Source organism: Rhizobium sp. NZLR11 (assembly GCF_019685115.1).
Classification (GTDB): Bacteria; Pseudomonadota; Alphaproteobacteria; order Rhizobiales; family Rhizobiaceae; genus Rhizobium.
Genome location: NZ_JABDWD010000004.1, coordinates 56156 through 171498 on the forward strand (window position 1 = coordinate 56156; position 115343 = coordinate 171498).

At 61.4% G+C, this 115343-nt stretch carries 98 protein-coding genes and 2 pseudogenes (2 of these 100 running past the window's edge); 52 read left to right on the forward strand and 48 right to left on the reverse strand.

Translation table 11 applies throughout. The features are described from left to right. The 5 genes from HJB83_RS08935 to HJB83_RS08955 form a co-directional block, all read left to right on the forward strand. A protein-coding gene (locus tag HJB83_RS08935; RefSeq protein ID WP_221131808.1) for a hypothetical protein crosses the window boundary here: on the forward strand, positions 1–458 show its 3' portion. The gene continues 34 nt to the left of window position 1, outside the view; the window shows 458 of its 492 coding nt (coding positions 35–492); its start codon lies beyond the left edge, outside the window; its stop codon occupies positions 456–458. Positions 459–601: 143 nt separating this feature from the next. Next, entirely contained in the window at positions 602–880 is a 279-nt protein-coding gene (locus HJB83_RS08940; RefSeq protein ID WP_207584379.1) for a hypothetical protein, read from the forward strand. A 260-nt stretch (positions 881–1140) separates the two neighbouring features. Beyond that, on the forward strand, positions 1141–1881 hold the full coding sequence (locus HJB83_RS08945; RefSeq protein WP_221116593.1) for a response regulator: 741 nt from the start codon (positions 1141–1143) through the stop codon (positions 1879–1881). Beyond that, positions 1878–3251: a HAMP domain-containing sensor histidine kinase gene (locus tag HJB83_RS08950; protein ID WP_221131724.1), complete on the forward strand. Its 1374-nt coding sequence runs from the start codon at positions 1878–1880 to the stop codon at positions 3249–3251. The genes HJB83_RS08945 and HJB83_RS08950 overlap by 4 nt, the downstream gene beginning before the upstream one ends. Before the next feature lie 127 nt (positions 3252–3378). Further along, positions 3379–4080 carry a DUF3313 domain-containing protein gene (locus HJB83_RS08955; RefSeq protein ID WP_405049168.1) on the forward strand — a complete coding sequence of 234 codons (702 nt, stop codon included), beginning with the start codon at positions 3379–3381 and terminating at the stop codon, positions 4078–4080. A 17-nt stretch (positions 4081–4097) separates the two neighbouring features. Here the strand turns inward: HJB83_RS08955 and HJB83_RS08960 are convergent, their stop codons facing one another. The 7 genes from HJB83_RS08960 to HJB83_RS08990 form a co-directional block, all read right to left on the reverse strand. Next, positions 4098–4271, reverse strand: a complete 174-nt coding sequence (locus HJB83_RS08960; protein ID WP_007631868.1) for a DUF1328 domain-containing protein — start codon at positions 4269–4271, stop codon at positions 4098–4100. Between the two features lie 209 nt (positions 4272–4480). Then, entirely contained in the window at positions 4481–5908 is a 1428-nt protein-coding gene (locus HJB83_RS08965) for a gamma-aminobutyraldehyde dehydrogenase (RefSeq protein WP_221131725.1), read from the reverse strand. Positions 5909–5921: 13 nt separating this feature from the next. Beyond that, complete coding sequence (locus HJB83_RS08970; protein ID WP_221131726.1) at positions 5922–6734, reverse strand: ABC transporter permease; 813 nt, start codon at positions 6732–6734, stop codon at positions 5922–5924. After that, entirely contained in the window at positions 6724–7686 is a 963-nt protein-coding gene (locus tag HJB83_RS08975) for an ABC transporter permease (RefSeq protein WP_221131727.1), read from the reverse strand. Before HJB83_RS08975 ends, HJB83_RS08970 begins: the two co-directional genes overlap by 11 nt. After that, a complete protein-coding gene (locus HJB83_RS08980) occupies positions 7683–8669 on the reverse strand; it encodes an ABC transporter ATP-binding protein (RefSeq protein WP_221131728.1) in 987 nt (328 codons plus the stop codon). Before HJB83_RS08980 ends, HJB83_RS08975 begins: the two co-directional genes overlap by 4 nt. A gap of 218 nt (positions 8670–8887) precedes the next feature. Continuing rightward, a complete protein-coding gene (locus HJB83_RS08985) occupies positions 8888–10048 on the reverse strand; it encodes an ABC transporter substrate-binding protein (RefSeq protein WP_221131729.1) in 1161 nt (386 codons plus the stop codon). A gap of 119 nt (positions 10049–10167) precedes the next feature. Then, positions 10168–11076 (reverse strand): LysR family transcriptional regulator, encoded by a 909-nt coding sequence (locus HJB83_RS08990; RefSeq protein WP_207581858.1) that lies wholly within the window; start codon positions 11074–11076, stop codon positions 10168–10170. 179 nt (positions 11077–11255) lie between these two features. Here HJB83_RS08990 and HJB83_RS08995 point away from each other — a divergent pair, with 179 nt between their 5' ends. After that, positions 11256–11996, forward strand: coding sequence for a hypothetical protein (locus HJB83_RS08995; RefSeq protein WP_207581857.1), 741 nt, complete (start codon positions 11256–11258; stop codon positions 11994–11996). A gap of 65 nt (positions 11997–12061) precedes the next feature. Here the strand turns inward: HJB83_RS08995 and lysS are convergent, their stop codons facing one another. The 5 genes from lysS to HJB83_RS09020 all read right to left on the reverse strand — a co-directional run bounded on the left by lysS (position 12062) and on the right by HJB83_RS09020 (position 17884). Further along, positions 12062–13558, reverse strand: coding sequence for a lysine--tRNA ligase (lysS, locus tag HJB83_RS09000; RefSeq protein ID WP_207581856.1), 1497 nt, complete (start codon positions 13556–13558; stop codon positions 12062–12064). A 21-nt stretch (positions 13559–13579) separates the two neighbouring features. Then, positions 13580–15034: a glutamate--tRNA ligase gene (gltX, locus tag HJB83_RS09005; protein WP_207581855.1), complete on the reverse strand. Its 1455-nt coding sequence runs from the start codon at positions 15032–15034 to the stop codon at positions 13580–13582. A gap of 245 nt (positions 15035–15279) precedes the next feature. Further along, complete coding sequence (locus tag HJB83_RS09010) at positions 15280–16029, reverse strand: TerC family protein (RefSeq protein WP_207581854.1); 750 nt, start codon at positions 16027–16029, stop codon at positions 15280–15282. Positions 16030–16247: 218 nt separating this feature from the next. Further along, the gene (locus HJB83_RS09015; RefSeq protein ID WP_221131730.1) at positions 16248–17087 is read right to left on the reverse strand and encodes an AraC family transcriptional regulator; all 840 of its coding nucleotides are present in this window, start codon (positions 17085–17087) and stop codon (positions 16248–16250) included. A gap of 116 nt (positions 17088–17203) precedes the next feature. After that, the gene (locus tag HJB83_RS09020; RefSeq protein WP_207581852.1) at positions 17204–17884 is read right to left on the reverse strand and encodes a TetR/AcrR family transcriptional regulator; all 681 of its coding nucleotides are present in this window, start codon (positions 17882–17884) and stop codon (positions 17204–17206) included. Between the two features lie 152 nt (positions 17885–18036). On the opposite strand from HJB83_RS09020, the gene HJB83_RS09025 reads away from it, so the two are divergent. From HJB83_RS09025 to xylA, 5 genes are all read left to right on the forward strand, one after another. After that, entirely contained in the window at positions 18037–19245 is a 1209-nt protein-coding gene (locus HJB83_RS09025) for an HlyD family secretion protein (protein WP_207581851.1), read from the forward strand. A 27-nt stretch (positions 19246–19272) separates the two neighbouring features. Then, a complete protein-coding gene (locus HJB83_RS09030; RefSeq protein WP_207581850.1) occupies positions 19273–20871 on the forward strand; it encodes a DHA2 family efflux MFS transporter permease subunit in 1599 nt (532 codons plus the stop codon). 208 nt (positions 20872–21079) lie between these two features. Beyond that, positions 21080–22102 (forward strand): LacI family DNA-binding transcriptional regulator, encoded by a 1023-nt coding sequence (locus tag HJB83_RS09035; RefSeq protein WP_221131731.1) that lies wholly within the window; start codon positions 21080–21082, stop codon positions 22100–22102. A gap of 19 nt (positions 22103–22121) precedes the next feature. Beyond that, positions 22122–23576, forward strand: coding sequence for a xylulokinase (xylB, locus tag HJB83_RS09040; protein ID WP_221131732.1), 1455 nt, complete (start codon positions 22122–22124; stop codon positions 23574–23576). Positions 23577–23792: 216 nt separating this feature from the next. Beyond that, positions 23793–25103 carry a xylose isomerase gene (gene xylA, locus HJB83_RS09045; RefSeq protein ID WP_221131733.1) on the forward strand — a complete coding sequence of 437 codons (1311 nt, stop codon included), beginning with the start codon at positions 23793–23795 and terminating at the stop codon, positions 25101–25103. A gap of 90 nt (positions 25104–25193) precedes the next feature. Here xylA and HJB83_RS09050 read toward each other — a convergent pair whose 3' ends face one another. Then, the gene (locus tag HJB83_RS09050; protein WP_207581846.1) at positions 25194–26225 is read right to left on the reverse strand and encodes a LacI family DNA-binding transcriptional regulator; all 1032 of its coding nucleotides are present in this window, start codon (positions 26223–26225) and stop codon (positions 25194–25196) included. 168 nt (positions 26226–26393) lie between these two features. Between HJB83_RS09050 and HJB83_RS09055 the strand changes: the two genes are divergently transcribed. The 5 genes from HJB83_RS09055 (at position 26394) to HJB83_RS09075 (ending at position 32847) form a co-directional block, all read left to right on the forward strand. After that, positions 26394–27920 carry a sugar ABC transporter ATP-binding protein gene (locus tag HJB83_RS09055; protein ID WP_207581845.1) on the forward strand — a complete coding sequence of 509 codons (1527 nt, stop codon included), beginning with the start codon at positions 26394–26396 and terminating at the stop codon, positions 27918–27920. Positions 27921–28002: 82 nt separating this feature from the next. After that, complete coding sequence (locus tag HJB83_RS09060; RefSeq protein WP_207581844.1) at positions 28003–29007, forward strand: ABC transporter permease; 1005 nt, start codon at positions 28003–28005, stop codon at positions 29005–29007. 100 nt (positions 29008–29107) lie between these two features. Next, positions 29108–30055 (forward strand): substrate-binding domain-containing protein, encoded by a 948-nt coding sequence (locus tag HJB83_RS09065; RefSeq protein ID WP_207581843.1) that lies wholly within the window; start codon positions 29108–29110, stop codon positions 30053–30055. Positions 30056–30406: 351 nt separating this feature from the next. Beyond that, complete coding sequence (locus HJB83_RS09070) at positions 30407–31459, forward strand: sugar phosphate isomerase/epimerase (protein WP_221131734.1); 1053 nt, start codon at positions 30407–30409, stop codon at positions 31457–31459. Between the two features lie 200 nt (positions 31460–31659). Next, positions 31660–32847: a Gfo/Idh/MocA family protein gene (locus tag HJB83_RS09075; protein ID WP_207581841.1), complete on the forward strand. Its 1188-nt coding sequence runs from the start codon at positions 31660–31662 to the stop codon at positions 32845–32847. Between the two features lie 76 nt (positions 32848–32923). On the opposite strand, the gene HJB83_RS09080 is transcribed toward HJB83_RS09075, so the two are convergent. Next, positions 32924–33328, reverse strand: a complete 405-nt coding sequence (locus HJB83_RS09080; RefSeq protein WP_207581840.1) for a DoxX family protein — start codon at positions 33326–33328, stop codon at positions 32924–32926. A 213-nt stretch (positions 33329–33541) separates the two neighbouring features. Here HJB83_RS09080 and HJB83_RS09085 point away from each other — a divergent pair, with 213 nt between their 5' ends. Both HJB83_RS09085 and HJB83_RS09090 read left to right on the forward strand, forming a co-directional pair. Continuing rightward, the gene (locus tag HJB83_RS09085) at positions 33542–34915 is read left to right on the forward strand and encodes a GH1 family beta-glucosidase (RefSeq protein ID WP_221131735.1); all 1374 of its coding nucleotides are present in this window, start codon (positions 33542–33544) and stop codon (positions 34913–34915) included. Between the two features lie 206 nt (positions 34916–35121). Next, positions 35122–37335 (forward strand): bifunctional diguanylate cyclase/phosphodiesterase, encoded by a 2214-nt coding sequence (locus HJB83_RS09090; RefSeq protein ID WP_221131736.1) that lies wholly within the window; start codon positions 35122–35124, stop codon positions 37333–37335. Positions 37336–37383: 48 nt separating this feature from the next. On the opposite strand, the gene HJB83_RS09095 is transcribed toward HJB83_RS09090, so the two are convergent. The 4 genes from HJB83_RS09095 to HJB83_RS09110 all read right to left on the reverse strand — a co-directional run bounded on the left by HJB83_RS09095 (position 37384) and on the right by HJB83_RS09110 (position 40351). Beyond that, a complete protein-coding gene (locus HJB83_RS09095; protein ID WP_221131737.1) occupies positions 37384–38313 on the reverse strand; it encodes a rhodanese-related sulfurtransferase in 930 nt (309 codons plus the stop codon). Positions 38314–38385: 72 nt separating this feature from the next. After that, complete coding sequence (locus tag HJB83_RS09100; protein ID WP_207581836.1) at positions 38386–38862, reverse strand: VOC family protein; 477 nt, start codon at positions 38860–38862, stop codon at positions 38386–38388. Positions 38863–38976: 114 nt separating this feature from the next. After that, positions 38977–39885: a CHAD domain-containing protein gene (locus HJB83_RS09105; protein WP_221159549.1), complete on the reverse strand. Its 909-nt coding sequence runs from the start codon at positions 39883–39885 to the stop codon at positions 38977–38979. Continuing rightward, positions 39863–40351, reverse strand: a complete 489-nt coding sequence (locus HJB83_RS09110; RefSeq protein WP_221116605.1) for a CYTH domain-containing protein — start codon at positions 40349–40351, stop codon at positions 39863–39865. Before HJB83_RS09110 ends, HJB83_RS09105 begins: the two co-directional genes overlap by 23 nt. A 153-nt stretch (positions 40352–40504) precedes the next feature. Here HJB83_RS09110 and HJB83_RS09115 point away from each other — a divergent pair, with 153 nt between their 5' ends. From HJB83_RS09115 to HJB83_RS09130, 4 genes are all read left to right on the forward strand, one after another. Continuing rightward, positions 40505–41143: a 2-dehydro-3-deoxy-phosphogluconate aldolase gene (locus HJB83_RS09115; RefSeq protein WP_207581833.1), complete on the forward strand. Its 639-nt coding sequence runs from the start codon at positions 40505–40507 to the stop codon at positions 41141–41143. A gap of 113 nt (positions 41144–41256) precedes the next feature. Then, positions 41257–41976, forward strand: a complete 720-nt coding sequence (locus HJB83_RS09120) for a tellurite resistance TerB family protein (protein WP_207581832.1) — start codon at positions 41257–41259, stop codon at positions 41974–41976. A gap of 93 nt (positions 41977–42069) precedes the next feature. After that, on the forward strand, positions 42070–42765 hold the full coding sequence (locus tag HJB83_RS09125) for a GNAT family N-acetyltransferase (protein ID WP_207581831.1): 696 nt from the start codon (positions 42070–42072) through the stop codon (positions 42763–42765). Beyond that, complete coding sequence (locus HJB83_RS09130) at positions 42762–42968, forward strand: hypothetical protein (protein WP_221131738.1); 207 nt, start codon at positions 42762–42764, stop codon at positions 42966–42968. The genes HJB83_RS09125 and HJB83_RS09130 overlap by 4 nt, the downstream gene beginning before the upstream one ends. Positions 42969–42970: 2 nt before the next feature. On the opposite strand, the gene HJB83_RS09135 is transcribed toward HJB83_RS09130, so the two are convergent. The 3 genes from HJB83_RS09135 to HJB83_RS09145 form a co-directional block, all read right to left on the reverse strand. Beyond that, entirely contained in the window at positions 42971–44047 is a 1077-nt protein-coding gene (locus tag HJB83_RS09135) for a nickel/cobalt transporter (RefSeq protein ID WP_207581829.1), read from the reverse strand. Continuing rightward, positions 44041–44682: a DUF1007 family protein gene (locus tag HJB83_RS09140; protein ID WP_221116608.1), complete on the reverse strand. Its 642-nt coding sequence runs from the start codon at positions 44680–44682 to the stop codon at positions 44041–44043. The genes HJB83_RS09135 and HJB83_RS09140 overlap by 7 nt, the downstream gene beginning before the upstream one ends. Before the next feature lie 122 nt (positions 44683–44804). Then, positions 44805–45698 (reverse strand): LysR family transcriptional regulator, encoded by an 894-nt coding sequence (locus tag HJB83_RS09145; protein WP_207581827.1) that lies wholly within the window; start codon positions 45696–45698, stop codon positions 44805–44807. 528 nt (positions 45699–46226) lie between these two features. Here HJB83_RS09145 and odc2 point away from each other — a divergent pair. The 3 genes from odc2 to HJB83_RS09160 all read left to right on the forward strand — a co-directional run bounded on the left by odc2 (position 46227) and on the right by HJB83_RS09160 (position 49468). Next, on the forward strand, positions 46227–47360 hold the full coding sequence (gene odc2 / locus HJB83_RS09150; RefSeq protein ID WP_207581826.1) for an ornithine/lysine decarboxylase: 1134 nt from the start codon (positions 46227–46229) through the stop codon (positions 47358–47360). A 94-nt stretch (positions 47361–47454) separates the two neighbouring features. Continuing rightward, entirely contained in the window at positions 47455–48045 is a 591-nt protein-coding gene (locus tag HJB83_RS09155) for a GNAT family N-acetyltransferase (RefSeq protein ID WP_221116611.1), read from the forward strand. A gap of 265 nt (positions 48046–48310) precedes the next feature. Continuing rightward, on the forward strand, positions 48311–49468 hold the full coding sequence (locus tag HJB83_RS09160; protein ID WP_207581824.1) for a GGDEF domain-containing protein: 1158 nt from the start codon (positions 48311–48313) through the stop codon (positions 49466–49468). A gap of 33 nt (positions 49469–49501) precedes the next feature. Here HJB83_RS09160 and cysE read toward each other — a convergent pair whose 3' ends face one another. From cysE to HJB83_RS09185, 5 genes and pseudogenes are all read right to left on the reverse strand, one after another. Beyond that, positions 49502–50320, reverse strand: coding sequence for a serine O-acetyltransferase (gene cysE / locus HJB83_RS09165; protein ID WP_207581823.1), 819 nt, complete (start codon positions 50318–50320; stop codon positions 49502–49504). Between the two features lie 109 nt (positions 50321–50429). Continuing rightward, positions 50430–50935: pseudogene (locus HJB83_RS09170) on the reverse strand (GNAT family N-acetyltransferase). Positions 50936–50941: 6 nt separating this feature from the next. Next, positions 50942–51931, reverse strand: coding sequence for a WD40 repeat domain-containing protein (locus HJB83_RS09175; protein ID WP_221116613.1), 990 nt, complete (start codon positions 51929–51931; stop codon positions 50942–50944). After that, the gene (locus HJB83_RS09180; RefSeq protein ID WP_207581821.1) at positions 51931–53013 is read right to left on the reverse strand and encodes a GTP-binding protein; all 1083 of its coding nucleotides are present in this window, start codon (positions 53011–53013) and stop codon (positions 51931–51933) included. The genes HJB83_RS09175 and HJB83_RS09180 overlap by 1 nt, the downstream gene beginning before the upstream one ends. 145 nt (positions 53014–53158) lie before the next feature. Beyond that, entirely contained in the window at positions 53159–53947 is a 789-nt protein-coding gene (locus tag HJB83_RS09185) for a creatininase family protein (protein ID WP_221131739.1), read from the reverse strand. An 85-nt stretch (positions 53948–54032) separates the two neighbouring features. Here HJB83_RS09185 and HJB83_RS09190 point away from each other — a divergent pair, with 85 nt between their 5' ends. The 7 genes from HJB83_RS09190 (at position 54033) to HJB83_RS09220 (ending at position 60609) form a co-directional block, all read left to right on the forward strand. Further along, positions 54033–54545: a MarR family winged helix-turn-helix transcriptional regulator gene (locus tag HJB83_RS09190; protein WP_207584377.1), complete on the forward strand. Its 513-nt coding sequence runs from the start codon at positions 54033–54035 to the stop codon at positions 54543–54545. A gap of 116 nt (positions 54546–54661) precedes the next feature. Next, a complete protein-coding gene (locus HJB83_RS09195) occupies positions 54662–55684 on the forward strand; it encodes a LacI family DNA-binding transcriptional regulator (RefSeq protein ID WP_007631775.1) in 1023 nt (340 codons plus the stop codon). Positions 55685–55713: 29 nt separating this feature from the next. Further along, on the forward strand, positions 55714–56670 hold the full coding sequence (locus HJB83_RS09200; RefSeq protein WP_221131740.1) for a 2-hydroxyacid dehydrogenase: 957 nt from the start codon (positions 55714–55716) through the stop codon (positions 56668–56670). 200 nt (positions 56671–56870) lie between these two features. Then, positions 56871–58046 (forward strand): Toxic anion resistance protein (TelA), encoded by a 1176-nt coding sequence (locus tag HJB83_RS09205; protein WP_207581818.1) that lies wholly within the window; start codon positions 56871–56873, stop codon positions 58044–58046. Positions 58047–58068: 22 nt separating this feature from the next. Next, entirely contained in the window at positions 58069–58776 is a 708-nt protein-coding gene (locus HJB83_RS09210; protein WP_207581817.1) for a TerD family protein, read from the forward strand. 16 nt (positions 58777–58792) lie between these two features. Next, complete coding sequence (locus HJB83_RS09215; protein ID WP_207581816.1) at positions 58793–59827, forward strand: hypothetical protein; 1035 nt, start codon at positions 58793–58795, stop codon at positions 59825–59827. Positions 59828–59829: 2 nt separating this feature from the next. Beyond that, the gene (locus tag HJB83_RS09220) at positions 59830–60609 is read left to right on the forward strand and encodes a VWA domain-containing protein (protein ID WP_207581815.1); all 780 of its coding nucleotides are present in this window, start codon (positions 59830–59832) and stop codon (positions 60607–60609) included. A 50-nt stretch (positions 60610–60659) separates the two neighbouring features. Here the strand turns inward: HJB83_RS09220 and HJB83_RS09225 are convergent, their stop codons facing one another. Further along, positions 60660–61442, reverse strand: coding sequence for a gamma-glutamyl-gamma-aminobutyrate hydrolase family protein (locus HJB83_RS09225; protein ID WP_221131742.1), 783 nt, complete (start codon positions 61440–61442; stop codon positions 60660–60662). Between the two features lie 290 nt (positions 61443–61732). Between HJB83_RS09225 and HJB83_RS09230 the strand changes: the two genes are divergently transcribed. Then, positions 61733–62839 carry a TRAP transporter substrate-binding protein gene (locus tag HJB83_RS09230; protein WP_207581813.1) on the forward strand — a complete coding sequence of 369 codons (1107 nt, stop codon included), beginning with the start codon at positions 61733–61735 and terminating at the stop codon, positions 62837–62839. A gap of 91 nt (positions 62840–62930) precedes the next feature. Here HJB83_RS09230 and HJB83_RS09235 read toward each other — a convergent pair whose 3' ends face one another. After that, entirely contained in the window at positions 62931–64403 is a 1473-nt protein-coding gene (locus tag HJB83_RS09235; protein ID WP_221159550.1) for a TRAP transporter large permease subunit, read from the reverse strand. 21 nt (positions 64404–64424) lie between these two features. Then, entirely contained in the window at positions 64425–64964 is a 540-nt protein-coding gene (locus HJB83_RS09240) for a TRAP transporter small permease subunit (protein ID WP_207581811.1), read from the reverse strand. Between the two features lie 327 nt (positions 64965–65291). On the opposite strand from HJB83_RS09240, the gene HJB83_RS09245 reads away from it, so the two are divergent. From HJB83_RS09245 to HJB83_RS09270, 6 genes are all read left to right on the forward strand, one after another. Next, the gene (locus tag HJB83_RS09245) at positions 65292–67595 is read left to right on the forward strand and encodes a bifunctional diguanylate cyclase/phosphodiesterase (RefSeq protein ID WP_207581810.1); all 2304 of its coding nucleotides are present in this window, start codon (positions 65292–65294) and stop codon (positions 67593–67595) included. A 143-nt stretch (positions 67596–67738) separates the two neighbouring features. Further along, a complete protein-coding gene (locus HJB83_RS09250) occupies positions 67739–68491 on the forward strand; it encodes an N-acyl amino acid synthase FeeM domain-containing protein (RefSeq protein ID WP_207581809.1) in 753 nt (250 codons plus the stop codon). Positions 68492–68832: 341 nt separating this feature from the next. After that, complete coding sequence (locus HJB83_RS09255; RefSeq protein WP_007631760.1) at positions 68833–69057, forward strand: aa3-type cytochrome c oxidase subunit IV; 225 nt, start codon at positions 68833–68835, stop codon at positions 69055–69057. Positions 69058–69265: 208 nt separating this feature from the next. Then, entirely contained in the window at positions 69266–70414 is a 1149-nt protein-coding gene (locus HJB83_RS09260) for a Re/Si-specific NAD(P)(+) transhydrogenase subunit alpha (RefSeq protein WP_221116622.1), read from the forward strand. Continuing rightward, entirely contained in the window at positions 70414–70812 is a 399-nt protein-coding gene (locus tag HJB83_RS09265) for a proton-translocating transhydrogenase family protein (protein WP_007631757.1), read from the forward strand. The genes HJB83_RS09260 and HJB83_RS09265 overlap by 1 nt, the downstream gene beginning before the upstream one ends. 7 nt (positions 70813–70819) lie before the next feature. After that, positions 70820–72217 (forward strand): NAD(P)(+) transhydrogenase (Re/Si-specific) subunit beta, encoded by a 1398-nt coding sequence (locus HJB83_RS09270; protein WP_207581807.1) that lies wholly within the window; start codon positions 70820–70822, stop codon positions 72215–72217. A 39-nt stretch (positions 72218–72256) separates the two neighbouring features. Here HJB83_RS09270 and HJB83_RS09275 read toward each other — a convergent pair whose 3' ends face one another. From HJB83_RS09275 to rpsU, 4 genes are all read right to left on the reverse strand, one after another. Further along, the gene (locus tag HJB83_RS09275) at positions 72257–72739 is read right to left on the reverse strand and encodes a DUF992 domain-containing protein (protein WP_221131743.1); all 483 of its coding nucleotides are present in this window, start codon (positions 72737–72739) and stop codon (positions 72257–72259) included. Positions 72740–72798: 59 nt separating this feature from the next. Continuing rightward, positions 72799–74451: a sensor histidine kinase gene (locus HJB83_RS09280; RefSeq protein WP_221131744.1), complete on the reverse strand. Its 1653-nt coding sequence runs from the start codon at positions 74449–74451 to the stop codon at positions 72799–72801. Positions 74452–74686: 235 nt separating this feature from the next. Then, complete coding sequence (locus HJB83_RS09285; protein WP_207581804.1) at positions 74687–75553, reverse strand: tetratricopeptide repeat protein; 867 nt, start codon at positions 75551–75553, stop codon at positions 74687–74689. A gap of 135 nt (positions 75554–75688) precedes the next feature. Next, the gene (rpsU, locus tag HJB83_RS09290; protein WP_207581803.1) at positions 75689–75901 is read right to left on the reverse strand and encodes a 30S ribosomal protein S21; all 213 of its coding nucleotides are present in this window, start codon (positions 75899–75901) and stop codon (positions 75689–75691) included. 129 nt (positions 75902–76030) lie between these two features. Here rpsU and HJB83_RS09295 point away from each other — a divergent pair, with 129 nt between their 5' ends. Further along, a complete protein-coding gene (locus tag HJB83_RS09295; protein WP_221131745.1) occupies positions 76031–76255 on the forward strand; it encodes a hypothetical protein in 225 nt (74 codons plus the stop codon). 4 nt (positions 76256–76259) lie between these two features. Continuing rightward, complete coding sequence (locus tag HJB83_RS09300; RefSeq protein ID WP_207584376.1) at positions 76260–78431, forward strand: CHASE2 domain-containing protein; 2172 nt, start codon at positions 76260–76262, stop codon at positions 78429–78431. Positions 78432–78436: 5 nt separating this feature from the next. Here the strand turns inward: HJB83_RS09300 and HJB83_RS09305 are convergent, their stop codons facing one another. Then, positions 78437–79471, reverse strand: a complete 1035-nt coding sequence (locus tag HJB83_RS09305; protein ID WP_207581802.1) for a FecR domain-containing protein — start codon at positions 79469–79471, stop codon at positions 78437–78439. A 298-nt stretch (positions 79472–79769) separates the two neighbouring features. On the opposite strand from HJB83_RS09305, the gene HJB83_RS09310 reads away from it, so the two are divergent. From HJB83_RS09310 to HJB83_RS09330, 5 genes are all read left to right on the forward strand, one after another. Beyond that, on the forward strand, positions 79770–81023 hold the full coding sequence (locus tag HJB83_RS09310; RefSeq protein WP_207581801.1) for a sarcosine oxidase subunit beta family protein: 1254 nt from the start codon (positions 79770–79772) through the stop codon (positions 81021–81023). Positions 81024–81168: 145 nt separating this feature from the next. After that, positions 81169–81510, forward strand: coding sequence for a sarcosine oxidase subunit delta (locus HJB83_RS09315; protein WP_207581800.1), 342 nt, complete (start codon positions 81169–81171; stop codon positions 81508–81510). Next, the gene (locus tag HJB83_RS09320; RefSeq protein WP_221131746.1) at positions 81507–84500 is read left to right on the forward strand and encodes a sarcosine oxidase subunit alpha; all 2994 of its coding nucleotides are present in this window, start codon (positions 81507–81509) and stop codon (positions 84498–84500) included. Before HJB83_RS09315 ends, HJB83_RS09320 begins: the two co-directional genes overlap by 4 nt. Continuing rightward, a complete protein-coding gene (locus tag HJB83_RS09325; RefSeq protein ID WP_207581798.1) occupies positions 84493–85041 on the forward strand; it encodes a sarcosine oxidase subunit gamma in 549 nt (182 codons plus the stop codon). The genes HJB83_RS09320 and HJB83_RS09325 overlap by 8 nt, the downstream gene beginning before the upstream one ends. Positions 85042–85088: 47 nt before the next feature. Next, entirely contained in the window at positions 85089–85487 is a 399-nt protein-coding gene (locus HJB83_RS09330) for a VOC family protein (protein ID WP_207581797.1), read from the forward strand. 15 nt (positions 85488–85502) lie between these two features. Here HJB83_RS09330 and HJB83_RS09335 read toward each other — a convergent pair whose 3' ends face one another. From HJB83_RS09335 to HJB83_RS09400, 14 genes are all read right to left on the reverse strand, one after another. After that, on the reverse strand, positions 85503–85991 hold the full coding sequence (locus HJB83_RS09335) for a MaoC family dehydratase (RefSeq protein ID WP_207581796.1): 489 nt from the start codon (positions 85989–85991) through the stop codon (positions 85503–85505). A gap of 89 nt (positions 85992–86080) precedes the next feature. After that, positions 86081–88060 carry a glycogen debranching protein GlgX gene (gene glgX, locus HJB83_RS09340; RefSeq protein ID WP_221116625.1) on the reverse strand — a complete coding sequence of 660 codons (1980 nt, stop codon included), beginning with the start codon at positions 88058–88060 and terminating at the stop codon, positions 86081–86083. A gap of 12 nt (positions 88061–88072) precedes the next feature. Beyond that, a complete protein-coding gene (locus tag HJB83_RS09345) occupies positions 88073–89704 on the reverse strand; it encodes an alpha-D-glucose phosphate-specific phosphoglucomutase (protein ID WP_207581794.1) in 1632 nt (543 codons plus the stop codon). Positions 89705–89710: 6 nt separating this feature from the next. Further along, positions 89711–91153, reverse strand: a complete 1443-nt coding sequence (glgA, locus tag HJB83_RS09350) for a glycogen synthase GlgA (RefSeq protein ID WP_207581793.1) — start codon at positions 91151–91153, stop codon at positions 89711–89713. A gap of 3 nt (positions 91154–91156) precedes the next feature. Then, the gene (glgC, locus tag HJB83_RS09355; protein WP_207581792.1) at positions 91157–92419 is read right to left on the reverse strand and encodes a glucose-1-phosphate adenylyltransferase; all 1263 of its coding nucleotides are present in this window, start codon (positions 92417–92419) and stop codon (positions 91157–91159) included. Positions 92420–92438: 19 nt separating this feature from the next. Beyond that, a complete protein-coding gene (gene glgB / locus HJB83_RS09360; protein ID WP_207581791.1) occupies positions 92439–94646 on the reverse strand; it encodes a 1,4-alpha-glucan branching protein GlgB in 2208 nt (735 codons plus the stop codon). After that, on the reverse strand, positions 94643–97105 hold the full coding sequence (locus HJB83_RS09365) for a glycogen/starch/alpha-glucan phosphorylase (RefSeq protein WP_207581790.1): 2463 nt from the start codon (positions 97103–97105) through the stop codon (positions 94643–94645). The genes glgB and HJB83_RS09365 overlap by 4 nt, the downstream gene beginning before the upstream one ends. 273 nt (positions 97106–97378) lie before the next feature. Then, the gene (locus tag HJB83_RS09370) at positions 97379–98614 is read right to left on the reverse strand and encodes a TadE/TadG family type IV pilus assembly protein (RefSeq protein WP_221131747.1); all 1236 of its coding nucleotides are present in this window, start codon (positions 98612–98614) and stop codon (positions 97379–97381) included. 113 nt (positions 98615–98727) lie between these two features. After that, the gene (locus HJB83_RS09375; RefSeq protein WP_221131748.1) at positions 98728–99606 is read right to left on the reverse strand and encodes a transglutaminase family protein; all 879 of its coding nucleotides are present in this window, start codon (positions 99604–99606) and stop codon (positions 98728–98730) included. Between the two features lie 5 nt (positions 99607–99611). Beyond that, entirely contained in the window at positions 99612–102029 is a 2418-nt protein-coding gene (locus HJB83_RS09380; protein ID WP_207581787.1) for a circularly permuted type 2 ATP-grasp protein, read from the reverse strand. A gap of 53 nt (positions 102030–102082) precedes the next feature. Further along, the gene (locus HJB83_RS09385; protein ID WP_221131749.1) at positions 102083–105409 is read right to left on the reverse strand and encodes a DUF2126 domain-containing protein; all 3327 of its coding nucleotides are present in this window, start codon (positions 105407–105409) and stop codon (positions 102083–102085) included. A 207-nt stretch (positions 105410–105616) separates the two neighbouring features. Then, positions 105617–106999, reverse strand: a complete 1383-nt coding sequence (locus tag HJB83_RS09390; protein ID WP_221131750.1) for a sensor histidine kinase — start codon at positions 106997–106999, stop codon at positions 105617–105619. Further along, complete coding sequence (locus tag HJB83_RS09395; protein WP_221131751.1) at positions 106996–107673, reverse strand: response regulator transcription factor; 678 nt, start codon at positions 107671–107673, stop codon at positions 106996–106998. Before HJB83_RS09395 ends, HJB83_RS09390 begins: the two co-directional genes overlap by 4 nt. A gap of 196 nt (positions 107674–107869) precedes the next feature. Then, positions 107870–109738, reverse strand: a complete 1869-nt coding sequence (locus tag HJB83_RS09400; protein WP_221116630.1) for an adenylate/guanylate cyclase domain-containing protein — start codon at positions 109736–109738, stop codon at positions 107870–107872. Positions 109739–110169: 431 nt separating this feature from the next. Here HJB83_RS09400 and HJB83_RS09405 point away from each other — a divergent pair. The 6 genes and pseudogenes from HJB83_RS09405 to HJB83_RS09430 all read left to right on the forward strand — a co-directional run. Further along, positions 110170–111029: pseudogene (locus HJB83_RS09405) on the forward strand (ornithine carbamoyltransferase). 175 nt (positions 111030–111204) lie between these two features. Continuing rightward, positions 111205–111717, forward strand: a complete 513-nt coding sequence (locus HJB83_RS09410; protein WP_221131752.1) for a GNAT family N-acetyltransferase — start codon at positions 111205–111207, stop codon at positions 111715–111717. Positions 111718–111808: 91 nt separating this feature from the next. Continuing rightward, positions 111809–112855 (forward strand): ABC transporter substrate-binding protein, encoded by a 1047-nt coding sequence (locus HJB83_RS09415; RefSeq protein WP_221131753.1) that lies wholly within the window; start codon positions 111809–111811, stop codon positions 112853–112855. Between the two features lie 286 nt (positions 112856–113141). Next, complete coding sequence (locus HJB83_RS09420) at positions 113142–114086, forward strand: tripartite tricarboxylate transporter substrate binding protein (protein WP_221131754.1); 945 nt, start codon at positions 113142–113144, stop codon at positions 114084–114086. Further along, complete coding sequence (locus tag HJB83_RS09425; RefSeq protein ID WP_221131755.1) at positions 114083–114574, forward strand: tripartite tricarboxylate transporter TctB family protein; 492 nt, start codon at positions 114083–114085, stop codon at positions 114572–114574. The genes HJB83_RS09420 and HJB83_RS09425 overlap by 4 nt, the downstream gene beginning before the upstream one ends. A gap of 89 nt (positions 114575–114663) precedes the next feature. Next, positions 114664–115343 carry the 5' portion of a tripartite tricarboxylate transporter permease gene (locus tag HJB83_RS09430; RefSeq protein ID WP_221131756.1) on the forward strand. Its footprint extends 838 nt past the window's final position, so the window shows 680 of its 1518 coding nt (coding positions 1–680); its start codon is at positions 114664–114666; its stop codon lies beyond the right edge, outside the window.

The window sequence follows — 115343 nt, forward strand, 5'->3', positions numbered from 1 at the left end:
AAAAGCCAATTCTCGTCTTTCTCGGAAAAGGCGCAGCCTGCGATATCGTCTCGAAATTGAATGAGAACGGATATGCCGCGGCGGCTGTATCCTCGGTGCCGGAGCTCTTTGACGCCTTGCGTTCGGACCAATATTTTCTGGCAGTAACAATGCGGTCGGATATCGATATGGTCCGGAACATCAAGCCGATACCAGTCATCAATCTGGAGGTGTTTTTCCATGCTGTCCAGTCGGCAGCACAGTCCGTTCAATCCGCGAAAGAATTCGACAGCGACGCATTCCTGAGAAGGATCGCCGCCCTCACGGAGTCAAGAACAAGCACGATTTCTGCAGTCCAAAAAGCCCCGGCTGCAAACGGGACGTCGATTGCAAGCACGCTCAAGGCATCTCGCTGGCGTGCCGCCACATCTCTTCTTTTAAGTCGCCGCGCCACGTCAAATGCAGAGCGGGCTGATTAGACGTGGGCAAATTCCCACCGCCGACGGACCGGACGCTGCGTCGCGCTCCGGGCGGGTCCGATAGGCATCTTTCTGCCTGGTCTCGTCGGCTTGAAGGCGTAGTTCCGAAACCGGAGCTTTTCACTTGGTGCGGGTGTCTTCTCATGTTTCAGTTGTTAGGAGCAGCTTCGGTAAGCGGATATATCATCACGGCGTTGTTCCTGCTCGTGGCGATCGGCCGTCTCGTCAGAGACGCCCTTCATAAATTCACCGCAAGGCTGCCGAAGCGCTCGGCGTTGAAACACTATACGACGGCCATCATGTCTTTGGTGTTCTTTTGCCTGCTGGTCGTTCGGATGTGTTTCATCGCAACTGTCATCATCGATTGCGCAATTCAAGGTGACAAGGTGGAAATCAGCGGCGGTTCCGGAAGCCAGTTTTGACGCCGGATCCATGTCGGAGATCCCCGCAACATATCTCAACATTATCGAACACATCAGTGCACGACAGTTGATACCCTGAGGTGGATCCCGCGTCGGCACGGCAACCGATATCGTGTGGCATCCGATTGCTCGGAGATCTCCTGTTCTAAATTAATAGTTAGAGGATGATGTCATCCGAAAACCGCTGACACTTTTCGGCACCATGCTCTAGCCACGGTGAAACGTGGTAATTTCGCGCCGTATCTCCGGCAAAAGAACGAATGACGATGGTATTTGAAATGGCAGTTTCCAATCAGGCTCATATCCTCATTGTCGAAGACGATCCCGCCATCGCGGATATGCTGGTGGACCTCGTTCGAAACAGCGGCTTTGGGGCCTCGTCGGTGGAGAGCGCGGCGGCTATGGATCGAATAATAGCGCGACAGCAATTCGATCTCATCGTCCTTGACGCGATGCTGCCGGGCGAGGACGGCTTCAGCATCTGCAGGCGGCTTCGTGCTTCGTGCCCGGTGCCGATCCTGATGCTGACGGCACTCCAGGAGGATATCGACCGCATTCTGGGCCTGGAGCTCGGAGCCGACGACTATGTTACGAAACCCTTCAACTCCCGCGAGCTGCTGGCCAGGATCAAGAGTATTCTCCGCAGAGCGTCATACGCTCATCATCAGGAGGAAGCCCTTGGCCCCATGACGTTCTCGGGATGGCGCATCGATCCCAAAAGCCGTCAGCTCCACGACGCGGACGGCGCGCAGGTTTCTATGACCACCGCGGAGTTCGATATCCTTCTGGCATTCTGCTGCAATCCGAACAAGGTTTTAACCCGCGAACAACTTCTGTCGATGACGCATGCCGGATCGGCGGGGCCGGTTGAGCGCAGCATCGACGCCCACATCAGCCGGGTCAGGCAAAAGATAGAGCCGAACCTGAAAGACCCGACGTTCATAAAGACGGTGCGGCTGGGCGGCTATCTTTTCGCATCCAAGGTAGAGCGCCTCTCTTGAGAAATTTTCGGCGAGCTTCGATCCAGAACCAGATCCTCATCCTGGCGACCCTCCTTGTCGTGCTGGTTTCCGTGGTGGCGACGGCCATGGAGCCATTCATCTATGGCCGTCATGATCGCGGCTTTCAGAACGGCCTTTTTGCTGCGAGAGCGGCAATGATCGCGGAGCAATTTGCTGACGCAAATTCAACGCAGGGCGAAGACGCCGTCCTCGACAGAGCTGCGGCCCTCAGCATTACGGTCGAAAGGACGTCCTCGGTTCAGTCAGGCGCAGTGGATCAACGGATATCTCCAAGCGAGTTGGTGGCGCGTATCGACGCGATGCTCGCCGACAATGTTCTGACGGCATTTCATCGCTTCGCCATGGGTCAATCGCGCCCTGACGTCTTGACTGTCGGAATTGACGGCAAGCGTGCCCTCGTCTTCCAACTGCCGGTTTTTCCCAGCTATTTGTGGTTCGTTCCGGCAGCTGCAAGCGGATTTCTGAAAATCGTCATTCCCTTAGTGCTGCTTGCCTATTTCAGCAGCCGGCTGATCACCGAACCTCTCAGGCGCTTTGCTGCCGCTGCGAAGCAAGCGTGCATGGAAGGCAGTCTGGAAAAACCTTTCGAATCGGACGGCGGAGCCGAGATTCGCAGTCTGGCGGAATCTCTTAACGTCATGAGCGATCGAATCCAGAGCATGGCGGAGGATCGGACAAGAATGCTGAGCGGAGTGGGTCATGATCTGAGGACACCGCTGACGAGACTGCGGATGCGGGCCGAGCGCTCCGCAGAGCCGGAACTTCGCAGCCTGATGCTGGCCGATATCGCCACATTGAGCTTCATGATCGACGAGTGCCTGGCCTATTTTAAAGACCCGTCGGTGAGAGCGGTCGATCGAAAGGTCGATATCTCGAGCCTGCTGCAGACGATCGCGACCGATTTCGCCGACACCGGCGTCGATGTGAGTTTCACCGGCCCGCGGCGGCTGGCGTTTATCTGCAAATCTCAGGCGCTCAGCCGCGCTATTACGAATCTGGTGGAGAATGCGTCCCGTTATGCGACGCAGGTCGAAATCGGCTTGGAATGCCGCGAGGATGGCGGGATCAAAATAAGGGTGAGCGACAACGGCCCCGGCTTGACGGATGAGCTCAAGGCGAAGGTTTTAGAGCCATTCTTCAAAGCGGATAAATCGCGACAGATCGACGCTAAGGGTGGTTCGGGGCTTGGGCTCGGTCTGCCGATCGCCAAAGGGATCGTCACTAAAGGGCACAATGGACAATTGACGTTGTTGGACAGGAAGCCGAGCGGCTTGGTTGTCGTGATCAATCTTCCGGCCGGTCAGTTGGCCCAGCCTGAAGGCCGGCCGTCGATCCCTTCATCACATTAGATTCCGGCCGCCCGGCGGAGTCGTCAAGCTTGGCGTCGTGTCTGCGTCGCAAAAATGCTCGCGAACATTTCCGCATATTATAGCAAACACAGCAATATTCGAATTCCATAAAACCGGTTCCAGATCCATGCCGTTCGGCATTTCCAAAGCTGGAGCCAAAACCTTGATAAAGAAATTAAAAGTCGGTGCCGCACTGATGCTCGCCAGTTCGGCCATCGCCGGATGCTCGACCCCTGACCCGACTGTTTATTCCGGACTTGCTTCGGCCCGGCAGCTTCAGCCGAACATGGCGGACAAAACCGGCCGCGTGCCATATCGTTATCAGACGAATGTTAACTGGAGCCAATATACCAGGATCATCGTCGATCCCGCTACGGTCTATAACGGTCCCGACAATCAGTTCGGCAAGGTCCCCGAAAAAGACAAAGCGTTGCTTGCCAACTATATGCAGGCTCAATTCACAGAAAAATTGAAGACGCGCTTCGCCATCATCAGCACGCCTGCTCCGGCAACGCTCAGATTGCACCTGACGCTGACGGGCGCCAAGGCGACGACTGCGGTGCTCGGAACGGCCTCACACATCGACGTCGCAGGTGGATTGTACAATACCGTCCAGGCCGTTCGTGGCCGAGAAGGCTCGATGACCGGTTCGGTGAACTATGCCGTGGAGATCTATGATGCGGCGAGCAATCGTCTGCTGTCGTCTTACGTCACCAAGCAATATCCCAATGCGATGAATATCGGTGCTAGCTTCACGCCATTGGAAGCGTCAAAGGTAGGCATCCGCAAAGGTGCGGACGCTCTGCTTGCCGAGTTCAACAGGCTGTAGGAGGGGCTGCGTTCCGCTCACAAGATCGCCTGGCCGGCCATCAGTGCCAGGACCAGGAAGATGAGGAAGATCACCAGCGCAATGCCGAAGAGAACGCGGGCGATCGTCGCGGTGGCCGCGGAGACGCCGGAAAAACCGAAGAAGCCGGCGATCAGTGAAATCACGAAAAATATCAAAGCCCATTTCAACATGACATGATCCTTTGCATCTATCTGAGAAAGACGCGTCAACCGGGAAAATGTTCCAAGTCGTTTGAATGGGATGGCGTCTCTGCGGAGAAATGACGCTGCTTGTGCGGCTCATCGTCTACGCGCGCGCCATGATCCGGAACGGTGGCGGGCGAGTGCTGGCGCTTTGCCGCCACACCGCCCGAGTCTCCGGATCCTAGCTTTCTCGCCGCTCAGCCGTGATTGATCATCACGTGGCGCACGGCGGTGTAATCCTCCAGCGCGTAGACCGACATGTCCTTGCCGTATCCCGACTGTTTGAGGCCGCCATGCGGCATCTCGTTGACCAGCATGAAATGCGTGTTGATCCAGGTGCAGCCATATTGCAGGTGGGCGGCAGTCTTCATGCCGCGGCCGATATCCTTGGTCCAGACGGAGGAGGCGAGGCCATAGTCGCTGTCGTTCGCCCAGGTGACGGCATCCTCGGCGTCGGTAAATCGGGTGACGGAAACCACCGGGCCGAAGACTTCACGGCGGACGATCTCGTCGTCTTGCGTGGCGCCTGATATGACGGTCGGGGCGAAGAAGAAACCCCTGTCGCCGGAGACCTTTCCGCCGGTGGTGATCTCCATGTGCTTGTGTTCTGAAGCGCGGGCGACGAAGCTTTCGACGCGGTCGCGTTGGCGCTTGGAGATCAGCGGACCGATCTCATTTTCGGTATCGTCGGCCTGATTGAAGCGGATGCTCGACACTGCCGAGGAGAGATCAGCGACGAAATTGTCGTAGACCCTGGCGTCGGCATAGATGCGGCAAGCGGCAGTGCAGTCCTGGCCGGCATTGTAGTAGCCGAAGGTGCGGATGCCGGCGACGACGGCGTCGATATCTGCATCGTCGAAGACGATGACCGGTGCCTTGCCGCCGAGTTCCAGGTGCGTGCGCTTGACGGTCTTCGCGGCAGCCTGCAGCACCTTCTTACCGGTGGCGATATCGCCGGTAATCGAGACCATGCCGATCTTGGCATGATTGATCAGGGCATTGCCGACACTTTCGCCGCGGCCGAGGATGAGGTTGACGACGCCTTCGGGAAGGATATCCGAGAGCAATTTGGCCATCTTCAGCGCCGTCAGCGGCGTCTGCTCCGAGGGCTTGAAGACGACCGTATTGCCACCGGCGATCGCTGGCGCCAGCTTCCAGGCCATCATCATCAGCGGATAGTTCCAGGGCGCAATCGAGCCGACGATGCCGATCGGATCGCGACGGATCATCGACGTGTGGCCGGGCAGATATTCGCCAGCGGCCGGTCCATGCAGATTGCGCACGGCGCCTGCGAAGAAGCGATAACAATCGACGATCGCCGGGATTTCGTCGTTCAGCACGGCATTGATCGGCTTGCCGCAGTTCAGCGCCTCAAGCGTCGCGAAGCCGGCGGCATCCTTCTCGATGGCGTCGGCAATCCTCAACAGGTAACCGGAACGTTCGCCCGGCGTCGTCCGCGACCAGCTTGCGAAGGCTTTTTCGGCGGCATCGACGGCGGCGTCGACCTGGGAAAGCGAGGCTTCAGGAAGGTCGATTACCGTCTCGCCGGTCTTTGGGTTCAGGATGCGCTCTTCCGTCTCCGTGCCTATTTCGAAGCGGGAACCGATCAGCATTTGGGTGTCCATGATGTTCTCCCTGTTATTTGCCGGCACCGGCGATCTGATCGCCGTCGCGGGTGAGGTAATAGGCTGCCAGGATCGGCAGGAAGGTGACGAGCACCACGACCATGGCAACCACATTGGTGACCGGGCGCTGGCGCGGGCGAATGAGTTCTTCCAGCATCCAGATCGGCAAGGTCGATTGCTGGCCGCCGGTGAAAGTGGTGACGATGACCTCATCGAAGGAAAGAGCGAAAGCGAGCATGCCGCCGGCAAGAAGGGCGGTGCCGATATTCGGCAGGATGATATGACGGAAGGTCTGGAAGCCGTCGGCGCCGAGATCCATCGAAGCCTCGATCAGCGAGCCGGAGGTACGGCGGAAGCGGGCAACCGCATTGTTGTAGACGACGACCACGCAGAAGGTCGCGTGGCCGAGCACGATGGTCCACACCGAAAACGGAATGTCGAAAAGACTGAAGGCGGAGCGTAGCGCAATGCCGGTGATGATGCCGGGTAGGGCGATCGGCAGGATGACCAGCAGCGAGATCGCCTCGCGCCCGAAAAACCTCGTCTGGCTGACGGCTGCCGCGCAGAGCGTGCCGAGGAGGAGCGCGATCGTGGTGGCGATGACGGCGACCTGCACGGAGAGGCCAAGCGCCGACCAGACGTCCGGCCGGTTCCAGGCAATGGTGAACCATTGCAGCGTCAGGCCGGGCGGCGGCCACTGATAGCTCTTTTCCTCGGTCGTGAAGGCATAGACGAAGATCAGCAGGATCGGCAGGTGCAGGAAGAGCAATCCGACGGCTGCGGCGATCTTCAGGGTCAGTGGCGATCTCTTGAGGTCAGAGCGCATCGAAGGCTCCCATTTTCCTGGCGAGCGACAGATAGAGCGCCATGATGACGATCGGCACCACGGAGAAGGCGGCGGCGAGCGGCACGTTGCCGGCCGTTCCCTGCTGGGCGTAGACGGCCTGGCCGATGAAGAGCCTGGACGAGCCGATGATCTGCGGGATGATGTAATCGCCCAGTGTCAGCGAGAAGGTGAAGATCGAACCGGCGACGATGCCGGGGAGCGCCAAGGGCAGCAGCACGGTGCGGAAGGTCTGCCGTGGTGTGGCGCCGAGATCGGCCGAGGCCTCGATCAGGTTGCCGGGCACACGCTCGAGGGCCGCCTGGGTCGGCAGGATCATATAGGGAAGCCAGATATAGACGAAGACGATGAAGGTGCCGAGGTAGCTTACCGACAGCGAATTGCCGCCGACGACGGGCAGGTCCAGGATGCCGTCGAGCAGCCAGGAGAGGTGAAGCTTCTCGAAGATCCAGGTGAGGATGCCTTCCTTGGCGAGGATCAGCTTCCAAGCGTAGATCTTGACGAGATAGCTCGACCAGAGCGGCAGCATGACGCCGAGATAGAAGAGCGCCTTCCATCTGCCTTGCGCATAACGCGCCGCGTAATAGGCGATCGGGAAGGCAATCATAGCGGCAGCGACGGTGACCAGCGCTGCCATAACGACGGTGCGAATGATGATGTCGAAATTCGTCGGGCTCAGAAGCTGGGCATAGGTCGCAAGGCTGAATTCGTAATTCACCAGCCCGGAAAAATCGTCGATCGAGAAGAAGCTCTGCAGCAGCAGGGCGATCAGTGAGCCGATATAGATGATGCCGAGCCAGAGCAGCGGCGGCGTCAGCATCAGGAAGAGCAAGAGCTTCGGGTGCCGCCAGAAGGCATCCGACAGCCGGCCGAAAAGGCCGCCGCGCCCCGGGCGGATCGATGTCTTGCCGCCTGATAGGGTGAGCGCCGTCATGCCGCATCGTCCATGTAGTGAATATCGCCAGGCTGCCAGGCGAGATGGATGCCGGCGCCGACCTCGGGCACCGGCGCGCCCGCCGGCAGCATGACATGCAGCCGGCTGCCCCCGAGATCGACGCCGAGACGGGTGGCAGCGCCGAGGAAGCTTGCATTTTCGACTTTTGCCTCGATGCCGTCGCTTGCCAGGCGGATGGCCTCGGGGCGGAGGCTTGCCCAGCGCTTCTCGCCGCCGAGGAGGGCCATCAGATCAGGCGCAATCACGTTCGATGAGCCGACGAAATCGGCGACGAAGCGGGTCTTCGGGCAGCGATAGATATCCTGCGGTGTGCCCTGTTGAACGATGTTGCCATCGTTGAAGACAGCGACGCGATCGGCCATGGACAGCGCTTCGCCCTGATCATGCGTCACGAAGACGAAGGTAATGCCGAGCGCGCGCTGCAGGCTTTTCAACTCCTCCTGCATCTGCTCGCGAAGTTTCAGATCGAGCGCGCCGAGCGGCTCGTCGAGCAGCAGCACCTTCGGCTTGTTGACCAGCGCGCGAGCGAGCGCCACGCGCTGGCGCTGGCCGCCGGACAGTTGACCGGGACGGCGGGCGCCATAGCCCGGCAGCTTGACAAGATCGAGGGCTTCGCCCGCAGCCTTCATCCGCTCGGTCTTGCCGATGCCCTTGACCATCAGCCCGTAGGCGACATTGTCGAGAATGTTGAGATGCGGGAACAGCGCGTAGTCCTGGAACACGGTGTTGACGTTGCGGCGATAGGGCGGAACGCCGTCTGCGGTCTCGCCGAAGATCTGGATATGGCCGGCGGTCGGCTGCTCGAAGCCGGCGATCAATCTCAGGCAGGTCGTCTTGCCGGAACCGGACGGTCCGAGCATGGCGAAGAATTCGCCGGGCGCGATCTCGAGATCGACGCCGTCGACGGCGCGAACTTGGCCGAAATGGCGCGATACCTGCTGGAAACGGACGGCTGATGTCATGGGGGGACTCCGGGTCTTGCATGTTCAGAGAGGGCTTTGGTCCAGGCTTAAAAAAGACCCCGCCCAAACCCCTCCCCACAAGGGGGAGGGGCTTAACCTGCCGCACTCCAGGATACACATTACTGTCGGATACGGCCGGGTTGGGTGCCACCTCTTAAGCCCCTCCCCTTTGTGGGGAGGGGTTGGGGAGGGGATTGCCCCATACGCAGCGGCTCGGCTCACCGCCCGCCGATCACGCCGATATAATCTGACACCCAACGATGATAGGGCACACATTCGCTCTGCGTGGTGCATTTGGCGACCGGGGTTTTCCAGAACTTGATCTTGTCGAAGTGATCGAAGCCGTTGGTGGCGCAGCCGGCGTCTCCCATCAGTGCGTTGCCCTTGCAGGCGGCGGGAACCGAAGGCACGGCGCCGAACCAAGCCGCGGCATCGCCCTGGACTTTGGCCTGCAGCGAATGTTCCATCCACATATAGGCGCAGTTCGGATGTTCGCTGTCGGCGTGCAGCATGGTGGTGTCGGCCCAGCCGGTGACGCCTTCATCGGGGAAAGTCGAGGCGATCTTCTGTTTGTCGGCCTGCAGCAGGTTCACCTGGAAGGGCCAGGAGCCGGAGGCGACGACGCCTTCGTTCTTGAAGTCGTCGATCTGGATCATCGCGTCGTGCCAGTAGCGGGAGACGAGCTTGCGCTGGCCGCGCAGCAGATCGAGGGCAGCCTTGTACTGGTCCTCGGTCAACTCGTAGGGATCCTTGATGCCGAGATCCGGCTTGTGCGCCATCAGATACATCGCCGCGTCGGCGATATAGATCGCGCCGTCATAGGCCTGAACGCGACCCTTGTTCGATTTGCCGTCCGGCAGCGTCTGCTCCTCGAAGACGACATTCCAACTGGTCGGCGCCTTGTCCTTGAAGGCATCGGTATTGTACATCAGCACATTCGGCCCCCAGAGGTAGGGCACGCCGTAATGGACGTCGCCGACCGTATACCACGGGCCCTTTTGCAGACGCTCGTCGACGGTCTTGAAGCTCGGAATCAGGTTGGTGTTGATCGGCTGGACCCGCTTGCCGGCGATGAGGCGGAGCGAGGCGTCGCCCGATGCCGTGACGAGATCGAAGCCGCCTTCGTTCATCAGCGATACCATTTCATCCGAGGTGGCGGCGGTCTTGACGGAAACCTTGCAGCCGGTCTCCTTTTCGAAACCCGTGACCCAGTCGTAGTTCTTGTCGGTTTCGCCGCGCTCGATATAGCCGGCCCAGGCGACGATGCTGACGGCACCTTCGCCTTTGCCGAGCGCCTTCAGCGGTTCGGCGGCGATGCCCTGCGTCGCGAAGCTCAGGCAGGCAAGCGCTGCCGTGCAGGATTTCAAGAGATGCGTCATCATCCGTCTCCCCGTCTGGTGCCACTTTTGCGGCGGTTTGTTCCCGAATGAAAAGGTGGCGCGAAAAGGCCGCTTTCGCAAATTCATTTATCAGAAAGGTGTTATCGGAAATTCCGATATCAGCGGATGCGGCCGGAGCGCAGACTTTCGGCGATGCCGACGAAATCGCGTGCCGCCTGCGGCAGGCTGGAGCCCTTGCGCCAGACCATGCCGACCTGGACGACCGGCAGCGAACCGGAGACGTCGCGGCTTTCGATGCGGTCGCCTTCGAGCGACCACGGGCGGTACACGAGATCGGGAAGCAGCGCCACGCCGGCGCCCGTGGCAACCAGACTGCGCACCGCCTCCACCGATCGGGTGCGGAAGGCGACATGCGGGCGGGCGCCGAGGGCTGACAGCAGCTTGCCGGTATTCTCCTCGATTTCGTCGACCGTCAGCATGATCAGCGGTTCGCGGGCAATGTCGGCGACCGAGATGATTTCGGCCGAGACCAGCGGATGGCCCATCGGCAGCCAGAGCCGATAGGGCGAGGTTTCGAGGATCTCGGCCTGCAGCGCCATGCGGTCGCGCAGGTTTGATATCACCATGACGGCGACATCGAGTTCGCCGCCGACCAGGAGGTGTTCGAGGTAGCCGCCATTGTCCTCGATGGCGCTGACCTCGATGCCAGGGCAGGCGCGCCGGTATCGCGCCAGGAGGTCGGAGAGCACGTAGCCGGCGACAAGCGAAGTGACGCCGATGTTCAGCGTGCCGGAAAGGGCGCTTTGCTGGCCGGAGAAGCTGGTGCGCGCATCGGAAACGGAGGCGAGGATCTTCGTCGCGTGACGCAGGAACTGATGGCCGTTATGGGTGATCGTCAGGCCGCGCGGGTGGCGCTCGAAGAGCGTAACGCCGAGGTCCGTTTCGAGCTCCTTGAGCGCTTCCGTCACCGAGGATTGCGAGATCGAAAGGTTCTGTGCGGCGCGCGTTACCGAACCCTGTTCGGCGACGGCGACGAAATATTGAACCTGGCGAAGCGTGAAGGCCATGGGCGTTTAGAGCATGGCGGAACAGGCCGTGGCAAGCGGCCGGGAAAAGCGGACCTTTTTTGGTGTTTTCTCAAAATGGCGCAGGCTTTGCACCCCCACTTAAACTTTCGGAAACGTCATTTCCTTAGCATTATCAGCACTTGTCCTGCGTTGGAGTTTCAGATGGCGGAGCAGTTGGCGTGAAGGCCTTACTGCGCATGTTCCGGCCTTCCCGGAAATTGGCAATCATCATCGGTGGAGTCGCTCTTCTGGCGGGCGTTTCCGGCGGCGCGGCTGTTTATGTCGGCAAGGACAGGCTGATGGGTGCCGCCGGTGGTGGCTACGGGCTCGAATGCAGCGACATCAACCTGGTGACGATCCGGAAGCAGGACCACATCTGGGTGCGCAAATACATCAAGACCGAACCGACCGACGGGATGACGCGCGTCAAGACAGCGCTTCGGGTCGCCCAGGCCGTTTACGAAGCGCAGAAGCCGGATCTGGTCCAGGTGGTGGTGCTCGACGAGAACGGCCCGACATTGCGCGCCGACATCCGCGGCCGAGCGATCGGCGCCGACGTCGTCTATATCCCGCATCCCGACAAGACCGTTCCCGGCCTCGACGACAAGACGTATACGGCGCGCTATTATGACGGAAAGGCCAGCAAAAACGGGCTGTTTTTCGGCGAGCGCATAGATATGCCCTCCGACGAAATCGCCATGATCAGTTCCGGTTTCAAGGATCCCGAGGATTGCGTCGATCCGGTCGCCGTTGGCTCCACGAAAAACGGGGAAAAGGGCAAGAAGGTCGCAGGCGGCGCACATGGCGCAGCACCGGCGGCCGAAAGCAAGGCCGTGCCTGCTGCGGAGAGCGGCGGGGCGGATGTGGTGGCGGAGGCACCGGCCGAAGAGCCGCCGGCGGAAGCCGCCAAGACCCACTGAACGGCGGCATAAAAACGGAGCGCCGGCCGGCACTCCGCTTATTTTGTTTCGATACTTTATTTCCGTCAGTCGGCCTTGTTGCGGCGAGCCGGGAAGAGGATGACGTCGCGGATCGACGGGGCGTTGGTCAGCAGCATGATGAGGCGGTCGACGCCGATGCCGAGGCCGCCTGCTGGCGGCATGCCCTGGTCGATCGCATCGAGGAATTCCTCGTCCAGCTGCTTTTCCTTTTCGCCGCGGGCATGCGCCTGTTCGAGTTGCTCGACCATGCGGCGGCGCTGCTCTTCGGGATCGTTCAGCTCCGAGAAAGCGTTGCCGAGTTCCCAGGCATTGCAATAGGTCTCGAAGCGCTCGACGAGCCGCGGCTCGCCCGGCACTTCCTTGGCGAAGGGCGAGATGTCCTTCGGGAAATGCGTGACGTGAGACGGCTGGATCAGCGTCGATTCAACCTTTTCCTCGAAGATGAAGGCGAGGCATTCGCCCCAGGTCCAATCCTTCTCCACCGCGAAGCCGGCTGCCTTGGCGGCGGCGCGGGCTTCCTCGTCGGTCTTGATCGCAATGAAATCGATGCCGGTGGCGTGCTTGACGGCATCGGGCATCGGCACGCGCTCGAACGGCCCCTTGAAGGACAGGCGCTTGTCGCCGAAGTCGAATTCCGTCGTGCCATGGATGGAGAGCGCCAGGGTTTCGAACAGCCGCTCGACGAGGTCCATCATGTCCTCGTAATCGGCATAGGCCCAGTAACATTCCATCATCGTGAATTCAGGATTGTGCCGGGTAGAGACGCCTTCGTTACGGAAGTTTCGGTTGATCTCGAAGACCTTGTCGGTCAGGCCCGAAACCAACGTGCGCTTCAAGAACAGTTCCGGCGCGATGCGCAGGTACATGTCGAGCTTCAGCGTGTTGTGATGCGTCTTGAACGGCTCGGCGGTGGCGCCGCCATAGATCGATTGCAGCATCGGCGTCTCGACTTCCATGAAGCCGTCATTCTCCATGAAGCGGCGGATGCCGGATACGATCCTCGAGCGCTGCTGGAAGCGAAGCTTCGAATCCTCATTGGTCATGATGTCGAGATGGCGCTTGCGATAACGCAGCTCGATGTCGGAGAGGCCGTGCCACTTCTCGGGCATCGGCAACAGCGACTTGGTCAGCATTTCGATCTTCTGAGCGTTGATCGTCAGTTCGCCGCGCTTGGTGCGGCGTACGATGCCGGTGACGCCGATGATGTCGCCGATGTCGATCATCGGCAGCAGCGCCCGGGCCTCTTCCGGCGTCGTATCCTTATGGCTGAAGATCTGGATCTTGCCGCCGGCGTCGTGGATGTCCATGAACATGCCGGAGTTGCGCGAGGAATAAACGCGGCCGGCAACGGTGACGATGTCCTGCGTCTCGACGTCGGGTTCCAGAGATTCGTATTTGGCACCGAGTTCGGCATTGGTCATCGTCCGGTGGAAATGCGCCGGATAGACCTCGCCGATCTGCTCGCGCAGCAGCTTCAGTTTCTGGGCGCGCACCTCAGTCACGTCGGAGGAAAGGGTGTTCTCGGTCTTGTTGTCAGCCACTGTGGAATCCTCTGACTGTTCTTACTTCGAGCCAACGAGGGCGGCGACCGCCTGCGAGGCGAGCTTCAGGCGCTGACGCACGACGGACCGGCCGAGGATCGCCATGGAATCGAAGAGCGGCAGGGAACGCGACGAGCCGGACACAGCGACGAAGAGGGGCGAGACCACGACCTTCAGCTTCTTGCCCATGCGGTCGGCGATCGCGCGCAGCTCCGCCTCGATCGTCTCGACATTCCATTCCAGGATCTTTTCGAGATCCGGCTGAACAGTGTTGAGGATCTCCAGGATCTCTTCCGGCGGCGACTTGATCTTGGCGAAGTCGGAAGGCTGCAGGCCGAGATCGGACTTCAGCAGAAAGCCGGCAAGGTCGGGCAGTTCGCCGAGCTTTGAAATGCGCGTCTGCGACAGGCGCAGGCCCGCCATCAGGCGATCGTTTTCCATCGCCCAGCTCAGCACGCGGCCACGGAACTCTTCTTCCGACAGCTTCTCGCGGATCCAGCGGCCGTTCAGCCAGTCGAGCTTCTGGATGTCGAAGATCGCGCCGGCCTTGGAGAGGTTTTCCGGGTCGAACTTCTCGGAGAGCTCATCCACCGTCAACAGCTCCTCGCCTTCGGCGATCTGGATGAAGAACAGGCCGAGGAAGTTCATCAGCGCTTCCGGGATATAGCCGAGCGCGGAATAATAGGAGATCGAGGTCGGGTTCTTGCGCTTCGACAATTTCGATTTGTCGGCATTGCGCATCAGTGAGAGATGCATGAAGACCGGCTGATCCCAGCCGAAATAGCGATAGAGCAGAATGTGCTTCGGCACTGACGCCAGCCATTCCTCGCCGCGTGCCACATGGGTGATCTTCATCAGATGGTCGTCGATGACGTTGGCCATGTGATAGGTCGGCATGCCATCGGCCTTGATCAGCACCTGCATGTCAACGGAATCCCAGGGGATGGAGACATCGCCGTAGACACCGTCGTTGAAGTCGCAGGAGCCTTCGGCCGGGATCTTCATCCGGACGACGGTCGTCTCGCCGGCTGCCATGCGCGAGGTCACTTCCTCTGCGGTCAGGTTGAGGCAGAGGCCGTCATACTTCGGCGGCTTGCCGGCGGCGCGCTGGGTTTCGCGCATCTGTTCGAGGCGCGCGGGGGTGCAGAAACAGCGGAAGGCATGCCCCTTTTCCAGCAATTCCTCGGCGTAAGGCTGGTACATCGGCTTGCGGTCGGACTGGCGATAGGGGCCGTAGGGACCGCCGATATCCGGGCCTTCCTTCCATTCCAGGCCGCACCATTTCAGGGCGTCCAACACCTTCGTCTCGAATTCCGGGGTCGAGCGCGTCGCGTCGGTATCCTCGATACGCAGAATGAACTCGCCGCCGTGCTTCTTGGCGAAAAGGTAGTTGAAGAGAGCGATGTAAGCGGTGCCGACATGCGGCTCGCCGGTCGGCGAGGGAGCGATGCGGACGCGGACGCCGGAAGTTGTCATTGGTATGGCCCGTCAATGAACGGCGGACGGCTTTCCAGGGAAAGCGACGTTCGGCCGAAGGATGCAGATATCTTCATCGGCAAACCGGCCGAAAAAGGGCATGCGCCCGCACTATCCGCCAATCGTCCGTTCGGCTGGCCTTAGGCCATATTCAACCGGGCGCGTCAAGAAAAACCACGCCTGCAAAGGCCCGATGGCATTGAGGAGCGGCGCGCCGGTTTTCGGCGCGCCTTCCCGCTTCAATCTCAATGCGCGCCTTCCCGCTTGCGCTTGCGGGCATTGCGCGCAAACATGTTCAGCACCTCGACCAGCGCCGAGAAGGCCATGGCGGCGTAGACGTAGCCCTTCGGCACATGGAAGCCCATGCCTTCGGCGATTAGCGTCGTGCCGATCATCAGCAGGAAGGCGAGCGCCAGCATGACGATCGTCGGGTTCCGCTCGATAAAGTTGGCAAGCGGGGTTGCGGCAACCAGCATGACGGTAACGGCGGCGACGACGGCGACCACCATGATCGGCAGATGCGGCGTCATGCCGACGGCGGTGATGATGCTGTCGACCGAAAAGACAAGGTCGAGCAGCAGGATCTGGCCGATCGCCGATGCAAAGCCTGTCGTGGTGGATTTCGCGATGAAATCCTCCTGCTGGTCTATAGGATCGACGCTGTGGTGAATTTCCTTGGTGGCTTTCCAGACTAGGAACAAGCCGCCGGCGATCAGGATCAGATCCTTCCAGGAGAAGCCGTGTCCGAAAGCCTCGAACAGCGGTTCGGTCAGCTGCACGATCCAGGCGACGGTGCCGAGGAGTGCCAGGCGCATGACGAGCGCAAGACCGATGCCGATCTTGCGAGCCTTCTCCCGGTGCTCAGGCGGCAGTTTGTTGGTGAGAATGGAAATGAAGATCAGGTTGTCGATCCCGAGAACGACTTCCATAACCACCAGCGTGATGAGCGCCACCCAGGCGGCCGGATCCTGAATGAGCGTCATGATTCCCTGCATAAGCGTATATCCCTCTTGCGTCACATGCGTGAATGACGCGCGCAATGTAGTGTCGGTAGCCTGCTACGCAAGCGCCGCAAGGGGGTATACGAAATCGTTGTGACTTTTATTCCCTAGAACAGGATGATTTAAGGCCGGGTCGGCCTTAAATTTGAATCCTGTTCTAAATTAAAGAGTTAGAGCATGATGTCATGAGAAAACCGCTCACACTTTCGGCATCATGCTCTGATCGGCAGCCAGATTTCGGTGACGCCCATGCCTGTATGGGGGTCGAAGCGCTCATCGTAGCGTTCGAACATGTCGGGCGTCTCGCCATGTTCCAGGCCCGAGGTCGGCCACCATGTGCCGAAGATCCTGTGCATGGTCGCGGGAATGCCGGAGACATGGCCGCGGTGGGCAAAGACGACGTAACGTTGGCCGGGAAGCTTGAGTGTGGCAAAATCCGCCGGCAGATCACCGGCATCGGCGACTTCGGCCGCGGCTATATAGCGGAATATCTCCGCCTCGCCGTCGATATGGGTGCAGATGCCGTAGGCGACATTGCCTTTCTGTCCCGAGATATGGCCGAAATGGGCATTGAACTTCTGCCAGAGAGACGGGATGGCGGCGTTGCCGCCATAGGGGTAGGTTTCCTGCAAGCCGGCAAACAGCATCGGCGGAAGGGTTTCGAGGCGGGGCGGTTCGAGGTCGTTGAGGTGGGTGGGGTCCATTCTGATTGGCTCCAGCAGGACAAGGTTACGGGCGTGCCCTTGCCGACGCGCAGCATCCGGCGTCACGCCGAACTGGTCGCGGAAGGCGCGGGTGAAAGCCTCGTGCGAGCCATAGCTCGCACAAAGCGCAACCTCGAGAATGGTGGATGAACCGCCGATCAATGCGGGCACGGCGCGGCTGAGGCGCCGCCCTCTTATGTAGCTGCTGATCGAGTGGCCGGTAACGAGCCCGAAGACGCGCGACAGGTGGTAACGCGACAATCCGGCTGCTTCCGATATCTCTTCCAGCGACAGATCGTTTTCGAAATGGCTCTCTATGAACCAGATCGCCCGTCCGACGGCGCTCATTCTCAATCTCCTGGTTGCGGCTTCTTCCTTAACGAAAAGCCGGTATCCGGATTTGATCGCTATTGCGGGATTCTGGCCGATGGAGCGCGGCAGTCAACGGTGGGGCCAAAGGTGGATCAGACGGTCTCGTGCTGGCGCGCGCCGTAGGCGGCCATGAAGACCCGGATTGCGCCGCAGATGACGCGCTCGATTTCGTCGCGATGCGGCGGCTCTTCCATGCTTCCGAACAGGCGGAGCTTGAAGAAACTGCCGCTGGCGAGGTCGAGAAACTGGCCGGCGGCCAGATCGATATCGTCGATTTCGAGCCTGCCTTCGGCGATGTGCCGTTCCAGGAAGTCGCGCATGATGGTGCGCAGGTTTTCCGGGCCCTTGAAGAAGCGTTGGCAGAGCACCGGCATGCGGTCGCGCACGCCAAGAACGGTGCGCATGGCACTGATGACCTTTTCATCGGTCATATGGGTGACGAAGCTCACCCCGAATTCGTACAGACCGGCTTCGGGATCGTCATGTTCGGCAAGCGCCGTGCGCACGGCCGCCACGAAGGCGGCGCGCTCGGCCTCGATCATCGCCGAAAACAATTCTTCCTTGTTGGTGAAATAGACGTAGAGCGTCCCCTTGGAGACGCCGGCCTCGCGCGTCACGTCGTTCATGCTGGCGGCGTCGAAACCCATCTTCATGAAGACGCGCTTGGCGCCGGCGAGAATCTGCTGACGCTTGGCCGGATCTTCGCCCGCAGCAAATCGGCCTCCTCCAACGGGAGGGCTGAAGACGGCGGCGTGGTCGGGTTTCAGCGTCATTTATCCTTAACCGTGTTCACGGTTTCGTTTTTTCTTTAAAAGAAATCGAACCGATTGGTTCTATACATCTTGATATGACGGTAAAACAGGTTTAAGTCAACTGAACCGAACCGTTCAGTTCGATTACTTACTCCAAGATCGGTAAAGTGGCCATGTCGAGCAACCAGAAAAGCAGCGTCGCGCGGATCGTTAGCGAAAACGCCGGAGCCGAAGAGGCCACTGCTGAAGTCGCGGCCGTTGCAGAAGCTCCGACGGCGGAAGCCCGCGAGATGCCATCTGCGCCTGCGCAGTCGGCGCCGGCTCCGGCCGCTGCAGCTGCGAAGAAGCGCCGCAGCCCGGTGCTGCCGATCTTTGTTCTCGCTCTTCTCGCGGGCGGCGGCTGGTATGGTTACGAATGGTGGACGAACGGCCGCTTCATGGTGTCGACTGACGACGCCTATATCGAGGGCGATATTGCAACGATTTCGCCGAAGGTCACGGGCTACGTCGCGAAAGTGAATGTAGTCGCCAACCAGGAAGTCAAAGCGGGCGACGTGCTTGCCACGCTTGATAACGGCGACTATCAGAACGCCCTCGATCAGGCCGAGGCCCAGATCGCCACTGAACAGCTTTCGCTGCAGCGCATTGACGCGCAGATCGAAGGCGCCAATGCCAGCCTCGTGCAGGCGCGGGCGCAAAAGGTGGCACTCGAAGCGGCCGTTCGCGGTGCCGAGATCACCCAGAAGCGCCAGAGCGATTTGCAGGCGAAGTCGGTCGGCACCGCCGCCGATCTCGATAATGCCAATATCGCTCTCGACCAGGCCAAGGCCAATCTTGCCGGCGGCGATGCCAACATCACTGCTGCGCAGGCTAACATCACCATTCTCCAGGCCCAACGCAAGGAGGCCGAAGGCTCGGTCCGTTCGCTGGAAATCTCGCGCGACAAGGCCGCCCGCGACCTGTCCTTCACCGTGCTCAAGGCACCTTATGACGGCATCGTCGGCAACCGCTCGGTTCAGGAAGGCGATCTCGTTTCTCCCGGTCAGCGTCTGATGGCGCTTGTTCCGGTGCGCCGGCTTTATATCGACGCCAACTTCAAGGAAACGCAGATCCAGCATCTGGTGCCCGGCTCGAAGGTCAACGTCCATGTCGATGCCTATAGCGATCATCCTGTGGTCGGGACCGTCGAATCGATCTCGCCGGCTTCCGGCTCGGTCTTTTCGATGCTGCCGCCGGAAAATGCCACGGGCAACTTCACCAAGGTGATCCAGCGCGTGCCGGTGCGCATCGCGCTGCCGCAGGATGCGCTCGACAGCGGGCGTCTGCGCGCCGGCCTCAGCGTCGTCGTCGACGTCGACACCCGCACGGCGCCGAGCAAGTAAGCCTTTAGAAAAGGCGGAGGTGGTCCGATGGCCGGAAGTGCGACAGCAACAGCAGGGACGATTCCGGCAGCGCCCGCCCACGCCGAGGATCACATGGATCCGAGGAAGCTCATCGCCTTCTTCGCGATGGTGCTCGGCATGTTCATGTCGATCCTCGACATCCAGATCGTCTCGGCCTCGCTTGCCGAAATCCAGGCCGGCCTCTCGGCCGGCAGCGACGAAGTCGGTTGGGTGCAGACGGCCTATCTGATCGCCGAAGTGATCATGATTCCGCTTTCGGGCACGCTGGCGCGCATCATCTCGACGCGTTATCTCTTCGCAATCTCCGCTGCCGGGTTCACCATGGCGAGCGCGCTTGCGGCGACGGCGACGAATATCGACCAGATGATCGTCTACCGGGCCATCCAGGGTTTTATCGGCGGCGGCATGATCCCGTCGGTCTTCGCGGCCGCCTTCACCATCTTTCCGGCGTCGAAGCGCAGCATCGTTTCGCCGATCATCGGCCTGATCGCGACGCTGGCGCCGACCATTGGCCCCACCGTCGGCGGCTATCTCAGCCATGCCTTTTCCTGGCACTGGCTGTTCCTCGTCAATATCGTTCCCGGCATCATCGTCACGATCGTCACCTGGAACTTCATCGATTTCGACAAGCCGGAACTGTCGCTTTTCAAGAAGTTCGACTGGTGGGGGCTTTTCTCGATGGGCATCTTCCTCGGTGCGATGGAATATGTGCTCGAAGAGGGCAATTCGAACGATTGGTTCAACGACAGCTCCATCGCCATCGCTGCCGTCGCCTCGTGCGTTGCGGCCATCATCTTCTTCTATCGCGCCTTCACGGTGGAGTTCCCCGTCGTCGACCTCAAGGCCTTTTCGAACCGGAATTTCTCCTTCGGCTCGATCTTCTCCTTCGTCATGGGCATCGGCCTCTATGGCCTCACCTACATCTACCCGGTCTATCTTGGACGCATCCGCGGCTATGATTCGCTGATGATCGGCCAGACGATGTTCGTCTCCGGGCTTGCGATGTTTTTCACCGCGCCGATCGCCGGCAAGCTGTCGACGAAGATGGACCTGCGCCTGATGATGGTGATCGGTTTCACCAGCTTCGCCGCCGGTACCTACATCATGATTCACCTGACGGCGGATTGGGATTTCTACGAACTGTTCATCCCGCAGATCCTGCGCGGTTTCGGGCTGATGATGTGCATGGTGCCGATCAACAATATCGCACTCGGCACGATGCCGCCGTCGCGCATCCGCGGCGCATCCGGCCTGTTCAACCTGACCAGAAACCTCGGCGGCGCCGTCGGTCTTGCCGTCATCAACACCGTGCTCACCAACCGACAGGACGTGCACTATGAACGGCTGCGGGAGAATATGGACTGGGGCAATCCGGCGGCGATCGACCAGATGAACAACATGACCGCCAATTTCAACACCTATGGCATGGATGGCGCCTCGGTCGCGATCAAGCAGATGGTCGGTCTGGCCACCAAGCAGGCGATCGTCCTCTCTTTCAGCGACGTGTTCCTCATCCTGACCGCGCTTTTCGTTGCGATGATCCTCGGTGTCGCCATGATCAAGAAACCTGCGCCGCAAGGCGGGGGAGGCGGTGGCGGCCACTGACCTCCGGCCTGCCGCCCCTTGAAAGGCCCTCTCCGGAGGGCCTTTTTGTTTGCCGGTTTCCGACCTCTATGCCATCGGGCGGATGATCGCTGGCGGGATCAGTCCGAAGCAGATATCAATACCGGAAAATCGATAAGGGAACCGGCCTGTTCGATTTTTTGATTTACGTACATCAAATTTGGCGCTAATGGTCTCGTCAGGAGGAATGATGAGGCCTACAGTTCACGATATCGCCGCTGCCGCCGGTGTCAGTCTTGCGACTGTCGACCGGGTTCTCAACCAGCGCCCAGGTGTGCGTCACGTCACGCGGGAGAAGGTCGAAACGGCGATCCGTGAGCTCGGTTATATCAGAGACGTCGCCGCCGCCAATCTCGCCAAGGGACGTACCTATCCACTGGTGTTCATCCTTCCGGCCAGCGACAATTCCTTCATGCACGGGCTCAATGCCGAGATCCGGCAGGCGGTGCTTCGCTCGCCGGCCGAGCGTACCGATATCCGCACCATCGAGGTGCCGGCTTTCGATCCGGCAGCCCTTGTCTCCGTGCTCGAAGAGCTTTCCCGGGAGAGGCCTTGCGGCATCGCGATGGTCGCGACCGATGCACCTGACGTGCGCGCCACCGTCGACAGGCTGGTGCGCGAGCGCTTTCCCATCGTCACCCTGGTTTCCGATCTCACCGGATCGCTGCGCCATCATTATGCCGGCGTCGACAATATCGCGGCCGGCCGTACAGCGGCCCGCTTGCTCGGGCGATTTCTCGGATCGCGAAAGGGCGAGATCGCCGTGCTCGCCGGCTCCATGATGGTGCGCGACCATCGCGAGCGGCTGGAGGGCTTTGCCGCAGTCATGGCTGCGGAGTTTCCGCATCTTGCGATCCTGCCGGTTCTCGAAGGCCGCGACGACCCCGAGGTCGCCCATAGGCTCGTTGCCGACGCGCTCGGGAATGCCGATATCATCGGCGTCTACAGCCTAGGCGCCGGCAATCGCGGCCTGATCCGGGCGTTGAAGGAGAAGGCCGTCGGCCGGACGCTGACGGTCATCGCCCACGAGCTCACCGCCCATACGCGCGCAGCACTCGTCGACAATACGATCGATGCGATCCTCAACCAGGACGCCGGCCATGAAGTGCGTAGCGCCATCCGTGTATTGAAAGCCAAGGCGGACGGGCTTGCCGTCATCGAAGCGCAAGAGCGCATCCGCCTCGACATATTTCTGAAAGACAATCTGCCGTAACGGCAAAGGAGAATACCCCATGTATCTCGGTCTCGATCTCGGAACCTCCGGCGTCAAGGCGATGCTGATCGACGGCGATCAGAAGATCGTCGGCTCGGCCAATGGTGCGCTCGACGTCTCGCGTCCGCATTCTGGCTGGTCGGAGCAGGAGCCGGCCCACTGGGTGCGTGCGACGGAGGAGGCCGTCGCCGGCCTCAAGGCGAAACATCCGAAGGAGCTGGCTGCAGTCAAGGGCATCGGCCTTTCCGGCCAGATGCACGGCGCGACGCTCATCGATGCCACCGACAAGGTGCTGCGTCCCTGCATTCTCTGGAACGACACGCGCAGCCACGTCGAGGCTGCGGCCCTCGATGCCGATCCGCGCTTCCGCGCGCTTACCGGCAATATCGTCTTTCCTGGCTTTACGGCGCCGAAGCTCGCCTGGGTCGAGAAGCATGAGCCCGATGTCTTTGCCAGGATCGCCAAGGTGCTGCTGCCGAAGGACTATCTGCGTCTTTGGCTGACCGGCGAATATATCTCCGAAATGTCGGATTCGGCCGGCACTTCCTGGCTTGATACCGGCAAGCGGGCCTGGTCGTCCGAACTGCTGGCTGCCACCAATCTTTCCAAGGAGCAGATGCCGGCACTCGTCGAAGGCACCGAGCAGGCCGGCAAGCTGCGGGCGGAACTTGCTACGCAATGGGGCATTTCCGGCGATGCCGTCGTTGCCGGCGGCGCGGGCGACAATGCAGCCTCGGCCTGCGGCATGGGCACGGTCAGCGACGGCGCCGCCTTCGTCTCGCTCGGCACGTCGGGCGTGCTTTTTGCCGCCAACGGCTCCTATCTGCCGAAGCCGGAAAGCGCCGTGCATGCCTTCTGCCACGCGCTGCCGAACACCTGGCACCAGATGGGCGTCATCCTGTCGGCCACCGATGCGCTTAACTGGCATTCCGGGGTCACCGGCAAATCGGCCGCCGACCTGACCGGAGAACTCGGCGAGACGCTGAAGGCGCCGACCGGCGTCAGCTTTCTCCCCTATCTCTCCGGTGAGCGCACGCCGCACAATGATGCCGTCATCCGCGGCGCCTTCATCGGCCTCGAACATGAAAGCAGCCGTCTCGTGCTGACCCAGGCGGTGCTCGAGGGTGTTGCCTTTGCCATCCGCGATAATCTCGAAGCGCTGCGCTCGGCCGGCACCGGCATATCCCGCGTCACGGCAATCGGCGGCGGTTCGCGCTCGCGTTACTGGCTGGCGTCGATCGCGACCGCGCTCGGCGTTCCGGTCGACCTGCCGGCCGATGGCGATTTTGGCGCGGCCTTCGGCGCCGCCCGCCTCGGTCTTATCGCGGCAACCGGGGCAGATCCGATTGCCGTCTGCACGCCGCCGGTGACATCGGGCACGATCGAGCCGGTGTCTGCACTGAGCGGCACTTATGAGGATGCCTACAAGCGCTACCGCGCACTCTATCCGGCGATAAAATCGCTGGCGCATTGAGAACTGGAGCCAGCGGCCCCCTCATCCGCCGGCCGGCACCTTTGCCTGGTCGAGCCGCGGGTCTCGCCCGTCCTTCGGACCCCGGAGGGGAGAAGAGACTCGCAGCGGTGCCTCCGTTCCTCTTCTCCCCTCGGGGAGAAGGTGGCCCGAAGGTCGGATGAAGGGGCTGGATGGCACAGACGATAAGACTGAACTACCGACCCAAGGAGACCCAAGATGAGCACCGGATTTTTCGGCGATATCCAGAAAATAAAATACGAAGGCCCCGACAGCACCAATCCGCTGGCCTTCCGCCATTACCAGCCGGACGAGATCGTCATGGGCAAGCGCATGGAAGACCACCTGCGCTTTGCCGTGGCCTATTGGCACACCTTCACCTGGCCGGGCGGCGACCCCTTCGGTGGCCAGACCTTCCTGCGCCCTTGGTTCGAGGACACGATGAAGGCCGCCAAGCTCAAGGCCGACGTCGCCTTCGAATTCTTCTCGCTGCTCGGCTCGCCCTATTACTGCTTCCATGACGCCGACGTGCGTCCGGAGGGCAAGAATTTCGCCGAGAACACCAAAAACCTCAATGAGATCGTCGACTACTTCGCCGAGAAGCAGGCCGCAACCGGCACCAAGCTGCTCTGGGGCACGGCAAACCTGTTCTCCAACCGCCGCTACATGTCCGGTGCGGCGACCAACCCGGATCCTGACGTTTTTGCTTTCGCCGCCGCGACGGTCAAGACCTGCATCGACGCGACGCAGAAGCTGGGCGGCGAGAACTACGTGCTCTGGGGCGGCCGCGAAGGCTACGAGACGCTGCTCAACACCGATCTCAAACGTGAGCTCGACCAACTCGGACGCTTCCTCAACCTCGTCGTCGAATACAAGCACAAGATCGGCTACAAGGGCACGATCCTGATCGAGCCGAAGCCCCAGGAGCCGACCAAGCACCAGTACGATTACGACGTTGCGACCGTCTATGGCTTCCTCAAGAAGCACGGACTTGAAAACGAGGTGAAACTCAATATCGAGCAGGGCCACGCGATCCTCGCCGGCCACTCCTTCGAGCACGAGCTGGCGCTTTCCAATGCGCTCGGCATCTTCGGCTCGATCGACATGAACCGCAACGACTACCAATCTGGCTGGGATACCGACCAGTTCCCGAACAATGTTCCCGAAATGGCGCTCGCTTACTATCACGTTCTGGCAGGCGGGGGCTTCAAAACCGGCGGCACCAATTTCGACTCGAAGCTGCGCCGCCAGTCTCTCGAGCCGGCGGATCTGCTGATCGGTCACATTGGCGGAATGGATTGCTGCGCCCGCGGCCTGAAGGCCGCTGCCAGGATGATCGAGGACAAGGCTCTGTCGCAGCCGCTCGCCGATCGTTATGCCGGCTGGGAATCCGCCGAGGCGCAGAAGCTCTTCCGCGGCGAGTATTCGCTGGATGAGATCACGACTTGGGTCGAGACCAAGGACGTCAATCCGCAGCCGAGATCCGGCAAGCAGGAACTGCTCGAGAACGTCGTCAATCGTTACGTCTGATCAAGCGCGCCGGCGGCGGCCAGCGGTCGTCGGCGCAACCCTTTCTGAACGGCTGCGGGCGCTATGTCCTCAGCCTCTATCTCTATCGGCTCAACGCTTCGACCAGTTGCGCGACGGCGCAGAGACGGAGTTTCGAACCACCAGATCCGGCCGGAGCAGGATTTCCGTTTCGGTCGGCCGGCCATCGGACAGGAGTTCGAGCAGCAGCGCCATCGCCTGTTTTCCGATCGCCGTTCTCGGTTGGCGGATCGTAGTCAGCGGCGGGGATATGAAGACGGCCTGCGGCACGTCGTCGAAACCGGTCACCGAGAAATCCCCCGGAATGTCGTAGCCTCGCGCGCCGAGCCCGATCATGACGCCGATCGCGGTCTGGTCGTTGACGCACATGAAGGCGGTCGGAAGCGTGTCGCGCATGAAAAGCTGTTCGACCGCATGCCGCCCGCTCTCGATCGTGCCATCGCCTTCGAGCACGATCCGCAAGTCGGGCGGGACGCCGGCGGCGTCGAGGCCGGCATCATAGCCCATGCGGCGTCTGGTATAGGCAAGCCGGGTGCGCGAATCGCCGATGAAGGCGATCTTTCGATGCCCTTCGGCCAGCAGCAGGTCCACCGCTTTCCTGGCGCCCTCGGTATCGTCGACGCCGACATAGGGAATGCCGCCGTTGAAGACAGGCTCGAAAACGCCGACGCTCGGCGGCAGCCGCGCAGTCATCGTCTGATGCCCGAAGGGCAGGATGCCGGTAAACAGGATAAGCCCGGCTGCCTGGTTGGAATTCAAGAATTTCAGATATTCGAGCCCGCGCTGGGCGTCGTTCTGCGTGTGGCCGATCAGGATGCCGTAGCCGTGCGCGCGCGCCTCGTTTTCCAACCCGACGAGAATGTTGGAGAAATTGGGGTCGCCGATATCGGGCGCCACGACGAGAATCATGTTGGAGCGGCCGAGCCTCAGGCTGCGCGCCATGGCATTGGTGGTGTAACCGGTGATCGCGATCGCCTGGTTGACCTTGAGGCGGGTGGAATTGGCGACCTTCTCCGGCATATGGATTGCCCGGGACACCGTCGCGATGGAGACCTCGGCGATCCGGGCGACGTCTTCGATTGTTGCGGGCGTGGAATTCGACACTGGGCTCTGCCTTGGGCTGTCTTCGCCGCGACACTACACAGACTTGTCGGGAGGTCAAAGGCAGGCTTCAACTGATCTGTGTAAATCAACGATGTAAACCTTTACACGATGTATGTAAAGGTTTACATAAGGTCCTTAGCGGCCGGAGAACCGCTTGGGGAGGATCTGATGACCGTGGAGACTGCCGACACTGCACCCGTGGTGCTGTCCGCTAGGCGCATATGCAAATCCTTCAGTGGGGTGCAGGTCCTCTTCAGCGTGAATTTCGATCTCCGCGCCGGCGAAATCCATGCGCTGATGGGTGAAAATGGCGCCGGCAAATCCACGCTTGTCAAGGTATTGTCCGGTTTCGAACAGCCGAGTTCCGGCGAAATCCTGCTCGACGGCAAGCCTGTCGTCCTGCCGCCCAACGGCGCTGCCGAGGCGCTTGGCATCGTCATCATTCACCAGGAATTCAACCTCGCCGAACATCTGACCGTGACGGAAAGCCTCTTTCTCGGGCGCGAAGTCACGCGCTTCGGCGTGCTCGACCGCAAATATATGAGGTCGGAGACACGCAAAGTTCTCGATGTGCTCGGTTCGCATGTCGATGAGAATGCGCAGATCAGCACGCTTTCCATCGCCGACAAGCAGATGGTCGAAATCGCCAAGGCAATCAGCCGCGACGCGCGGGTCGTGTTCATGGACGAGCCGACCGCGGTGCTGTCGCGGGAAGAGACCAATATGCTCTTCAAGCAGGTTCGCAAGCTGCGTGACCAGGGTACGAGCTTCGTCTTCGTGTCGCACAAGCTCGACGAAGTGATGGAGTTGACTGATCGTGTCACCGTGCTACGCGACGGCCAGTGGATCAAGACGTCGCCGACGTCGATTCTGGACGGGGAATCGATCGCGCAGCTGATGGTTGGCCGCGAACTTTCGAGCCTTTATCCCGCCAAAGTGGAACCTGATGTCGACGAGGAGGTCGTCCTCAGTGTCGCTTCGGTGTCGACGGGCTATGTGAGGGATGCGAGCTTCGAGGTGCGCAAGGGCGAGATCATCGGCTTTTCCGGTATGATCGGCTCCGGCCGCACCGAGCTGATGGAAGCGATCGCCGGGTTGCGGACCCGTCTCGAGGGTGAGGTGGTCATCAAGGGGGAAGCGGTTCCCTCCGGCGATGTCCATGCCGCCAATCGCTGCGGGCTCGCCTACATGACCAAGGACCGCAAGTCGAAGGGCCTGCTGCTGCGCTCCGGCATGATGACCAATTTGACCCTGCAATCGCTCGGAAGGCATTCTCGCCGAGGCTATCTCAGCCCGGGCAGCGAAGCGGGTGCTCTGGCGAAGGCCAAGCGCCGTTTCGACATCAGGGTGCGCGACGGCAATATCGTCGCCGGCCGGATGTCGGGTGGAAACCAGCAGAAACTGCTGCTGGCCAAGGTCATGGAGACCGAGCCCGACATCATCATCATCGACGAGCCGACGCGCGGCATCGATGTCGGCACCAAACAGCAGATCTATCATTTCATCTCGGCGCTGGCCCGGGACGGCCGTTCGATCATCGTCGTCTCGTCGGAGATGCCGGAGGTCATTGGCCTCTGCACGCGGGTGGTGGTGATGCGTGAAGGACATATCGTCGGCGTGCTCGAGGGCGATGAGATTTCCGAGCAGGAGATCATGCGTTACGCCGCCGGGCTTAAAAAGAAGGCGGCTGCCTAAGCCGAACACGAAGCGTCGTCGCGACGACGCCGATCACAGACAAGACGCCCAGCAGGTATGGGACGGGAGGTTGGTTTTGGAAATGAGTGTCAACGAGGAGACCAGGGAAATCCGGCGCCGATCCTGGCGGGATGTCGATCTGCGTGCGGTCGCGCCTTTCGTCGCCCTGGCACTGCTCCTGATCGTCGGGGCCCTGGTCAATCCCAATTTCATCGGCATCACCAACCTTGCCAATGTCGCAACGCGCAGCGCCTTCATTGCCATCATTGCGGTCGGCGCGACCTTCGTGATCTCAGCAGGCGATCTCGACCTGTCGGTCGGCTCGATGGTGGCCTTCGTCGCCAGCCTGATGATCCTGCTGATGAATTCGGGCGCCATCGAAAACCCGGTCCTGATGCTGACGGTCGCGGCCGTCTTCACGATCGTCGCCGGCGCGCTTTGCGGCCTGGCGAACGGCCTGATCACGACGGTGGGCAAGATTGAGCCCTTCATCGCAACGCTTGGCACGATGGGCATCTATCGCGGCCTGACGACATGGCTGTCGCAGGGCGGCGCAATCACTCTTCGCTCCGCCGATATCCAGACGCTCTATCGTCCTGCTTATTTCGGCACTATCGCCGGTGTGCCGGTACCGATCGTGGTGATCCTGGCAGTGACGGCGGTTGCCGCCTTTATCCTCTATCGCACACGTTATGGCCGCCACGTTGTTGCTGTGGGATCAAACAGCGATGTTGCCCGCTATTCCGGCATCGCGGTCAATCGCGTCAGGACGATTGCCTTCGTCATCCAGGGCCTGTGCGTCGCCATTGCCGTGTTGCTCTATGTTCCCCGTCTCGGCTCGACGTCGGCAACAACGGGCATCCTGTGGGAGCTCCAGGCGATCACGGCCGTCGTCGTCGGCGGCACGGCGCTGAAGGGCGGCGCCGGCAGGGTCTGGGGGACGATCTGCGGCGCCTTCATTCTCGAACTCGTCGGCAATATCATGCTGCTTTCGAACTTCATCAGCGAGTATCTGATCGGCGCCATCCAGGGTGCGATCATCATCATCGCCATGTTCGTCCAGCGCTCGCTGGTGCGCAAATCATGAAATAATCAGGTTTGCATTGACCGGGGCTTGCAATTGACCGGGCTTCAGGGCGTCCGGTCCCGATATGGAAAAGTCCCTGAAATTATTGGGAGGAAATAGCATGCATAGATTGATGTTGGGCCTGGCGGTTGCGGCGGTGACGTTCGCCGGCGCCGCTCACGCCGAGGACAAGAAATTCACCATCGGCGTCTCCATTCCGGCCGCCGACCATGGCTGGACGTCGGGCGTGGTGTTTCATGCCGAGCGCGCCGCCAAGTTGTTGATGGCCGAACATCCCGGTCTCAACGTCATCGTCAAGACCTCGCCGGACGCTGCCAGCCAGGCAAACGCCGTGCAGGATCTCGATACACAGGGCATCGACGCCCTCGTCATCCTGCCGTCGGATCCGGATCCGCTCGTCAATGCCATCAAGGAAGTCAAGGGCAAGGGCAAGTTCGTCGCCCTCGTCGACCGCGCGCCGTCAAGCAACGACAACTCCGTGCGCGACCTCTATGTCGCCGGCAATAATCCGGCTCTCGGCGAAGTCGCCGGCAAGTACATCAAGGACACCACGCCTGATGCGCAGGTCGTCGTCATCCGCGGTCTGCCGATCCCGATCGACCAGCAGCGCCAGGACGGCTTCGACAAGGGCATTGCCGGCTCGAACGTCAAGGTTCTCGACCGCCAGTACGGCAACTGGAACCGCGACGATGCCTTCAAGGTCATGCAGGACTACTTGACCAAGTACCAGAAGATCGACGTCGTATGGTGCCAGGACGACGACATGGCCGTCGGCGTTCTGCAGGCAATCGAGCAGGCCAAGCGTACCGACATCAAATACGTCGTCGCAGGCGCTGGCTCCAAGGACATGGTGAAGAAGGTCATGGACGGCGACAAGCTGATCCCGGTCGACGTCCTCTATCCGCCGGCAATGGTCGGCACGGCAATGGAGCTGACGGCGGCGGCACTCTACGATCAGGTCCCGGTTCACGGCAGCTACATCCTCGACGCGACGCTCGTCACCAAGGACAATGCCAAGGACTTCTACTTCCCGGATTCTCCGTTCTGATCCATCGACTGGAGACATGCGCCCATTCGAAAGGATGGGCGCATTTTTAATGCGTCGATCCAGGGTACAGCCGAAAATGCTGCACGTACCTCTTGTCCGCCAAAGCCCACCGTGATTAGCTCGCGCCATTCGCTTCCGGCCTCGCGCCAAATCCGCTGGCTACTGCATAATTCCTTAAATCGGAATCGATTTAAGGATAAAATTATGCAGCGATCCTAAGTGTTACAGCGTCCTTTGCGCGTCTTTTCAGACGCGCGGCGCTGTAAGGTAAGGAGGCGCCTTGCGCCCGCCAAATTGCGTGCTACAACACTTCAGAAACGTTTACGGTCGATATTCAGGGAGGAATCTGACATGAAGACGATCAAAGGCCCCGGCCTATTCCTTGGCCAGTTCGCGGGCGATACCGCTCCTTTCAACTCGTGGGACGCGATTACCAAATGGGCGGCCGACATCGGTTACAAGGGCGTCCAGGTGCCGACCTGGGCAAGCCAGCTGATCGATCTGAAGAAGGCCGCCACGTCCAAAGATTATTGCGACGAATTCGCCGGCAAGGCCCGCGAAAACGGCATCGAGATCACCGAACTCTCCACCCACCTGCAAGGCCAGCTCGTCGCCGTTCACCCAGCCTATGACGAAGCCTTCGACGGATTTGCCGCACCCGAGGTGCGGGGCAATCCGAAGGCGCGCCAGGAATGGGCGGTCGAGCAGGTCAAGATGGCGCTGACGGCCTCGAAAAACCTCGGCCTCAAGGCGCATGCGACCTTCTCTGGCGCGCTCGCCTGGCCGTTCATCTATCCCTGGCCGCAGCGTCCTGCCGGCCTGGTAGAGACCGCCTTCGACGAACTCGCCCGCCGCTGGACGCCGATCCTCGACCATGCGGATGAGAACGGTATCGACGTCTGCTACGAGATCCATCCGGGCGAGGATCTGCACGATGGTATCACCTTCGAGATGTTCCTGGAGCGGGTGAAGAACCATCCGCGCGCCAACATGCTCTACGATCCCTCGCACTACGTCCTGCAGTGCCTCGATTATCTCGACAATATCGACATCTACAAAGACCGCATCAAGATGTTCCACGTCAAGGATGCGGAGTTCAATCCGACCGGCCGCCAGGGCGTCTATGGCGGCTATCAGGGCTGGGTGGAACGGGCCGGCCGCTTCCGCTCGCTCGGCGACGGCCAGGTCGATTTCGGCGCGGTGTTCTCGAAGATGACGGCCAATAATTTCGACGGCTGGGCCGTGGTCGAATGGGAATGCGCGCTGAAACATCCGGAGGACGGCGCCCGCGAAGGGGCCGAATTCGTGGCCGCCCATATCATCCGCGTCACCGAAAAGGCCTTCGACGATTTTGCCGGCAGCGGCACCGACCAGGCGGCGAACCGGCGCATGCTGGGGCTCTAAGACATAGGGCGTGCTGCGAGGCTGCCCCTCACCCTAACCCTCTCCCCGTTCTGACGGGGAGAGGGGACCTGCCCACATCAAACGGTAGAGAGTGGCGAGGGACATAGCGGCATCGTCCTTCTCCCCGCCTGCGGGGAGAAGGTGGCGGCAGCCGGATGAGGGGCGCATCCGCACCAAGTTTTAAATTTCAGGAGGACAGAATGGCAATCGAAGCATCATCGGAACAGACCCGCGAGCCGCGGATCCGCCTCGGCATGGTCGGCGGCGGCGCCGGCGCGTTTATCGGTGCGGTGCACCGGATCGCGGCACGCATCGACGATCAGTACGATCTTATCGCCGGCGCGCTGTCGTCGACGCCTGAAAAGGCGGTTCAGTCAGGCCGCGATCTCGGCCTCGATCCGTCGCGGACCTATTCCAGCTACCGCGAGATGGCGATCCGCGAGGCAAAGCTGAAGAACGGCATCGAGGCGGTGGCGATCGTCACGCCGAACCATGTACATTACGACGCCGCCAAGGAATTCCTGAAGCGCGGCATCCATGTCATCTGCGACAAGCCGCTGACATCGAACCTTGCTGACGCGAAGAAGCTGAAGAAGATTGCCGACGAGAGCGGCGCGCTCTTCGTGCTCACGCATAATTACACCGGTTATCCGATGGTCCGCCAGGCGCGCGAGATGATCGCGAACGGCGAACTCGGCGATATCCGTGTCGTCCAGGCCGAATATCCGCAGGACTGGCTGACTGAGGCGGTCGAGCAGACCGGCCAGAAGCAGGCCGCCTGGCGTACCGATCCGGCACAATCCGGCGTCGGCGGCTCCACAGGCGATATCGGCACGCATGCCTATAATCTCGCCGCCTTCATGTCAGGCCTGGAGCTCGACAGTCTCGCTGCCGATCTCGACAGTTTCGTTCCCGGCCGCCGGCTTGATGACAACGCCCATGTGATGCTGCGCTTCAAGGCCAAGGGCTCGGAGAAGCCGGCCAAGGGCATGCTCTGGTGCAGCCAGGTGGCGCCCGGCCATGAAAACGGCCTGATGGTCCGCGTCTACGGTTCCAAGGGCGGGCTGGAATGGACTCAGAAGGACCCGAACTACCTCTGGTACACACCGTTCGGCGAACCGAAGCGGCTGATCACCCGGGGCGGCGCCGGTTCGGGCGCGGCTGCCGGCCGCGTCTCGCGCGTGCCGTCTGGACATCCGGAGGGTTATCTCGAAGCCTTCGCGACGATCTATACCGAAGCCGCGCATGCGATCAATGCCCGCAAGAAGGGCAAGGCCGTCGACAAGGCAGTGGTCTACCCTACTGTCGATGACGGTGTGAAGGGTGTGGCCTTTGTCGAGGCTTGCGTCGCCTCTTCCAAGAAAAACGGCGCATGGGTCAAGGTCTGAATCTGCCGATCCGCGTCGCCCAATGAAAAACGCCGAGGCGAGCTCAAAGTCGCCTCGGCGTTTTTGTTTATGGTGATTAGGCTGCGGCCGTGCGGCCACGCTTCAGCAGGTTGTCCACGCTCAACGGTCCTGCGCCTGCCGCCACCAGATATAGAAACACGAAGCAGAACAGGATTGCCGCGACGCCGCCGTTCTGCGCGGGGTAGATGCCTTTCGGCGCATGCCCGATGAAATAAGCGAAGGCCATCAGGCCGGAGAGCACGAAGGCTGCGATACGGGTCTGGAATCCCACCAGGACCAGGAAGCCGAGGGTGAGTTCGATAAGCCCGGCAATCCAGGAGAGCGAGCCCGCGGCCGGCACGCTTGCCGCAACCGGAAAATGCAAAATCTTCTGCGTTCCGTAGCTGAAAAGTACAAGTGACGAGACGATGCGCAGCAGGCTCAGCAGATGAGGCTGCAGCAGATGGACCGAAGAGAGCATGGGATTCCTTTCACATTTGTGATGCCATTTCCCGTGTAAGGATCGTGGCCTCAACAGCAAGTCACGCCTGCTGACATTGCCGTTATGAGTGCGGGCAGACGGGAAGAGGGGACTTCCTGCAACGTTGCAGTTTTTCTCGCTGCCAGCCTGTACTTTGCCTTCACGCTTGGCTAAATCCCGCGCAAACGGCCAACCTAGAGATAGGATTTTAAGATGATCGATCCGCAGAAACTCGCACAGCGCTTCCCCGGCGACTTCACCTTCGGCGTCGCCACCGCCGCCTTCCAGATCGAAGGGGCCAGCAAGGCCGACGGCCGCAAGCCATCGATCTGGGATGCCTTTTGCAATATGCCCGGCCGCGTCTATCATCGCGACAATGGCGACGTCGCCTGCGACCACTATAACCGACTGGAGCAGGACCTCGATCTCATCAAGGAGATGGGCGTCGAAGCCTATCGCTTCTCGATCGCCTGGCCGCGCATTATCCCCGACGGCACGGGTCCGGTGAATGAGGCCGGTCTCGATTTCTACGATCGGCTGGTCGACGGCTGCAAGGCGCGGGGGATCAAGACCTACGCGACGCTCTACCACTGGGATCTGCCGTTGCTGCTCGCCGGCGACGGCGGCTGGACGGCGCGCTCGACCGCCTATGCGTTTCAGCGCTATGCCAAGACGGTGATGAACCGCCTTGGCGATCGCCTCGATAAGGTCGCGACCTTCAACGAGCCCTGGTGCATCGTCTGGCTGAGCCACCTCTACGGCATCCATGCTCCGGGCGAACGCGAAATGCAGGCCGCCCTTCACGCCATGCATTATATGAACCTCGCCCACGGCCTCGGCGTCGAGGCGATCCGCTCGGAAGCCCCCGATGTGCCCGTCGGGCTTGTGCTCAACGCCGCTTCGATCATCCCCGGCTCCGACAGCCCGACCGATCTTGCAGCCGCCGAAAGGGCGCACCAGTTCCACAACGGCGCCTTCTTCGATCCGGTCTTCAAGGGCGAATATCCGAAAGAATTCGTCGAGGCGCTTGGCGACCGCATGCCCGCCATCGAGGACGGCGACATGAAGCTCATCAGCCAGAAACTCGACTGGTGGGGTCTGAATTACTACACGCCCGAGCGGGTCACCGACGATGCCGAACGCAAGGGCGATTTCCCGTGGACGGTGAAAGCGCCGCCGGCAAGCGACGTCAAGACCGATATCGGCTGGGAAATCTATGCGCCGGGATTGAAGCTCCTGATCGAGGACCTCTACCGCCGGTACGAACTGCCGGAATGCTACATCACCGAGAACGGCGCCTGCGACAACACCGATATCATCGACGGCGAGGTCGACGATAGGATGCGTCTGGATTATCTCGGTGACCATCTCGATGTGGTGGCCGGTCTGATCAAGGGTGGTTACCCCATGCGCGGCTATTTCGCCTGGAGCCTGATGGACAATTTCGAATGGGCCGAAGGCTACCGCATGCGCTTCGGCCTCGTCCATGTCGACTATCAGACCCAGGTACGCACAATAAAACAGAGCGGCAAATGGTACCGCGAACTTGCTGCCAAATTCCCGAAGGGCAATCACAGGCCGGGTTAGCGCCGTCGGCCTGATATAGGCGCCGGTTTGGAGTCTATTGCGTCTCATTTAAGCTCTCCGGCGCGGCACGGCGAGTCGATGCTGCTTGCCGTCATTTCGCGATGGCAATCCAGGCAGAAAAATAGATCGTTCGAAACCTGCAACAGCCGGTTGCTTAAACGTTTTTGAACCCTTGGCTGGCAAAGTCTGACGGTCAGGGAGCCGTAATGCAGACAGCCGGAAAGCCGCAGAGCAAGGGATTGGGAATAGGCCGTCACATTGCCGTTACGGGCGTGCTTTTTTCCTTTGCCGTCATCGTCGCAATCGTCACCGTCATGGTGCTGACGGCGCTTGAACGCGTGGCCGAAAATGCCAATCTCCTCGATGATGAGCGCTCGCGCGAAACGACGATCGGGGCGTTGAAGACTTTCGAGGACCAGCTTGGCGCGACACTCGACGATTACGCTGCCTGGGACGATGCCGCCGTCAACGTCTATTCGCCCGATGGCATGGCCTGGACGGTGAGCAATTACGGCGAGATGTCGGTCAACAGCGCGCTTTTCGACATGGCGATCATCATCGATGACGGGAAGACGCCGATCATGGCCTATCGCGACGGCAAGCCGATGGAAGAGCCGCTCGCGGATTTCTTCGCGCCGTCGCTCTGGACCCTGTTCGAGACGGCGAAGACGGCCGGCCCGGCCGGTACGCCCCAAGCGGTCGGGTTCGTCACCACCAAACGCGGTGTCGCTGCTGTCGGCGTCGCATTGGTGCGGAAAAAATCCGGCGCGCTGGATGTGCCCGCCGGCCAACACCGCTATCTCGTTTTTGCCCGCCATCTCGACAATGACCGGGTGGCGGCGCTCGGCCAGACCTATGTCATCGGCGGGCTGAAGCTGGCGTCGGCGAGCTTCGAGGCCGATTATTTCGTACCGATCGTCGATCCGGCCGGGGGAACGCTCAAAAAACTCGTCTGGACCTCGCGTTCACCGGGTGATGTCGGCTACGCACAGGTGCGGCCGATGGTCCTGCAGGCGCTCGGCCTCGTCGGTCTGTTCTTCGTGGTGTTGCTGGTCATCGGCTGGCTTGCCGGCCGCCGGCTGAAGGCCGAGGAAAACAGCGCCCGCGAGGAGGCGCTGCGTGACCGGCTGAGCGGTCTTTCCAATCGCGATGGTCTCGGGCTTGCCGTCGACCGCTTCGTCGTCGAGGCGCGCCAGTCCAAGCGCAACGTGCTGCTCCTCTATCTCGACCTCGATGGCTTCAAGGAGGTCAATGACAGTTATGGCCACGGCACTGGCGACCAGTTGATCCGCGCGGTTGCGGCCGGTCTCGACGTGCTCATTCCGCAAGGCGCAGTTCTCGCCCGGATCGGCGGCGATGAATTTGCGATCGCCTTTCTCTCCGACAGCGAGAATGCCGCCGCACTGCAGCTTGCCGAGCAGATCCTCGATTTTCTTGTCGAGCCGCTGGAGATCGGTCGCCGCGTTGTCGTCGTCGGCGCAAGCATCGGCATCGCCATGTCGCCTTGCGGCATGATCGAGCGTGAAGAACTGGTGCGCCGCTCCGACCTTGCCATGTACAAGGCGAAGGAGGCCGGCCGCGCGCGGATGATGCTCTACGATCCGTCGATGGATGCGGATCGAGAGCAGCGCAATGCGCTGGAACTCGATCTCCGGATGGCCATCGAGAGCGGCGACCTGACGCTGGCCTACCAGCCATTGATCGATGCGGTCTCCCATGCGCCGACCGGTGTCGAAGCACTGGTACGCTGGAACCGTCCGGGTCACGGGCCTGTTTCACCAGAGGTATTCATCCCGATCGCCGAGACCAGCGGTCTCATCGAATCGCTCGGCCTGTTCGTGCTGCGAAAGGCCTGCGAGACAGCCAAGCAATGGCCGGAACTCAACGTCTCGGTCAACGTCTCGCCCGGCCAGTTCCGCAATCCCGCCTTTGCCGACTATGTGCGCTACGTGCTGAAACAAACGGAAATCGAGGCCGGCCGTATTACGCTCGAGATCACCGAAGGCTACATGATTCAGAATCCGCAGCGTACCCGCCAGTCGATCGACCGGCTGAAGGCGCTGGGGGTCAAAGTGGCGCTCGACGATTTCGGCTCCGGTTTCTCCTCGATCGGTTATCTCAGGCAGTTCGGTTTCGACCGGATCAAGATCGACCGCTCGCTGGTCATGGGTGTCAACGAGGACAAACGCCAGCGCGAGATGCTGCAGGCGACGGTGGCGCTTGCCCGCTCGCTCGACATTCCGGTGACGGCCGAAGGCATCGAGACCGAGGAGCAGGCAATCGCCATGCGCCTCTTCGGCTGCGATTGCCTGCAGGGCTATCTGTTCGGAAAGCCGGTGACGGCCGAGCTTATCACCGAGATGCTGAACGAGCGACGCGCAGCGGAGCCGGCGGCCCGGCGCCGCATCGGCGCAGCCTGACCGGCAACGCCTCCCTCAGGCAGCGAGGCTGATCCCCTGAATATCGGCTCAGCTGCCGATATGCCGCTGGCCGCGCTTTCGTGCGAGGGCGATCTGGTGCTGCCGCTGACGATAACGCAGCCGGTCTTCTTCCGTCCGCGTGTTGTAGCAGTGGCTGCAGGAAACGCCTTCCTCGTAGTCCGGCGAGGTGACTTCCTCTGAAGTGATCGGGTTGCGGCAGGCGTGGCATAGCCTGTGTTCGCCTTGCTGCAGCCCATGCTCGACGGACACGCGTTCGTCGAAGACGAAGCAGGCGCCATCCCAGAGACTTTCCTCCTGCGGCACTTCCTCGAGATATTTCAGAATGCCGCCCTTCAGATGATAAACCTCGTCGAAGCCCTCAGCCTTCATGAAGGCGGTTGCCTTCTCGCAGCGTATGCCGCCGGTGCAGTACATGGCGACCTTCGGCTTGTTGTGCAGGCCGGGATTGTCGCGCACCCAATCGGGAAATTCGCGGAAAGTCTTGGTCTTCGGGTCGAGCGCGCCGCGAAAGGTGCCGATTGCCGTTTCGTAGTCGTTGCGGGTGTCGATGACGATCGTATCGGGATCGGAAATCAGCGCGTTCCAGTCCTTCGCCGCGACATAGGTGCCGACCACCTTGTTGGGGTCGATGTCCTCGACGCCCATGGTGACGATTTCCTTTTTCAGCTTCACCTTCATGCGCAGGAAAGGCATTTTCAAGGCGCGGCTTTCCTTATGCTCCAGGCTTGAAAATTCCGGCTGGGCGCGCAGGAATGAAAGCACGGCGTAAATGCCGGCATCCGGGCCGGCGATCGTCCCATTGATACCCTCATGCGCCACAAGCAGCGTCCCCTTGACGCCGTTCTCCTCGCAAAGCGTCTGCAGCGGGCCGTGCAGGCTGGCAAAGCGCGGCACGGAAACGAAATGGTAGAGTGCGGCCACGAGGAACGGGCTGATGGGTGTGAGGCTGTCGGTCATCGAGCGGAAATACAGAAAATCGGCGGCTCGCGCAATTGCCTTCGCCGGTTGGCGGCCTTGGCGGTCGAACGACTATGCTCGTGCCTGCCATTCGGAAAACGGCCGCACGCCGAAGCTTCGGTCGGGGATGTCGTCGAGAAGGCTGATGAACTCGATCGAGTGTCCGTCCGGATCCTTGAAGTAGATCGACAGCGCCGGCATCCACCCGAGAACCACCGGCTCCGTCACCGGTTCACCAGTAAAGCCGAGTGGCTCAACACCTTTTGCCTTGAGTATGGCGGGCGCCTGCAGCACGCCGTCGGCGGTCATGCGGAAGGCGATATGCAGCCGCATCTTCAGGGGGCCGGTTCCGGTTTCCCAGAGGCCAAGCATACCGGTCTTCCTGTCGTCTACCCAGAGGAAAGCCACTTTGCGCTCCTCGAATGAGGCCGCCGGTTTGAGCCCGACGACATCGCGGTAGAAATCGGTGGAGGTCTTGAGATCGGCAACGGTCAGATGGGTCTCGTAGAGTCCGAGCACCATTGGCATCGCGGCGTTTTCGGCGGTCATTTCTTCCTCACGGGTCAGGGCTCTGCTTGTTTGACCAACGGAGGCTAGGACCTCAAGATTGGTCGAGGTCAATAGATTTACCTTGGGAAATTTCAGATGCGCCGGCGTAGCCTCTCAACCGTCGGCCGTCAGCCAGAGAAGCTCGATGCGTTGCGCTTCCTCGTCGGGATCGTCGGCGAAGACGGTTTTGGCTTTGAGAAGCGCTTGTCGCCGGTCCTCCTGCTGGCGAAAGATGATGGCGTCGAGCAGATGGGCGAGGTCGTCATTGCGGGGGAAGAGCTGCGGCTCGGCCTCGACCAGTTCGGAGAGCACGGCAAGATCGTGAATGTGGCCGAGATCCTCGGCGAGCTCCTTGGCCGCATCGCGCTTGGCCTTCATCGCGCCGGGCCAGACGTCGCGCAAAAGGCCGTGATAAAGCTGATAGTCGTAGGTGCGTTTGCGCAGATCGTGGAAATCGTCGGCCGATGCCTCGCCGTGGCAAGCTGCGAGTGCTGCCTTGGCCTTCCCAGCGGTGCGGCGCCAGCACTTTGCCAGCATGCGGGCATTCTTGCGGTGGCCGCCATCAAAGGAGACTGCATCCAGGGCGGTGATCGCCTCCTTCAGGACGTCGGAGGTTTCCTTCAGCCGCCGTTCCAGGCCGCTTTCGGCTTCCACCATCCAGTCACGGCGGCCTTCGAGAATCGTGACGATACGGACGAGCGCCTCGCTCTCCTCGTTCCCGCGGGCTGCATGCTGCAGATATTGCGCCGTGCCGATGAGGGCGGCAGCGTCGCGGATTGCAGACAGCGACTGCGCGGCATCGCGCAGCCTGGCGTTTTCGAGGCTCTGAAAATCCGGCACCTTGCGAGCCACGAGGCGGTAGAGCGAACGCAATCGTTTCAGATTCTTGCGGAAGGAATGGATCGCCTTATGTGCGCCGTCCGGCCGCTCCTCCAGAATCATGACGGCGCGTTCCAATTGCTCAGTCGCGACGCTGCGGAACTCGTCGGTAAAATCGGCGTCAGGCCGAATGCGATAGCCCATGCCTGTCGTGCCCATATTCTGTGGCGAGGGCCTGGTTGGAATAGCGGGAATCGCCGGTCACTTCGCGGCCGAGCCAGGCGGGCAGAGCCGGATCGTCGGTTTCCGCCGTCATCTCCACCTCGGCGATCACCAGCCCACGATGCTCGCCGGCAAAGACATCGACCTCCCAGACGAAGCCTTCGTGCGGAACCCGGTAGCGCGTCTTCTCGATGACGATGCCGATGGCGTTCTGCAAAAGCTCTTTGGCATCGGCGATTGGGATGTCGTATTCGAATTCGTCGCGGGTGATGGCGCTGCGGCCGATCTTGATCGTCAGTTTCGCCTTCCTGTCGTCGAGGATACGCACGCGGACGGAACGATCGTCCATCGAGGCGATATAACCCTGCTTCAGGACAGACTTCGTCTCGACGGCGGAACGCCATCCATCGCTGCGTACGAGAAACTTCCGCTCGATCTCTTTCGCCATATCGGTGAACCTTTTGTGACGATTGCGGCACGGTAGACCAATTTCCACGCATTTCCTACCCATCTTGTCATGTGGTCTGGTTTTATCTCGACAAGGTTCGACGGGGGCGTTATTCGGGGACGAATTCAATCGTTTCAAGGAGGTCGCGCGACCATGGGCGAGAAAACAGAGAAGCTCCTTTCCATCCTGAAACTCCAGCCTGTCGTTCCGGTCTTGATCGTCGACGATGTGAAATCGGCGGTGTCGCTGGCCCGCGCGCTCGTTGCGGGCGGTCTGAAGGCGATCGAGATCACCATGCGCACGCCGGCGGCACTCGAGGCCGTACGCGCCGTCGCCGCTGAGGTCGAGGGCGCCGAAGTCGGCGCCGGCACGATCCTCAATGCCGCTCATTGGGAAGCCGCCGTCGAGGCCGGTTCGAAATTCATCGTCAGCCCGGGCACGACGCAGGAACTGCTTGATGCCGCTGCCGATTCCGATGTGCCGCTGCTTCCCGGCGCTGCGACCGCCAGCGAAGTCATGGCGTTACGCGAAGAAGGCTACCAGGTGCTGAAGTTCTTCCCGGCGGAGCAGGCCGGTGGCGCGGCCTTGCTGAAAGCGCTCTCTTCGCCGCTTGCCGGCACGCTGTTCTGCCCGACCGGCGGCATTTCGCTGAAGAACGCCAATGACTATCTCTCGCTGCCGAACGTCATCTGCGTCGGCGGCTCCTGGGTGGCGCCGAAGGAGCTGGTCGCAGCCGGCGACTGGGCGGGGATCACCAAGCTCGCGGCAGAAGCGGCGGCGCTGAAGGCCTGAGGTCGGTAGGCGGCGGGGAGCGTCACGCTACAACCCCGCTCAACCCCATATTTGTATTCCAGCCGTCGCAAACCTATGTACGCTTCCAGCCTCAAACAGGGAGATGACGAGGAATGTTCGACGCAAGGAAGCTTCTCGACCAGTTCTTGGGTTCGCAGGTGCCGGGTCTCGGCGGTTCGGTCCGCGACAGGGCGGGTGATGCGGTCCAGACGGCCAGGAACAACCCGCTGGCGACCGGTGCGATCGCCGCCGCGCTTCTCGGCACCAAGACCGGCCGCGGTATTGCCGGCAATGCACTGGCGATCGGCGGGCTTGCCGCCATTGCCGGCCTCGGCTATCAGGCCTACAAGAATTACCAGGCGGGGCAAGCGCCCGCAGCCCCTTCGGATGCACCCTCGGCAAACAATCCGGTTCTCCTGCCGCCGCCTGTCGAATCCGGTTTCGGGCCGACGTCACCAGCCGGCAGCAATGAATTCGTGCTGGTGCTGATCCGCGCGATGATCGCCGCGGCCAAGGCCGACGGCCATATCGACGATGCCGAACGCGCCCTGATCATGGACAAGGTCAAGGCTGCCGATGTCAGCGGCGAAGCCGCCGCCTTTATCGAGCGCGAACTTGCGTCGCCGACCGATATCGATGCGCTGGTGGCCGCCGCGACGACGGAAGAACAGCGCGTCGAACTCTACACCGCCTCGCGGCTCACCATCGAGCCGGATTCGCGCGCCGAGCGCGGTTATCTCGATCTGCTTGCCGGCAGGCTCGGCCTTGCCGACCAGTTGGTCGATCATATCGAGGCGACGGTCGCCTCCGCCAAGGTTACCTTGTCCCAGTGATGGGGTCCCAGTGATTGGGTCACAGTAACAAGTCGGCCGGTTGCCTTTGTCGGGCGGCTGGCCTATCCACTCTTCGGATAAAGGGGAGTGAACATGCGCGATCTTGCAAATTTCAAGGGCTGTCCGGCGCCGAAGCCGGTCACACTGAAGGGCCGTTTCGTCACCGTCGAACCCTATCGGCGCGCCGAACATCTCGAAGCGCTGTGGGACGGGCTTGGCGGCATGGGCATCAACCCGTTGCTTCTCTATTTTGCTCAAGACGACTTTTCCGGTATCGAGGATTTCGCTAACTGGCTGGAAACCGTCTATACCAAGTCCGGCTGGCTCACCCATATCTTCCGCGACAATGCCACCGGCAAGATTCTGGGGATGGCGAACTACATGCGCGCCGACCCGGCAAACGGCGTGGTCGAAATCGGCGGGGTAGCGCATGGGCCTGAGATGAAGCGTTCGCCGCTGTCGACCGAAGTGCATTATCTGATGGCCAAGCATGTCTTCGAGAATCTCGGCTACCGCCGCTACGAATGGAAATGCGACAATAACAACGAGGCGAGCAAGACGACGGCCGCCCGTTACGGCTTCAGCTTCGAAGGGGTCTTCCGCCAGCACATGATCTCCAAGCGTCGCAACCGTGACACTGCCTGGTTCTCGATGATCGACACGGAATGGCCGCTGATCAACGATGCCTTCGAAACCTGGCTTTCGCCGGAAAATTTCGACGCGGCCGGCAACCAGATCCGCCGCCTGCAGGATATTCGTGCCGATCTGGAAAAGGAAAGGCTCGCGTGAGCCCGGAGAGCCGCTCGCAGGCCATTGCCGCCGCCGCCATCCTGTTCGGCGCCGGCCTGGTCATCTATTTCCTGCCAAGCATCGTTCTGTGGATCGGCAATTTCTCGCCGATGCTCGGCATCGCAGTCGGCGCCTGCCTGATCCTGGCGTTTTTCGCGGTCTTCTGGCTACGAGCGCGCTATCAGCGGAGCAGGGGAAAGTAGGCCTATCCCTGCAGCGATGCCGCGAGCAGCAGGGCGCCCATCAGCATGACGAGCACGGCGCCGAGGATTTCGATGGCATTGCCGATCCAGATCGAGGCGGTCGAGCCGCGCCCGGAGAGGCGCACAGCGGCACTCTTGGCGGTTACTGCAAGCGTGGCAAGCAGCGAAACGGTAATCGCCGTGCCTAGCGACATGGCGGCGACCGACAGCACGCCGCCGAGATAGAGCCCGTTCAGCATCGAGAAGGTCATCACCAGCAATGCGCCGGAGCAGGGGCGAAGACCGACGGCGACAATCGCCGACCAGGCCTCGCGGGCGCTGAACCTGTCGCCGGCGAGCAGGGCCGGATCAGGCACATGGGCATTGCCGCAGGTTTCGCAGGCCATGCCGGGAACGAAGGTATGGCCCGCGTCGACAGGCTGCGCCTTGCCGTTGAAGGCATAGGCCTGGCGTTCGGCTGCATTGTCCTTCCAATCGAGCATTATGCTGACCGGACCGGCTGGCGTCGCCACCAGACGGCGGCGCGGCATGTTGCCCGCCATCGAGCGCAGTTTGCGAAATAGCAGCCAGCCGCCGAAGAGGATGACCATGACGAAGCTTGCGATCTCCATCGCATGGGTCGCCGCCGTCAATGTGATGCCGGTGCCGCGCAGCACCAGCCAGGCGCCGCCAACCAGCGCCACTGCCACCACGCCCTGGACGAAAGCCGAAATGAAGGAAATCACCACGCCGCGTTTCAGCTCGATCTCGTTGGCGATCATGTAGGAGGAGATGACCGCCTTGCCGTGGCCGGGGCCAGCGGCATGGAAGACGCCATAGGCGAAGGAGAGGCCGATCAGCGATGTTAGCTGCCACGGGTCTTGGCGCATGCCCTTTAATGCGCCGGTCAGCGCCCGGTAGAAGGCCTGCTGCTCATAGTTCACATAGAGCAAGAGCGGTGCGAGCGGCCCGCCGGTCGGCTGAAAGCTCGGCTCCGCCGTGCCGATGCCGAGCGGCGATTGCGCATGGACAAGGCTTGCCGCCGTCAGGAGCGTCAAGGCAGCGGCGGAAAAGATGAAGGGCAGGCGTTTTGTCAGCATGTGACCTCCAGCCGGGTGGCGAAGAGCTTGGACATGTTGGTGCCGGTGGGATCATTGAAGAAGGCGTCCGTCAGCGACTGCTTGTTCTGCGAGATCACCTGGTCGGCATCGGGTCGCACCACCTGACGCTTGCAGGCCTTGAAGCCGTCGCCGACGATTGCCAGTTCGTCGTCGGTGGGAAAGTCGATTGAGGTGTAGAGCGTCGGGTCGTAGACGCCAAAGGTGAGCCTGCCCTTAAGCGGCATCTTCTCCGCCGGCTTGACCGCGAAGAACATCAGGAGCTGGCCGTCCTTATAGTCGACATGGATGATGTCGGGCTTCTGAACGGTGATGTTCTTCCCGTTGATGGTCAGGTTCATGTAATAATCGTATTCGGAAAGCGACTGCTTCACCGTTTTCCCGACCTCCGCGAGTTCGTTCGGCTCCAGCTTCAGGTCGGTGTTCTTGTCGAAATCCATGACCACTGAGGAAGAGAAGACTTCGTCGAAGCGCCAGACGTTGCGCAGTTCCTCGATGTTGCCATCCTTGTCGGCCACGACCTCGAGGCGGGCCTCCACGAAGATGTGTGGATGGGCAAGGGCGGCGGCCGGCGCCAGTGAAGCAAGCGCGGCCATCAGTATCGTCGAATATCTCATCTATCCCGCTGCCCTGTTCGGTGACCCTGACTTCTTGCCAGAAATTGGGACGGAATTGGGACCGGATTCCCTACTGGATTCAGATAGCCGCGGGTCGCGATGTCGCATCCGCAAGGCCGGCGCTACGGATGTTTCTTGAACCAGTTGTTGAGGTAGTCGACGAAGATCCTCACCTTGGCCGGCAGGTAGCGGCGGTGCGGATATACGGCATAGATGCCGCGGTCGGTCGGGATATAGTCATTGAACAGTGTGACCAGTTCACCGCTCTCGATTGGCTTGCGAGCGATGAAATCCGGGATGAAGGCAATACCGATGCCGGTGAGCGCGGCGCGCAATGTCGCATGCGGACTGTTGACCTCTATCGGCCCGGAAACGGCGACGGCGAACGAGGTGTTGTCGGGGTTGTGGAAGCGGATGCTCGCCTGGGTGCGCGCATTGGTATCGACGATGAAGGGGACGTTGGAAATATCGGTGGGATGCTCGATGTTGGGATAGCGCTCGAGAAATTCCGGCGTGGCGCAAAGATGGATCCGGAAATCGGAGATCTTGCGGGCGATCATGCCGGAATCCTCGAGCTTGGTGATGCGGATCGCCACGTCGAAGCCTTCCTCGATCAGATCGACAAACCGGTCGTCGGCGGCGATCTCCAGCGAAAGGTCCGGATTCTCCTTGGCAAAATCGATCAGCGACTGGCCAACATCGGCATCGACGAAGGTGCGCGGCACTGAGATGCGAAGCCGTCCTTTGAGTTGCGCATTGTTTTCGCGCACGAGATCGGCGAGGTTGTCGATCTCCTTGAGGATATCGGAGGCGGTGCGGTAATAGGTATGGCCGGCCTCGGTCATGGAGAACTGCCGGGTGGTGCGGTTGAGGAGCAGCGCGCCGAGCTCATCCTCCAATTCGCGCACATATTTGGAGAGCAGCGCCTTGGAGCGGCCGGTGCGCCGCGCGGCGGCGGAAAAGCCTTCGGCTTCGACGACATCGATGAAAGCACGTATGCGGGTCAAGGTATCCATGGACGTCCCTTACGCTGTTTCGGAATGTTGAACAAATCGGCTCGTTTTGTTCAATTATTTTTTTGGCCCGCGATCAAAAAATCGCTTGATTATGAAGGCGAATATTCTTATTTCCACATCAGCCCAAAGTCGCACGTGCCCATGGGTGTCCGCCGAACCCTCGAATTGGTGAGGAAATCGGTAAGGTACCTGGAATTAACCCCTCCAGTCGCTATTCCGGCCAACCGGAAAATGCGAGGACGCCTGAAGCAACGACGGTGCGGGCCTTTTTGTTCTCTCCCTGCTTTCCATCAGCGGGGGTTACTGAAGAGGCACACCATCATTGCCGGAAGTGCGGTTGGGATTCTCCCTCCAATCCATGGCAGACAAAGCCGAACTTACACCGCATGGCGGCGTTGGTTCACTATCTGCGCATCGAGCGCTTGCTATGGTTCCGGGGTCTCCACCGGCTGGTTCCAATGCGGGTTCTCGTATGCCCTTTGTCCTCCGGTTCATGCCGGAGCTCTGGAACTGGAAGAGGGAATCGATATGACCACCCAGCGCATCCGCGACTTTCTCGCAACCCGACGTCCCGACGGTCCCTGCCTCGTGGTTGACCTCGACGTCATCAGTGACAATTTCCACGCTTTCCGTCACGCAATGCCGGACAGCGCCATCTACTACGCCGTCAAGGCCAACCCGGCCCCCGAAGTGCTGAAGCTGCTTGCAGGCCTCGGCTCCAATTTCGATTGCGCATCCGTTGCCGAAATCGAAATGGCGCTCGAAGCCGGTGCGACAGCCGCTCGCATCTCCTTTGGCAATACGATCAAGAAGGAACGCGACGTTGCCCGCGCGCATGCGCTCGGCGTCAGCCTCTTTGCTGTCGACAGCCACGAGGAAGTCGAGAAGATCTCGCGCGCCGCTCCCGGCGCCCGTGTCTTCTGCCGCGTGCTGACGGATGGCGAAGGCGCCGAATGGCCGCTGTCGCGCAAGTTCGGCTGCGTCCCGCAGATGGCTGTCGACGTTCTCGTCTACGCCCATCAGCTTGGCCTGCAGTCCTACGGCGTCTCGTTCCATGTCGGTTCGCAGATGACCAAGGTCGATGCCTGGGATTCGGCGCTTGCTGATGCCAAGCGCGTCTTCGTATCGCTTGCCAAGCAGGGCATCCACCTGCAGATGGTCAACATGGGCGGCGGCTTCCCGACCAAGTACCTGCGCGACGTTCCGTCCGCAGAAGCTTACGGCAAGTCGATCTACCAGGCACTGCGAACGCATTTCGGCAACCAGATCCCGCAGACGATCATCGAGCCGGGCCGCGGCATGGTCGGCAATGCCGGCGTCATCAAGGCGGAAGTCGTGCTGATTTCGAAGAAGTCGGACAATGACGATGCCCGCTGGGTATTCCTCGACATCGGCAAGTTCGGCGGTCTCGCCGAGACGATGGACGAAGCCATCCGCTATCCGATCCGCACGGATCACGACGGCGACGAGATGGAGCCCTGCGTCATCGCCGGCCCGACCTGCGATTCGGCCGACGTGCTCTACGAGAAGAACCTCTATCCGCTGCCGATCTCCCTTTCGATCGGCGACGAGGTCCTGATCGAAGGCACCGGCGCCTATACGACGACCTATTCGGCCGTCGCTTTCAACGGTTTCGAGCCGCTGAAGGCCTACGTCATCTAAGATCGTTTCCGCCGGCCCCGTAACCAGCCGGGGCGGCAAATTCACAATTTTCCTTCATCGCCGCTGATAACGGTATTGGGTACGGGAGGCCAAGATGGCCGCTGTTCTTGATTCTGTCCGCGCATTCTTTGCGCCTACCACTTTTGCCATCGACGCCGAAAATCCCTCGGATGTCGTAGCCCGCGAGACCTTGCTCGACCGCGTCATGGGCGCCGATCGCCGCAAGAAGTCGTCGGAAAAGATCCGCCGCAACCGCATTCCGGCCGAAGGCCTGGCGCTGGTCGCGCGCGATCGCGACGGCCATGTCATCGGCTCGGTGCGGCTCTGGAACATCGAGGCCGGCGTCAATGACGAGGGCACGCCGATTAATGCGCTGCTGCTCGGTCCGCTCGCCGTTGCGCCCCATCTCGGCGGCAAGGGCATCGGTTCGGCGCTGATGCGCGCGGCGATCCTCGAAGCCAAGAAGCGCGGACATGGCGCCGTCCTGCTCGTCGGCGATGCTGCCTATTACGAGCGTTTCGGCTTTTTTGCCGAGAAGGCTCGCCATCTTGTCATGCCGGGTCCGTTCGAACGCTCGCGCTTTCTGGCGCTCGAGTTGACGGAAGGCTGGCTCGACGGCGCGGCCGGCATGATCGTCCCCTCGGGGCGCATGCTGGCTGGCGCGCCGGTTCGCCGCGCAGCCTGAAGCAACAGCCGGTCGGGTCGGACTCGTTCCGCCTAGCCGGCAATATCCGCGCCGTTTGATCATGGAGGCAGGCGGGCCTGCCGTGATTGCGGCGCGGATTATTCTTTTGGGTACCGCGGCGCATGGTTACCGGGATGCCCTGTGAAGATGCCAACACAATCGCCTGCAGCAGGGAAAAACCCGTAATCGTTAAACTTTTAGCGAAGCCCCCAATCAAACCGCAAAACGCTTCCTGTACGTTCCCCGAGAATTTCGGGAAAGCGTCATGCTGCTGGATCTCAGGACAATCTATTTCATTGTGGCCGTGAGCTGCTTCGTGCAGGGCATGCTCCAGCTTGCAGCCTATGCGACCGGCCGCTTCGAGAGGTGGCCGCTGTGGTGGGGCCTGAGCAACATTCTTGTCGGCCTCGGTTCTTTCCTCGTCGCCTTGCGCAATCTCGTTCCCTACTCCGTCTCGATCGACGGCGGTAACGTGGTGACCATCGCCGGCTACATGCTGATGTTCTTTGCCGTGCGCGTCTTTTCGGGACGAGCGCTCGAGCAGCGCTATTTCTGGCTTGCCATCGTTCTCGTCAGCGTGCCTGTCGCACTTATTGTCAGAGATCCTTCGGCAGTGTCGGCGAGGCTTCTCTATGTCTCCGTCATTTGCTGCCTCTGCGACCTTGCCGTCGCAAGGGAGGCAATCCGTATTGCCCGGTGCGAGAGGCTGTATTCGGCAGCCCTGCTTGTCGGCCTGTATGTTTGCACTGCCTCGATCTTTGCGGTTCGCAGTCTTCTTGCGGCGACCGGCGAAATCGGCGGGCCGGATCCATTCGGCAGCAGTGTGGTCCATAGCTGGATGGCGGTATCGGCGGTTGCTTTCATCATGCTTCGCAGCATGGCCATGGTGCTGATGGCCGCCGAGCGCAGCCGAAATCAGCTGACTGAACTCGCCCACCGCGACCCGCTGACCGGCGCGCTCAATCGCGGTGGCCTTGCCCAGCATCTGCCTACTCTCGGTTCGCAGCCGGTATCGCTGCTCATCATCGATATCGACCATTTCAAGCAGTTGAACGACCGGCATGGCCACGCCGCCGGCGACGATATCCTGCGGCTTTTCGCCAGCGTTTCGAGAGGCATCATGCGCTCGGACGATCTGCTCGCCCGTCAAGGCGGCGATGAGTTTCTTGCCGTGCTGAAAAATGTCTCCCTCGAAGATGCTATGGTGATTGCCGATCGCATCCGTCTCGCCTTCGCCGCCGCCGTGATGCAGTGCCCCGATCTGGCCGTCTTTCCGACCCTGAGTATCGGCGTTGCCGCGTGTGGGCAAAACGGCGGAGATTTTGAAAGGCTGATTCAGAAGGCGGATGAGGCACTCTATCGTTCGAAACGCGAAGGCCGCAACCGGGTCGAAGCCTTCGGAGAAACGCACCAAGCCGCGTAGGAACGGCGCGAACTCGCCCATCTCAAAGTGATCCTAGATATTCTGGTCCATCGTCTCGGCCGGGATTTCGTCGGCGCGGTGGACGCGCACGAGCGTTGCCGGCACGCCGGCGACCGTGCAATGCTCCGGAACCGGCTTCAGCACGACGCTGCCGGCGGCGACCTTGCTGAAGGCGCCGATTTCGATATTGCCGAGGATCTTGGCGCCCGCGCCGATCATCACGCCGTGGCGGATTTTCGGGTGGCGATCGCCAGTCTCCTTGCCGGTGCCGCCGAGCGTGACATTCTGCAGGATCGATACCTCATCCTCGATCACCGCCGTTTCGCCGATGACGATGCCCGAGCCGTGATCAAGCATGATGGAAGCGCCGATCCGCGCGGCCGGATGGATATCCGGGCCGAAGACTAGCGAGGCGAGATTGGCGAGCCAGCTGGCGATCTCCGGTCGGCCGGCGTTCCAGAGCGCGTGGGCGATGCGGTGGGTCTGCAGCGCATGAAACCCCTTGAGGTTCAGGAGCGCGTGCAGAAATGTCGTGCAGGCCGGATCGCGCTCACGCACGGCAACAAGATCCGCCTCGATCTTCCGCATGATATCATCATCAAGCATGGACAGGATGAGATCGAACAGATCGCCAGTTGCCACCTGCGTCGCGGACAGCCGCGCGGCCAGCACATGGGCGATGATTTCTTTGTTGCCTGCAGCATTGGTTATTTGCACCGCAAGCAATTGCTGCAAAATCGGCTCGCGTCCGGCAAGCGCAACTGCCTCGGCGCGGATGACGGCCCAGACGGATGCGCCGTCCGAAGGCTGCGACTGTTGCTCGGCCAAACCGAGGTCGGTCGATTTCGACATTCCCGTTTCCTCTGTCCGAGGCGGCGCAAGACGCCGCCTGCGCGGGGCACATATTTGGCCAGCCAAGACATTTGGCATGCCCGCCACTTTGCGGCGTTAGTCCGTTATTCTAGCCGCCAGACGGTTGCAGGCCGGGCATCAGCTCCGGAAGCCTGCGCCAATAATAGAGCACATCCGGCTCTCTTTCCTCATTATCAGTACCGTCGGTCTCCTCCTCGGCGGCAAAACCGTGTCGTACCTAGAACGCCCGTGCGCCGGTATTGCGCTGAAACGGCCAGAGCCTGATCTTGTCCATTTCCTGCTTGGCACAGCCGAGGAGCAGAGAGCCGGTGCCCAAACCCTGGAAATCCGGGAGAACGTAAAGCTGCTCTATCCAGCCGTCGCCATAGGCGATGACACCGACGAGCCGGTTTTCCAAGGCGGCGCCAAGGATCGTGCAATTCGGCAGCAGATGCATGCGCCAGTACTGTTCTTCCTCTTCGGGCGTATGAAGATCCGGCAGCCAAGGCAGTCGTTGCCGCAGGGAGACACGCCTGATTCCGGCTACGGCTTGCATGTGGTCGGCGGTGAGCGTCACGACTTCAGGCCCGATAGGATATCGTCCGTTGCCGCCAATGTGCGTCAAGCCGAAATATCGATGACGCCGCAGTCGCCGGCTTCGGAAGCGAAGGCGAGCAGCTTGCCGTTCTTGCTCCAGCTCATCGCTGTGACGGCGCCTTTGCCGGGGCGGCGCAACAGCGCCTCCTTGCTGTCGGCGATGCGGACGGCCAGAATCATGCCGTCGATGAAGCCGATGGCGAGGATATCTTCGAGCGGATGGAATTTCACCGCGGTTGCCATGATATTGGCGCGAGTGCCGAGTTCGAGCGGCGCCTTGCCCATCGGCCCGTCCTTGCCCTGGAAGGGCCAGACGATGGCGGCCGGCGCGCCAGACGAGGCGAGCCATTTGCCCTTGACCGACCAGGAGAGCGATTTGACCTTGGCGGGGTAGCCGGTCATGCGCATGTGGCGGGCTTCGGAGCCCGGCTTGCTGTCGAGTTTCCAGCCGTGAAGCGCGTTTTCCTGCATCGAAGTGACGAGGAAATTACCGTCCGGCGAAAAGGTGACGCCGGTATGCGCACCCTTCCATTCGAGATCGACTGGTTTGGCGGTCGTGCCGATCCAGTGCAGCGACACGCCGTTATACCGCGCGGCCGCGATGCGCAGGCCCTTCGGCGCAAAGGCAAGGCCCTCGACCGTGCGCTCCTCTGCAAATTCCTTGGTCGTCCCGTCGGCAAGGCGCACGAGCGAACTTTTGCCGTAGGAATAGGCAATGGCCCCTTGCGGGCCGGCCGCGACCTGCGAGATCCACTTGCGCGGCGCGGTGGCGAGTTCGCTGACGCTGCCGTCGGCTGAAATGCGCAGCACCTTGCCATCCTCGCCGCCCGAAATCAGGCTCTCGCTATAGGGATCGCGGATGGCGGTGAGCATGCCCTGATGGGCTTCAGAAACCCTGTCGCCGCCGTCCAGCCGGTGAAACGTGCCGTTGGCGCTGGCGAAGAAGGGGACATCACCTAAAAATTCGACGGCCAGAACGTGGCCGTCGAGATCAAGCGGTGCAACTGTCGGCATCAGGCGGCTGCCTCGCAGGCCTTGAAGGAAGCTTCAAGCTTCTCACGGTCGAGATCGCGGCCGATGAAGACGAGACGGCTTTCGTGTTTTTCGCCTTCCTTCCACGGCCGCTGGTGATCACCTTCGATGATCATGTGCACGCCTTGGACGACGTACCGCTCGGGATCATCCTTGAAGGCGATGATGCCCTTGAGGCGGAGAATGTTCGGTCCCTGCGTCTGGGTGACCTTCTGGATCCAGGGGAAGAAGCGCTCCGCGTTCATCTCGCCGCCGCGCAGCGATACCGACTGCACCGTCACATCATGGATCGCCGACATGGCGCCATGGTGATGATGCTCGTGCCCGTGGTGATCATGATCGTGATCGTGATGATGATGGTCGTGATCGCAATCCGGGCCGCAGACATGGTCGTCATGGCCGTGCTCGAGGAAATGCGGATCGTTTTCGAGCGCGCGCTCCAGGTTGAAGGCGCCCTGATCGAGCACACGAGCGAGGTCGACGCCGGAGCGGCTGGTCTTATAGACGCGGGCGGCCGGGTTGATGGCGCGGACGATGTCCTCGATCACATCAAGTTCTTCAGGAGTCACGAGGTCGGTCTTGTTGATGACGACGACGTCGGCGAAGGCGATCTGGTCTTCGGCCTCGCGGCTGTCCTTCAGACGCAGCGGCAGGTGCTTGGCGTCAACCAGGGCGATGACGGCGTCGAGCTCGGTCTTGGCGCGCACATCATCGTCCATGAAGAAGGTCTGGGCGACCGGCACCGGATCGGCAAGACCGGTGGTTTCGACGATGATGCCGTCGAAGCGGCCGGGACGGCGCATCAGGCCTTCGACGACGCGGATCAGGTCGCCGCGCACCGTGCAACAGACGCAGCCATTGTTCATCTCGTAGATTTCTTCGTCCGACTCGACGATCAGGTCGTTGTCGATGCCGATTTCACCGAACTCATTGACGATGACCGCATATTTCTTGCCGTGATTTTCGGAAAGGATACGGTTGAGCAAGGTCGTCTTGCCGGCGCCGAGATAACCGGTAAGCACGGTAACGGGAATGGGCTTCTGGGTGGGAATCGCGTCGGTCATGAGAACCTCTAGGATTAGGCGTGCGGCCGAGTAGCTTCAGATCGGCTGCTTGAATGGTTGGTCTCATATAATGGCATGGGCGCGGCAGTTCAAAGGGTTTTATAATGTTATAAGATCACATCATCCGTCAGGCCCAGATGGCCATTCACCGGAGCTGCGTGACATCGAAGGCATCGACATCTTCCAGCAATTCCACCAGTCCCTTGACCGCATGCGCAATCAGCGCCTCGCCCTTTTCAGCCGTCGCCGCCGCGGCGTTGCCCGTCACGCCCTCTGCGTTGAGATCCGACATCTTCCAGCCGAAGGCGTGCGGCCCATAGGCGCGCAGATGCTTGAAACGCCTGGCAAATTCACTCTGTCGCGAAGGGAAATCCGCCGCTTTCGTCATATCCACCCTGCCCGGATGAAGCGCCAGCATCACCGAGGTCTCGATATCGCCGCCATGGATGCCGACCGCCTTTTCCTCCGGCGGGATGACGCCATCGGGCAGGCCGAAGCGGGTCCAGCTCGTCGCCACCGCCAGCATGGCAAAGCGAACCCGCGCCTCGGTCGCGACAATGGTCATGATGGGCGAATTGCCGCCATGAGCGTTCAACATCACCAATTTGCGGATGCCCTGCTTCGCCAAGCCTTCGGCGATTCCGAGCCAGCGGTCCACCGCTTCGCCGAAGGCAAGCGTCTTCGTTCCTTCAACATTCATATGCTCTATGGAATAGCTGACGGATTCGGCGGGCAGGAATGTGACGGGAAGGCCAGCCGGTAGGGCCATCCTCAATCGCCTGGCGATGCCTTCCGCAATCAGCGTGTCGGTTTCGAAGGGCAGATGCGGGCCGTGCTGTTCATGAGCGCCGAGCGGCAGCACGGCGATCAGGCGACGCACGTCAACGGCAGAGGCCGGGTCGCTGTCTTCGAAACGGGGCGAAGGCGTCATCATCCAGTCGTTGCCTCTTGTTTATGACGAGATCCTGGGCAATGTCATATCGCAGCGGCGCCAAGGCTTAAAGATCAAAGGGATGGCTATGGGAAAGAAGCAGAAGGACGGCAAGAAGCACAAGTCCAAGAAGAAGGACAAGACCGAGTATACGCTCGTCGACCTCTCTCCAGCGCTCACCCAGGCGGCTCGCTCCATGCGCACGGTGCTTTCGCGCAACCTTCTCGAAAGCGGGCTCTATGCCGGCCAGGACGGCGTCATCCACTCGCTTGCCGAGAGCGACGGCATGACGGCCGGCGGCCTTGCCCAGAAACTCGGCGTCAAGGCGCCGACGATGACGCGCACGATCGGCCGCATGGAGGCGCAGGGCTTCCTCGAGCGCAAGCCCGACGCCGAGGATGCGCGCCTCACCAAAGTCTATCTCACCGAGCTCGGCCGTGGCAGCGTGCAGGGGATCGAGATGGCGGCCGCGGCCTGCGACAGGCTGGCGACGCTGGAATTCTCCGAAAAGGAAATCCGCAATCTCGTCCGCCTGCTGAAGGCGATCGATGCCAATCTGCAGGCCGAAGCTCTTCATATCGAAGATCCGGATGAAGACTGAAATTTCGCAGAAAGACGAATTGCTTCCACCGATTAAATCTTTTAATTAAACATTTTAAGGGCCACGCCGGTTTTCCGGCGGCTCTTGCTGCTTGCGTGCTGCCTGGAGGAGGACACGTGGTCCAGAAGATCAAGCTTTCGACGATCGCCGAAACGCTCGGCATTTCAACGGCGACCGTATCGCTTGCCTTACGCGACAGTCCGCTCGTCGCCAGCAATACGCGGGACAAGATCAAGGAACAGGCGCGCGCGCTCGGCTATATCTACAATCGCCGCGCTGCCAGCCTTCGCACCTCGCGTTCCGGCATCATCGGCGTCGTCGTGCACGACATTATGAACCCCTTCTACGGGGAGATCCTGAAGGCGATCGAAAGCGAGCTCGATCGCAGCCGCCACACCTTCATCCTTTCCAATCATTACGACAATGTCGAGAAGCAGCGCACCTTCATCGAGACGCTCCTGCAACTCGGCGGCGACGGCGTCATCATGTCGCCGGCGATCGGCACGCCGCCTGAGGACGTGCAACTGGCGGAAGACAATGGCATGCCGGCGATCCTGGTTGCGCGCTCGATGGAGGGCCAAGACCTGCCGACCTATCGCGGCGATGACAGCTATGGCATCTCGCTTGCCACCAACCACCTGATCGGCCTCGGCCACCGCTCGATTGCGATGATCGGCGGCACGGACCAGACATCCACCGGCCGCGACCGCTACCAGGGCTACGTCAATGCGCTGCGCAAGGCCGGCATCGAAGTCGATCCGAACCTGCGCATTCCCGGCCCGCGCTCGAAGCAGGGCGGTTTCGAAGCCGCCGTGCATTTCCTCTCGTTGCCACAGAAGCCGACGGCCGCCGTCTGCTGGAACGATCTCGTGGCGATCGGCCTGATGAACGGCATTGCGCGCGCCGGCCTGGTGCCGGGACGCGACATCTCCGTCACCGGTTACGACGATCTTGAGGAGGCTTCGATCGCCACCCCGGCGCTGACGACCGTCTGGAACGGCCAGACCGAGGTCGGTCGCCTGGCGGCGCGGGCGCTGCTCGATCGCCTTGCCGGCAGCCACGAGCCCGACGGCATGCATCTGATCAAACCGGAAATGCGCATTCGTCAGTCCACCAGCCCTCATCGGCCCCGCGCCTGAACCAAGACGGTCATCCAAGAGGAAAAGCCATGTCCCGCATCGCCATTCTCGTTCCCGGGAAGATACACGAGCGTGTTATCGAAAGGCTGAAGGATCGTTTTGAGATCATCGCCGTCGCCCGGGAGGAAAGGCTTGCCCTCGACGACGGGACTGCCGCCCGCATCCGCGGTGTCGCTGTCTCCGGCCCGTTCCCCGGCGCCTGGATCGACCATCTGCCGCATGTCGAGGTGATCGCCAATTTCGGTGTCGGCTACGACGGCGTCGATGTGAAACAAGCCGCCGAGAAAGGCATCGTCGTCACCAACACGCCTGATGTGCTGAACGACGAGGTCGCCGATACGGCGATCGCCCTGCTGCTCAATACCGTTCGCGAGTTGCCGCGGGCCGAAGCCTGGCTGCGTGCGGGCAACTGGAAGCCGGGCGCGACCTATCCGCTGTCGCGCTTCTCGCTCAAGGGCCGTCATGTCGGGCTTTATGGCCTTGGCCGCATCGGGCTTGAGATCGCCAAGCGGCTGGAGCCGTTCAAGGTGAAGATCAGTTACCACACACGGTCGCGACATTCCGATGCACCCTACGATTATCACCCGACGCTGAAGGGGCTAGCGGAAGCGGTGGACACGCTCATCGCCATCGTTCCGAAGACGCCGCAGACGCATAAGACGATCGACGCCGATATTCTGGCAGCACTCGGCCCGAACGGCATTCTCGTCAATGTCGGCCGCGGCTGGACGGTGGACGAGGCGGCGTTGAGCGCGGCGCTTGCCGCCGGCGCTCTCGGGGCGGCCGGCCTCGATGTCTTTTATGAAGAGCCGACCGTGCCGGGTGACCTGCTGGAGCCGACCAATGCCGTGCTCTTGCCGCATGTCGCTTCCGCATCGGTGCCGACGCGCAATGCGATGGCCGATCTGGTCGCCGACAATCTCATTGCCTGGTTCGAGAAAGGTGCAGCGCTGACGCCGGTGTCGGAGACGCCGCAAAAGGACTAGGCGCGCCGCATAGAAGTTGATTTATGCGAGGTATACAGCGCTGCCAAATCGACTGTGGTTCGTGGATGATATGTTGCCCAGTGCGATGCCGTCGGTTACATTCTCGCCGATTTTACAACTAAGATTCTCAACTTTTCCGTGCGTTTGGGAATTGCGCCGGCGGGCTGCAGGATAAAGGCCGAACAAAGGGGATTGACGGCATGTCGGAGCCAAGTGCGTCGAACACGAAGAGCCTCGAGACCAGCCCGGGCTTGATGCCCGCGCTTTCGACCGGCGGCCTGCCGGCCGTGGTGACGGTCGTTCTTCCGCCGGAGAAAGCCGGCGAGGTCGGCGACCTCGCAGAGCGGTACAGGCTGGCAACGGTCGAGCCGCATCATTTGATTACCTTCGGCCAGGAAGCCATCGGCGGCTTCGGCGCCAAGCTCGATGCCATCCTTTCCCAGATCACCAATGCGCAGTCGCCGGTGCTGTTCGAATTGTTCCGGACGATCCGGGACGGCATCAATGACGCCGATCTCAAAGGGCTCGAAGCAAGCATCCGCGAGAAGCTGAAGGGCAATTTCCTCGAACGCCTGTTGACGGCCGTCGGTCTCGGCGACCCCGCCAAGCGCCTCAAATCGGTGACCGACGAGGTTCGCGGCATGCTGCAGAGCAAGGCCAAATCCCTCGGAGATCTGGTCAGGCCGATGGAGGCTGAGATCGAGGAGGAGAGCAGCAAGCTCATTCTCGAAGTGTCGCGCATGAGCACGCTGGCCGAGGGATATCGCGATACGATCGTGTCTCTCGGCGTTTTCGTTGAGGCCGGAAGACGCATCCTTGCCGATGCCGGCCGCGAGCTCGACCGGTTGATGGAAGAGGCGGCTTCCGGCGATCCGCTCAAGGTGCAGGAAGCCCGCGACTTCTCGCAGAAGCGCGATATCTTCCAGAACCGGGTCCTCGTTCTCGAAACCGCCTATGCCAAGGCGCCGGCCGACCTCGACTCGATCGGCATTGCCCGGGGTGCAGCGCTTGCCACCCTTGCAGATACCGTCACCTCGGCCAATGCGGAATTCAACGACATCAAATCGATGCTGATCCGCCTGCACGCGCTCTTCCAAATGCAGTCGATCCAGCAGATGAACACGATGCGACGTGAACTGCGTGCGTCGCTGCAGCAATATGGATCCGAGGTGCTGGAGGATGTTTCGGTCAATTCGGTCAGGGCGGCCGGCGAGACCCGGCTTGCCGATGCCGATCTGGTGCTCGGCACCGCGCAGCGGCTGCGCAATATCGCCGACAAGGTGGTCGCCGAAGGCGAGCGAAACAAAGAACGTTATGCCGCCGCCCGCGCCAAACTTGAACAAGCCCGGCAAATCGTGACCGATCGTCCGATCTGAGACTTCAGGAGAAAGATAGCGCATGGCAACCTTCAAGCTCAACAAGGGGCAATCATTCCAGATCCAGAAGGAGATCCAGCTCGTCCATTCGGGACTTGTTTGGGATCCGCCCGAAGGTTCGGGGCCGGCCTTTGATCTCGACGTGCATTGTTTTGCGCTGGTCCATCCCGGTGGCGATGCGAACCGCGCGCGGCTCTACAATGAAGGCTCGCATGCACTCTGCTATGCCTTCGTGCGCAGTTCCAGCAATCCGGAAGGGTCTTTGAGCAAGAATGCCGACGGTTCCTTCCAGACGGATGACGGCTCGATGTGGCACGAACGCGACGACCGGACCGGGCGTGGCGGCCTGATCAAAGGGTCGGAACCCGATGAGGACGGCGACGATGACGATCATGGCGGCGGCCACCATGACGAGGGTTTCCGCGAGGAGTTCAAGATCGTGCTGGCGAAGCTGCCGGACGAGGTTTCCGAGCTTGCCGTCTGGGCGACGATCCATGATGCGGAGCGCAAGAAACAGGATTTCGGCAAGGTCAGGAACGCCTATATCGAAGTTTGTGACGCGATGGATGACGAGCTTTGCCGCTACCAGCTCACCGCCGAATTTGCCGGCAAGACGACGATACAGGTGGCTTCCTTCCTGAAGCAGCCGGACGGATCCTGGCGATTCCATGCCGTCGGTGCAGGGTCGAATGCCGGGCTTGGCGACGTCATCCAGGCTTATTTCAACTGAACGGGGGCCTCGTTTGATGAGCGGCAAGGCAGATGGACCGCCGGGAAAGGAGCCGGGCCGGTTGCCCAAGGTGCTTTTTCCAAAAAGCGCCTCGCCTGACGTTGCCCAACCTCCCGGACAATCCACCCAGCCGAAAGTCCTATTCGGTTCGCCGCAACCGCCGATGCTCAAGGGCGACAAGCCGCGTGTTCTCGGCGCCGGGGAAATTCGCCGGCGCATTCCCTGCAGCGTGGAGGCGTTCCTGAAGATCGATCCCGGCGCTGCCGCATCGGTCGCGACGGCAGCGTTGCGCATCGTCGACGGCACCAATCTCGACGATCATTATTTCGACGACGTCGTGCGCTTCGGCGCCCGCCTTCAGACAGAGCATGGCAGGCTTGCCGAAAGCGAACTCGCGCTTGCCGACAGCGAAGCCTTGGCGATGGGAAGGCGTCTTGGCGCCGAACTGCTCCAGCGTCTCGGCGATCTGGATCCAGACCGTGTGTTTGCCGTTCGCGGCGGCGTCTTGAAGGCAATCAAGGCGCTGGCGGCTCCGCGCGATCCCGACAGCCTCTTTCTGCAGCTTTATCCCGACGTGCAGGCCCTGGCGAAGGAGCTCGATGCGCTTGCGCCCGAAATCGTTGCGGTCGCAAAACGGCTTCGCGCCATCGGCAAGGCCTATGCGGCGCTCGGCCGTGATCTCGCCGCACACATCCTGGCGGCGCGCTTCCTGGTCGATCATATCGGCGGAGTTCAGTTTTCCGATCGCGAACGGCAGGCGCATTACACCTCGCAAGCCGACGCGATCGAGACGAGGATTGCCAGCCTGTCGGCGACGAAGGCCACGATCGAGATGAGCACGCATACCGTTGCCGGGCTCGCGCGGCACGTGGACGCGCTCGGACACGCTGGCGATGGCCTGTTGCACGAGGACCTGCCTGCCTGGCATGCAGCCTATTCCGCGGCGCTGACGGCGGCCCGAAGCGCGCAACCGCCAGCGCAGGCTGGCATCAGATCACTGCTTCGCGACATTCATGCGCGCATTCTTGGAAAACTCAGATCGGAGGGATGATAATGACGACATTCAAACTGCACAAGCCCGAGGAAGAAGTTCGACGCGTCGGCTTCGTCCTTCAGAAACAAGGCATTCACGAGCGCATTCCCGCCCAGGTCGGCATCAACATCGATGTCTCGGGCTCGATGACCGACCTTTTCAAATCTGGTGTGGTCCAGGCGGCGCTCGAGCGTATTCTTCCCGTCGCTCTTTATTTCGATGACGACGGGCGTATCGATACTTGGGTGTTTTCCAATCAGGAGAGGATGGCATCGATCGCACCGGCCACCGCCAAAAATTACGAGGGTTACGTCGAGCGTGAAATCATCGGCAACGATGCGCTGAAAGCCGTACTTTGGGGTGGCACGGATTACGGACCGGTCATCCGCTCGAACCTGATGACGTACGGTTTGATGGAAGAGGAGGCGGCTGGCGGCTTGCTCGGCATGATCTTCGGCATGAGCCGCGATACATTCGGCGAGGAGACACGGTCGGGCATTCCGGCGATCAATTACTTCCTCACCGATGGCGAGAATGCCGACAGAGATGCAGCCTGGGCCCTGCTGCAGAAGGCCGAGCATGCCGAATCGCAGATCTACTATGTCATGGTCGGTGTCGGTGACGAGCGTTTCGACTTCTTGCGCAGCGCGGCCGAGCAATTTCCGAATGTCGGCTTCGTCAGCGTCAAGGATCTTGGGGAGTTCGTCGGCAGCGACGACGCCTATGAGAAACTGCTACCGGCGGAGCTCTGCACCTGGCTGAAGCACGAGCATGACGACGAGGACGACGATCACCATTGATGGTTGCTGCTCAACGCTCGGCGGGCTTAAAGCGCGCCGGCGCCGCACCGTCAGGCGGTCGCCCTCGCGGGGATGAGCGGGAGCTTGGCGGCGGCGGCGTAGGCGCGGACGGCGTCGCCGAAAGCGGCAAACAGCTTGTTCGAAGGCCTGTCGGTTTCGGCCCAGTATTCCGGATGCCATTGCACGCCAACGGCAAAGGCCTTGGCGTCGATGACGGAAACGGCCTCCACCGTGCCGTCCTCGGCGCTTGCCTCCACCTGCAGCCGCGGTGCGGTTCTGGCGATTGCCTGTCGGTGCAACGAATTCACGCGGACCTCGCCTGGGCCGAGAATGCCTGCGATGCAGGAGCCTTCCTTGACGTAGACGCTCTGGCGAATGGCGTACATGCCGTCGCGGTCGACGCCTTCCGGCCGGCGGTGGTCTGAGATGCCCGGCTGCTCCTGGATCTCGCTTGCCAGCGAGCCGCCGAGCGCGACATTCAGCTCCTGGATACCACGGCAGATGGCGAGCAGCGGAATGGCGCGGTCGATGGCGCGGCGGATGAGCGGCAGGCTGGTGGCGTCGCGGGCGAGGTCGAAGGGACCGTCCCTATCGCTGGCATCGGCACCGTAGAGCGAAGGATGCACGTTGCTGGCCGAGCCGGAAACCAAGAGGCCATCGACACGGTCGAGGATCGCGTCGGTATCGTAGCCCTCCTCGAAGGCGGGGATGATGAAGGCCATAACGCCGGCCGCAGTCAATGCGGCACTGAGGTACTGATGTTGTACGGCGTGCCAGGTCGCGCCGTCGAAGCTGCGGATATCTGCAGGAATAGCAACGATTGGTTTCGTCATATCAGCCCCGATAAAATCTTTCTGCACATCGTTTTGCCGCCAGAACGGCGGTCAAGTCAACGCTTGGCTGTGTCAGGTGACCAAAATGCGGCGGAAGCGCTGCCGCGGCTCCGGGTTCGCTGCTAAGCCGCTGATTTTGATGGATGCGTGCCCGTTGTCCTATTGCCGTCTTGATGCCAAAGGCTAACAGACTAACGCTTGAATCGCGGCTCTCGCCATGCTTAGCTTCCCCTCGCTGCGGATAGGGGTGAAGATTGCCCGCGCAGTGCCATCTATACGGGAGGTTTTTGATGGATCGTCGTTCGTTTTTCAAGAAGGCGGGAACCGCCGGTGCCGGCGCGGTGGCCGCAACGGCATTGGCCGCGCCTGCGATCGCGCAGGAGAATCCGAAGATTGCGTGGCGCATGACGTCGTCGTTTCCGAAGAGCTTGGATACGATCTATGGCGGCGCCGAGGATATCGCCAAACATGTCGCCGCGGCGACAGACGGCAATTTCACGATCCAGCCTTTTGCTGCCGGTGAAATCGTGCCCGGCCTGCAGGCCGTCGATGCGGTTGCCGCCGGTACGGTCGAGGCTGCCCATACGACCTCCTATTATTTCGTCGGCAAGGACCCGACCTATGCCATCGGAACGGCCATTCCGTTTGGCCTGAACAGCCGCCTGACCAATGCCTGGTATTACGAGGGCAACGGCAATAAGCTGATGAATGAATTTTATGCCACACAGGGTATGTATGCGCTGCCGGCCGGCAATACCGGTGCGCAAATGGGCGGCTGGTTCCGCAAGGAAATCAATACGCTAGATGATCTCAAGGGCGTCAAGATGCGCATCGCCGGCCTTGCCGGCCGCGTCATGGAGAAGGTCGGCGTCATCCCGCAGCAAATTGCCGGCGGCGACATCTATCCGGCGCTGGAAAAAGGCACGATCGATGCGGCGGAATTCGTCGGTCCCTATGACGATCTGAAGCTCGGCTTCCACAAGGTGGCGAAGTATTATTATTATCCCGGCTGGTGGGAGGGCGGCCCGACGGTGCATGGATTCTTCAATCTCGAAAAATGGAGCAATCTGCCGAAGCATTATCAGGCGGCGCTGACCGATGCCTGCGCTTTCGCCAACACCAACATGCTGGCGAAATACGACACGAAGAACCCGACCGCGCTGAAGCAGCTCGTTGCCGAAGGCGCGACGCTGCGCCCGTTCAGCCAGGAAATCATGGAAGCCTGCTTTCAGGCGGCAATTGGCATCTACAGCGAAATCTCGGGCACCAACCAGTATTTCAAGAAGATCTACGACGACCAGACCGCCTTCAAACGCGACGCCTATCTCTGGATGCAGCTTTCGGAATACACTTTCGATACGTTCATGATGATCCAGCAGCGGGCCGGAAAGCTCTGAGAGCTTCCATCGGCGCATTACACGAACGCATACCAAAACCCCGGATCACGCTTGGTCCGGGGTTTTGTTTTGGCTCTGTTACTTGGTGGGGTTATTTGGCGGGTAGAGGCGGTGCTGGCGGCAGGGTCAGGCCGGGGATCTGCGGCGAGCCATTGCCGCCGCCCAGCGGCGGCAGGCCGAGCTGGCCGCCGAAGCCCGGGACTTCGATCTTGATCGAGTTCGGGTCGACCTTCGGACCGTGATCCAGCCAATAGGTTACCGATTGCGGCCAGAAGATCACGATCGCCACCAGGATCAGCTGCATGCCGACCCAGGGAAGGGCGCCGATATAGATATCGGAGGTCTTGACGTCCTTGCCGGCGATCGAGCGCAGGTAGAAGAGCGCGAAGCCGAACGGCGGATGCATGAAGCTCGTCTGCATGTTGACGCAGATCAGCACGCCGAACCAGATCAGATCGATGCCGAGACTGGAGGCGACGGGGGCGAGCATCGGGATGACGATGAAGGCGATCTCGAAGAAATCGAGGAAGAAGGCGAGCACGAAGATGAAGATGTTGACGAAGATCAGAAAACCGACCGGGCCGCCGGGAATGCCCGACAGCATATGCTCGATCCAGCGCGAGCCGTCCATGCCCTGAAACACCAGGCTGAAACAGGTGGAGCCGATCAGGATCATCACCACCATGGATGTGATGTGCGTGGTCGACGCCATCGCCTCGCGGATCAGCGGCCAGGTGAGGCGGCGATGCAAGGCGGCGAGCGCCATGGCGCCGACGACGCCAAGCGCGCCTGCTTCCGTCGGTGTCGCAAGGCCCATGAAGATCGTGCCGAGCACCAGGAAGATCAGCACGATCGAGGGCACCATGCCCATCAGCACCTTGATGAGCAGTGCCCAGTTGAAATCGCCGCGCACCTCTTTCGGCAGCGGCGGCATCGATTTCGGCCGGATGATCGACATCACCAGGATGAAGAGCACGAAGATCGTCACCTGCAGGATCGAAGGGCCGATCGCGCCCAGATACATATCGCCGACCGACCTGCCGAGCTGATCGGCAAGAACGACGAGCACGAGCGAGGGCGGGATGACCTGGGTGATCGTGCCCGAGGCGGCGATGACGCCGGTGGCAAGGCGTGGGTTGTAGCCGTAGCGCAGCATGATCGGCAGCGAGATCACCCCCATGGTGATGACGGAGGCGGCCACCGTGCCGGTGATTGCGCCGAGCACCGCGCCAACGAGGATGACGGCATAGGCGAGGCCGCCGGGTATGCCACCGAAGAGTTTGCCAGTGCCTTCGAGCAGGTCTTCGGCCAGCCCGCAGCGCTCCAGCACCGCACCCATGAAAGTGAAGAAGGGGATGGCGAGCAGGAGGTCGTTGGAAAGGATGCCGAAGAAGCGTAGCGGCAGCGCCTGCAGAAAGACTTCGCCAAAATGGCCGGTGACGATGCCGATGATGCCGAACAACAGGCCGACGGCGGCAAGCGAAAAAGCGACCGGGAAGCCGTAGAGCATGAAGATGACCATGCCCAGGAACATCGCCGGCGGGATGATACCGAAATCAAACAAATGTGTTTCTCCCAGCCCGCGTTACTGCAGCGGCTTTTCGTAGGTCATGTCGATGCTGATATGGCCGGTAATGGCTGCGATCCGCTTGATCAGTTCGGAAACGCCCTGAAGGGAAAGCAGCGCGAAACCGGCGACGAGCACCAGCTTGACGGGCCAGCGGATCAGCCCGCCGGCATTGCCCGAGATTTCTCCCTGTTGGTAAGAAAGCGCAAAGAAGGGCCAGCAGACCCAGGTGAGGAAGACGCAGACGGGGATGAGGAAGAGGATCAGGCCGACGATGTCGATCCAGATCTTCGCCTTGTCGGAAACCGAACCATAGATCAGATCGACGCGGACATGCTCGTTGTTGCGCAGCGCATGCGAGGCGCCGAGCATGACGACGAAGGCGAAGAGATACCATTGAATCTCAAGCCAGCCGTTCGAACTGTAGTTGAAGGCATAACGGACGATGGCGTTTCCGGCGCTGATCAGACAGCAGAGCAGCACCATATATTCGGAAATTTTGCCCATGACGCGGCTGACCCGGTCGATCAGCCGACTGGCGGCCAGGAATACCGACATTCGCCTCCCCTTGTTCTTGTCCTGCCGGTTTTCCAGCAGTTTTCCCTCTTGCAATCGATGTAGACCACGGCCTTTGAAATTGGAAGGATAAATGCCTGGCGTTGGAGTATAGTCTTAGATGCGCCGGTTGGCCGATATGACCGCCGAATATTTCAACAACCCAGGCGTGGACGAATATTTCAATAATCTCGCCATAAGGCTGCAATAACGCGCGTAGGCTGTGCTGTTCATCCTGTGGTTTTAGAAAATTTGACCAAATGTTTGATTCCATTGAAATCAATTTTTAAAGGGTTGGGCTTAGAATTCCCGCGCACAGGGAAAGTGTGGATGAAGCCAGATAACCCGAACAGGGTCCCTTTAGATGTCTATCTGTCGTTTGTGAGTTCCCTGTCCGGGAACCGCATGACGCTTTTTGTTGGCGTGATCGTGCATATTGCTACGTGCCTTGCCGTGGCCGCCAAAACGCAATCCTCCGTCTATATTCCGCTGTCGGTTGCCTTTCTTCTGGTTTTCAGCGTTCGCATGGCCATCTTCCGACGGTTCGATCGTGTCGACAAGGAGAGCTTGTCGCATGCCGGAATCGAGCGCTGGGAGCGGATTCTGGTCGCCAGTGGGGCTTGCACCACCGCCCTGCTTGGCTTTGCCAGCGGCTACGCCATCTTCGTCGTGCACGATTCCTTTGCCGAACTTGCCTGCATTTCCGTCACCATGGCGACCATGGTTTCCGTCGTCGGCCGCAACTACGGCTCACGCTTCGCAGTCGATCTCCAGACGTTCTTCTGCTGCCTGCCGATGATCGTCTGCAGCCTGCTGGCTATGGATTTATATCGCGGCCTGCTGTCGATCTTCCTCATTCCCTTCTGGCTGACGACGCGAGCCATGGCGAACGGTGTGCGCGAGTTCCTTTATGAGAATGTCATCGCGCGCCGGGAAATCACCATCATCGCCGACCGCTTCGATACAGCGCTCAACAACATGCCGCATGGCCTGGTCATGGTCGATGCCGAAAACCGTATCCAGGTCGTCAATCGCAAGGCCTGCGAGCTTCTGAAGATAGGCGCGCCGGAGCGGCTGAAGGACCGCGACCTCGGCGCCGTCCTGCGTTACGGCGCGCGCTACAGTTTCATGGACGCCTCGCAGCCGGAGCTCATCCTGCGCCAGCTCACCCAGGTCGCCGAAGGCAACCTGTCGCGCACCCTCATTCATTTTCCCGAGGGCCTGTCTCTGGAATTCTCTGCCAGCCGAAGGGCTGACGGCGGCGCCGTACTGATCTTCGAGGACGTTTCGAGCCGCGTGAAGGCGGAGCAGAAGATCATGCACATGGTCCGCTTCGATGCGCTGACCGGCCTGCCGAACCGGGAATATTTCGGGCAGCTGGTGCAGGACTATCTCGCCAAACATCAAAGGAAGTCCGGGCCGCTCGGCTTCATGGTTCTCGATATCGACGAATTCAAACATGTCAACGACATGCGCGGCCATATCACCGGCGATCATCTGCTCTGCGCTATCGCCGCACGCGTCAAGCAGGCCTCCGGCAACGCCATTCTCGGCCGGCTGATGGGCGACCAGTTCATCCTGTTCTTCCCGCACGCGAAGGACCCGGCCTTGCTCGACGTCGAGATCCGCCGCGTGCACGCCGCGATCCAGGGTCATTACGAGGTCGATGAGCTGACCTTCCTCGTCTCGCTCAGCGCCGGCTACGCGATCCTCGAAAGTACCGCGTTCGCGATGGACGAATGGAGCGTCAAGGCGGATCTTGCCCTGTTCGAAAGCAAGTCGCGCTTCAAGGGCGGCATATCAGGCTTCGAGCGGGAGATGGATGGCCGCTATATCGAGCAGCAGAAGCTGAAGGCGGATCTGCGCGATGCGGTTTCGGCGCAGGCGCTGCATCTCGTCTTCCAGCCGATGTTCCGGGCCGATGGTTCGCGGATCGAATGCGCCGAGGCGTTGGCGCGCTGGGTGCATCCGGAGAAGGGCTTGATCCCGCCCGATGTCTTCATCCGGCTCGCCGAGGATATGGGCATCATCTCGGACATCACCCGCTTCGTCCTGTTCAAGGCATGCAGCGAATGCATGAACTGGCCGGACCATATTGCCGTCTCGGTCAACCTTTCGGCGCGGGATCTCAGGGATGCCGACATTCTCCAGGTCGTCGCCGATGCGCTTGCCCATTCCGGCCTCGATTCGGCGCGGCTGCATCTCGAGGTCACCGAAAGCTGCCTGATCGACGAGCCGGCGGCGGTGCGCGCCATTCTGGCGGAGCTCAGGGCCCGCGGCATCACCATCGCGATCGACGATTTCGGGACTGGCTTCTCCAGCCTCAGCTATCTCGACACGCTGCCGCTTGATATCGTCAAGATCGACCGCTCCTTCGTCCGCAACATCGTCGAGGATAACCGCCGCCACAAGCTCCTGCGCGGTACGGTCCATCTCGCCCGCGAACTGGGGCTGAAGATCGTCATCGAGGGCGTCGAGACCGAAGAGCAGCTCGCTCTGCTCAACAAGCACCGCAGCACCGATCTCGTGCAGGGCTATGTTTTCTCTCAGCCGGTGCCTTCCCAGAATATCCCGCTATTGCAGCAGGGCATCGGCCGCCGCCCCGTTCAGCGTCGGCGCAACAAGGTCGCCTGAGCGCTCTGCTACGGCCGCTTTTCCGCTGACAATCCTCCGCGCCGTTAACCTTAATACTTTATAAACGGCCCGAATTATCGGATTTTCTTGCCTAAATCTCGCCGGCATATGATTAATGATCCGTTAACGAGCGGATCGAGAAAATGTCAGAGACACTGTTCAAGCGTAGCGATTTCAGCGCGAAAATTTTGGAAGTTTTGGATCATGTCGAGTATCGCCGCGTCGAAAGCAGCGAAGACATGGAGCAGGTAGAACGCCTGCGCTACAAGGCCTACAAGGCCCACGACGCGCTGTCGCTTGCCCCGGGAGGCCTGTTGGACGATGTCGATTTCGACAGCCATGCCTATATCTTCGGCCTGTATTATTATGGGGAATTGGTCAGCACCATCCGGGTTCATTATGTGACACCCGAGCACCGTATCAGTCGGTCCGGAGAGGCCTTTCCCGAGGCGATGGATGAGCTTTTGGACGCCGGGCTGACCTTGATCGACCCCGCGCGTTTCGCGGCCGATCCCGAGCTCACCGCCGATCTGCCCTGGGTTCCCTATCTGACGCTGCGGCCGACCATCGTTGCGGCAGCGTATTTCAGGGCGGACCGCGTTCTTCAGTCCGTCCGGCCCCCACATGCCGCCTTCTATAAGCGGGTTTTCTATGCCGATACCATTGTGCCGGGCCGACTGGCGGAGAGTTACGGGGTTGACGTGACGTTGATGGCGACGAATGTGATCGAGGTCGGGCGCAAGCTGTTGACGCGCTACCCCTTCTTCATCTCCAGCGCCAGCGAGCAACGCATGATGTTTTCGCGCAATCCCAACGACACATTGCCGCCGCTCACCATCATTCCGACGGCGCGCTTCGTGCCGCAAGGCGAACTCGGCACCGACCTGCCGCTCTGATTTCTTCTTCTCTCACCGGGCTAGCATCTGAGTGAGAACAATGAGGGGCGGCAACAATTATCCGCAGTCGTCGCCCCTCATGCTTTTGCCGCCTGGAAATAGCTGGTTTTGACGCCTAAAGCGCGTCGTATCAAATTTGATTCATGCGACGCGCTTTAAGCCTTTGTTTTATGCATGTCGTTGTCCCGGAACCGCTACACACTTCCCGGCGACATGCATTAGCTGCGGCGTTCTCATGCATTGCGCTTTCGCCTGTCATTGTGTAATTCCTGCAGGCAGGGACTTCCCTCGCGGGGCGGGGGAATCAGGCAGCGCAGAGGCATTTCAGGGAGACGATATTTATGGCCGAACATCATACCGGACCGGTCGAGACCGGCGCGCCGATGGATTACAAGGAACATGAAAACACCTACGACATGTTCATTGCTGCCGCGAAATACGGCTCGATGCTTCTCATCTGCCTCCTGCTTGCGATGACCGCCGGTTTCTTCGGCGGCGCCGGCCTCCTTGGCGGCCTCTTCGTCTTCATCATTCTTCTCGCCATCGGCATCTTCCTGTTCCGCTGATCGCGGCAAGGGGAGGAGGGGCTTCTCCGAAGCTTTGTGACTAAAGCGCGTCGCGATCTTTCAGATCCGCTCCACGCGCTTCAGGTCGTTATTTTTGCGCATGTCGTTATCGCAACGCGCCGTACAGTTTTGCGCGACGACATGCTTTAGGTGCTTGGCCCGCGCAGGAAAGCCTGCGGCGGTCCGGCTGACCCGGAGGAGGGGGCAGTTGGGCAATATCGTTTTCGTTGCAAGGGAAATTGCGGGCGAGGAGACGCGTGTCGCGGCCTCCGCCGAGACCGTGAAAAAAATGAAGAGTTTCGGCTTCGACGTTGTCGTCGAAGCCGGTGCCGGTGCGGCTTCGCGCATTCCGGACGGAGAGTTCGAGGCAGCTGGCGCAAGGATCGGCAGTTTTGCCGATGCTGCCTCGGCCGACGTCGTGCTGAAGGTGCGCCGCCCGAGCGAACACGAAATCGCAGGCTATAAAAGCGGCGCCGTGGTCATCGCCATCATGGATCCCTATGGCAATGACGAAGCCATCGCAGCTCTGGCAAGTGCCGGACTTTCGGCCTTCGCGATGGAGCTGATGCCGCGCATTACCCGCGCCCAGTCCATGGACGTGCTTTCATCCCAGGCCAATCTCGCCGGCTACCAGGCGGTCATCGAGGCGGCGGCGGTCTATGACCGCGCCATGCCGATGATGATGACGGCTGCCGGCACCGTGCCGGCCGCCAAGGTCTTCGTCATGGGCGCCGGCGTTGCGGGTCTTCAGGCGATTGCGACGGCGCGGCGCCTCGGCGCGGTGGTCTCAGCCACCGACGTCCGCCCGGCCGCCAAGGAGCAGGTTGCCTCGCTCGGCGCCAAGTTCATCGCTGTCGAGGACGAGGAGTTCAAGGCGGCGGAGACGGCCGGCGGCTATGCCAAGGAAATGTCCGCCGACTATCAGGCGAAGCAGGCCGCACTCGTGGCCGAACATATCGCCAAGCAGGATATCGTCATTACTACCGCGTTGATCCCGGGTCGCGCGGCGCCGCGGCTGGTTTCGCGCGCCATGCTCGCAGCAATGAAACCGGGCGCGATCGCCGTCGACCTCGCAGTCGAGCGCGGCGGCAATATCGAGGGCGTCGTTGCCGGCGAGATTGCCGATGTCGACGGCGTCAGGGTGATCGGTTTCGCCAACATGCCGGGCCGCGTTGCGGCCAGCGCCTCGGCGCTCTACGCCAAGAACCTCGTGACCTTCCTCGAGACCATGGTCAACAAGGAAAGCAGGAGCGTCGTCGTCAACCTCGACGACGAACTCGTCAAGGCGACGATGCTGACCTATGCCGGCGACGTGGTTCATCCCGCATTCGGCGGCGCGAAGAAGGGAGATCTCTGATGGCCAGTGAAGCAATGGACAGAGCGCTGGAGCAGCTCGACCAGGCGGTGACTGCCGTCGTCACGGCAGCCGCCCACGCACCGGAAGCGGCAAGTGCTGCGACCGGCGGGGCAATCGATCCGTTCGTCTTTCAGCTGGCGATCTTCGTCTTGTCGATCTTTGTCGGTTACTACGTTGTGTGGTCGGTGACGCCGGCGCTGCATACGCCGCTGATGGCCGTCACCAATGCGATCTCCTCCGTCATCGTCGTCGGCGCGCTTCTGGCGGTCGGCATCTCCACAAGCGGACTTGCGACCGGCTTCGGCTTCGTCGCCCTCGTGCTCGTCTCGGTAAACATCTTCGGCGGCTTCCTCGTGACGCAGCGGATGCTCTCGATGTACCGCAAGAAGGACCGGTGAGGATCTGATGACCAATATCGCAGCTTTCCTCTATCTCGTCTCCGGCGTTCTCTTCATCCTGGCGTTGCGCGGCTTGTCGCATCCGGCCACCAGCCGTAAGGGCAATCTCTACGGCATGATCGGCATGGCGATCGCCATCCTAACGACGCTGGTGCTGGCCACGCCGAATTTCGGCGGCTTCGTGCTGATCGTCCTTGGACTTGCCATCGGCGGCAGCGTCGGCGCCTATATCGCCCGCACCATCGCCATGACCTCGATGCCGCAGCTCGTCGCCGGCTTCCATTCGCTGGTCGGTCTGGCCGCCGTGCTGGTCGCGGCTTCGGCGCTCTATACCCCTGCCTCCTTCGGTATCGGCGAGATCGGCTACATCCACACCGAAGCGCGGGTCGAAATGGCGCTCGGCGTGGCGATCGGGGCGCTGACCTTCACCGGTTCGATCATCGCCTTCCTGAAGCTCGACGGACGCATGTCCGGCAAGCCGATCCTGTTGCCCTACCGGCATGTGATCAATGCGAGCCTGCTCGTGCTGATCGTGCTCTTCATCATCGGGCTTGCCGCCACCGAGAGCCATTTCGACTTCTGGGCCGTGGTGGCGCTGTCGCTGGCGCTCGGCGTTCTGCTGATCGTGCCGATCGGCGGCGCCGATATGCCCGTCGTCGTTTCGATGCTCAATTCCTATTCGGGGTGGGCTGCGGCTGGCATCGGCTTCACGCTGGGCAATCTGGCGCTGATCATCACCGGCGCGCTCGTCGGTTCCTCCGGGGCGATCCTCTCCTACATCATGTGCAAGGGCATGAACCGCTCCTTCGTCTCGGTCATCCTCGGCGGTTTCGGCGGTGAGATGGCATCGGGCGGGCCCGACACATCGGACAAGACGGTCAAGCTCGGCTCGGCCGAGGATGCCGCCTATCTGATGGCGAATGCATCGAAGGTCATCATCGTGCCGGGCTATGGCATGGCGGTCGCCCAGGCCCAGCATGCACTACGAGAACTCGCCGACAATCTCAAGAAGAACGGCGTCGAGGTGAAATATGCGATCCACCCGGTCGCGGGCCGCATGCCCGGTCATATGAACGTGCTGCTTGCCGAAGCGAATGTTCCCTATGATGAAGTCTTCGAGCTCGAGGACATCAACTCGGAATTCGCCCAGGCTGACGTCGCCTACGTCATCGGCGCCAACGACGTCACCAATCCGGCGGCGCGCGACGACAAGACCTCGCCGATCTACGGCATGCCGATCCTCGACGTCGACCGGGCAAAGACCTGCCTGTTCGTCAAGCGCTCGCTCGGTTCAGGCTATGCCGGCATCGACAATACGCTGTTCTACAAGGACGGGACGATGATGCTGCTCGGTGACGCGAAGAAGATGACCGAGGATATCAACAAGGCGATCGCGCATGGATGACGCAGATACAGCCGCTCAGCTCGAACGCGGCCGCTTCGCTCAGGTTTCACCCGGCACCAACGTCATCTTCTCGACGCCGATGGCGAGGTTCAGTCCTTCCTGGGCCTGAACATTCAGTGGCTGCAGCATGAAAGCCTTGTTGGTGCCGCCGGCGATCACCTTGGCGCCGCCGCCAGCTCCGATGCTCGCATCGGCGCCGACCCCGTAATATTCGCCGGCCAGCGCGAATTGCGGCATATCCGTGCCGGTCTTTGCCAGTACCTGCCAGATCATCACGGTCCTGCCGGTCTGGCCGAGATCGATGCCGAATTTCTCGATCTTGCCTGCGTAGACCGCCTTGGCGCCGCCTGATGCCGGGGTATAGGTGCAGATGAGGTTCTTCTGCGAGGTGACGATCAGACCTTGACCGCCATCCGATCCACAGATCAAACGGCCAAGCGCGACATAATTTTCCGCGCCCGCCGGGCTTGCCCAGGCAGCGGCCGCCAGAGCCACCGCTGTGATCATCGTTTGTTTGAACATGGTCTTTCTCCTTGGGAATGACCTGTTCGAAACGGGTAGAGGTGGCGAATGTTCCTAGCTTATTCCCGCTCCAGCGTGCCACGCTGTGCCGTCAGCACCCATAACAGGCCTTCGGGCCGAAAATCGACCTGCACCGTGCCGCGGAAGGCGGAGGCGGCATGGGCCTTGATAACGGTCGTGCCGAAGCCAGAGCGCGATGGCTCTACGACCGGCGGGCCGCCGCGCTCCTCCCAACTGAAGCGGAGCAGGGCATCCGGCTTGTCTTCCTCCGCGACATCGCGCCATTCGAAGCGGACACGGCCTTGCGGGACGGATAGCGCACCGTATTTCACCGAATTGGTGGCAAGTTCATGCAGGGCAAGACCAAGGTTCTGAACGGCATCCGGCTTCAGGATGAAATCTTTTCCTGTGATTTCGATCTGTTCGCGCGATTGCGGGAAGGCCTGCAGGTGGATGTCGACCACCCGCCGCAGCGACACGCCTCCCCATTGCTCGCTGGTCAGGAGCTCGATCGAACGCACCAGCCCCTCGAGGCGGTCGGCGACGGCGGCCTGGAAGGTCTCGACGCTGTCGGCTTGTTTGGCGAGCTGGCGCATCATTGCCTGGGCTAGCGTCAAAAGGTTCTTGGTGCGGTGGACAAGCTCGTGCATAACGAAGCGCAGCCGGTCCTCGTTTTGACTGCGATCGAAGGAGGCGTTCGACAGGGCGATCGCTACCTGGTTCGCCTCGATGACGCTGGTTTCGACCGGCGAGACGATATGGCCTTCGCCCATGCGGTTCGCCATTCCGGCAATATCGCGGATGGTGGTACGCACCTGCCGTGCGACGGCATAGGCGCCGAGCACGGCGACCAGCAGAAGGGCCACGCCGCCGATGATGAGGAAACGCCAGGTGCTGAGGATCGACGCCTGAGCGATCGGTCCCCAGATCACCGTTTTCCACGACCAGCCGGGAATCCTGGCATAACCGAGCAGCATGTGTGGCAGGATCGCCTCGTCCTGGAAGACGCCGCGTGGAGCGGTGAACGCCGGCAGGATGCGCGGATCGAAGGGCGTGCCGGGTTCGAGATTGGCCGGGCCGGTGGCGGCGACCACGTGGCCGCTTTGATCGATGACAGCGGCCGACCAGCCGGGAGCAAGGCCCTCGGTTGTCACGAGCTTGCTCAGATCCTTGGCATCCTGGGTGATGATGAGGGCTGCGACGGGATCGTTCGCCCGCGGCAAGGTGACGTTATACACCCAGTCGCCGCTGATGCGGCCGCGAAAGACGTCGGAAGCCTCGATTCGGCCGGAGGTCATGACCGACTGGAGGGCGGTGATGTTCGCTACCTCGCCGAGTGGCGTGCCGAAGGCTCGGCGCGTGTTCAGGAGTTGCTGGCCGGTGCGGTCGACGGCGATGACGAACAGCGTATTGTCTCGGAGGGCGGTTTCCGTGCGCGCGTGGAAGGCGGCAAGATTACCGTTTTCGAGCTCCGGTGAGCTCGAAAGCAGCCGCAGCGTCGTCGCCATGTCCTGAAGCTGACGGTCGATGATCCGCGAAAGGGCGAGTGCATCCTGGGCCGTCTCGCGTCTCAGCGTCGAACGCTGGTTGTCTTCCAGCTGCAGCAGAAGCAGCGTCACAAAGGCGAAGATCGGCAGGGCGATCGCCACCGCCATGGCGACGAGGTAAGTGCCGATCGAGGCTTTGGGAAAGAACAGCGCGACGATCTTCATCTGTTGCGCCACGTCTCATGCGCTGGCGAAAGACAACAGAGTTCGCGAGCGGTCAGGAAAGCAAAGATCCGCATCTCTCGCAAGCCGCCCTCAATAAGTTTCGAACACCCGATAGCAGGCTATCGAAGCAGCGCCATGTTAGGGGGAGCAAGAGCAGGTTGCAACATACTATGATATGTCATCGAGGACGACGAGCCCTGCGGCGGCCGATTTGCCCGCCGCCCAGCTGATGTCCTTAGCCGGCGGAAGCACCGACGCGGGCGAGACCGTCGCGAGCTGGCTGGTACTTCGGATCGAGGCCGACGGCGTGACGATAGGACCGGGTGGCCTTCGCCTTGTCGCCGCGGCGTTCGTAGACGAGCGCCTGGTTGGCCCAGGATTCGGCAATGTTGCCGTTAAGCTCGATCGCGTGGTTGAAATCGGCAAAGGCGTTGTCGTTGTCGTTCAGTGCGATGTAGGAAATGCCGCGGCCATTATAGGGCTCGGGCGAATTCGGCGCGAGCGAGATCGCCTTCGAGAAATCGTCGATCGCCTTATCCTGCTGATTGCGCTTCTGATAGATCAGGCCACGATTGTGATAGGCACGGCCATCGGTGGTGCCAAGCTGGATCGCCTTGTCGAAATCGTTGAAGGCCTGATCATCCTGGCCGGCCGTGCGGTAGACATTGCCGCGGCCGATATAGGCGACGTCATAGCTCGGATTGATCTGCAACGCGGCATTGTAATCGCCGATCGCCTGGGCCTGCTGACCCATGTTGCGATAGACGAGGGCACGATTGGCGTAGGCCTGGAAAAACCGTGGATTGATCTGCAGCGCCGTATTGAAATCATTCAGAGCCGGACGGAACTGGCCGGCGCGGCCATAGGCGGAGCCACGGACATTGTAGCCTTCGGGATCCTTGGGATTGGCGTTGATAACCGCCGTCAGCGAGGCGATATTCTCTTCCGAGCCCTGCGCCTTGTCGATGCGGATCACCGCATCCGAGGTATTGGTCGTCTCGCAGCCGGCGAGGGCGAACATTGCCGCTAGCGCCAAAGCGGGCAGGAATGCGGTTTTCTGCAAGCGCAAAGCGCGGGACGGATTGAAGGTGTTGACAGCCATTCGGGCTCGATTTCCCCATGCGGCATATCCGGTGCGCGGATATGCGATCTTCAGCGGCAAACTAAAAAAGGCGGCGGCGAACCCATCGCCCCCGCCACAATGCATCTGAAAACGTCGAAAAAACGACGGCAACGCTCAGTGTGCGACCAGACCTTCGCGCTGGGCGCGCTTGCGGGCCAGCTTGCGAACGCGACGAACAGCCTCGGCCTTTTCGCGAGCACGCTTCTGCGACGGCTTCTCGTAGTAGTCACGCATCTTCATTTCGCGGAAAACGCCTTCGCGCTGCATCTTCTTCTTGAGAACGCGGAGAGCCTGATCAACATTGTTATCGCGGACAAGTACCTGCACGAGAATCACGTTCCTTTGGTTGGTTGATGCCGGCGGCGGCGCAGCGCCAGGGGCAAAAATATAACGTTCGCGCGGCCGCAGCCTTGCGATTGGTCATGCCAGATAGCAGATCGGGTTTAGGAAGTCCAGATGGATATGGGAAGCGGGGTGGAAAAATCCCGCTTGCCCTATCAGGTCAAGATCCGGCTCTGGCGCGACTTCGTCCAGCGCGGCGATCTCCTCCATGAGAGCGGTCCTGGCCCGGAGGCGATCGTTTACCCGGATGCATGCGCGAATGGCATTTGGACCGAAAGCGGCGTAGCCTATCGGCAGGTGCGAGCCGTTCTGCCGGCCGTCGAGGGAAACACCCGGTGAGATCATGACGCGCGTCCAGCAAATCGGTGTCGCTATCGGCCTGGCGATCGTGGCTCTGCTGACGATCCTGCGGGCAGGCGATCCCGCGATTTTCAAGCTGATCCGCGGCGTGACTTTCGACGAATATCAGCGTCTGGTTCCGAGGACCTTCGAGCCGATGCCGGTCCGCGTGATCGACATCGACGAGGCCTCGTTACGGGAATTCGGTCAATGGCCATGGCCGCGGGACCGTTTGGCCCTGCTGGTGGACCGGCTTTCGCAGATGGGCGCTTCGGCCATCGCCTTCGATATTCTTTTCGCCGAGCCGGACCGGCTGTCGCCGCGCAATGTTGTCAGCGAGGTTGCAGGCGTCGATCCTTCCCTTGCCGAGAAACTGCCTGATAATGACGAAATATTCGCCCGCTCGATTGCCGGCAAGCCCGTCGTACTCGGCTTCGGCCTTTCCAACGAGGGCCATTATCGGCCGCCTGTGAAGGCGGGTTTCGCCTTCACAGGCGAAAGCCCTGTCTCGGCTCCTCCCTATCTCGGCGCCTCGACGCCGCTCAGGCCGCAATTGGAGGCCAATGCGGCGGGGCTCGGCCATATCAGCCTCAACCCCGGCAACCCCTCGCCGGTGGTGCGGGCGGTTCCGCTGTTCCTGACCGACGGCGAGCAGCTCTATCCAAATCTCGCCATCGAGGCCCTGCGCGTCGCCCAGGGGGCGTCGACCTATGTGCTATCAGGCGCGCCCGATCGCGCCGGCATTATGACATCGGCGAAGATCGGCGATTTCGTCGTGCCGCTGACGGCGGCGGGCGAACTCTGGCTTTATGTCAGCCCCGACCGGGCTGAGCGGTACATATCCGCCCGGCAGATGCTTGCGGCCGAAGGGGCTTCTCCCGAGGTCGCGGCTGCCATTAACGGCAGCATCGTCTTCGTCGGCACATCGGCGGCCGGGCTCCAGGACATCCGCGTCACGGCGCTCGGCGAGAACGTTCCTGGCGTTTCGCTGCATGCGCAGGCCGTCGAGCAGATCCTCTCCGGCCATTTCCTGTCGCGGCCCGACTGGGCGGACGGGCTGGAAATCCTTGTCATCGCGGTGCTCGGATGCCTTCTCGTCGTGGTGACGACCTTCGTCAGCCCGGCCGTCGCGCTGATCTGCGGCCTGTTGATTACGGCAATGGCGCTCGTGGCATCCTGGGTGTCGTTTCTTTATGCGGGGCTTCTTTTCGATCCGCTGGCGCCGATTGTCAGCGGATCAATCATCCATTTTGCCGCGACCTCATTCCGGATCCTGGTGATCGACCGGGAACGGCGGGCGGTGCGGCGCGCCTTCGGGCATTATCTTTCGCCATCGCTGCTCCATCGCATCGAGCATACCCGCGATGCATTGCGCCTCGGCGGCGACGACCGTGAACTGACGGTCATGTTCGTCGATGTCAGGAACTTCACCGAGATCAGCGAGCGGCTGGCACCGACGGATGTCGTCGCATTCCTGAACACGTTGCTCGATGCGCTGAGCCGCCATGTGGTGGCCAATGAAGGTACGCTCGACAAGTTCATCGGCGATTCGATCATGGCGTTCTGGAATGCGCCCATCGATGTGGCCGATCATCAAACCAAGGCGGTCCGCGCAGCGCTTGCCATGCGTGAAACCCTGGCCGAGTTGAACGCCGGCGACGCTTTCGGCTTCGGACCCGGACAACAGGTCGGGATCGGCATCGGCATCCACACCGGCCTCGCCTGCGTCGGCAATATGGGCGCCAAAACGCGCTTCAACTATTCGGCGGTCGGTGATGCCGTCAACGTCGCGGCGCGGCTGGAATCATGCTGCAAGGAAGTCGGCTTCGACATTCTGATATCCGACAGCACGGCAAGGTCGGTGCAGGGAATGGCGCTGATCGAGGCTGGCGCCATTCCGCTCAAAGGAAAGAGCATCCGAACGCAGATCCTTGCCGTTGTCGGCGACGAACGCGTTGCCACATCGGCCGAATTTTCAGCCCTTGTTGTCGCCCACCAGCAGCTGATGCAGGCCCTGCTTGCGCATTCGAAGAACACCCGCAAGCTTGTCGGCGCAGCAAAGCTCAGGGCGGCGGGGGTGATCGACGGCCTGGCGGAATTCTATCGGCGGGTATCCGGCAGGACCGATCATTTTCGCGAGGTGAGTGATCGGTTCGAGAAGAGCGCGGCCGACTGAACGGGTCAGCGGTTGCGATTGAAACCCCAGCCCCCGTCGTGATGCCGATCCCTGTCGTAATCGTGATCGCCATCGTGATTGCCATCGCGGTCGTGTCCTTGATGATCCTGGTCATTCCCGTGATGCTGGTCGTGGTTCCCGGGCCGGTCGTGATCATCATGACCATCATGCTTGTCGGGACGATCGGGCCTGTCATGATGCGGCCTGTCGTGATCTGGCCTGTCATGATCTGGCTTGTCGTGATGCGGCTTGTCCGGCTTGTTCGGCCGCTCCTTCTGCGGCTCGGCCTGCCTCTGCGGCGGATCCTGCCTTTTGGGAACTGGCGCAATCGCCGGCGGAGGCGGTTTTCTGTCTTTTCTTTCCGGCGCGGCTGACGCCATATTGCAGCCGCCGATCATGCCGATGCCGCCTGAAAGCCGCTGATTGCCGGAGAGAAAGGGGAGCGCGCGGGGATTTCCGAGCGTATCGAGAATGCTGGGATCGACCCGGCGTGCCGCCGACATATTGCCGTTCGGCTTGGCCACCACGCAATCGCAGCGTTGCTGCAACTGCCGGCAGCCGCCCGGGCCGCAAAACCGAGCCGCGCCATTCAACAGGACGACGGCGGTCGTGCCATCAGGGCCGACGTAGAAATCGAAAGCGGTGCCGCGCACCCCGATCGTGCCGGCGGGCGTCAGGATCTGGTAGGCTGAGGAGTTGGAACTGCCGCTCACCCAGCGGAACGTACCCTTTGCCGCTCTGATGGTCAGTTTCTTGACCGATTGGGAATCATCGAAGACATATTTGTCGATCACGACCGACGAGCCCCAGCCCACTGCGAGCTTCGTGCCGTCACGGAACAGGAACTGGCCAAGTCCCGATGGGGATGTCTTGATGCGTTCGTTGCGATGGACGCTGGTGTCGACTTCGATCGGGCCGCTCTCTCCCGTCACCTCCGTCTTGATGACGACAGCTTGGCCGACCGGCTCGGCGGCGAGTGCCGGTTGCGCGCCAACAACCACAATGCAAAACGCCTGGAGTAATGAACGCCGACCCCACATGATACAGGAACCCCGGAAACATAAGGTGAATTAACATTTTAGTAACTGGTTGTCTTCTCGCCCACTTGGGCTAGGACCGGGCGGCTGGCCGAGGAAAGGTCAGCTTTGCCTTATCCCGCCGAACGGCTTTCGCAAGCAGCGCACGATGTCGTCTGAAAACCGCGCCGTTTTCGGCATCATGTCGCTTAGTGTCAAAAGCAAAGCTCTCGCGCGTCGCAAAACAACCGTTGTGCCGCATTTGGATTTGCGATTTGTATGGGCGCGGAGAACAGCCCTTTCCTGAAGGAGAAGAAGGCGGATGCGGAAATATTCGGTTTTTGCCGTGGCGAGGGAGGCCCTTCGTGGCCACAAGGGCTGGGAGAAGCAGTGGACTTCGCCGGAGCCGCGCGCCGAATATGATGTCATCATCATCGGCGCCGGCGGCCACGGGCTGGGTGCTGCCTACTATCTCGCCAAGGAGCACGGCATCACCAATGTGGCGGTGATCGAGAAAGGCTGGCTCGGCGGCGGCAATACCGGGCGCAACACCACCATTATCCGCTCGAATTATCTCTACGAAGAGAGCATGCACATTTACGAGCATTCGATGAAGCTCTGGGAAGGGCTTTCCCAGGAGCTCAACTACAACGTGATGTATTCGCCGCGCGGCGTGATGATGCTCTCGCACAATATTCACGACCAGCAGTCGTTCAAGCGGCATATCCATGCCAACCGGCTCTACGGCATCGACAATGAATGGCTGACGCCGGAGCAGGCGAAGGCCTATTGTCCGCCGCTCGATATCTCGGCCAGCGCACGTTATCCGATCAACGGGGCAGCGCTGCAGCGGCGCGGCGGCACGGCGCGGCACGACGCGGTCGCCTGGGGTTATGCGCGCGCAGCCTCAGACCGCGGGGTGCACATCATCCAGAATTGCGAAGTGACCGGCATCCGCCGCGGCCCCGATGGGCGCGTGACCGGGGTCGAGACCTCGCGCGGCTTCATCGGCGCCAAGAAAGTCGCCGTGTCGGCGGCCGGCCATACGACGACAATCATGAAGATGGCCGATGTACGCGTGCCGCTGCAATCGAGCCCGCTGCAGGCCCTGGTCTCCGAGCCGTTGAAGCCGATCTTTCCGTGTGTCGTCATGTCGAACACGGTGCATGCCTATATCTCCCAGTCCGACAAGGGAGAGCTCGTCATCGGTGCCGGCACCGACCAGTATAATTCCTATTCACAGACCGGCGGCTTGCAGATCATCACCCACACGCTCGACGCCATCTGCGAGCTTTTCCCGATGTTCCGCCGCGTCAAGATGATGCGGCAATGGGGCGGCATCGTCGACAATACGCCGGATCGTTCGGCGATCCAGTCGAAGACGCCTGTTCCCGGGCTCTACGTCAATTGCGGCTGGGGAACCGGCGGGTTCAAAGCGACGCCGGGCTCGGCCAATCTCTTCGCGCATCTGATTGCTCGCGATGAGCCGCACAAATTCAATGCCGGGCTGACACTGGAGCGTTTCCGCAGTGGCCGGCTGATCGACGAGGCGGCGGCGGCGGCGGTGGCGCACTGATGACGAATATCATGACTGAGATTTTGTGGGGCGTGCCATCCTCGCTTCCCGCTCGGATGCTCGCTCCTTTCGTCGCTCACCCCCTCATCCGCCTTTCAGGCACCTTCTTCCCGCTGGGGAGAAGGGGAGGAGAAGGAAATCACACATGCTGCTGATCCATTGCCCTTACTGTCAGGAAGAGCGCTCGGAGCTTGAGTTCCGCGGTGCCGGTGACGCGCATATCGTGCGGCCCGCCGATATCGCCTCGATCTCGGACGAGGAGTTCGAGGCCTATTTCTTTATGCGCGACAATCCGAAGGGGCTGATCTTCGAACGCTGGCGGCACATCCATGGCTGCGGGCGCTTCTTCAACGCGGCGCGCGATACGGTGAGCGACAAGTTCATCGTGACTTACAAGGCGGGTGAACCGAAGCCTGAGATCGGTGCGGCGGCCCAGCAGCATGCGCCTGTCGAGACATATGAAGCCGTGGAAGGAGAGGCGCAATGAGCGGCGTGAACCGTATCGTCGGCAAGGGGCGCCTGACACCGGCCAAAACAGCGCGCTTCAGCTTCGACGGCAAGACCTATACGGCGCTCGAAGGCGATACCGTCGCCTCGGCGCTGATCGCCAACGGTGTGCATCTCGTCGGCCGTTCGTTCAAATATCACCGGGCCCGCGGCATTCTGTCGGCAGGGGCCGAGGAGCCGAATGCGCTGATCGACGTTGCCCGCGATACGGCGCGCAAGCAGCCGAACGTGCGCGCCACCGTGCAGGAAGTTTTCGACGGCATGATCGTCACCTCGCAGAACCGTTGGCCGTCGCTTGCCTTCGACGTCGGCGCGGTCAACAACCTGATGTCGCCGTTCTTCGCCGCCGGTTTCTACTACAAGACCTTCATGTGGCCGCGTGCCGCCTGGAAACATGTCTACGAACCGATCATTCGTCGCGCCGCTGGTCTCGGCGTCGCGCCGACGGAAGAGGATCCCGATCATTATGCCAGCCGCTATGCCCATTACGACGTGCTGGTGGTTGGCGCCGGCCTTGCCGGGCTTTCAGCGGCGCTGGCCGCTGCCGAGAGCGGCGCCAGGGTGATCCTGTGCGACGAGCAGGCGGAAGCGGGCGGGGCGTTGCGTTACGATACCGGCGTGACGATCGACGGACAGGACGGCAATAGCTGGGCGCAGAAGGCCGTGACTCGCCTGAAGGCTATGGACAATGTCGAAGTGCTGGTCCGCACGACCGCCTTCGGCTACTACAACCACAATTTCGTCGGTCTTGCCGAGCGCGTCACCGATCATATCGCCAAGCCTTCCCGCGATCTGCCGCGCGAGCGGTTATGGCAGGTCCGGGCCAAGCGGGTGATCCTGGCCACCGGCGCGATCGAGCGGCACATGGTATTTCCGAACAACGACCGGCCGGGCATCATGCTGGCCTCGGCGGGGCGGATGTATCTCAATCACTACGGCGTCGCCGTCGGGACCAAGGTCGGCATCTACACGGCGCATGATTCGGCCTATGAGGCCGCTTTCGATCTGAAACGATCCGGTGTGTCGATCGCCGCCATCGTCGATAGCAGGCAGGCGCCGGGAGCGGCGGTGCTGGAAGAGGCGCGAGCGCTCGGCATCGATGTTCTGGCCGGCCAGTCGGTCGTCAACACGTCGGGACGGCTGCGCATCTCATCGATGACGGTGGCGCGCAACGGCGGTGGTTCGCCGCGCAAGATCGCGGTCGATGCGCTGCTGGTTTCGGCCGGCTGGACGCCGTCGGTGCATATGTTTTCGCAGTCGCGCGGCAAAGTGGCCTTCGATGCCGAAAGCCAACGTTTCCTGCCCGGCTCCTATGCGCAGGACTGCCTCTCGGTCGGCGCCTGCAACGGCACCGACGACCTGCAGCGGACGATCGAAGAATCGCTTGCCGCCGGCGAGCTGATGGCGCAGGCCACCGGCGGAAGCAGCGGCGAGAAGATCGCAATTTCGGCCGAGCAGGCCTATGACTGGACAGGCGGCATGATCGGCGCTGCCGAAGGCGCCGGACCGAAGACCAATGCCAAGGCCTTCATCGATTTCCAGCACGACGTCTGCGCCAAGGATATCCGCCTTGCCGTGCGCGAGGGCATGCATTCGATCGAGCATATCAAGCGCTTCACGACCAACGGCATGGCCTCCGACCAGGGCAAGCTCTCTAACATGCACGGCCTGGCGATCGCCGCCGAAATGCTTGGCAAGGAAATCCCGCAAGTCGGGCTCACCACTTTCCGTGCGCCCTATACACCGGTCACCTACGGCACGCTGATCGGCCATTCGCGCGGAGAGCTGTTCGATCCGACGCGCAAGACGCCGCTGCACGACTGGGAAGAAGCCCACGGCGCGGTCTTCGAGGATGTCGGCAACTGGAAGCGCGCCTGGTTCTATCCGCGGGCGGGCGAGACCATGCATGAGGCGGTCGGCCGCGAATGCCGGACGGCACGCGAGGCGGCAGGCATCTTCGATGCCTCGACGCTCGGCAAGATCGAGGTGGTGGGGCCGGATGCGGCGAAGTTCCTCAACCTCATCTATACCAATGCCTGGGACACGCTGAAGCCCGGCAAGGCCCGCTACGGCATCATGACCCGCGAAGACGGCTTCGTTTATGACGACGGCGTCGTCGGACGGCTGGCAGACGACCGTTTCCATGTGACGACGACGACCGGCGGTGCGCCGCGCGTTCTCCATCACATGGAAGATTATCTGCAGACGGAATTCCCGGATCTGAAGGTATGGCTGACCTCGGTGACCGAGCAATGGGCTGTCATTGCCGTGCAGGGACCGAAGGCGCGCGACATCGTCGCGCCGCTGGTCGAGGGGCTCGATCTTTCGAACGAAGCCTTCCCGCATATGAGCGTTGCCGAGTGCACGGTCTGTGGCGTGCCAGCACGGCTTTTCCGCGTCTCCTTCACCGGTGAAACCGGCTTCGAAATCAACGTGCCGGCCGATTACGGCCAGTCGGTGCTCGAGGCGGTCTGGGCCAATGCCGAGCCGCTCGGCGCCTGCGTCTACGGCACCGAGACGATGCATGTGCTTCGCGCCGAGAAGGGTTACATCATCGTCGGCCAGGATACCGATGGGACCGTAACTCCCGATGACGCCGGACTTTCTTGGGCGGTCTCGAAGAAAAAGACGGATTTTGTCGGCATCCGCGGGCTGAAGCGGCCGGACCTCGTCAAGGATGGGCGCAAGCAGCTCGTCGGCCTTATCACCGACGACCCGAAGCTGGTGCTCGAAGAAGGCGCGCAGATTGTCGCAAGCCCGAACGAGCCGAAGCCGATGACCATGCTTGGTCACGTCACATCGGCCTACTGGTCGGACAATTGCGGCAGGTCGATCGCCTTCGCGCTCGTCGCCGGCGGCCGGGCGCGGATGGGCGAGACGCTCTATGTGCCGATGGCGGACCGGACGATCGCCGTCGAAGTGACGGATATGGTGTTCTTTGACAAGGAAGGAGGCCGCATCCATGGCTGATGTTGCAATTCGCAAACCGGCGCTTGCCGGCCGTCTCGGCGGTTCCGCAACGGTGCGGCTGACGACCGCACCCACTGCAAGCCGGGTGGCGCTGCGCGCCCCGGCGGAATCGCTTGCCGCGCTTTCCTCGGCGCTCGGTCTATCCGTGCCGACCGCCCCGAAAACATCGGTCCGGGCCGGCGCCCGATCGGTGCTCTGGATCGGGCCAGACGAATGGCTGGTGATCGACGAGGACGGCGCCGATCTGATGACAGTGCTTTCGCGCGTGGGCGCCGTGCATTCGGCGACCGACGTTTCTCACCGCAATCTCGCGATCATCGTCTCGGGGCCGGGTGCGGAAAAGACGCTTGCCGCCGGCTGCCCGCAAGATCTGTCGTTGTCTTCTTTTCCGGTCGGAGCCGCGTCGCGCACGATCCTCGGCAAGGCGGAGATCGTGCTTCTGCGCACGGAAGAAGACACGTTCCGGGTGGAGTGCTGGCGGTCGTTTTCGGATTTCGTCTTCGGGCTGCTCAACGAGGCGGCTCATGACGCCGGCCATTGAGCCCGTACGGATCCCGGCTTCGTAAGTCTCATTCAAGGGATAGGTGAATGCTGCACCATGCCTCCCTCGGCGTTTCCGATATCGAGCGGTCAGCGGCATTTTACGATGCCGCCCTTGGTGCCCTCGGCTATGTCAGGGTCTGGGATGACATGAGGCCGGGGCAGACGGGACAGGCGGTCGGCTACGGCCTTCCCGGCGGCGGAGACAAACTGGCGATCAAACATCGGCCGGATGGCCAGCGTCCGGCCGGCCCGGGTTTTCATCTGGCCTTTGCCGCCCCGAGCCGCCAGGCGGTCGATCAGTTCCATGTCGCGGCAATCGCACATGGCGGCGGTGACAATGGTGGTCCAGGCTTGCGCGCCCACTACGGCGAACACTATTATGCGGCGTTCGTGATGGATCCGGACGGGCACGCACTCGAAGCCGTCTGCAATTCGGCCGAGTAACAAGCCGCGTTTCGCTCAAACGTCCTCGGGACGGTCCTTGGGGTCGAATTGGATAATGGTGATCCATTTTGCGGTCAGCGCCGGCTTCTTCTCGTTTTCGATTTCGATCGAAACGTCATAGGTGGTCATCAGCATGCCGGCGCCGCGGAAGCGGGCGTCGGAAAGCAGGAAGCGACCACGGACGCGGGCGCCGCTTTTCACCGGCGTCATGAAGCGGACGCGATCGAAACCGTAATTGATGCCCATGGTCTGCTCGCGCACTTTCGGCAGGCAATTGTAGTTCAGCGTCGACAGCAGAGATAGCGTCAGGAAACCGTGGGCGATGGTGCCGCCGAAAGGGCTCTCCGCCGCCGCGCGCTCAGGATCCACATGAATGAACTGATGGTCGTCGGTTGCCCCTGCAAAAGCGTCGATCATCGTCTGGTCGACGGTGATCCAATCCGAAAGGCCCGTTTCCATGCCGATCAATCCCCGCACGTCGGAGAGTGAAATTTCCGTGACCATAAATTCCTCGTGAAACAAGCCGCCGGCCCAAGCCTTATCGTGCATTTGTGACGATTGCGACAAGGATTTGCGCAAGCGAGAGGCTGCGGTCAATTTTCTACGAAAAAGGCGACGGACCGCGGCTCGACGGTTGCGCGGTCGCCGATTTTCTTCGCGCCCTCCGGTGTCAACTGGCGCCAGCCCGGCTCGGCCCCGGACGGCAGCGTGAAAAATTGGCGATCCCCCGAACGGTTGAAAAGCACGGCAAGCCGGGTCTGCCTGCCGCGCAAGGAGCGGTCGCCGGTCGACAGCAGCATGCCGAGCGTGGAAAGCGACGGCGTCTCCCATTCGACAACCGTCATCGGCTCGCCGGAGAGCGAAATCCATTCGACATCGCCGTTTCCTGACAGCAATCCCGTTTCGGAGAAGGCGGTGAAGCGGCGACGCAGGCCTGCGACGAAGGCGGTATGGGCGACCAGACCTTCGTCCAGCGCCTTCCAATCCAGCCAGGTGATCTCGTTGTCCTGGCAATAGGCGTTGTTGTTGCCGTGCTGGCTGCGGCCGCCCTCGTCGCCCGCCGTCAGCATGATGCTGCCGCGGGTGGCAAACAGCGTCGATATCAGCGCCGTCACATCGTCCCGGCGGCGCTTGCGGATCGTCGGATAGACGGTTTCTCCCTCGACGCCGCCATTCCACGAGTGGTTCTCGTTGTGGCCATCACGATTGTGTTCGCCATTGGCGTCATTGTGCTTTCCGGCATAGGAGACGAGATCTGTCAGCGTGAAGCCGTCATGGGCGGCGAGGAAGTTGACGCTACGCGTCTGCCTGCCGTCGTTGCGGGAGAAGATGTCGGAGGAGCCGGCGAGTGCGGTCGCCAGCGCGCCGGTCTTCCAATCGTCGCCGCGCCAGTAGCAGCGCAGATCGTCACGAACACGATCGTTCCATTCGAGGAAGGAGCTGGGGAAATTGCCGAGCTGATAACCGCCCGGGCCGATATCCCAGGGTTCGGCAATCATGATGCGGTCGGCAAGCACTTTGTCGGCGAGGATCGCGGCAAGCGTTCCGCCGTCGCGCTCGAAGCCTGTCGCGGTGCGGCCGAGAACCGGGGCAAGATCGAAGCGAAAGCCATCGACGCCGGCGTTCAACACGAAATGGCGTAGGCTATCAATGATGAGACGCCGGACCTCTGGATGGTCGCAGGCGAGCGTATTGCCGGTACCGGTGTCGTTGACGAGCTCGTTAGGGCTGCTGTGGGCGTGGCGATAATAATGCAGGTTGTCGAGACCGCGCAGCGATAGCGTCGCGCCGTAACGGTCGCTCTCGCCGGTATGGTTGAAGACGAGATCGAGGATGACGGCGATGCCTTCGGCATGGAGGGCCGCGACCGTCTGGCGCAGCTCGGCCATGCCGCCGGGGGCGAGCCGCGGATCGAGCGCCATGAAGGCGACGGGATTGTAGCCCCAGCCATTGGTGAGGCCGAGCGGCGGCAGGTGGCGTTCGTCGATCCAGGCGGTTATCGGCATCAGCTCGACGGCATCGACACCGATCCGCTTCAGATGGGCGATGACGGAGGGATGGGCAAGGGCAGCGACCGTGCCGCGCTCGGCCTCCGGCACGTCGGGATGGAGAATGGTGAAGGGCCGTACCGCCACTTCATAAATAAAGCCGCCCGGTTTGAAGAGCGGCTTGCGGATTTCGGCAGGCGTATCGGTGGTGACGATCGCCTTCGGCATCAGATCCTGGCTATCCTCGCCATAGATGCCGAGGCGGGGATCGTAGCGGAACGGCCTATCGATTTCCTTGGCGTAGGGATCGATCAGCAGTTTGGAGGGATCGTACCAGAGGCCGTTGTCAGGGGCGTAGATACCGTCGGCACGATAGCCGTAGCGAGCCCCCGCCTTCAGCCCGTCGACAAAGAGACGGTGGGTGTAGTTGCTGTCGCGCGCCATCGGCAAGCGCGCGAACTCCCTGTTGCCGTCATCCTCGAAGAGGCAGAGTTCGATTTGTGCGGCATGATGCGACCACACGCCAAATTCGACGCCGGTCTCGAAGACGATCGCGCCGCTTTGCGCCGAACTGTTCCCCCGCATGTTCCCCCCGGATCAGGTGATCACGGTTGGCGCATCGCGTCCCGTGCGTTCACGAATGCTGGCAATGCTTTCGGCGGCCGCAATCAGATCGGCGAGCGCTTCCTGCGTTTCGATGTTGTGGCGAGTCGAATCCGGCTCGTAGCGCTCGATATAGACACGCAAGGTTGCGCCAGACGTGCCGGTGCCGGACAGGCGGAAGACGACGCGGGAGCCGCCTTCGAAGAGCACGCGGACACCCTGATGCTCGCTCACCGATTTGTCGATAGGGTCGTGATAGGCGAAGTCGTCAGCCTTTTCGACCTTCAGGCTGCCGAAGCTCTTGCCGGGCAGGGTGGAAAGCTGGCTGCGGAGATTGTCCACAAGGCCGTTCGCCGCATCGGTGTCGAGACCTTCGTAGTCATGGCGCGAATAATAATTGCGGCCGTAGGTCTGCCAGTGCTGGGTGACGATATCGGCGACGCTCTCGCCGCGCACGGCAAGAATGTTCAGCCACAGCAGCACGGCCCAGAGGCCGTCCTTTTCGCGGACGTGACTGGAGCCGGTGCCGGAGCTTTCCTCACCGCAGATCGTCGCCATGCCGGCGTCGAGCAGGTTGCCGAAGAACTTCCATCCGGTCGGCGTTTCGTACATGCCGATGCCGCGCTTTTCAGCGACACGATCGGCCGCGCCCGATGTCGGCATCGAGCGGGCGATGCCGGCAAGGCCGCCGGAATAGCCGGGAGCGAGATTGGCGTTGGCGGCCAGAATCGCCAGGCTGTCGGAGGGCGTGACGAAGATGCCGCGGCCGATAATCAGATTGCGGTCGCCGTCGCCATCGGACGCGGCGCCGAAATCGGGCGCGTCATCGCCCATCATCTCATCGAAGAGTTCTTTGCAGTGAACCGGGTTGGGGTCCGGATGATGGCCGCCGAAATCCGGCAGCGGCATGAAGTTGCGCACCGATCCCAAGGGAGCGCCAAGGCGATTTTCGAAGATTTCCTTGGCATAGGGGCCGGTGACGGCGCTCATCCCATCGAAGGCAATGCGGAAGCCGAGGCTGATCAGGTTGCGGATGGCGCCGAAATCGAACAGCTCTTCCATCAGCGCGGCATAGTCCTCGACCGGGTCGATGACCGACAGGATCGTGCCGCCGGGAAGCTCGTCCTTGCCGATGCGGTCGAGATTGACGTCGGCGAAATCGGCGATCTTGTAGCTGTCGATCGTCTTGGAGCGTGCATAAATCGCGTCGGTGATCTTTTCCGGCGCCGGGCCGCCATTGTTGATGTTGTATTTGATCCCGAAATCTTCGGTCGGACCGCCGGGATTGTGGCTGGCGGAAAGAATGATGCCGCCGAAAGCCTTGTACTTGCGGATGATGTGGGAGGCGGCCGGCGTCGACAGAATGCCGCCTTTGCCGACCATGACCTTGCCGAAGCCGTTGGCGGCGGCCATCTTGATCGCCTTCTGGATGACTTCGCGATTGTAGTAGCGTCCGTCGCCGCCGATGACGAGGCACTTGCCCTGAAAGCCTTCCAGTGAATCGAAGATCGACTGGATGAAGTTCTCCGCATAGTTCGGCTGCTGGAACACCGGAACCTTCTTGCGCAGGCCCGACGTCCCGGGCTTCTGGTCCAGATAGGGCGTGGTGGGTACAGACTTGTTCATTTTAGTTCACATGCCTTTCGAGACGAGGCTTGAATAGAGGGCAGCGTAGCGTTCGGCGCTCTTCTCCCAGGAGACATCCGATTTCATGCCTTGCTTTTGCAATTGGGTCCAGAGTTTCCGGTCCGCGTAAAAATGCATTGCACGGCGGATTGCCTGTAGCATGCCCGTTTCCGTCACAGGTGAGAATTGTATGCCGGTTGCCACTTTCGCCGCAAGTGCGGCGTGATTGGCGTCGATCACCGTGTCATTCAGTCCGCCGGTGCGGGCGACGATCGGCACGCAGCCATAACGCAGGCCGTAAAGCTGGGTCAGGCCGCAGGGTTCGAAGCGCGAAGGGATGATGATCGCATCGCAGCCGGCCTGCATCAGATGCGACATCGGCTCGTTATAGCCGATCGAGACGCCGATGCGGCCGGGATGGCGGGCGGCGGCGGCCAGCAACGCGCCTTCAAGTGCCGCTTCGCCGGAGCCGAGCACAACGAGCTTGCCGCCCATGGCAACAATCTCGTCGGCGACGTTGGCGACGATATCCATGCCCTTCTGCCAGGTGAGACGGCTGATGACGCAGAAAATCGGGGCGTCGTCATTGTCGAGATGGAAGAATTCGGCGATCGAGCGACGGTTCTCCTCGCGGTTCTTCAGCGTCGTCGCGCCGTAATGGGTGTGGACGACGGGATCGGTCGCCGGGTTCCAGATATCGGTGTCGACGCCGTTGACGATGCCGTGCAGATTGTCGATGTGGCTGGCAATGACGCCCTCGAGCCCCATGCCGAATTCCGGCGTCAGAATCTCGTCGGCATAGGTCGGGCTGACCGTCGTAATCGCATGGGCGGTCTGCAGGCCACCCTTGAGGAAACCGACAGTTCCGTAATATTCGATGCTGTCGGTGGCGAAGGCATGGGCGGGCAGGCGCAGGCCGGGAAAGATCTCGGACCCGAACTGGCCCTGGAAGGCGATATTGTGGATGGTCAGCACGCTCGGCAGTTCCGGCGTCGGATAATAGCGCATGTAGACCGAGGTCAGCGCCGCCTGCCAGTCGTGGGTATGGACGAGATCCGGCCGCCAGCCGGGCAGCAGGCCGGCGGCGATCTCGGAGGCGGCGAGCGATAGAGCGGCGAAACGCCGCCAGTTGTCGGGATAGTCCTTGCCGAGCGGATCGACGTAGGGGCCGCCCGGCCTGTCGTAATAGGCCGGCGCATCGAGAATGAGCAGATCGAGGCCCTCGTGCTGGACCTCAAGTACGGTCGCCGGCTCACCGAGCAGGTCGGGGAGTTCGAGCATGACGACCGGGTCGCGAATGACCTTCATGACGGCGGGATAGCCGGGCAGAAGGGTCTTGGTCTCGACCCCGAAGGCTTGCAGAGCAATCGGCAGGGCGCCTGACACATCGGCCAGGCCCCCTGTCTTGATCAAAGGGAAGACTTCGGATGAAACCGAAAGAACTTTCATAAGTCAGATATCCAGCTTGTCGATCATCGGTTGGGTGATCAGGCAGATGCCGCTTTCCGTCCGCCGGAAGCGCTTGGCGTCGAGTTTCGGATCTTCACCGACGACCAGGCCTTCCGGAATGACGACACCATGGTCGATCACCACATCCTTGAGCTGCGCCCGCCGTCCGATCTTCACGTTCGGCAGGATGACCGCTCCTTCCAATTTGGAGAAGGAGTTGGCCCTGACACCGGTAAAGAGCAGGCTGTTGTTGAGGCTGGCGCCGGAGATGATGCAGTCGCCGGAGACAACGGAGGAGGTGGCCGAGCCGCGGCGATCCTCGTCGTCGTGGACGAATTTCGCCGGCGGGGTGATCTCGGCATAGGTCCAGATCGGCCAGGACTTGTCGTAGATATCAAGCTCCGGAACGATCGCCGTCAGGTCGATATTGGCCTGCCAATAGGCGTCGATCGTGCCGACGTCGCGCCAATAGGGCTCGTGCTCGAAATCGGAACGGACGCAGGACTTGGCGAAACGGTGGGCGACTGCCTTACCGTTGTTGACAATATAGGGGATGATGTCCTTGCCGAAGTCGCGGCTGGAGTTCGGGTCGGCGGCGTCTCGGCGCAGCGCATCGAGCAGGAACTTGGTGTGGAAGACGTAGATGCCCATCGAGGCGAGGGCGAAATCCGGCTTGTCGGGAATGGGCGGCGGATCGGCCGGCTTCTCGACGAAGGCGATGATCTCGTCTTTCTCGTTGACGTGCATGACACCGAAGCCTGTCGCCTCCATGCGTGGCACTTCCAGGCAGCCGATGGTGACGTCGGCGCCGGAATCGACGTGCTGCTGCAGCATCCATTCATAGTCCATCTTGTAGACATGGTCGCCGGCGAGAATGACCATGTATTCGACACCATAATCCTCGATGATGTCGATGTTCTGATAGACGGCATCGGCTGTGCCTTCGTACCACTGCGTTTCAGAAACGCGCTGGCTGGCCGGCAGGATGTCGAAGCTCTCGTTGCGCTCAGGGCGAAAGAAGTTCCAGCCGCGCTGCATATGGCGGATCAGCGAATGCGCCTTGTATTGCGTGGCAACCCCGATGCGGCGGATGCCGGAATTCAGGGCGTTCGACAGGGCGAAATCGATGATGCGGGCCTTACCGCCGAAATAGACGGCCGGCTTGGCACGCCGGTCGGTGAGTTCCTTAAGACGGCTCCCCCTGCCGCCGGCCAGAACATAAGCCATTGCATCGCGGGCAAGTGGCTGAACGCGCTTCTCTACCATTTTCTCCTCCCACCAGTCACTAATTTTCAGGTTCAAGCATGATTGTCGCCAAGGGCGGCAAGGTGATCGAGCAGGTGATGTCGCCGCCGGCATCGACGGCCTGCACGCGCCCGCCATTGCCCTTGCCGCTGCCGCCGTAGATGTCGGCATCGGTATTCAGGATTTCCCGCCAGCGGCCTGCGGAGGGCAGGCGGATCGTGTAGTTCTCGCGGTAGACGGGGGTAAAATTGGTGATGACGGCGACCGGCTTTTGGCCCGGCGACTTGCGCAGCCAGGCAAAGACCGAATTCTGGTGGTCGTCGGCGACGAGCCATTCAAAACCTTCGCCCTCGCAATCGCGTTCATGCAACGCCGGCTTGCTGCGGTAGGTGAAATTGAGATCGCGCACCAGGCGCCGCATGCCCTCATGCATGCGATACTGCAGCAGGTTCCAATCGAGCGACTTCTCCTCGCTCCACTCGCTCCACTGGGCGAATTCCTGGCCCATGAACAACAGCTTCTTGCCGGGATAGCCCCACATATACGCGTAGTAGGCGCGCAGATTGGCGAATTTCTGCCAGTCATCGCCCGGCATCTTTGCGATCAGCGAGCCTTTGCCATGGACAACCTCGTCATGCGAGAGCGGCAGGACGAAATTTTCGGAATAGGCGTAAAGCAGGCCGAAGGTAAGCTCGTTGTGATGGTGTCCGCGGTATATGGGATCGCGGCTCATGTAGCTCAGCGTGTCGTGCATGAAGCCCATATTCCACTTGAAGCCGAAGCCGAGGCCGCCTTCATGGACCGGCTGCGAGACCTTCGGCCAGGAGGTCGATTCCTCGGCAATGGTCATGACGTTGGAATGATTGCCGTAGATGCGGATGTTGAGGTCCTGCAGAAAGCGGACCGCTTCGAGGTTTTCGTTGCCGCCATATTCGTTCGGGATCCATTCGCCGTGTTTGCGCGAATAATCGAGATAGAGCATCGAGGCGACGGCATCGACGCGCAGACCGTCGAGATGGAATTTCTCGGCCCAGTAAAGCGCGTTGTTGACGAGATAGGAAACGACCTCGGTACGGCCGAAATTGTAGATCGCCGTGCTCCAGTCCGGGTGGAAGCCCTTGCGCGGGTCTTCGTGCTCGTAGAGTGCCGTGCCGTCGAACCAGCCGAGGCCGTGCTCGTCGGTCGGGAAATGCGCTGGCACCCAGTCGAGGATGACGCCGATGCCGACCTTGTGGCAGCCGTTGACGAAACGGGCGAAACCTTCCGGCTCGCCGAAACGAGCGGTCGGTGCGTAGAGACCTGTCGTCTGGTAACCCCAGGAGGGGTCGTAGGGGTGCTCGGTGATCGGCAGGAATTCGATATGGGTGAAGCCCATGTCGTCGCAATAAGGGATGAGGCTGGAGGCGAGCTCGTCCCAGGAAAGCATCGTGCCATCGTCCCGGCGCCGCCATGAGGCGGCATGCACCTCGTAGATCGAGATCGGCTGGCGGCGCTTGTCGGTCTCGCGCCAGTGCTTCAGATGAGCTTCGTCATCCCACTCCTGTTCCAGATCGGCAGCGGTGATAGAGGCGGTCTTCGGTCGGAGTTCGCTGCGGCGGGCGAAGGGATCGGCCTTCAGCGGCAGCAGCACGCCGTCCTGGCCGCGGATTTCGAACTTGTAGGCAACGCCGATCGGTACGTCTGGGGCAAAGATTTCCCAGATGCCGCTATCGGAGCGGAAGCGCATGACGTGGCGGCGGCCATCCCAATTATTGAAATCACCGACGACAGAAACGCGCTGCGCATTCGGAGCCCAGACGGCGAAATGGATGCCCTGGGCGCCATCATGCTTGATGAGGTGGGCGCCCATCTTGTCGAACAGGCGCAGGTGTGAGCCTTGGCGGGCAAAATAATCGTCCATCGGCCCGAGCACCGGACCGAAGCTGTAGGGATCGGTGACAGCCCATTCGGCATCGCCGCGCCGGGCGCGGTAACGCACCGGCTGGAGCTTGGTGAGGGAAACCGGGCCGGCGAAGACGCCGTCGGCATGGAGCTGTTTCAGTTCGCCGATGACGCCGCCGTCGAGCGTCATCGCGGTGACTTCCTCGGCACCCGGGATGAAGCACCGGGCGACGAAGGCATCGCCTGCCTGGTGTGCACCTAGGACGGCAAAGGGATTGGAATGCGAGCCGGCAAGGATCGCCGCGATTTCATCTGCCGAAATTTCCCAGGAAAGCTTTACCTCAGGGACGGTTTTCGGCGTTTTCATCCGGCTCTCCAGATTTCGTCTGCATATTGCCTGATCGTACGGTCGGAAGAGAACCAGCCCATCCGCGCCGTGTTGTTGATTGTCTTGGTGTACCAGGCGGACTGGTCGGTCCAAATCTGATCGACTTCGCGCTGCGCCTGGGCGTAGGCGTCGAAATCGGCAGCGACCATGAACCAGTCGTGCGAATAGATGCCGTCGATCAGCGCCGTGTAACGGTTGCGGTCATCGGGCGAGAAGACGCCGGAGCTGATGGCAGCGAGCGCCTGGGCGAGTTCGCGCGAGCCCTCGATGATGGCGCGGGGATTGTGACCATCGCTGCGGACCTTTGAGACCTCGTCGGCCTTGAGGCCGAAGATGACGATGTTGTCCTCGCCGACATTGTCGCGCATCTCGACGTTGGCGCCATCGAGCGTGCCGATGGTCAGCGCACCGTTCAAGCCGAACTTCATGTTGCCGGTACCGGACGCTTCCATGCCGGCGGTCGATATCTGTTCGGAGAGGTCGGCGGCCGGAACCATGACTTCGGCGAGCGAGACATTGTAATTCGGCACGAAGACGATCTTCAGCAGGCCGCGCACCGACGGATCATTGTTGATCGTGCGGGAGACGTCGTTGATCAGTTTGATGATCAGCTTGGCGTTGTAGTAACTCGGCGCCGCCTTGCCGGCGAAGAGTTTCACGCGCGGCACCCAGTCGAGCTCGGGATGCGAGCGGATCTGGTCGTAGAGCGCGACGGCTTCGATGATGTTCAGCAGCTGACGCTTGTATTCATGGATGCGCTTGATCTGGATGTCGAATATCGCCGACGGATCGAGCTTCACGCCCATGCGGCTGGCGACTAGGTTGGAGAGCGCCACCTTGTTCGCCCGCTTTACCGCTGCGAACTTCTCCTGGAAGCTCGGATCCGAAGCATGCGCCTCGAGCGGGCGCAGCTTCTCGGCGTCGTCGAGGAATTCGTCGCCGATCGCCTCGCGGATCAGGCCGGTGAGACCGGGATTGCACTGCTGCAGCCAGCGGCGCGGCGTGATGCCGTTGGTCTTGTTGTTGATGCGATTGGGATAGAGTTTATGCAGGTCGGCAAAGACCGTGACCTTCATCAGGTCGGTGTGCAGGGCAGAGACGCCGTTGATCGAATGCGAGCCGACGAAAGCAAGGTTACCCATGCGCACGCGGCGGTCGCCACTTTCATCGATCAGCGAGATCGAGCGGATTTCCCCGTCGGAGAAGTTTTTGCCTTTGCGCGCGTCGATCAGAATCTTGGCGTTGATCGCATAGATGATCTGCATGTGGCGCGGCAGCAGACGCTCGAACAGCGGCACCGCCCAGCTTTCCAGCGCTTCCGGCAGAAGCGTGTGGTTGGTGTAGGAGAAGGTCCGGCGGGTGATATCCCAGGCCTGGTCGAAATCCATCCCGTGTACATCACAGAGCAGACGCACGAGTTCGGCGACCGAGACGGCGGGATGGGTGTCGTTCAGCTGGATCGCTACCTTGTCCGGCAGCGAAGTGAAATCGTCATATTGCTGCAGATGACGGCGCAGGATGTCCTGCAGCGAGGCTGAGGAGAAGAAGAATTCCTGGCGCAGGCGCAGTTCCTGGCCGGCCGGGGTGGCGTCGGCAGGATAGAGGACCCGGGTCAGGCTTTCGGCCTTGTTGCTTTCGCGCAGCGCCCCGATGTGGTCGCCGGCATTGAAGGCATCGAGCAGGATCGGATCGATCGGCTGCGCCGACCAGAGGCGCAAGGTGTTGACGCGCTTGCCGCGCCAGCCGACGGCCGGCGTGTCGAAGGCGGCGGCGATGACGCGCTCGGCCGGTTTCCAGACGTAACGCGGCTGGTCGTCATGGGTTGTGATGAATTCGACGGCGCCGCCGAAGCCGATTTCATAGGCGCTCTCGCGGCGCTCGAACTCCCAGGGATTACCGTGGGCGAGCCAGTTTTCCGGCAGCTCCACCTGCCAGCCGTCGGCCAACTGCTGGCGGAAAAGGCCGTGGACATAGCGGATGCCGTAGCCATAGGCGGGGACGTCGACCGTCGCCATGCTTTCCATGAAACAGGCCGCCAGACGGCCGAGGCCGCCGTTGCCGAGGGCGGCATCCGGCTCGAGGCCGGCAATGACGTTGACGTCGACGCCGAGCGAGGCGAGTGCATCGCGCACCTCCTCCATCAGCCCGAGGTTCGAGACGGCATCGCGCATCAGGCGGCCGATCAGGAATTCGAGGGAAAGATAATAAACGCGCTTGGCGCCGGTCGCGTAAACTTCGCGGGTGGAGGCCATCCATCTGTCGATGATGCGGTCGCGCACCACCAGGATTGTTGCCGTCAGCCAGTCATGCGGCTTTGCCACCTTGGCATCCTTGCCGATGCGGTAGGTCAGGCGTTCGATGATTTCTTCGGCGAGAATTTCCGGCTTTGAGCTGCGCGGGGCGGGGGAGGGGATAACCGGCTTGGAAACGGTGTTCATTGTCAGGTCTCGCCAATTTTAATTTGGTTTCAGGATGTTATGCCTGATCTAATCGATTTGTCGCTCGCATCGACGACAGTTTATGCATCGTTACTAAGCACTTGCAACAAAGGATTTGGACAAACGAAAAAATTGCGAAACCTTCATATTCACAGGGTTCAAGGGGGTTGATTTCAATCGCTTTTCCCGATCAGATGGATGGGATAGCGATAACGAAAAGCCGCCCCGGTTTGTTCCGGAGCGGCTTTTTGGTTCCCGTTTCTCGAGCGTTTATCAGTTCGTCAGACGTGTCATCTGTGCAGAGGCCTTCGCTCCGATCGCCTTGAAGGCGGCAAGCAGATCTTCCATTTTTTCCGCCTGGAAATAATGGGCGTCATCGGAAGCGCAATAATGCAGCAGCGCCTGTCCGCCCGCGGGCGCCATGAAGGCGATCGTGTAAATTTCGATGCCCTTGGATTTCGCGGTGTCGCATGTTGCCTTGGTCAAGGTGTCGTATGAACGGCCGTAGCTGCTGTCGTCGTTGTTGTCGCCATCGGTCATGAAAACGATGTACTTCTTGGGTACTTGCCCGGTCTTGAGCTTGTGAGCTGCGTCCTCGGCGTCATTGCCCGCGGCGTTCTTGGCGGTCAGAGATGTGTAAGCCGTGTTCACTGCGCCGCTTGAATTCGTGCCGCCTCCCGATTGAAGCGCGTTGACATAACTCGTGACAGCGGTGATCCCCCAAGCGAGCTTGCTCGGCGCGTATTGATTGATATCGTAGGATACGGCGCCGGTGCGCACATATTCGGCATTGGGATCAGCGCTGTTGAGCTGGCTAAAGAGACTGCCGGCGGCGATCTTCAGCGCCTCTATCTTGGTGTAGTAATTTGCGCGGCTGCCGGTGCATTTGTCGTAAACCCACTTATTATTCTTGCTGTTGTAGTGGAGGTTGCAGTCGTAGGTGAATGGTTCCGTCGGATCATCCACGTTGACGGTTTCGGTAGGATCTCCCATCGACCCTGATTTATCGAGCGCGAGATACATCGAGAGCGAGCCCTGGGTTTCCGAATGGCCGCCGACGGTCGTGCTTGATGTCGAAAGATGCTGCGTGCTGAAACCGACCGCCTGCATCAGCGGGTTGACGGTGAGGTCGTAACTTGGTGAAACCGTCACCTGATAGGATGTCGATTTGCCCGACGTCGTTGTCTTGATATCGACGCCTGTCGCGCTCTTAATATCGGCGCTGCTCTGCAGGTAATTCGCCATTTGTCCGGCGACGAAATTCCGCGCGAAGGCCTCGGCCTGCGAAGTCTGGATCGTGCCGTTCGCCAGCGCGGTCGCGGTTGCGAGCGCGGCGGAATCGGCGGCCTCCTGCAATTGCTGTTTGGAGAGCAGTATATCTCCCACCTGGATCGCCATGCCGGCTGCACCGAAAAGAACGGGCAGCAGGATCGCCGTCATCATACCGAAATTACCGCCACGGTCGCTGAACATGCGACGCAGGCAGGGATGCAAAAAAGAGGTGCTCATCATGTTCACCCGAAATAGACCCTGTGGGTGACATTAGGCACGCTCCTCCTTTCCGTTGTCCTTACGACGTCAATACAATTTTAACGAATCGGCGGATTCTTCCAGTTTTGGGATTATTTCAGCGGGATCACGTCGACCGCCTGGTCGGCGCGTTGGCCGCCATAGCTTTTCAACACGCCGATGACGGGGACGACGTCGGAATAGTCCCGGCCGTAGGCGACGACGATGTGGTCGGTGCCGGCGGCGATGTTGTTGGTCGGGTCGAGTTCGATCCAGCCGATCGTCTCGCCGCACCAGACCCGCACCCAGGCATGCATGGCATCTGCACCTTCCAGCCGTTCCTTGCCCGGTGGGGGGATGGTGCGCAGGAAACCGGAGACGTAGCCGGCCGGAATGCCGAGGCTCCGGAGCGCCAGGATCATGATGTGGGTGAAATCCTGGCAGACGCCGCGCTTCAGCGTGAATGCTTCGAGCGGCGTCGTGTCCACCGTCGTCGCCTCGGGGTCGTAGGTGAAATTCTTGTTGATGCGGGCACAGAGCGCATGGGCGATCTGCATCGCCGTCAGATCAGGCATGGCACAGCTTCGGGCAAAGTCGCTGATCTCGCGCGCTTGGGTCAGGCGCGGGCTATCGCCGAGGAAATGGTGCGGCGAATCCGGCGCCAGCGACCAGATGCCTGATATCTCCTCCGGCAAGTCGGCGAGCAATGGCGAGAAATCGGCGGCGATCGGCTGGCTTTCCACCTGCACGCGGGCCTGCATGCGAATGTCGAGCGTCTCGTGCGGCGCGCGCAGCATGAAGGAGGTGGCGGGATGATCGAAGAAATCGACGAAATGCGACTGCTCGTCCGGCGTCGGCGAGATGGTGATCGAGCCGGCGACCAGACGTTGCCGGTTGGTCAGTGACAGCGGCATCAGGCGCATGATGTGGCGGGCGCCGGAGGCCGGCACGTCGTAGCTGTAACCCATCCGAAGCGAAAGATCGTAGAGCATTGATGTCACCCGAGATAGGTCTGGGCGAGCAGCTCGGAAAGCTGCTCCAATTCGCGTTCGAGCCGTTGATAGACCTCGACCCCCATGCCCTCCGGCGTCATCACTGCCAGGCCGGAATGGAGCCGCATCGCCTCGCGGTAGAAGGGCGACATCTGGCCGTTGATCAGGGCGTTCGGCAGTTGCTCGACCTCGTGGTGGATCTCGTTCACCTGGAAGAGGACTGAGCGGGGGTTGAGGGGGTCGAGCGCCAAAAGGTCGGTGACGGTCAGCCGCGCCGTGTTGACGTTGTAGCGGCGGCGGTGGGTCATGACGCTGTCGCCGATCTCGAGCAGCATGTCGAGCGCGCCGTCGGGCGCTTCCGGGCCGGACATGTGGCCGAGCAGCCGCGTCATGTGCAGGCCGCGCTCGATATAACGGCCGAGCGAGAGGAAGCGCCAGCCCATGAAGCGGTACATGTTCTCGTGCACCAGGCCGGCGAAGCCCGCAAGCTTGCGCAGAAGGATGGTCATCGCGTGACTGGCGTCATCGCCTGCAGCGACGCTGACATGGAAACGGCGGGCGGTCTTGGCAAGATCGTTGAGGGCGAGCCAGCCATCCGGCGAGAAACGGTCGCGGATGTTGCTGGCGGAATAAACGGCGCTGTCGATGTGGCGTAAAAGCGTTTCCGGCACGGCCTCGGCGGTATCGATATCGACAGCTGTGAGATACTCGGAGACGTCGGCGAGCAGCGGCTGGCTCGGATCGGCAGCCTCGGCATAACGCGCATGCCAGGCGCGCAGGATGCGCAGCGCCCCTTCGGCGCGTTCGATGTAGCGGCCGAGCCAGAACAGATTGTCGGCCGCCCGGCTTGGCAGGCTGCCCGGCATGTTGCGGGTGAAGCTGCCTTCGGCCGGCAGCAGAGTGTGGCGCTCGACCGGCTTGTCGCTGACGATCCAGACGTCGGCGGCCGCCCCGCCTGACTGCATAGCGATCGCCGCGACATCGGCGCCAGAGCCGATGCGGGCAAAACCGCCGGGCATGATCTGCCAGCCGTTCGCGGTGCGGGCGGCGAAGACGCGCAGCGACATCGGCCGCGGCACGAGCTTGCCGTCCACCCAGGCGGGCGTCGTCGAGAGCGTGACGACCTCCTGTCCCACAAGTTTCGGTCCGTCCGAACTCAGCCAGTCGGTGATGGAATCCTTGGCGGCCGCACGCAGTGACGAGCCGAGCACGGATTCGCCGCTGTCGTCGAAGAAGGGGGCGCGGGAATAGGCCGGGCCGATCACCATCTTCTCGATATTCTTTGCGACGTGCTCGCGCTCTTCCTCCTGGCCGCACCACCAGGTGGCGATCGATGGAAGTTGCAGATCCTGCCCCAGTAGACGGTGACAGATGGTCGGCATGAAGGCCAGAAGCGCCCGGGTTTCGAGAACCCCCGTACCGAGCGCATTGACGATGGTGACGCTTTCGGCGCGCAGCGCTTCGACGAGGCCGGGCGTGCCGATATGCGAATTCTGGTTCAGCTCCAGCGGGTCGGCAAAGGCCGAATCGAGACGGCGCCAGAGCACGCCGATCGGCTTCAGGCCGGCGACGGTGCGCACCATGACGCGGCCCTTGACGACGGTGAGGTCCTCGCCCTCGAGCAGCATGAAGCCGAGATAGCGGGCGATGTAGGCGTGCTCGTAATAGGTCTCGTTGGCGGGGCCTGGCGTCAGCACGGCGATGCGGTCGTCGCCCGAATGTTTCATGCCCTGCAGCGCGTCGCGGAAGGCGCCGAAGAAGGAGGCGAGGCGGTGGACCGGGGTTTCGGCGTAGATATCCGAAAAGGCCCGGGTCGTCGCGACGCGGCTTTCCAGCGCGAAACCGGCGCCCGACGGCGCCTGCGTCCGGTCGGCCAGCACCCACCAGTTGCCGTCCGGTCCGCGGCCGATCTCGAAGGCGCAGAAATGCAGATAATGGCCGGAGGCCGGCCGGATGCCGGCGAGCGGGCGTTGGAATTCGGGATTAGCGGCCATCAGCGCCGGCGGCAGCACCCCTTCCTGCACCAGCCGGTTGTCGCCGTAGATATCGGCAACGATCGCCTCGAGCAGGTCGGCGCGCTGGACGAGGCCTGCCGACAGCGTCTGCCATTCGCGCTCGTCGATCAGCACCGGAATATGCGAGATCGGCCAGGCGCGTTCCCCGGTGCCCTTGCTGCCATAGGCACGGTAGAAGACGCCGGCATCCCGGAGATAGCGGTCGGCGCGGGCGAAACGCTCGGCGAGATCCTTTTCCGGCATTGCGCTCAGATGCGACAGGAAATTCTTCCAGACCGGGCGGACAACACCTTTATTGTCGACCATCTCGTCGGCGGTGCCAGGAAGCGGCTCATAGTCGAAGGCCGCATCCTTGCCGATGCGGTCCTCTGCTTCTCCCCTGCGCTCAACTGCCGGCCTCTTACCCATCAAAACCCAAGCCTTAAACCCCCGGCCTTAACCTCAGCCTCAATCCCCCGGCTTCAAATTCCGGCGGGCCGCCTCAGATCCAGCGTTAGCGGGAATTCAAGAGAACCCGTCTCGGCGCGCGGGATATAACCACCCGCCGTATGTCCCCACGGCTCGAAGCGGGCGAGCCGCCTTGCTTCCGCCTCGTTGCCGTTGACCGGGAAGGTGTCATAGGTCCGGCCGCCCGGATGGGCAACATGATAGATGCAGCCGCCGATCGAACGCTTCGACCATGTATCATAAATGTCAAAAGTCAAAGGCGTGTTGATCGGCAAGACGGGATGCAGGCCGGAGGACGGCTGCCACGCCTTGTAACGGACGCCGGCGACCGATACGCCGGAGGTGCCGGTCGGCGTCAGCGGCAGAGTGCGGCCATTGCAGGTGACGGTGTAGCGCGCCGCATTGCTGGTCTCGAGCCGCACTTGAAGGCGCTCGACGGAGCTGTCGACGTAACGGGCAGTGCCGCCCGGCGCACCTTCCTCGCCCATGACGTGCCAGGGTTCAAGCGCCTGGCGCAGCTCCAGTTTGGAGCCTTCGTATTCGACCTCGCCGCAGAAGGGGAAGCGGAATTCGAGCTGAGCCTTGAACCATTCCGAACTGACGTCGAAGCCGTTTTCGCGAAGGTCGGCAAGCACGTCGAGGAAATCGGCCCAGACGAAATGCGGCAGCATGAAACGGTCGTGCAGAGTTGTGCCCCAGCGGACGAATTTGCCATCGACCGGGTTGACCCAGAACCGGGCGATCAGCGCGCGGACCAGCAATTGCTGGGCGAGCGACATGCGGGCGTTCGGCGGCATTTCGAAGCCACGGAACTCGATGAGGCCGAGCCGTCCGGTCGGACCGTCCGGCGAAAACAGCTTGTCGATACAGATCTCGGCGCGGTGGGTGTTGCCGGTAACGTCGGTCAAAAGGTGGCGGAACAGGCGGTCGACGAGCCAGGGCAGCGGCTGCTGGCCGCGGCCGGGTGCAGCGATCTGCGCCATGGCGATCTCCAGCTCGTAGAGGCTGTCGTGACGAGCCTCATCGATGCGCGGCGCCTGGCTGGTCGGGCCGATGAACATGCCGGAGAAGAGGTAGGAGAGCGAGGGGTGCCGCTGCCAGTGCAGGACGACGCTCTTTAAGAGATCGGGACGGCGCAGGAACGGGCTGTTGTTCGGATTGGCGCTGCCGACGACGACATGGTTGCCGCCGCCGGTGCCGGTATGACGGCCGTCGATCATGAACTTGTCGGCGCCAAGCCGGGTGTCACGCGCCTCCTCGTAGATCGCCGTAGTGATATCGACGCAGTCCTTCCAGTTCGAGGCCGGATGAATGTTGACCTCGATGACGCCGGGATCCGGGGCGACGCGGATGACATTGATGCGCTCGTCCTGCGGCGGCGGGTAACCTTCGATGTGGACAGGAAGCTTGAGCTCGGCGGCGGCGTTTTCGGCAGCGGCGATCAGCTCGAGATAATCTTCGATGCGCTCGACCGGCGGCATGAAGACGCAGAGCCTGCCGTCGCGCGGCTCGACCGACATGGCGGTGCGCACGGCCCCGCGGAGTTCACCGAGCGTCTGTTCGATCCGGCCGCGATTGCCCTCGTCGGCATTGAAAGAGGCTTCAGGCATGGCGCGGCCGGCCGGTACAAAGACATCAGGCAGCGGTTCACGTGGGATCGTCGGATCGGCGGGGTGGATATAGGGATAACGCGCCGGGGGAACATAGGGCAGTGTGCCGAGCGGCAGGCGGTAACCGATGGGACTGTCGCCCGGGACGAGAAAGATATTGCCGCGGCGGGTGCGCCATTTCTCGCTGACCCAGACGCGGCTTTCAGCCGCCTTGGCGTTCCATGCTTGAACCGGGAGGATGTAACCCGTGGGGACGGTAAGGCCACGGGCAAACACCCGGGCGATGCGGTTGCGTTCTTCGGGATCCTTCAGCTTCGAATTCGACGGATCGACGTTTTCGGGAAGGCTGCCTTCCTTGATGATCCAGTCGGCTGGATCCTCATAGGCCGGCTGCACCATGTCAGGCTTGATCGCCAGTTCCTTTGCGATCGCCGTCAAAAACTTCTCGGCATCCTCGGCGGTGACGCCGGTATCTTTGCCTTCGACAGCCACCAGATCGAGGTTCTGCCAGACCGGCTTGCCGTCGCGGCGCCAGTAGAGCGAGAAGGTCCAGCGCGGAAGGCTTTCGCCCGGATACCATTTGCCCTGGCCATAATGCAGGAAACCGCCGGGGGCGAAGCGTTCGTGCAGCCGGCGGATCAGGCTGTCGGCCTTTTCGCGCTTGGTCGGGCCGACGGCGGCGGTGTTCCACTCCTCGGACTGGAAATCGTCGATCGAAACGAAGGTCGGTTCGCCGCCCATCGTCAGATGCACGTCCTCGGCTTCGAGGACACGATCGACCTTCTCGCCGAGTTCGTTGAGTTCGTCCCAGCTTTCATCGGAGAAAGGCTTGGTGATGCGCGGGTGTTCGGCGACGCGCGAGACCTTCATGTCGAAGGCGAATTCGGTTTCGGCCTCGCCGAAATAACCGCCCGAGATCGGCGCGGCGTTGCGATAATGCGGCGTGGCGGCAAGCGGGATGTGGCTTTCGCCGGTCAGCAGCCCAGACGTCGGATCAAGGCCGACCCAGCCGGCGCCGGGCAGATAGACCTCCGCCCAGGCATGCAGGTCGGTGAAATCGACTTTGGTGCCGGAGGGGCCGTCGAGTGCTTTCAGGTCCGGCGTCAGCTGGATGAGGTAGCCGGAGACGAAGCGGGCGGCAAGGCCGAGATGGCGAAGGATCTGGACGAGCAGCCAACTGGTGTCGCGGCAGGAGCCCTTGGCGCTTTCAAGCGTCTCCTCCGGCGTCTGCACGCCGGTTTCCATGCGGATGACATAGCCGATCTGCCGCTGCAGGCGGGCATTCAGGCCGACGATCATATCGACCGTCGGCTGGTCGGGCGACCAGTCGAGCGTCGGCAGCATTGCCTTCAGGCGGGGACCGGCCGGTTCCGGCGTCATATAGATCGAGAGATCTTCCTGGATCGTCTCAGGGTACCCGAAGGGCCACTTGGTTGCCTCTTCCTCGACGAAGAAGTCGAAGGGATTGTAGACCGTCATGTCGGCGACGAGATCGACCTCGATCTTGAACTCCGTCACCGGGTCCGAAAAGACGTAGCGGGCGAGGTAATTGCCGTAGGGATCCTGCTGCAGGTTGACGAAATGGTTGGAGGGCGTGACCTTCAGCGAGTGGCTGAGCACCCGTGTCTTCGAATGCGAGGCAGGTTTCAGTCGGATGATCTGTGGGCCGAGGCGGATCGGTTTATCATAAGTGTAATGGGTCAGATGATAGATGCTGGCTTTGATCGACATATTTCTCTTTTATCCGGCGCGCATCGTCGTGCGGCTTGCTGTTCCCGAAATCAGTGTGTGCAATGCAGCGAAAGAAAGCAAGCTGGAAAGGTCACCGGCATAATTCCTTAAATCGGAATCGATTTAATGAATTATGCCGCGATTCAAAATGCTACGGCGTCCTTAGCGCGTCCGAAAGACGCGCGGCGTTGTTGAGGCTGAAGGCTTTTATGCGGCCTTGGCGAAGGTGACGGCCGCCTTTAGGCCCCTGCCATCCGGGCCCGGCTCCAGCGTCAGGTTGGCATTGAAAAGATTGGCGATTTCCTCGACGATCGGCAGGCCGAGGCCGGCGCCCGGCGCACCTGTCTCATTGCCGCGCGAAAACCGCCCGCGCACCGCCTCCAGCTTGTTGCGTGGAATGCCGGGGCCGTTGTCCTCGACTTCGAGGCGGATCGTCTCTGCTGCTGCGATGATGCGGACGGTGACCTCAGCTCCCTTGCCGGCATAGGCGATGGCATTTCCGGCAAGGTTGCGCAGCATTTCGCCGATGAGCAGCGGCTCGGCGCGGATCATCGCCGGGCTTCCGCCCTCGAAACCGAGATCGATGCCGGCGACGGCAGCCGTCGGGATCTGCTCACCGGTAATTTCCTGGGCGATGGCGGCAAGATCGATGGCGGAGGCGGTCAGTGCTTCCTTCGCGGTGGCCGCGTCGATCTTTGCCATCAGGAGAAGCTGGGCGAGGATGCGCTCGGCATGCGCCACCGCCTGATCGCCCTTCAGAGCTGCCGCCTGCGCCTCCCCAAGCGAGCCGGCGCGGGCAGAGAGAGCAAGCTGGGTGCGGATGATCGCCAGCGGCGTGCGCAGCTGATGGCTGGCATTGCCGGTGAAGTGGCGGAGCGCATCGAGGGCCGATTGCAGGCGGACCATGAAGCTATTCACCGTATCGACCAGCGGCTGGACCTCGCTCGGCACCGTCTGCTCGATCGGATGCAGATCATCGGGGCTGCGTTCGCCGATGGCGTCGCCGAGTTTGTAGAGCGGACGCAGGGCCACCGTGACCGAGATCCAGACAATGACGGCGGCACCCGCGATCATGAAGGCGAGGCGGAGTGCCGAGCGAACGAGGATTGCTTGCGCCAGCTGCCGTCGGCCAATGGTGGTTTCGGCGACCGTCACCACGAAGGGCACGGAGCGGATGCCCGTCGAGGCGGAGCGTTCGAGTGTGGCGACGCGGATCGGCTCTCCGCGGAAGCTGTCGTCGGCGAAGGCGGCGGCATTGGCGGGTGTCTTCTTCAGGACCGGCAGCGACTGGTAACCGGTGATAAATTTGCCCGGCGGACCGTCGACGCGGTAGAAGACGCGGTCCTGCGCGGCCGAGGTCAGCATTTCAAGCGCAACATAGGGGATATCGACCTGCAGGGTGCCGTCTTCGGCAACGACGACGCGTTCGGCGATCGCCAGCGCGGAGCCGGCGAGCACACGGTCGGAGACGATGTTCGAGGTCTGGACCGCCTCGCGATAGGTATCGGCGAGCGCCAGCGTGCCGATGACCGCTGTGGACACAAGTAGCCAGAAGAGCAGCCGGCGCCTGAGGGAATAGGCGGCTTTCATGAGGCCTCGGGAAGCTTGTCGAGATAATAGCCGATGCCGCGGGCGGTCTTCACCATCAGGCCGTGCGGTGAGAGACGTTTCCTCAGGCGGCTGACATATTGCTCGATGGCGTTTGCCGAAATGTCGTCGTCGAAGGCCGTCAGCGACTGGATGATCGCCTCCTTGGCGACGACCTTGCCGGCCCGCATGAAAAGAATTTCGAGCAGCCCAAGTTCGCGGGCGGGAATGTCCAGCGGCGTCGCGCCTGCCGAAAAGGCTCGGGAATTGAGATCGAACGAGATGCTGCCAAAACTGACAGTCGCCGAGCGCAGGCCTGCCTGGCGGCGCAGCAATACGCGCACGCGGGCCTCGAATTCGGCGATGTCGAAGGGTTTGATCAGATAATCGTCGGCACCGAGATCGAGACCCTTCACCCGTTCTTCCGGCGTACCGCGTGCGGTCAGGATGAGCACGGCTGCCTGGTTTTGCCGGGCGCGCATGGCGCGCAGCACGTCGAGCCCGTCCATCTCGGGCAGGTTGAGGTCGAGGATCACCAGATCGAAATTTTCAGCGGCGATGACCGCATTGGCGGATGCGCCGTCGTGAACGACATCGACGGCATGGCCCGTGCCGCGCAAGATCGCCGACAGGCCGTCGGCCAGCGCGATATTGTCTTCGGTGAGCAGGATGCGCACGGATCTCCCCCTGTTTTTCAAAGGAGATTACAGAGGTGGGGGAGCGATGTCACAGCGATTTTGGAGCTTACAGCGCCGCGCGCCTGTCAGACGCGCAAAGGACGCTGAAACACTTTCAATCCTCGCATCGTGCTTTCCGAAAATCGATGCTGATTTTCGGGCCGATGCGCCAGTGAACGGCGGGAAGGGCCTGGCTTCAGCTCCCGGTCCTTTCGACCCGTTCGCGCTGCATCATCGCGGCGGCCAGCAGCCTCTGGAAGCGAGGATCGTCGCGGATGTTGTCGAGATCGGAATCATTGTTGAACCATTTGATATGGTAGACGGAGCTGTGAGGCAGCAGCCTTTCAAGGAGATCGATCGCCTGGTCGACATCGCCGAGGACGGAATAGACGCAGGCGAGATTGTACTGCGCGACGATGTCATCAGGATCGATGGCGATCGCGCGCGCAGCCCAGTCGCGTGCCCTCATCGCGTCGCCCATATGGGCAAGCGCCAGCGCGCCGCGATGGGCCGGGCCGGAATTTTCCGGATTGACGTTCAGCGCGCGTTCGGCGCGCAGCAGGCCGAGGCGCGCCCAGTTTTCCGTATCCGACACACGGCCGAGCGAGCGGTAGGCGGACATCAGGTGGATCGGCGAGACGTAGTCGTCAGGGCGGATCGCGGCGGCGCGGGTGAAATATTGAACCGATTCGGCAAAGTTGCCGTGCATGAAGAAGAACCGGGCATAATGGAAATTCGCCTCGAAAAGGTTCGGGTCCAGCGCCAATGCACGTTCGAAGGCCGCCGCCGCCCTCCCGTCAAAGCCGCTCTGATGCAGGGCCAGACCGTGAGAAGCGTGGGCCTCGGGAAGGTCGGGATCAAGCGCAAGCGCGCGGGCGCTCATCTCGAGGATGCGCCTCAGCGGCACGTCATCAGGTGCCCAGTCGCGGATCGCCGCGTCGCAATCGGCGATGCCGGCATAAGCGCGGGCATAATCCGGGTCGAGTTCAACCGCCTTGCAGAACATGCGCCTTGCGAGTTCGAGATAGGATTTGGTCCAGGTATGGGAGAGCTGGCGGCCCCTGAGATAATAGGTATAGGCCTCGACATTGGCGGTCGGCTCATTGGCGATCGCCTTCTTTTCTTCCGGCAGCAGACGCACCTTCAACTGGCCGACGATCGCATGGGTGATCTCGTCCTGGATGGCGAAGATGTCGGTCAGGTCGCGGTCATAACGCTCGGCCCAGAGATGATCGCCATTGGCGGTGTCGATCAATTGGCCGGAAATGCGCACGCGATTGCCGAAGATGCGCACGCTTCCTTCGAGCACGTAGCGCACGCCAAGTTCCTGGGCGAGCCGCTTCACCTTCACCGAGATGCCCTTGTAGGTGAAGATGGTATTGCGCGGCACGACGTGCAGGCTGGAGATCTTGGAGAGATCGGTGATGATGTCTTCGGTGATGCCGTCGGAGAAATAGTCCTGATCGGCGTCGCCGCTCATATTGGTGAAGGGCAGCACTGCGATGAAGCAGGTATTGCGGTTCTGCGCGACCAATTTCGCCGAGGAGGGCGGCGCCAGGGTGACGGTATAGACCTGAACCGGCTGCCGGATGTTCTTCAGCATATGCTCGCCGATGAATTCGAAGCCGAGATTGAGGCGCGAGCCGACCTGATCGCGCACCGAGGCCGACACAGCGATGCCGCCCGGCGCTGCGATACGCTCAAGCCTGGCGGCGAGATTGACGCCATCTCCGAAGATATCGCCGTTCTCGACCACGACGTCGCCAAGATTGATGCCGATGCGGAATTCGACGCGTTCGTCCTTGGGCACGTTCTCGTTGCGGGCCGCCATGCTGCGCTGGATTTCGGCGGCGCAGGCGACCGCGTTTACCACGCTCTGGAATTCGGCAAGGATGCCGTCGCCGGTGAGTTTGACGATCCGGCCCTTGTAGTCTGAAATACGAATGTCGACCAGTTCGCAGCGATGGCGGTTCAGCGCCTGCAACGTGCCGGACTCATCGATGCCCATCAGTCGGCTGTAGCCAACGACATCCGCAGCGAGAATAGCGCTCAGTCGTCGTTCCATGACCCCTCCCATGGATCTTCCCAGTTTAGTCTAGCTTTTTATAGAGTTTTTGTCGCGCAGAGTCGTCCACCGAATAGAAATTCTGGCGGTTTCGACGTTTTAACACGGCTGCGCGACCATATAGCGTCGCCGATCTTCATCAATACTCTGAATGGGTGAGGGATCGCGTTCAGCGCTAATCCTTTGGGATGAAAAGGCGATTCTAATCGACGAAGCGGAGTGATCTGCTTCAGCCGATGCTTTGGCGTCGGTATTATAAAAAGTGGCTGTCGGTCAGTTCGGGGCTTGAGCCGGACGTAGGCGCATGGCCTGGAAGACAATTGCGAGGGGTATCCGCCACGGAATGTGATTCGCGGTTGCTTCCGTGCGTGGTTGCTACGAGGCCGGCGCCCGTTATTGTGACGACGTTTCACGCGCGACGGAGATTTTGGATGACAGGTTCGACCCGGGATTTTCTGGAGTTTCAAGATATTCCGGAGGCCGGACTTCGATCGATTATCGCTCGCGCCGGGGAACTCGCCATAACTTGGGAAGAGCGCACCATGCCGCAGAACCTCGCGGGCAGGCGCGTCGCGCTGATTGCCGACGACGGCGGCTGGCGAAACACGAGTGCCTTCGATCTCGGCATCCAGGCGATGGGCGGTATCTGCGTGCATGTGCCGATCGGCTTCAACGGCCGAGAGGAAGCCGGCGATCTTGCGGGTTATCTCGGCAACTGGTTCGACATGCTGGTGATCCGCACGAAGGAGCTTTCTACGTTGAAGGCGGTGGCGGCAGCCTCGCCGGTGCCTGTCATCAATGCGCGCACGCGCTCCAACCACCCCTGCGAGACGCTCGGCGACCTTGCCTATATCAAGAGCCGGCGCGGCTCGATCGATAGGTTGAAGGTCGTTGGCGTGGCGGCAGACGCGAATATTCTCCGTTCCTGGGCCGAAGCGTCGATCGCATTGCCGATCGACGTGGTGCAGGTCTATCCCGAGCGCTGGCACATCCATGACGTCGCACTGCTCAACGGGCGCTTCCGCATGAGCACCGATATGGGTGAGTTATCAGATACCGACGGCGTCATCACCGATTCATGGCCGGACGAAGCCGCCGCGGAGGTGCTTGCCGGTTACCGGATCGGCACCGATATTCTCGATCGTTTGCCCGGCGACGCGATCTTCCTGCCGTGCCCGCCGGTGACGCGCGGCCAGGAGGTGACTGCCGGGGCGATGGAGCATCCGCTCTGCCTGCCAAGGCCTTTTTGCTGCATGCGCAAAATGCTCTGATGGAATGGGTCGCCGCCTAGAACAGGATGATTTTAGGCCCGCTTGGCCTAAAGTCTGAATCCTGTTCTAAGTTCAATAGTTAGAGCACGACGTCCGCCGAAAACCGGACACACTTTTCGGCATCGTGCTCTAGTTCGATCTCCACGGCGCAGCTTGTTCATGATAAAAGCGATGAGGCATCGGGAGGTTTGGCAAATGGCGGAACTGACGGTCGAGTTCGCTCAGAGCCAGGCGGAAATGACCGCCGTGCAGGATCTCTGCCGATCGTTCCGGCAATGGCTCTATGACAATTACCCGCGGCATCGACCAGTCATCGATGCCTATTACAATCCGCAGAAATTCGAGGCGCTGCTCGTCGACCTGCCGCAGATTCACAAAAGGCCGAAGGGTGCTATCCTCTTGGCGCGGCTCGATGGAGAGCCTGTCGGCTGTGTCATGCATCACGAGCAAGGGCCAGGCATTGCAGAGATGAAAAGACTTTTCGTCTCGGCGGCGGCACGCGGCCGCGGCATCGCCGCAGCGCTCTGCGAGGCATCGATGGCCCGGGCAAAGGATGACGGCTACCACTCGATGCGGCTCGATACCGGCATTCTGCAGACGGCGGCGCAGGGGCTCTATCGCCGTCTCGGTTTCCGCGAACGGGATGCATATTATCCGGTCCCGCCAGCGCTTGAGCAGATCCTGCTGTTCTTCGAGCGCGAACTCTGACCCGCAAACGGGCGCCATCGACTGTCTGACCAGCGCCCTTGCTCCCCCCGGCATGCTCAGGCATTGTTGGGGCATGAGGAGAGTTTTCATCTTGCTGCTGGCGTGTTGGCCGGGCTTTGCGCTGGCCGATCAGGCCTTCTATCCGGCGAAGTCGGGCAGCGCCGATGCGCCGGTGCTGACGGTTTATTCCTCGCTCGACGAGCCGTTGGCGCAGCCGATGATCGGGGGTTTCCAGGAGGCCAATCCCGACGTTGCGGTCAGGTATGAGGACATGCTGACCGGCGACATCTACGACCGGATCGTCAGGGAGACAGATGCCGGCAAGAAGACAGCGGACTTTGCCTTTTCCTCGGCGATGGATCTGCAGGTGAAGCTCTCCAACGACGGATATGCGCAAGTCAGCAATCTGCCGATGAGTGCCGCCTGGCCGAAATGGGCGAACTGGCGCAACACCGCCTATGCGCTGACCTTCGAGCCGGCGGTGTTCGTCTATCACAAGCCGAGTTTTGCGCACGAGCCGGTGCCGAGCTCGCGGGCGGAATTCGTCGACTACTTGAACCGCAAGGGCAACGACGTCCATGGGCGGATCGGTACCTACGATATCGAGCGCTCCGGCGTCGGTTTTCTGTTCATGGCGCGCGACCAGGAGCAGTTCGGCGACATCTGGTCGGTCATCGGAGCGATGGGGGCTGCCGGCGTCAAGCTCTATTCAACGAGTTCGGCAATCCTCGAACGTGTGGCCGACGGGCGCTTCGTGCTCGGCTACAATATTCTCGGCTCCTATGCGGCCGACTGGGCCTCGCGCTATCCGGATGTCGGCATCGTGCTGCCGAAGGACTATACCGTGGTGATGTCGCGGATCGGGCTGGTGCCGCAGGCGGCCGCCGAGCCGGAGCTCGGCCGGCGCTATCTCACCTTCTTCATGTCGAGGGAGGGGCAGACGATCATGGCGCGCGAACTGCAGATCCCGGCGGTCAGCCCCGAGGTGGCGGGGGAAAATACCGCCAATACGCTGCAGGAACTGCTCGGCGCCCAACTTCGACCGGTGCCGGTCAGTCCCGGACTGATGGTCTATCTCGACCAAGTCAAACGGGCGCGGTTGATCGCGCACTGGAACGAGGTTTTGCGGGCGCAGTGACGAGCCTCACGTTTCGGCCGGTCCATATGGGACCCCGGGATTTAGACCCGCGTCTGGCAATTACGGCAAAAAAGTGTCCTCTTCGCCCAGTTTATCTCGCGGGTGTCAGCTAAATGACAGCTTGTTGTGGTGGCTTTGGCTACTTCTTCTCCGTGGAGGCGGAGAGCTGAAGCTTTGGGAGGTATTCTGCTCGTCATCAGGACACTTGCGTCCGCTGGCCGGCCATTCCTCCCGATTCCCTGGAGAATAACAGGCGGTTCGCTCAGCCGCCGACGGAGGAAACATCGTGAAGCATACGTTCATTGCAACCCTTTTTGCCGCGACCATAGCGCTGCCGGCCTATGCGGCCGACTACACCATCATCGCACCGGCGGCTCCCGGCGGCGGCTGGGACCAAACGGCGCGTTCGCTGCAGACCGCGTTGCAGCAGGAGAAGATCTCCGGCAACGTGCAGGTCCAGAACGTTCCCGGCGCCGGCGGCACCATCGGCCTTGCGCAGTTCAGCAGCCAGGCTGCCGGCAATCCGAATTCGCTGATCGTCGGCGGCTATGTCATGGTCGGCGCGATTCTCACCAACAAGTCGCCGGTGACGCTCAAGGACGTTACGCCGATCGCCCGGCTGACCGGTGAATATGAAGCCGTCGTCGTTCCTGCTGCGTCCGACATCAAGACCATGGCCGATCTGGTTGCGGCGCTGAAGAAGGATCCGGGCGCGGTTTCCTGGGGCGGCGGTTCAGCCGGCGGTACCGACCACATCGCCGTCGGCCTGATCGCCAAGGCCTCCGGCGTCGATCCGACGAAGATCAACTACGTCGCCTTCTCCGGCGGCGGCGAAGCGCTCGCCGCCATTCTCGGCGGCCAGGTCACGGCCGGCGTCTCGAGCTACAGCGAGTTAGAATCGCAGGTGAAATCCGGCACGCTGCGTCTTCTCGCCGTATCGAGCGACAAGCGCATCGACGGCGTCGATGCGCCGACGCTGAAGGAAGCCGGCACCGACGTCGTCATCCAGAACTGGCGCATGGTTGCCGCAGCCCCCGGCCTGTCGGCAGAGCAGGTGGCAAGTGTCACCGCCGATTTCGAGAAGCTGCATAGCTCCGCCACCTGGCAGGAAACTCTGAAGACCAAGGGCTGGGCCGACACCTATCTGTCCGGCGACGCCTTCAAGGCGCAGCTCGAGAAGGACGTCTCCGCCACCGAAGGCATTCTCAAAGATATCGGGCTTGTTCAATGAGCGAGGATAACACCTCCTCGGCAACGACACGCCGCCCTGATTGGGCGGCGTTCATCATTGCCGTTTTCCTCTTCGTCGTCGCCGGCGTGATGGCCTGGGACGCCTCGCATCTGAAAACGATCGCGCAATACGACCGCATCGGTCCGGCGACAGTGCCTGAAGTGGTGGCGTTCGGCCTCTTCTGTCTCGGGATCTGGACCGTCGCCGAAGCCTGGCGCGGCGAGTTTCCGGAGCGCGAGCGGCAGGAGGTGGCGCCGGTCATCTGGATCGTCGCCGGTCTGGCCGGCCAAATGCTGCTTCTGCGGGTCGCCGGCTTCTCGATTGCGACCGGCATCCTCTTCGCGCTGACGGCACGCGGCTTCGGCAAACGCAAGCTGTGGATCTCGCTGCCGTTTGGCATCGTCCTCAGCTTCGTCGTCTGGGCGATCTTCTCGCAGATGCTGCAGCTGACGCTGCCGGCCGGGCCGCTCGAGCATCTGTTCTTCTGACCGCGCGGGACGCGCTGTCGGCTGTTTTGATTTTGCGCGGCGCCTGACCTCGAAATCGCATGGTCGGGAACGCCGCTTGGGACACCAAGATGAACACATTCGAATTCCTATGGCAGGGTATCCTGGTTGCGATGCAGCCGATGAACCTGGTTTATGCGTTGGTCGGCGTGACGCTCGGCACCGCCGTCGGCGTGCTTCCCGGCATCGGCCCGGCACTCACCGTGGCGCTGCTATTGCCCGTCACCTACAAGCTCGATCCCGGCGGCTCGCTGATCATGTTCGCCGGCATTTATTACGGCGGCATGTATGGCGGTTCGACCACCTCGATCCTGCTCAACACGCCGGGTGAAAGCGCCTCGATCGTCACCGCGCTCGAGGGCAACAAGATGGCGCGTGCCGGGCGCGGCGGGCCGGCGCTGGCGACGGCAGCGATCGGCTCCTTCGTCGCTGGTCTGATTGCCACGCTCGGGCTTGCCTTCATCGCTCCCTATATCGTCAAGCTGGCGCTGGTCTTCGGGCCGCGCGAATATTTCGCGCTCATGGTGCTTGCCTTCGTCACCGTCTCCTCGGCCTTCGGCGATTCGGCATTGAGAGGGCTGACGTCGCTGTTCATCGGGTTTGCGCTCGCCATGGTCGGCATCGACCAGCAGACGGGACAGGCGCGGCTTTCCTTCGGCATTCCCGACCTGCTCGACGGTGTCGAGGTGACGACGCTGGCAGTGGCGATGTTTGCGATCGGCGAGACGCTTTATATCGCCGCGCAGGGCAA

What these genes read in the sequence shown, in the direction of transcription:
- HJB83_RS08985 (WP_221131729.1), bottom strand. Translation starts at nt 10,048, where the DNA reads ATGACGCATCTCTTGAAATCCTGCACGGCAGCGCTTGCCTGCCTGAGC.
- gltX (WP_207581855.1), bottom strand. Translation starts at nt 15,034, where the DNA reads ATGACAACTTCCGGCGTCCGCGTCCGCATCGCTCCCTCGCCGACCGGC.
- HJB83_RS09185 (WP_221131739.1), bottom strand. Translation starts at nt 53,947, where the DNA reads ATGATGACGCCTTCGCCCCGTTTCGAAGACAGCGACCCGGCCTCTGCC.
- HJB83_RS09120 (WP_207581832.1), top strand. Translation starts at nt 41,257, where the DNA reads ATGTTCGACGCAAGGAAGCTTCTCGACCAGTTCTTGGGTTCGCAGGTG.
- HJB83_RS09135 (WP_207581829.1), bottom strand. Translation starts at nt 44,047, where the DNA reads ATGCTGACAAAACGCCTGCCCTTCATCTTTTCCGCCGCTGCCTTGACG.
- HJB83_RS09385 (WP_221131749.1), bottom strand. Translation starts at nt 105,409, where the DNA reads ATGTCGATCAAAGCCAGCATCTATCATCTGACCCATTACACTTATGAT.
- HJB83_RS09175 (WP_221116613.1), bottom strand. Translation starts at nt 51,931, where the DNA reads ATGCCGACAGTTGCACCGCTTGATCTCGACGGCCACGTTCTGGCCGTC.
- HJB83_RS08975 (WP_221131727.1), bottom strand. Translation starts at nt 7,686, where the DNA reads ATGACGGCGCTCACCCTATCAGGCGGCAAGACATCGATCCGCCCGGGG.
- HJB83_RS09375 (WP_221131748.1), bottom strand. Translation starts at nt 99,606, where the DNA reads ATGCTCTACGATCTTTCGCTTCGGATGGGTTACAGCTACGACGTGCCG.
- odc2 (WP_207581826.1), top strand. Translation starts at nt 46,227, where the DNA reads ATGACCACCCAGCGCATCCGCGACTTTCTCGCAACCCGACGTCCCGAC.
- HJB83_RS09365 (WP_207581790.1), bottom strand. Translation starts at nt 97,105, where the DNA reads ATGAACACCGTTTCCAAGCCGGTTATCCCCTCCCCCGCCCCGCGCAGC.
- HJB83_RS08955 (WP_405049168.1), top strand. Translation starts at nt 3,379, where the DNA reads ATGCCGTTCGGCATTTCCAAAGCTGGAGCCAAAACCTTGATAAAGAAA.
- HJB83_RS09105 (WP_221159549.1), bottom strand. Translation starts at nt 39,885, where the DNA reads ATGGGCTATCGCATTCGGCCTGACGCCGATTTTACCGACGAGTTCCGC.
- xylB (WP_221131732.1), top strand. Translation starts at nt 22,122, where the DNA reads ATGTATCTCGGTCTCGATCTCGGAACCTCCGGCGTCAAGGCGATGCTG.
- HJB83_RS09125 (WP_207581831.1), top strand. Translation starts at nt 42,070, where the DNA reads ATGCGCGATCTTGCAAATTTCAAGGGCTGTCCGGCGCCGAAGCCGGTC.
- HJB83_RS09310 (WP_207581801.1), top strand. Translation starts at nt 79,770, where the DNA reads ATGCGGAAATATTCGGTTTTTGCCGTGGCGAGGGAGGCCCTTCGTGGC.
- HJB83_RS09090 (WP_221131736.1), top strand. Translation starts at nt 35,122, where the DNA reads ATGCAGACAGCCGGAAAGCCGCAGAGCAAGGGATTGGGAATAGGCCGT.
- HJB83_RS09345 (WP_207581794.1), bottom strand. Translation starts at nt 89,704, where the DNA reads ATGAACAAGTCTGTACCCACCACGCCCTATCTGGACCAGAAGCCCGGG.
- HJB83_RS09410 (WP_221131752.1), top strand. Translation starts at nt 111,205, where the DNA reads ATGGCGGAACTGACGGTCGAGTTCGCTCAGAGCCAGGCGGAAATGACC.
- HJB83_RS09230 (WP_207581813.1), top strand. Translation starts at nt 61,733, where the DNA reads ATGGATCGTCGTTCGTTTTTCAAGAAGGCGGGAACCGCCGGTGCCGGC.
- HJB83_RS09155 (WP_221116611.1), top strand. Translation starts at nt 47,455, where the DNA reads ATGGCCGCTGTTCTTGATTCTGTCCGCGCATTCTTTGCGCCTACCACT.
- HJB83_RS09065 (WP_207581843.1), top strand. Translation starts at nt 29,108, where the DNA reads ATGCATAGATTGATGTTGGGCCTGGCGGTTGCGGCGGTGACGTTCGCC.
- HJB83_RS09285 (WP_207581804.1), bottom strand. Translation starts at nt 75,553, where the DNA reads ATGGCTGTCAACACCTTCAATCCGTCCCGCGCTTTGCGCTTGCAGAAA.
- HJB83_RS08965 (WP_221131725.1), bottom strand. Translation starts at nt 5,908, where the DNA reads ATGGACACCCAAATGCTGATCGGTTCCCGCTTCGAAATAGGCACGGAG.
- glgX (WP_221116625.1), bottom strand. Translation starts at nt 88,060, where the DNA reads ATGCGGGGGAACAGTTCGGCGCAAAGCGGCGCGATCGTCTTCGAGACC.
- HJB83_RS09070 (WP_221131734.1), top strand. Translation starts at nt 30,407, where the DNA reads ATGAAGACGATCAAAGGCCCCGGCCTATTCCTTGGCCAGTTCGCGGGC.
- HJB83_RS09390 (WP_221131750.1), bottom strand. Translation starts at nt 106,999, where the DNA reads ATGAAAGCCGCCTATTCCCTCAGGCGCCGGCTGCTCTTCTGGCTACTT.
- HJB83_RS09380 (WP_207581787.1), bottom strand. Translation starts at nt 102,029, where the DNA reads ATGGGTAAGAGGCCGGCAGTTGAGCGCAGGGGAGAAGCAGAGGACCGC.
- HJB83_RS08990 (WP_207581858.1), bottom strand. Translation starts at nt 11,076, where the DNA reads ATGGCCTTCACGCTTCGCCAGGTTCAATATTTCGTCGCCGTCGCCGAA.
- HJB83_RS09020 (WP_207581852.1), bottom strand. Translation starts at nt 17,884, where the DNA reads ATGACGCTGAAACCCGACCACGCCGCCGTCTTCAGCCCTCCCGTTGGA.
- HJB83_RS09100 (WP_207581836.1), bottom strand. Translation starts at nt 38,862, where the DNA reads ATGACCGCCGAAAACGCCGCGATGCCAATGGTGCTCGGACTCTACGAG.
- HJB83_RS09095 (WP_221131737.1), bottom strand. Translation starts at nt 38,313, where the DNA reads ATGACCGACAGCCTCACACCCATCAGCCCGTTCCTCGTGGCCGCACTC.
- glgB (WP_207581791.1), bottom strand. Translation starts at nt 94,646, where the DNA reads ATGAAAACGCCGAAAACCGTCCCTGAGGTAAAGCTTTCCTGGGAAATT.
- HJB83_RS09225 (WP_221131742.1), bottom strand. Translation starts at nt 61,442, where the DNA reads ATGACGAAACCAATCGTTGCTATTCCTGCAGATATCCGCAGCTTCGAC.
- glgA (WP_207581793.1), bottom strand. Translation starts at nt 91,153, where the DNA reads ATGAAAGTTCTTTCGGTTTCATCCGAAGTCTTCCCTTTGATCAAGACA.
- HJB83_RS09115 (WP_207581833.1), top strand. Translation starts at nt 40,505, where the DNA reads ATGGGCGAGAAAACAGAGAAGCTCCTTTCCATCCTGAAACTCCAGCCT.
- HJB83_RS09200 (WP_221131740.1), top strand. Translation starts at nt 55,714, where the DNA reads ATGTCCCGCATCGCCATTCTCGTTCCCGGGAAGATACACGAGCGTGTT.
- HJB83_RS09010 (WP_207581854.1), bottom strand. Translation starts at nt 16,029, where the DNA reads ATGCAGGGAATCATGACGCTCATTCAGGATCCGGCCGCCTGGGTGGCG.
- HJB83_RS09205 (WP_207581818.1), top strand. Translation starts at nt 56,871, where the DNA reads ATGTCGGAGCCAAGTGCGTCGAACACGAAGAGCCTCGAGACCAGCCCG.
- HJB83_RS09220 (WP_207581815.1), top strand. Translation starts at nt 59,830, where the DNA reads ATGACGACATTCAAACTGCACAAGCCCGAGGAAGAAGTTCGACGCGTC.
- HJB83_RS09325 (WP_207581798.1), top strand. Translation starts at nt 84,493, where the DNA reads ATGGCTGATGTTGCAATTCGCAAACCGGCGCTTGCCGGCCGTCTCGGC.
- HJB83_RS09140 (WP_221116608.1), bottom strand. Translation starts at nt 44,682, where the DNA reads ATGAGATATTCGACGATACTGATGGCCGCGCTTGCTTCACTGGCGCCG.
- HJB83_RS09305 (WP_207581802.1), bottom strand. Translation starts at nt 79,471, where the DNA reads ATGTGGGGTCGGCGTTCATTACTCCAGGCGTTTTGCATTGTGGTTGTT.
- HJB83_RS08980 (WP_221131728.1), bottom strand. Translation starts at nt 8,669, where the DNA reads ATGACATCAGCCGTCCGTTTCCAGCAGGTATCGCGCCATTTCGGCCAA.
- HJB83_RS08940 (WP_207584379.1), top strand. Translation starts at nt 602, where the DNA reads ATGTTTCAGTTGTTAGGAGCAGCTTCGGTAAGCGGATATATCATCACG.
- HJB83_RS09060 (WP_207581844.1), top strand. Translation starts at nt 28,003, where the DNA reads ATGAGTGTCAACGAGGAGACCAGGGAAATCCGGCGCCGATCCTGGCGG.
- HJB83_RS09210 (WP_207581817.1), top strand. Translation starts at nt 58,069, where the DNA reads ATGGCAACCTTCAAGCTCAACAAGGGGCAATCATTCCAGATCCAGAAG.
- HJB83_RS09160 (WP_207581824.1), top strand. Translation starts at nt 48,311, where the DNA reads ATGCTGCTGGATCTCAGGACAATCTATTTCATTGTGGCCGTGAGCTGC.
- HJB83_RS09265 (WP_007631757.1), top strand. Translation starts at nt 70,414, where the DNA reads ATGGCCAGTGAAGCAATGGACAGAGCGCTGGAGCAGCTCGACCAGGCG.
- HJB83_RS08970 (WP_221131726.1), bottom strand. Translation starts at nt 6,734, where the DNA reads ATGCGCTCTGACCTCAAGAGATCGCCACTGACCCTGAAGATCGCCGCA.
- HJB83_RS09425 (WP_221131755.1), top strand. Translation starts at nt 114,083, where the DNA reads ATGAGCGAGGATAACACCTCCTCGGCAACGACACGCCGCCCTGATTGG.
- HJB83_RS09255 (WP_007631760.1), top strand. Translation starts at nt 68,833, where the DNA reads ATGGCCGAACATCATACCGGACCGGTCGAGACCGGCGCGCCGATGGAT.
- HJB83_RS09190 (WP_207584377.1), top strand. Translation starts at nt 54,033, where the DNA reads ATGGGAAAGAAGCAGAAGGACGGCAAGAAGCACAAGTCCAAGAAGAAG.
- HJB83_RS09300 (WP_207584376.1), top strand. Translation starts at nt 76,260, where the DNA reads ATGACGCGCGTCCAGCAAATCGGTGTCGCTATCGGCCTGGCGATCGTG.
- HJB83_RS09055 (WP_207581845.1), top strand. Translation starts at nt 26,394, where the DNA reads ATGACCGTGGAGACTGCCGACACTGCACCCGTGGTGCTGTCCGCTAGG.
- HJB83_RS09110 (WP_221116605.1), bottom strand. Translation starts at nt 40,351, where the DNA reads ATGGCGAAAGAGATCGAGCGGAAGTTTCTCGTACGCAGCGATGGATGG.
- HJB83_RS09145 (WP_207581827.1), bottom strand. Translation starts at nt 45,698, where the DNA reads ATGGATACCTTGACCCGCATACGTGCTTTCATCGATGTCGTCGAAGCC.
- HJB83_RS08960 (WP_007631868.1), bottom strand. Translation starts at nt 4,271, where the DNA reads ATGTTGAAATGGGCTTTGATATTTTTCGTGATTTCACTGATCGCCGGC.
- HJB83_RS09250 (WP_207581809.1), top strand. Translation starts at nt 67,739, where the DNA reads ATGTCAGAGACACTGTTCAAGCGTAGCGATTTCAGCGCGAAAATTTTG.
- HJB83_RS09275 (WP_221131743.1), bottom strand. Translation starts at nt 72,739, where the DNA reads ATGTTCAAACAAACGATGATCACAGCGGTGGCTCTGGCGGCCGCTGCC.
- HJB83_RS08945 (WP_221116593.1), top strand. Translation starts at nt 1,141, where the DNA reads ATGACGATGGTATTTGAAATGGCAGTTTCCAATCAGGCTCATATCCTC.
- HJB83_RS09320 (WP_221131746.1), top strand. Translation starts at nt 81,507, where the DNA reads ATGAGCGGCGTGAACCGTATCGTCGGCAAGGGGCGCCTGACACCGGCC.
- HJB83_RS09330 (WP_207581797.1), top strand. Translation starts at nt 85,089, where the DNA reads ATGCTGCACCATGCCTCCCTCGGCGTTTCCGATATCGAGCGGTCAGCG.
- HJB83_RS09335 (WP_207581796.1), bottom strand. Translation starts at nt 85,991, where the DNA reads ATGGTCACGGAAATTTCACTCTCCGACGTGCGGGGATTGATCGGCATG.
- glgC (WP_207581792.1), bottom strand. Translation starts at nt 92,419, where the DNA reads ATGGTAGAGAAGCGCGTTCAGCCACTTGCCCGCGATGCAATGGCTTAT.
- HJB83_RS09035 (WP_221131731.1), top strand. Translation starts at nt 21,080, where the DNA reads ATGAGGCCTACAGTTCACGATATCGCCGCTGCCGCCGGTGTCAGTCTT.
- HJB83_RS09370 (WP_221131747.1), bottom strand. Translation starts at nt 98,614, where the DNA reads ATGAGCACCTCTTTTTTGCATCCCTGCCTGCGTCGCATGTTCAGCGAC.
- HJB83_RS09030 (WP_207581850.1), top strand. Translation starts at nt 19,273, where the DNA reads ATGGCCGGAAGTGCGACAGCAACAGCAGGGACGATTCCGGCAGCGCCC.
- cysE (WP_207581823.1), bottom strand. Translation starts at nt 50,320, where the DNA reads ATGTCGAAATCGACCGACCTCGGTTTGGCCGAGCAACAGTCGCAGCCT.
- HJB83_RS09025 (WP_207581851.1), top strand. Translation starts at nt 18,037, where the DNA reads ATGTCGAGCAACCAGAAAAGCAGCGTCGCGCGGATCGTTAGCGAAAAC.
- HJB83_RS09240 (WP_207581811.1), bottom strand. Translation starts at nt 64,964, where the DNA reads ATGTCGGTATTCCTGGCCGCCAGTCGGCTGATCGACCGGGTCAGCCGC.
- HJB83_RS09400 (WP_221116630.1), bottom strand. Translation starts at nt 109,738, where the DNA reads ATGGAACGACGACTGAGCGCTATTCTCGCTGCGGATGTCGTTGGCTAC.
- HJB83_RS09015 (WP_221131730.1), bottom strand. Translation starts at nt 17,087, where the DNA reads ATGAGCGCCGTCGGACGGGCGATCTGGTTCATAGAGAGCCATTTCGAA.
- HJB83_RS09215 (WP_207581816.1), top strand. Translation starts at nt 58,793, where the DNA reads ATGAGCGGCAAGGCAGATGGACCGCCGGGAAAGGAGCCGGGCCGGTTG.
- HJB83_RS09315 (WP_207581800.1), top strand. Translation starts at nt 81,169, where the DNA reads ATGCTGCTGATCCATTGCCCTTACTGTCAGGAAGAGCGCTCGGAGCTT.
- HJB83_RS09180 (WP_207581821.1), bottom strand. Translation starts at nt 53,013, where the DNA reads ATGACCGACGCGATTCCCACCCAGAAGCCCATTCCCGTTACCGTGCTT.
- HJB83_RS09245 (WP_207581810.1), top strand. Translation starts at nt 65,292, where the DNA reads ATGAAGCCAGATAACCCGAACAGGGTCCCTTTAGATGTCTATCTGTCG.
- HJB83_RS09075 (WP_207581841.1), top strand. Translation starts at nt 31,660, where the DNA reads ATGGCAATCGAAGCATCATCGGAACAGACCCGCGAGCCGCGGATCCGC.
- HJB83_RS09080 (WP_207581840.1), bottom strand. Translation starts at nt 33,328, where the DNA reads ATGCTCTCTTCGGTCCATCTGCTGCAGCCTCATCTGCTGAGCCTGCTG.
- HJB83_RS09270 (WP_207581807.1), top strand. Translation starts at nt 70,820, where the DNA reads ATGACCAATATCGCAGCTTTCCTCTATCTCGTCTCCGGCGTTCTCTTC.
- HJB83_RS09280 (WP_221131744.1), bottom strand. Translation starts at nt 74,451, where the DNA reads ATGAAGATCGTCGCGCTGTTCTTTCCCAAAGCCTCGATCGGCACTTAC.
- xylA (WP_221131733.1), top strand. Translation starts at nt 23,793, where the DNA reads ATGAGCACCGGATTTTTCGGCGATATCCAGAAAATAAAATACGAAGGC.
- HJB83_RS09085 (WP_221131735.1), top strand. Translation starts at nt 33,542, where the DNA reads ATGATCGATCCGCAGAAACTCGCACAGCGCTTCCCCGGCGACTTCACC.
- HJB83_RS09295 (WP_221131745.1), top strand. Translation starts at nt 76,031, where the DNA reads ATGGATATGGGAAGCGGGGTGGAAAAATCCCGCTTGCCCTATCAGGTC.